Source organism: Sphingomonas eleionomae (assembly GCF_049889035.1).
In the GTDB taxonomy this organism is placed as follows: domain Bacteria; phylum Pseudomonadota; class Alphaproteobacteria; order Sphingomonadales; family Sphingomonadaceae; genus Sphingomonas.
Window position 1 is genome coordinate 502,194 of the sequence record NZ_JBLTWP010000002.1, and the last position, 114,141, is coordinate 616,334.

The window sequence follows — 114,141 nt, forward strand, 5'->3', positions numbered from 1 at the left end:
ACCGGTTTGCAAGCGGGATATGCGGACCAGCCCATGGGTTTTGCAGTTAGGCAGGCATGATGAAAACGGGTTCGCTGGCCGATCGGCTGTTCGTGAAGTTCGAATCGCGCATCCTTTCGGGCGAATGGCAGCCCGGATCGCGGCTGCCGGCGCAAAAGGACATTGCGAGCAGCGAGGCGGTGAGCCGGACGGTCGTTCGGGAGGCAGTCGCCCGGCTGGAGGCGCAGGGCTATGCCGTGGCGCGGCAGGGCGATGGCGTATTCGTGGCGGATAGCGCCCGGTATCGCGCGTTTCAGGTTACCCGCGACGAAATGGCAGATATCGGCGATGTCGTCCTGCTGCTGGAAATGCGGCTGGCGTTCGAAACCGAAATGGCGGCGCTGGCCGCGATGCGTCGGTCCATGGCGGATGTCGATGCCATGCAGGCGGCACTGGCGCATATGCACGCGGTCAGCGCCGACCCCGCCGCAGCCGCCGAAGCCGATGCGCAATTTCATCTGACCATCGCGAAAGCATCGAAAAATCCGTATTTCATCCGCTTCTGCGAGTTTCTGGGCGTGCGACTGGTGCCGCCCCGGGAACTCGCCTTTCGCGCTGATCCGGGTGCGGGTGCGCAGGAATATGCCAGCCTGGTCGACGCGCAGCATGTCGCGATCGTCGATGCCATTGCCCGGCTGGACGTGGAGGGTGCGCGAGCGGCCGCCCGCCGGCACATGCAGGAAAGCCTGGCGCGGCACATCCGCCTTGCCGACGGTTCGCACCATAGCGAACAGCCGATCAAGGATTGACCGGCAATGACCCGGTTATATGATAACTGAAAGACGAGTGGCGTTAAAGGAACGACTTGTCCCTTGACCGGGTGTTGGCCCGGATGACCGATCGCCGTTAACTGGAGAATGGAGCATGATGACGCGTTGGATGGCTGGCGCAGCGTTGGCGGCCCTGCCCGCAATGGTCGCGGCCCAGCCGGCGGTTCAGCCGATCGAGAGCGCCGTCCGGCTTGCCGACTGGCAGCTCAAGCGGATGAGCGATCAAACATATATCAACCGGGCCACCGGCGAATCCGGCAACGCCCGCGCGTGGGAACAGGCGGTATTCTGGGTCGGGATGACGGCGCTTGCCGATGCCGGTGCCCCCGACCGCATCCGGCAGGCCATCATGGACAATGGCCGGCGAAACGAATGGAAGCCGGGCAGGAAGGTCTATTTCGCCGACGATCACGCCATCACCCAAAGCTATCTGTGGGCCGCAGCCAATGGCGCCGGGCGGGCCGCGCTTGCCCCGACCCGGGCCATGTTCGATCAGGTTGTCGACAAGCCCGCGGTCACGACGCTGGCATTCGTCGTTCCGCCCACCGGTTACAGCAATGCCGAATGCCTGACCCGGTGGTGCTGGTGCGACGCGCTGTTCATGTCGCCGCCGGCGCTGGTCGAGCTGTCGCGGCAAACGGGCGAGCGGAAGTATCGCGACTTTGCGATGCGCGAGTTCTGGGCAACGACCGACTTTCTCTACGATCCCGTCGAAAAGCTCTATTACCGCGACAGCCGTTTTTTCGACCGCCGGGATGACCGGCAGCGCAAGCAATTCTGGTCGCGCGGCAACGGGTGGGTGTTCGCGTCAATCCCCCGCATCCTGCCGCTGTTGCCCAAGGGGAGCGCGGACCGGATCAGGCTGGAGCGCCTGTTTGCCGAGATGGCGTCCCGGCTCGCCACGCTTCAGAAAGCCGATGGCTATTGGGCGCCGTCGCTGCTGGCGGCGGAGGGTTCGCCGCCGGAAACCAGCGGCACTGCCTTTTTCACCTATGGGATCGCATGGGGGATCAATACCGGCCGGCTTTCCGCGGACCAATATGGCCCGGTCGCCCGGCGCGGCTGGGATGCGCTTGGGCGGGCAATCCGCCCCGACGGCCGCCTGGGCTGGGTCCAGCAGGTCAGCGATCGTCCGGAACAGGTGAACCCGGACGATACCCAATATTATGGCGTCGGTGCCTATCTGCTGGCGGCGACACAGATGCAGCAACTGCAAGCCCGCCGGTAAGATCCCGCCGGCCCTGTGCGGACCCATGTGGCATGGCCGGTGGCGAAGCGGGAGGGATCCAAACCAATCTGATCAGCGACCGTTTCGCGACCCTTAATCTTAATCCGGACTATTCGGATACCTTGGAAAATGCCCAAACGAATCCGAAAAGCGCTCACCTGATAACCGACACTTGTCAGCTCAGTTCGACGGCCGGTTTCTCTGTCGAGCTTTCGATCGATCCGCAATATCATGCTGCTGCGGACCCTATGGGTGTGGCAGCGTAACGCACAACCCATTGCTTCTGGTAAGCCCCGGGGCGATTCATCCTTGCGCCAGGATATGTCGCTCCCAGTTGTTAAAATGTCAGCACGACACGGCCCCCAATGTCGCCGGATTGCAGCCGGTGGAACACGCTGTTGATCGCTTCCAGCGGTTGGGTCTCGATCCGGGATCGCACTTTCCCTTCAATGGCGAAGTCAATCGCTTCGGCAAGGTCGGCACGGGTACCGACGATCGACCCGCGGATGGTGACGCGCTTGAGCACCACGTCGAAGATCGGGATTGGAAACTCGCCCGCCGGGAGACCAACCAGGCTGACGGTCCCGCGGCGGCGGACGATATCAATGGCCTGTCGAAAGGCGGGAAGCGATGGCGCGGTGACCAGAACGCCATGCGCGCCCCCTTCGGTTTCCCTGCGCAGCTTGGCGACGAACTCGGGATCAGCGGCGTTTATCGTGACATCGGCACCGAGTGCCCGCGCCAGCGCAAGCTTCTTCTCGGACACGTCGACCGCTGCGACATGCAAACCCATTGCCTTCGCATATTGGACTGCAATATGGCCAAGTCCGCCAATCCCGGAAATCACGACCCATTGACCGGGACGCGCCTCGGTCTCCTTCAATCCCTTGTAGGTCGTCACCCCGGCGCAGAGGATTGGCGCCATCGCCGGGAAATCGACATCATGCGGTAACCGGGCGACATAGGCTGCGTCGGCAAGGACATAGTCAGCATAACCCCCATCGACGCCGTAGCCAGTGTTGTGCTGGCTTTCGCAAAGCGTCTCCCATCCAGTCTCGCAGTGCTCGCAGCATCCGCAAGCGTCATGCAGCCAGGGTACACCCACCGCGTCGCCTTCCTTGATCCCACAGACGCCCGGGCCCAGTGCCGCAACCCTGCCAACGGCTTCATGACCGGGGACGAAAGGCAAGGTCGGCTTGACCGGCCAGTCGCCGCGTGCGGCATGCAGGTCGGTGTGGCAAACTCCGCTCGCATGGACCCGGACCAATATCTGGCCGGCACGCGGACTAGGCACTGATCGTTCCTCGATATCCAGCGGTGCACCAAAGCTTCGTACGACCGCCGCGCGCATTTTCTCCATTGCCTGCCTCCCGCCAAGACTTCTCCGGGAAGCCTGGCTGGTCAGCCTATGAGGAGACCAGGGGGTCGGCGATCAGTAGATACACGGATCGCTGTTCTCGGGTGATCGAAGCAGCTTTACGGGCGGGGGCGCTTTCCGTCCTGGGCGCAACGGCTCCGATCCTTGCCCTGCTGCTGCTGGTTGTCAGGCGCGCGCGGAAAGCCGCGATGGTCGCCAGAGGCACAGGGCGTGCTGGGGTTTACGATGACACCCGAGCCTGTACCGGCCGATGCTGGTGCCGGCCCTCGCTGGCAAGCCATTGCTGGCGGAGTTGGTGCAGCATTGCAGCCCGGTCCAGAGCATCGCATGCCCCGGACCGCATCGTCGTTCAATGCGCCAGAAACAGAGGCACCGGACACTCGTTGATCATGCGTCGACTCACGCCGCCGAATGCCCCTTCCATAAAGCGGCTGTGGCCGAACCCGCCCATCACCACATAGGCGGCATCGGTGGCCTCTATCGTGTCCAGGATGATCGTGCTGGGCAGGTCGACAAGGCTGCGTTCACGCTTGATCACCGGCTTGATGTCGTGGCGCGACAGATATTCGGCACCATCCTCTGCCGGGGTCACTACCGATCCGTCGTCAATCTCAAGAATCATGACGGTATCCGCCTTGGCAAGCAGAGGAGTGGCGGCTTGCAGCGCTGCCACCGCCTCTCGCGAGCCATCCCAGGCCACAAGCGCATGGCCGGAGACACAGAAGGTGCGGACCGTTTCCGGCACCGCGATGATTGGCTTGCCGGACTTGATCACCATGTCGCCGACCAGCTGGCGCATGTCGGGATGCTTGATGCTTTCGAGCCTGCGGTTGAGCACAATCAAGTCGGCAAGTCCGGCGTGAGCGAGCAGGGTGGGGGTAAGAAACCCGGTCTCATCCAGCCAGTCATAGGGCACGTCTTCGGCATGAAGACGTTCCAGCATCCGCGTCTTGTTGGCTTGCTCCCGGTGCTGTTCGTCCGCCATCAGCAGCGCTCCACCCTGCATGGCAAAGTCGTCAGCCAATGCCAGCGCAATCGACACGTCGATGCAGGTCAGGTGCCCATCGAGCGCACGGATCAAATCGAGTGCCGCCTGGAATCGCGCTTCCTGGCCGACGTCATCGTGAATCAACACAAGTATGTTCTTCATGACTGCCTCCTCATGTCCGCTATGGAAATTGAGGCTATTGCCGGGTCCCGTGAGCCGACATGCGGGATTTTACGGACTGCGAATGATCGCGTTAGCTGCGAGCGGGTGGAGCATGCACATCATGTCGATCGCCGCTGAGTCGCGCTTCCCTGCAAACCGGCAGTCGAGCGCCATCACAAGCACCGGGCGGTGCTCAGCCCTGCAGCAGATGGGAATCAGGTGTCGTTGAGTATTTCTGAAATCCGTGGACAGGATATTCGTTAAAGCATTCCGATGGCTGATTCTCATCCAAGAATCTGTATAATTACACATGAAAATAATCCGTAAAATCCGGAGCAGATTTAACTATATCATATCCGGTTCATTATCTGATTATTTTGACGAATAATCCCTAATTTCACCCAGGACAATTTTGGCGTGTCCTGCATGATAATGGGATCAATTTGAAAATTATTCCATTTTGGTCAAAATCGTGCGATAATCAAAAAAAGAGCAGAAAGGCGGCCGTAGCGATCGGCGGCAAGGGGTGGGAGGCGCTGTGCTGGACGGCCACGACATCCGCGCGATGGGCCCGGTTCGCCGCTACGGAATTGCCGTCGCGACGGCTTGTGTCGCTATAGCACTTCGGCTGGCCCCCGAACCGCTGTTGGGGGATCGCGCCTATTTTCTGCTTTTTACGGCAAGCATACTGGTTGTGGCCATTTTTGGCGGCATTGCTCCCGCCATTTTCACCGCTGTGCTTGCCGGTTTGTTCGTCATCCAAGCAAACGGCCTGTCCGGTGCGGACAGGATGGTCGAGCTCTTCTCCTTTGCCCTGACGTGCGGGATCATTCTCTGGATTGGCCATTGGGTCAGAAGTATTGAACGCGTTTCCCGGGAAAATGCCGCTCGTGCGGAGCGGCGGGCAAACCTTGCCGACGAACTGGCCGAAGAACTCAACCTGTTGATCGACGGAACCGCGGGTTACGCCATCTACATGCTCGACCCCCAAGGGGTTGTGACAATCTGGAACAAGGGCGCCCAGCGGCTGAAGGGCTGGGCCGAGGATGAAGTCATCGGCCGGCACTGCGCAATCTTTTATCCCGAAGCGTCGGTCTCGGCTGGCCAGCCCGATGCTGACCTTAAGCGTGCAGCTGACCAAGGCCGGTTCGAAGCGGTGGATTGGCGCATTCGAAAAGATGGCTCGTCATTCCTGGCACATGTGACCGTTACAGCATTGCACGGGCCCGATGGCGACCTGCGCGGATTTGGAAAGATCGTCCGCGACATCACCCATGAGCGTGCATCCGAACAGCAAATCGCAGCCAGCGAAAGTTTCCACAAAGCGATCCTGACCACCGTTCCCCAGGCAATGGTGGTGGCCGACGAAACGGGTCAGATCCTCTCTTTCTCGGCCGCGGCAGAGCGATTGTTCGGCTATTGCGAGCACGAAGTGGTGGGGCAAAATCTGGGTATTCTGATGGCGACCGCGGATCGCCATGCGCATGACGGATATATCCGGCACTATCTTGCCACCGGAGAAAAGCGGATCATCGGGCGCGGGAGAGTTGTCCTTGGTCAAAAACGCGACGGCACGACCTTTCCCCATGACCTTGTGATCGGAGAGGTGGTGGCCGGCGAGCGGAGGATGTTCATTGGCTTTATCGACGACCTGACGGAGAAGCTGAAGGCCGATGCGCGGATCGAGGAACTGCGTTCGAGGCTCGTCCATGCCGCCCGGATCAGCGCCATGGGGACCATGGCCTCGACGCTGGCGCACGAACTCAATCAACCGATCACGGCGGTCATTACGTTCGTAGGCGGCGTCCGAAACCTGCATCGAGAAGGCAATGCCGACGATCACGCCATGATCGAGGAGGGCCTGGACCGTGCCGTGGACGAAGCGCTGCGAGCCGGCAGCATCGTCAGTCGGCTGCGTGAATTTGTTTCGCGCGGCGATATCGAGAAGACAGTCGAGCCGCTGTCTCAACTGATCGATGATGCCGCGAAACTGGCATTGATTGGCGCGCGCGAGCTAGGCGTTGAGGTCGCTTTCCAAATTGACCGCCATCTGGATGCCGTGCTCGTCGACAGGGTTCAGATTCAACAGGTCCTGATCAACCTGATCCGCAATGCCGTCGAAGCGATGGCGCATTCGGAGCGGCGCATATTGACCATCGCGGCTGCAACTGATGACACGGCTTTCGTCCGCGTCACGGTTTCCGACACGGGGCCGGGCGTGGCGCCTGAGATCGTCGATCATCTGTTTCGAGCCTTTAACAGCACCAAGCTGGACGGCATGGGGCTGGGGCTCTCAATCTGCCGAACGATCGTCGAGGCGAATGGCGGCAGAATCTGGATGGAGCCCGTCCCGGCTGGGGGCACCGCCTTTCATTTCACGCTGGTCCGGGCCGACACGGAGGCTTTGGCATGAGCGAAAGGCTGTTGGTCCACATCATCGATGACGAAGATGCCGTGCGGAGAGGCGCGAGCTTTTTCCTCAAAACATCCGGTTATGCGGTCCGGACCTGGGAATCCGGGGTCAGCTTTCTGAAGGAAGTCAGGCACGCTGAAACCGGATGCATCCTGCTCGACCTGCGAATGCCGGAGATGGACGGCCTGGAGCTTCAGCAGCAGCTGAACCAGCGCGGCGTGACGATGCCGATCATCGTACTGACCGGTCACGGCGATGTCGGGGCCGCCGTCCGGGCGATGAAGGCCGGGGCGGTCGATTTTCTTGAAAAGCCGTTCCACACCGATGTGCTGCATGATGCGGTCGGTCGTGCGTTCAGGTGCATCGAAGCGTCGAGGGACACCATGGTCCGCGCGGCCGACGCGGAAGTCGTTCTCGGGGTCCTGAGCGATCGCGAGCGTGAAGTTCTGGATGGCCTGGCGCAAGGGTATCCTAACAAGACGATCGCCTACGATCTCGGCATTAGTCCCCGCACCGTCGAGGTGCATCGGGCGAACATCATGTCGAAACTGCGCGCACGCAGCCTTTCGGAAGCGTTGCGCATCGCGTTCGCGGCCGGGATGGGCGAAGGTCGATTCTGAAGGGTCATGCCGCTGCCTTGCGGCGACCGACCGCTTCGGTTTCGAGTGCCTCATTTGGCGCAAGCCCGGAAGCGTCGCAGATCAGGTTGACCAGAATACGCACTTCAAACCGGCATGCGTCGCCACCCGCGCGAGGCGACAGCGCGTCTGCTCACATCCGCGGCGGACGCCGGTCCGGGTTGGCAGGGCGATACGTAAAGTACCGAATGGGCGGTTCAGGGGCAGCCGATACGCTGGCATGCATCGGGAAGGAGATGCGTTGATGGCTGCGCGATCAACCCGCGACCCTTGCGCCGCTGTCGGGGCCATGGGCACCAGGACCTGGTTCGGACCAGTCTTCGCCAACCCCGCCGAGGCGCGCGCATCGCTGTGCAATGTTCGGTCATTTGAAGGAAATTGGTATGGACGGCCGTGAATCCCAGATCCGACATCTGATCGTCCTCGGTCACCCCGGACCCGCCGGCTTCAATCACGCGGTCGCTGCCGCCTATGGCGATACCGTTCGCGCTTGCGGGCAGGAAGCGGTGGTTCGGGACCTCTACATCCTCGGCTTCAACCCCTGCCTGACCGCCGCCGAGCGATCGACCTCTGGTCGGGGCGCGCTCGGCGAAGACGTCAAGATCGAACTCGACCATATCCGCGATTGCGAGGTGATTGTGCTTGTCTACCCGATCTGGTTCGGCATGCCGCCTGCAATCGTCAAGGGCTATGTCGACCGCGTCTTCGGCGCCGGTTTTGCCGCCGATAATCTAAAGACCTTGACGCCCCACCCACTGCTTCATGGCAAACAGCTGATCATCTTCAGCTCGTCGGCATCGACCCGCCCTTGGCTTGAGGAGAGGGGGCAATGGCAGAGTTTGCACCAGGCCTTCGACCTTTATCTCCAGACCGTCTTTGGCTTTTGCGAGACGCAGCACGTCCATTTCGACGCCGTGGTGGAAGGCGGCGCGACCCAACATGTCGAGGAATGCCTGGCCAGTGTGGAGGAGCGGGCGCGAAAGCTGTGCGCTGCGCTGCTGCACGGACGCCGCCGTCACCGGTTTGAGCATTCACCGGTCTGATAGCCGGGGATATCCATTAGCGCGCGATCCCGCGCTAGCGGTTCTTTGGACCAGCGCGCGGGGCTGGACCATGCGGGCAGGTCGATCGCGATAAGGGTGCCAGCACCCGGACTGCTGCGAAGGCGCAGCCTGCCGTGCATGTCTTCGACAAAGCGGCGGACCTGCTGAAAGCCGGTTCCGTGGGCACCAAGTGTCGGCAATTGCGTCAGCAGGTTGCAGCAGACCTCCCCGACCATACCGCATCCGCTGTCAAGGACGAGGAGCCGGATGTGCCCCTGGCGCACCCGCAAGCGGATCCTGATCGACCCTGGCCGGCTCATCGCAGCCCTGGCGTTGGCGACGAGTTCGATCATCAACCCATCGAAGCGGCTTTTCACGGCCTTGATCGAGGAATCCTCATCAACCAGGTCAAGGATCAGGCGATTGCCCGGACCGGCGATCATGTTGAGGAGCGGTTCCAGAAGCAAGATGCGCGCGCGCAAGCCGAATGTCTCGGGCGGTGGTTCAGACGCAGCGGCGAGCAGATTGGTGACGATCGCTCCTCCGCGCGCTGCAGCTGCCTCGATCGCGTCCAATATCTGGCGCCTGCGCGTGTCGTCGGGTCCATCCTCGAGCAAATGCCGGGCGGATGCGATCGCCCCGAACAGATTGCGCAAGTCGTGCGCCCATTCGCGAATGTCATGTGGAGCAGTGCCAGCGCGGATAATGGTCAAGAGGGGTCTCAATCCTGATTGAGGGATGCCCAGAATGGGGCGGTCCGGAACCGGATCGAATCCGCAACATCCCTTAGCCAGCCGGCATTTGCGGGTGTCGGATTGTCGGATGCCCGACGCCATGCCGGTTACGGCTCCAAGCGGCCAACGCGAACTACGCAACACTCCTGATTCTCGCATCGGTGTCGTTGGTTGAAAGTCCGGCAGGCCGGGGTCCTGATGCCCCGCACCGTTGATGGCGGAGACCAATGATGAAAACGGATACCCAATTGCAGAAGGATGTCGTCGAGGAGCTCAGCTGGGCACCCGATGTCGAGCATGGCCATATCGGCGTCGCGGCGCACGGCGGCGTGATTACGCTTAGCGGCCATGTCCCAAATTATGCGATGAAAATGGCCGCCGAGCATGCAGCGCGCCGTGTTATCGGCGTAAAAGCTGTCGCACAGGAAATCGAGGTTCGCTTCGCGAGCGATCCCAAAACGTCTGACGAGGAAATCGCGCAGCGGATCCTCAGCCTGTTCGCCTGGGATGTTTCAATCCCCGACAGAAGGGTCCAGGTGAAGGTGGAGAAAGGATATGTGACGCTCACCGGCGAGGTGGACTGGCACTATCAGAAACAGGCCGCGTCGAAAGCGGCTGGCCGAATCAGCGGCGTGAAGAGCGTGGTAAACAGTCTTAACGTCAGAGAGCGTCCTGCAGCCTTTGACGTTCGCGAGCGCATCATTGCTGCACTCAAGCGCTCTGCTGAAGTCGACGCGAACTCGATCGAGGTGTCGGTCGACGGATCGACCGTCAGGCTCGGCGGGTGGGTTCGTGCATGGAATGAGCGGCGAATCGCAGAGGCAGCTGCCTGGGCCGCCCCTGGCGTGCTTCGCGTCGACGACAATATCGTCTTGGCCTGAGCCCGATCATGCGCAGCAAAAACGGCCCCGCAGCCGGCTCCGGGGCCCTTGCCTGGCCGTAGCCAGCGGCACGCGTCAAATCGCTCGCACGTCGGATGTGGCATATGCATCGCGGACGAATTCGGCGGACAGGGATTGTCCCTTTGACGCAAATACCCGACCGCCTCGGGCAAGGGCCACGGAATGTTCGCAACCGGTCGCAGGGTCGGTGCTGAGTACACCCGTCTATCCACGATCGAGATCATGAGGGATCATTCGATGAGGTCGATTCCCGTTGCCCGTGCGGAGATGGAGCCAGGTTCGGCAAGGGGCGCCCCATTCCGAATGCCCCCTGGCCTTCGCCTTGTTCGTCCACAGCTGCGACATATTGCGTTGGTCGGCAACGCTTTGCCGAGGCTTTGTGGCCTCGCGACCTATACCAGCCATGTTCGCGACGCGTTGCTGGAGACTGCACCCGGGATTGCGGTGGACCACTATGCCATGATCGATCCCGGCGGGCGATACGCTTTTCCAACCAGCGTCTGTGGTACCATCAAACAGGAAGAACCGGCTGCGTATCGCGCAGCTGCATTACGGATCGATCGCAGCGGGGCAGACCTGATCTGGGTCCAGCATGAATTCGGCATCTATGGCGGGCCCGCTGGCAGACACCTGTTCGAGCTACTCGATGCTACCAGCCTTCCGGTTGCCGTGACGCTCCACACCGTGCTCGGCCACCCAGATAACGATCAACGGCACGTGATGGAACGCCTTGCCAAGCGAGCAGAGCTGTTCATCGTCATGGCCGAACGCGCCCGGACCATGCTGATGGACACCTATGATGTGCCGGACGCGCGAATTGCTGTTATCCCGCACGGATCGCCGGATCGTCCGCGGATCTCCCCGGTCGCCATGCGGTATCTCCTCGGACAGGAGAATCGCAAGACGATCCTGACCTTTGGCCTCCTTTCGAGAGACAAAGGCATTGAGACCATGCTCGAGGCGATGCCCGCAATTCTCGATCGCTGTCCGGAAACCCTGTACCGGATCGTGGGCGCCACGCATCCGCACCTTGTCGAACGTGAGGGGGAAGCCTATCGCAAGTCGTTGATCGCCCGCGCCCAGCAGCTCGGCATTGCTGCCAATCTGCGCTGGGAACCGCGTTTTCTCGACGAAGAAGCCCTGCTCGACCGGATCGCGGCGGCCGACGTCTATGTGACCCCCTATGGCAATCCCGCGCAGATCACCTCCGGCACGCTCGCCTATGCCTTTGCACTGGGCAAGCCGATCGTGTCGACGCCCTATGTCCATGCCGAAGAGCTGCTCGGTAATGGGCTTGGAAGACTCGTTGGTTTCGGAGACGTGCCAGCAACCGCCGAAGCGGTTGGATCCTGGCTTGCCGACGATGCCGGGAGAGAAGCCCGGGCCGCGCGCGTTTGGCGGGCCGCACGGTCGACCATCTGGCCGACGATCACCGCACGAACCATGCCCCGGCTGGAAGCACTGCTTTCCAGACAGACAGCGGGTCCGCCCGTGGCTCGTCGCCCGACCCCCAAGGTTACCCGTAAAGTTGGGTTGCACTGATAAGGTCGGACAACAAGGCGGGGAAACGATGCCGTTGGCCATCCGCAATGTTACCTGCCGCCCTGCTGCGGATACGGACAACAACGCATTGGGCACGCTGGCCGAACCGGCTTTAACCTGAGACCAGTTCCGGGGCCATCGTCATGACACTTGCACGGGTCATCGCCGCAATTTTGCCGACTGGCGGCGCAACCGGGCCGATCGGGTACACGGGATGGCGGGAACCCGGGGCTGTTTCCAACGCGGCCGCGTTGGTCGTTGCACGTCCTGTGGCGCAGCGCCGGGTGTCGCTTGTTCGAGCGAGCCGCGACTCCAGCTTCATTTGCATGGGTCCGGTTGTCGCCCGACGCGCCAGCGGGGATGCCGTAACGCGATGGCCCGCAACCTGTCCCGGCCATGGCGACCATCTCGTCAATATGGGTGCCGATGCAGCTGGCCGCCGTGTCCGCACCACCGGAAAGTGAGGTGGAAAGGCGCAGCACCCGGACGCTCGGTGCAGTTGTCGGCTTGTCACTGATGCTCGCTGTGCTCGGCTGTCTTTCCTGGGCGGTGTTTCGGGATTTCTGGGTGCTGGTCATTGTCTTCCTTCAGCCCTGAGCCGCTGGACCTCGTGCTGCGTCCGCAGCCCTCGCGCGTCGTCTTGCGGCCCTATGTCCCGGCCGACACGGTGACATCGGGCGCGTGCTAGAGCGACGCTCGACGATCCGGGCGTTCGTCTCTGTTCTGGTGAGCTGGAAGACCGATCCCAACGGGTGATCTTTCCGGTGACCTGCGCCAGCGGCACGGGATCGAGGACGTGCGCCTGGTCCGCTTCGTCGGGGACAATGCCTGTCACAACTTCAAGCCGCAGGCGAGCCTTCACCCATCGAGTTTTGCTGCTTTTCAGGTGCGGCCGGAAACGGACATTGGCGTGCGGCCTGCTCGCGCTTCTGCCCATGGTTTCCAAGTGTTTGCCGACACTCAGGTAAACTACGGATTCTGGCCCAGTGTGCCGACCCCTAGCCTTTGATCTGTCCGACGCCTTTGCGCGTCCTGGAACGTGAACATCTGCAAACTGAACAACATTGTAGCAAAATGTTTCAGATAAGGGGCGAGCGATGACCGATCGGTTTCATGCAATAATCGATGATCAGACGATGATAAGATTTGAGCCCAAATCCATTGTCTTCGATCAGGGGGAAGAGAATTTCGCGTGGTTCGAGGTGGTCGAGGGCGCGGTTCGACTTTGCCGCTATCTGGAAGATGGAACGCGGCATATCGACCGGTTTGCGCTCGCTGGAGATATTCTGGGCACCAACAGCGAGGTCTATTCCGCATCTGCCGAAACCCTGCAACCGACGGTGCTTCGGCGACACGCGCTATCCGGAATGGACGGTGAGTGGCTCAACGCCCATGCCGCACAGGCGATCGCGAGCCTGGAACAAAGCGTTCTGCTGTTGCGGCGTCCGAGCGCGATCCAGCGGATCGCAGCCTTTATCGACCGGCTGGTATCCCGGATCGGCAGGGGCGACATTGTCGACCTGCCGATGTCGCGTGTCGACATTGCCGACCATCTCGGCCTGACGCCCTCAACCGTCAGCCGATCGCTGGGTACCCTGGCCCGGATGGGCATCATCGAAACGGACGGGCTTCATCGCATATCCGCGATTGATCGACGCCGCCTGGCGCTGTTGGGCGGGCTTGACGACCCGTCATCGCTGATCGTTGATCGCGATGACACTCGCCTGTTCGGACTTGCAGGAGCAACGCTGTGAGCGCGCGGCTGTTCGTCGCGCTCATGGGATCGAGCATTTGCACATCCGCAGCCTGGGCCAGCCCCCAGGTGTCCGATGCCGAAGCGTTGAAGGCAGCCATTGCCGAACAGCAGCGGCAGATCGAGGCGCAGCAGCGGATTATCGAACAGCAACGGATCGCTATCGATGATCTGCAAGGGCTTTTGCTTGGCGCGGATATCGTGACCTATCGGGGCCGCGGCGTGCAGGGGCTGAATCCATCGTCAAGCGACGTGGCTCAGAAATCGCCCCAGGCTGGCGCTCCGAGACCGGAGGCGGCGCCGCCTGCCGCGCAGCAGACCGCGGAGCCGGCCATGCCGGACGCGCCGGTCGGCGAACAGCCCGAGGTCGAACGCGACGTTCGCAGCGAGGTCGCGGCGGTGCCTCAAGATGTGGGCGTTCTGACACCCGCCGGGCGGATCGTCATAGATCCGACGTTCGAATATACCCAATCCGCCACCGACCGGCTGGTTTTTCGAGGGTTCGAGCTGGTCCCGGGGATCCAGATCGGCTTGATCGAGGCCAGCCGAGCCCGCCGCGAAACGATCGCTGCGACCATGGCCGTACGCTACGGCCTGACCAACCGGCTGGAAATCGAGGCACGGATCCCCGGACTGCACCGGTACGACCGGATCGAGGTGGCGCAGCAGCGCGACGAGGGGATTGTGCGATCCATCAGCCTGAAGGAAGACGATATCGGCGATATCGAGTTTGCAGCACGCTATCAGCTCAATTCGCAACGCGGTCAGAACCCGATCTGGGTCGCATCGCTGCGGGTCAAAAGCGATACCGGCAAGGGGCCGTTCGATATCGCCTATGACGAATTCGGCGTGGCGACGGGGCTGGCGACAGGATCCGGTTTCTGGGGGGTGCAGCCAGGTCTCAGCATGTTGTTGCCGTCCGATCCCGTGGTGATTTTCGCGGGTGCGACCTATCTTTGGCATATCGGCCGCGACGTTGATCGCCTGATCGGCAGTGCGCCGATCGGCCATGTCGATCCCGGCGATGCAATATCGGGCAATTTGGGATTTGGATTCGCGCTGAACCCGCGATTTTCCTTCGCACTGGGGTATCGCCATTCCTATCTGATGGCGACCAAGACCGAGATTGGGGATGGCATTGAGCGATCCAGACCCCTGCAGGTCGGATCAATGACGCTCGGCATGTCCTATCGTCTGAATGTGCGCCAGACCATCAGCTTCGGCGTGGAGTTCGGCGTGACCGAGGATGCGCCCGACGTCAGCGTCACGCTCCGGTTCCCGTTCGTTTTGTGACTGTGACCACGCGCAAAAGCGCCACGATCAGAAACGGGCGGCGCTGATCGACAGGCGGGCGATCGTGTCGTTCAGGTTGCCTGCAAGCGATGCCTGTCCGATCACGTCGCCAAAGGGCTGATAGCCGGTCACATCCAGCGCCACGTCCATTTCCTGGCGCATGGCAGTGGCGCTTGCGGTGTTCAGCACGATGTTCTGAATGCCGCCGTCCGTTCGCTGAATGAGTGCGGTCTGGCCTGCATTCGCAAGGAATACAGGCTGGCTGCCAACGCTGAGCCGCAGGGTCCCCGTTTCGATAAAGCCGGTTTGCAGCTGTTGCGCTGTCGCCGGCGTCAGCGCGGCGGATACCCAGCGTTCGGTCTGTGCGCCGCCGTCCTGCCAGCGGACCGTGGTTTGCATCACCAGATCGCCGTTGAGATAGGTCCGCATGTCGGCACCCAGCGAAATGGTCATGCCCCCGATGACGAATCCGCCCCTCTGGGCATCCAGTGTCGCATCATCACATGGCTCGATCGATTCAAGCGCCAGTTCCTCTGCTCTGGCGGTTGATGCCAGCCCTGCCAGCAACATGCCGGTGGTCATCATGAAGCGAATGATTGCAGGTACGCGCATGTCGCTGATCCTAGTTTGCGGTGCCGACCCGGACGTCGAGCAGGATTTGAGGGGAGATCTGGTAATCGGGCGGCAAGAAGCTGGTCAGGTCGCCAACCGATGTCAGCATGGCGCCCTGATCGTCCATTGGGGCCTGGGACCAGGGTCCCCAGTCACTGGCCAGATCAAAGGTCGGGCGCCGCCTGTCCGGCGTGGCGAGGATTGCCAGCGCGATGCCATTCCAGTGCTTTGCGAACGTCGAGGCGGGATATTGGGTCAGGCCCAGCATAGGGTCGCCGGTTAGCACCTTGTTGCCGCGCATTCCCTTGATCACCACAAAATGCTTGAACCCGTTCAGGTCGAGCAGGACGATCGTTGGCCGCCGCACCTGGCGAAGCTGGTCCATCGTCAGCTTGAACCCCTCCGCGCGATAGCCGATCGATGTCAGATAGGTCCGCATGTCGAGCAGGGAAAAGCCATGCTTGCGGATCGCGTCCCGATCGCCTGTTCGCCACATCGCGGCAAAGCTCTCACGTTCCGACACCGGACGCCCGTAATGATAGCTCAGCAGGGTCGAGATGGCCGCCGAACCGCAGCTGAAGTCATAGCCTTGGCGCGTGACGGTGCGGAACGGGATTTCCCACCAGCTCATTACGCGGACGGTATAGTTGCCACCCTGCTCAGGGCCTAACCTGACCTGGCCATGCGCCTCTGCCGCGGATAGCGCGCACAGCGCGATCAGCGCTGCGCGCGCGAGCCCAAGGCTCGGCAGGTGGAGGTGCATGGACGGTGCGGACCGGATCATGGCTGAACAGTGACCGTCAGCGTCATGCCAGCCTGAAGATTGTTCTGAGCGCCGGTATTGATCACGAAATTACCGATGCCATTGAAGTTGGACAAGGCATTGTCCGCCAGAGAGATGTTGCCAGCGACATTGTCGCCCATGATGTTGCCCGATGTCGTTGCGGCAAGCGTCTGGTTGTTGACCACGATCGTCTGACCGCCGCGCAGCGCGGCGAGCTCTGTCTCCGCAAGCTGCGCCGGCAAATCGTTCGATTGAGCAAGAGCAGGTGTCGCGCAGCAAAGCGCGGTCGCGAGGGCGAGGGTATGACTTATATTCATGGAAATGCTCCTTTGCTTCCGGCCTGAAAAAGCTTCCGGACCGGGGCACGGGGTGCCCCGGTCCGGACAGGCAGGGGGTCAGTCGGCGTCGCCGCCACCGCTGCCAGCGCTGCCGCTGACACCGAAGTTGACGGTCCCTTGCGCCGCAATGTTGGTGGCGGCCTGGGTGTTGGCGTTGATTCCGGTGTTCCATGCGGCATTGTTGATGCCCGCAAACGCCGCGAATGCATTGTCATTGACCGAGTTCGACCCGCTATTATAGCCAACAGCGGTTTCTGAACCGTCCTCGCCGTCCAGATCGACGACTTCGTCCAGCTCGCGATTGATGTTCATCGCTTTGAGGGACTGGCTTGCGACAATCATCGTATTGCCGTTGTGCGAGTTGTTGCCGTCATTGTCCTGATCGGCGCTGGCATAGGTCTTGGTGTAGCTCTCGCTGTAACTGTCAGCGGCGTTGTCGACCGAGAACACGTCGAGCAGATCGTTGATGACGACGTTATCATCGCTGTTGTCGTCGATGGTGGTATTGGTCTGGCCGCCTGTGGTCTGGGCAAATGCCGGCATGGCGACGACGAAGCCTGCAGCCGCAACCGACGCCTTGATGATGATGGACACACGCATGTGGATCTCCTTTCGTTGGAAGGGCTGACACCGCATCGGCCGTGCCGTCCCGCGCCTCGTCAATCGAGACAACAGCGCTTTAGGGCCGGCCCGATCGACGTGCCTTGTCGGCAGGCAATTCGCACGATCAGGAAATTCCCGTATTCGGCGGTGTCGTTCCAGCCAGGGCCATTGGCATCCAGTGTGTTTGCCAGGGGAATATGAGCGTGGGCTGCGCGGATACGCGAACCCTTGTCACCGAGCGCGCCGGGAATGGCTGATCCCCCAGCGCTGCGCCTTCGCAATTCGACTTAAGGATCATGACGGATTCACCTCCGCGCTGGCTTGAGTCATACCGGCATCGTCGGGATTGAGCGATCGATAGCCGGCCGGAACCGGGAACAGCGAAAGCCGTTCCCGGTTCTTGTTCGCGGCCTGAAACGCGCCTGGTTCAGTCAATTCCGCCCGTTAGTCGCAAGGCAATGGCTGCCTGCCTCGAAACCGAGGCACCGAACGCTAACGGCACGATTTCGACGCTTTCGAATGGCAAACATCACTGCCCCCGGCGCATTGATGGCTGCAGCGTTCTGTTTCATGCAGCGCCCTGGGCGCGTCTTTCCTGCGATCAGTGGATTGGAACGCAGCGTCAATTGGCGACAGGCACCGTGCTGAATTCATCATGATCGACAGCGGGGCGATTGCTTATTCCGTCCCCCATTGTTCATCGCCGAAACGATACCGGGATCGATGAATGGCTTTGTCGCGTCCCGTCAGCTGGGCGAATCGCGCAACCGGATCATCCGGGGCCTGGCAAGCGTCGGCGCAGGCTTACGGGATTCTCCTTATGGCAGGTCGCCAGTGGTTGTGGCGACAATAGACGTGATCGAGTGTGGGTAATCGATAATCGAGAACATATGATGATACCATCTCAATTCATCAGTAAAAATCTTTATGCCAACGGATCTACTGAAAAGTATGATGTGTTGCATGGGCATGAAAAATTTCGCGATCCGATCGATGGCGACTTCATAAGTAAAATTGATTCATGCCAGATGAATAAGATTATTCATGCGTTTCCTGATGCCATGATCATCATGGATTCCCGCGGAGTGGTTCTTTTCTTTAACACGGCGGCTGAGCAAATTTTCGGGTTTGGTAAGCATGAGGTGCTGAACCAAAGCATTGGAAAGCTGATGTCGTTGCCAGCTGGCACCCGGCAGGACATTGATATCGTCTCATATTTTGGATCGGAAGACGTAACGGGCGGCCAGCGCTTTCGTCATGCCGTTGGCGTGCGCCGCGACGGCACGTCTTTTCCATACGAGATGATCGTCGATCGGATCCGCGTGCAGGGCAAGCAGGTTTTTGTCGCCTTCATCCGCGATCTCGAGGAACAGGAGCAATCGGCCAGGCAGTTGCGGTCGCTGTACGATGACCTGCTGCACCTATCGCGGGTTGGTGCGATGGGGGTCATGGCGGCGGCGCTCGCCCATGAGCTCAACCAACCGCTTGCCGCAATCACCAGCTTCGTACAGACCGCCGCGGCCTTGCTGCGATCCGGCGGTACGATCGAATCGACTTGTGGTGCCCTTGATGCCGCAGCGACCGAGGCGTTGAGATCGGCCAACATCGTTCGCCGGTTGCGCGCGTTCGTCATGCGCGGCGACTTGCAGCGCAGCTTTGAACCTCTCTCGCGGCTCATCGAAGATGCCATGACCCTTGCCATGGCAGGCGCCGCAGAAATGCACGTCCGATCCGAAGTCGATCTGGATGGTTTCGATCCCCTCGTCTGTGTCGATCGGATTCAGATGCAGCAGGTGCTGGTCAACCTCATCCGCAATGCGATCGACGCGATGCGGGGTGGCGGTGGTACCATCTTTGTCCGCGCCCGTCCGGCTGGAAGATTTGCCGAGATAATCGTGGCGGATACCGGTCCGGGGCTTGGTGCCGGACATTGTTCCCAGCTCTTTGATGCCTTCGTCACGGGTAAGCAGGACGGTCTCGGAATCGGTTTGGCGATTTGCAAGATGATCGTGGAGGCGCATGGCGGCAAAATCTCGGCGCGCAATCAGGTCGGCGGAGGTGCTGCGTTCTGCTTCACATTGCCACTGACCGAAGGCGTTACCTGATGAACCAGGCAGCGCCCAGCCTGACCGTGCATATCGTCGATGATGATGGTGTGTTCAGACGTGCCCTCAGTTTCATGCTGCGCGCCGCAAGCTATCAGCCGCAATGTTGGCCAAGCGGCTCGCATTTTCTTCAACAGCAGCGACCCCCGGGCACTGGCTGCATGTTGCTGGACCTGCAGATGCCGGGAAAGGACGGCCTTGAGACATTATGGGAGATGAGGGAGCGAGGATTTGTTGTGCCTGTCATCGTGCTGACAGGACATGGCGATACCGCCGCAGCTGTAAACGCGATGAAAGCCGGGGCCGTAGACCTGATCGAAAAGCCTTTTGATCGCGGGGCACTGCTGGAAATGGTCAAGGCAGTATTCGATCACGTGCTGCAGGCGGAGCGCTGGATCGCGCGCGAGGACCAGGCAAGGCAAAAAATTGCTGCGCTCACTCCGCGCGAAATGGAGGTCCTGGAGGGGCTTGTTCGCGGCTTTCCAAACAAGACAATCGCCTATGATCTGGGGATTAGTCCGCGAACGGTTGAGGTTCACCGTTCGCATGTCATGCATAAGCTCGGAGCCAAATCCTTTCCCGACGCGCTCCGGATTGCATTCGCTGCCGGACTGGGAGAGCCTTTCATGGTTCCGTCCGGTTTGCCTTGCTCTGGGCCGACGGCGCCCGATTTCGACCTACATCAGCACGGCGGCGCTGGCGGCAATGACTACCAGCCGGTTTGTTCATTGAACGCACGCAACACGCTGCACGACGGCGATATCCGAAACCAATTCGGCAATAGCCGATAGCGCCGCGCGCACCACCCTGAAATCATCGATCAACGATCTGCGCTCCATTCCATCCGTTTCGGCGCTACATCAAACACCAACCGTGACGATGTGCGCGTTGGCAGGGTTCAAGGAAAGCGGCGATGAGGCATGAACCCATGGACCAGGGCTATGCAGTATTGACCACTGATCAGATGGCGCAGGCTGATCGTCTGGCTGTCGCAGCGGGCATTTCCGAACAGCAGCTGATGGAAAATGCAGGCGCGGCAGTTGCAGCCTGCATCATGGACCGTTGGTCGCGTCGTCGGGTTGCGGTCCTGTGTGGGCCCGGCAAAAATGGGGGTGACGGTTTCGTCGTCGCCCGCAAACTGCGGGACGCAGGCTGGCCGGTTCGCCTCGCCCTGTTCGGTGAACCGGTGAAGCTGGTGGGCGCTGCCAAGGCCAACGCTGACCGCTGGGCGTCCCCGATCGAGCCGTTCAGCCTGCACGTGCTTGATCAGGCCGAACTCATTGTCGACGCCGTGTTTGGCGCGGGCCTTGATCGAGCGTTGCCGCGCCTTGTGATCGAAGTGCTTATGGCGGCCTCGTCCCGGGCGATCCCCATCGTGGCTGTCGATGTTCCAACCGGCGTCATGAGCGATACCGGCGTCGCGGCCGGTGCTGTTGCCGCTTCGCTTACCGTCTCATTCGTTCGAAAGAAGCCGGGACATCTCCTGCTTCCGGGCCGCACGCTTTGCGGGGAGCTTGTCATCGCCGATATCGGCATGGCTGCCGGCATCATCGATGCCGTCAATCCCCGGATCTTCGAAAACAGCCCCGACTTATGGATCGATCAGCTTCCGCGTCTGCACGAAACCACCCATAAATACGACAGGGGACACGCGGTTGTTTGGGGCGGCTTCCCGGCCACCGGCGCTGCTCGCCTGGCAGCGGCAGCGGCGGCGCGAGCGGGGGCAGGACTGGTGACGGTTGTTGTCGGGCCCGACGCCTTCCCAATCTACGCCACCGCACTGACCAGCATCATGGTTCATCCGGTCGCAGATGCCGACGCACTTGAACGGTTCCTCAGCGACCAGCGCATCGGGGCAATGCTGATTGGTCCGGGTGCCGGCGTGACATCGGCAACGCGGGGCGCTGTCCTGGCCATGTTGGCGACGGGTCGTCCAACCGTCCTCGATGCCGACGCCCTTACGGTATTCAGCGGGAAACTCGATTCACTCCATGCAGCAAGAACCGGTCCCTGCGTGCTGACGCCGCATGACGGGGAGTTTGCCAGGTTATTCAACATTGCTGGCGATCGACTGGAACGCGCGCGTGCCAGCGCTGCCCAGAGCGGCGCAACCGTTGTGCTGAAGGGCAGCGACAGCGTCATTGCCGCGCCTGACGGGCACGCGATCATCAATACCAACGCACCCCCGACGTTGGCGACGGCGGGATCCGGCGATGTCCTGGCTGGCATCGTGCTTGGCCTGCTTGCCCAAGGCATGTCATCCTTTCACGCTGCGGCTGCCGCGACCTGGATACATGGAGCTGCGGCGACGCAATTCGGCCCTGGCCTGATTGCAGAGGATCTGCCTGCAATCATGCCGGCGGTGATTGGACGGCTCGAGGCGATGAAGTCGGCCTTGCTGCGCCGGACCAGTTGAACGCAGTCGCACTCAATCCGGCATCGATGGCAAGTCGGCTTCGAGCCGCCATCCGGCATAGCGGCATCCCGTCGGGCCGTGGGTCTGCGCACCCGGTTACTGCCCCTTTGCCTTGGCATGTTTTGCCACCTGAAGCGTGCCAAGCACGGCTGTGCCTGCGCCTAGCGCCACCAGCCCATCGGTCCAGCCGAGCGCGGTCATTCCCAGCAGCTGGCCCGCAGCGGGAAGGAATTCGGCGATGAGGAGGACCGCCGCTGCCAATGCCGCAATCACCGCTAAAGCCATGTTGGGGCGACCGAAACCAGCCAGCAGGGTCGCCGAGAAGGAGCGATTGACCAAGACGAGACTGAGGATCGCGCCCACAAGTGCGAAGAACACCGTTCCGCGCAGCTCAGTCTCGGGCGCACCACCCGTCAGCATCCACATCAACACCGCCGCAACGCTGGCAAGGGCAACCAATCCCTGTGCGATGGACCAGCCCAGCAAGGCGCGCGACAGAAGCAGGGTGCCCGCCGGCCTTGGGGGGCGGCGCATCACATCCGCCTCGTCGGTCTCGGCTTCGAAGACGAGCGAGCAGACCGGGTCGATGATCATTTGCAGCAGCGCGATATGCACGGGTCCCAGAAGGATCGGCAGCCCAAAGAGCAGGGGCATCAGCGCCAGCCCCGCTATCGGGATATGCACTGCGACGATGAACCCCATTGCCTTGCGCAGATTGTCGTAGATCCGCCGCCCCATGCGGATCGCAGTAGCGATCGAACCGAAATCGTCGTCGAGAAGCACGATTGCCGCCGCTTCGCGCGCAACATCGGTACCGCGCTTGCCCATCGCGATCCCGATATCAGCCGCCTTGAGCGCTGGCGCGTCATTGACGCCGTCACCTGTCATTCCGACAATCTCGCCTGCGGACTGGAAGGCTTTGACGATCCGAAGCTTTTGCTCTGGCATGATCCGCGCGAACACGCCCACGCGCCGAACACGCTGCGCCAGCTCGGCATCGTCCATCGCAGCGAGCATCGTGCCCGTGATCACTTCGCCTTCGTCGATTCCGGCGGCCCGACCAATCGCCCGCGCCGTTTCGGGATAGTCTCCGGTGATCATCACCACCCGGATGCCGGCACTGCGGCACTGTTTTACGGCCCCAGGTACCGAAGCGCGCAGGGGATCGCGAAGCCCGATCAGGCCGTGGAAAACGAACTCGAACCCGCGCTGGGTCGCGGGAAAATCACTTCCGCGCCAGCGCGCCTCGGCGATCCCGAGCACGCGCAATCCCTCGCGGGCCATCGCGTCGACCGCGACATGCATCGACGCACGCGCATCCCCGTCCAATCGACACAGCTCGGCGATGGCTTCAGGCGCGCCCTTCGAGGCGATAAGATGGTCCTCGGCCGCGCTTCCCGTCTGCCAAACATGGGATATGGCCAAGAGGCCAGGATCGAGCGGATATCGGTGTCTCAAATCCCAATCGGCTCTTGCGGGCTTGCGATTTCGTGTGCTGCGCTGCGTTCGGTCAAGGTCGTGAAATGCGATCTCCATCGGATCAACCGCCTGCGGCGCGCTTGCGAGCAGCGCCAACTCAGCGATCGGCACAAAGGCGTGCGGAAGCTCGGTTCCGTCGGGAGAAAAGACGCTCCCGTCAGAGAGGCGCAGCTCTGCAACGGTCATGCGGTTTTCCGTGATCGTGCCGGTCTTGTCCGTGCACAGCACGGTTGCAGAACCCAGTGTCTCGATTGCCGCCCCGCGTCTTGCGAGCACGCGCTCGCGGGACATCCGCACCGCCCCCATCCCCAGGAAAATGGCGAGCACCACCGGGATTTCCTCGGGCATCATCGACATGCCAAGGGCAATGCCGGCAAGCGCCGCCTCGAGCCAGGTTCCGCGGAGCAGGCCGAACAGCAGCACGGCGAACCCGCTGATCAGCACTGCGCCGATTGCGAACAGCGCAACCAGCCGGCGTGTCTCATGATAGAGCCGCGGCGCCTGGACCTCCATCAGCACCAGCGACTGACCAATGCGCCCGATTTCGCTTTGCGCTCCCGTCGCCGCTACCCGGCACAGCCCACTGCCGCGCACGACGAGCGTGCCGGAGAAGGCATAGGCAAGGCCATTCCCGCCCGGCCTTGGCCTGGTCTCGGCCACACCTTCCGTTGTCCTTGCCTTTGAAACCGGGGCCGACTCTCCGGTCAGCAGCGACTCGTCCATCGCCAGTGCATGATTCTCTACTATCCAGCCGTCAGCAGGCACCCGGTCGCCCTCGCCAAGCAGGACCAAGTCCCCTCGCACAACCTCGCGGCCCGGAATGTGCCGATGCAGACCATCGCGCAGCACCAGTGCCCGCGGACTGGCCAGGTCGCTCAGCGCCTCAAGCGAGCGCTCGCTGCGCGTTTCCTGCAGCGCTGTCACGCCTATCGAGAAGCCGGCAAAGGCGAGCAGCATCAGGGCTTCACCCAGATCGCCGAGCGCCAGATAGATGATGCCGCCGGCCACGAGCAACAACAGCATCGGCTCACGCATCACCCCGAGCACAACGGCAATCGTCGATCGGCGTCGGCGGCGCGCGAGCTCGTTATAGCCTTCCTCCGTAAGCCGCCGCCGTGCCTCTGCTTCTTCCAATCCGACCTGCTTCGGACGCTTTGCATCAGTGCCTTGCGAGACGGAGACCCGATCGATCGCATCCGGCTCAGTCGGCATCGATCGCTGCGTCCCGGACAACGAATACCGAGCATTTGGCGTGGCGGAGGACGCGCAGTGCGTTGGCGCCAAGCAAATAGTCGCGCATCACGGGACGATGCGAGGAGAGGACAATGAGATCCGCCTCGAATCGTTCGGCAATCGAAAGGATCGTCGCATGGATAGCGCCGCAATCCACATGGTAGTCGATATTGCCGGCGCCTTCGATGGTTGCCGCAAGCGATCCAAGTCTTGCGCGCGCTGTTTCGATCATCTCGCGATAGCCGATCGCTGACCATTGCGCTTTGACCATGGCCACATGCTCAGGCACGACGCTCGCGAGCGAGAGTTTCGCATCAAAGCATCGACTGAGTGCAACGGCCGTCGGTAGCGCCTTTTTCCAGGAGCGTGACTGATCGAGATCGACTGGCAAGAGGATGCTGCGGTACATTGCCTGACTCCATCGACGCGGAACCGATACGCGGCTGCATCGCATCCACTCGGAAAATAGGCCTGCGCCGCAGATGTGGCGCTTGGTGATGTTACCTAGTGCGGCAATGGACCAAGGGTGAGAGGAAAGGTCATGCGCAGCGTCACCACTCACCCCGAGCGACACAGTGTAAAGCGGATCGGCTGGCTTCGTGCCGCCGTGCTTGGCGCGAACGACGGTATCGTCTCGACGGGAAGCCTGATCGTCGGCGTCGCTGCATCGGAAAGCGGCAGCGCGAATATCCTGCTCGCCGGGACCGCAGCACTGGTTGCCGGCGCGATGTCCATGGCGGCCGGCGAATATGTCTCGGTCAGCTCGCAGGCGGACAGTGAGCATGCCAATCTGGCGAAGGAACGTCGCGAGATTGGCGAGGAGCCTGCGATCGAACATGAAGAACTCGTCCAGATCTATATTGCGCGCGGGCTTCAGCCGATGGTTGCTGAAGCAGTGGCAACACAGCTTATGGCAAAGGATGCGTTAGCGGCTCATGCTCGCGACGAGCTGGGGCTCTCCGAATTCACGACTGCAAGGCCACTTCAGGCGTCGCTGACCTCCGCAGCAACCTTTAGCGCGGGCGCGGCAGCGCCATTGCTTGTGGCCGTATTTTCGCCGGCACCGCTGCTGATCTGGCTAGTCAGCATGGTGTCACTCCTTTGCCTTGCCGTGCTCGGCGCGCTTGGTGCGATTGCCGGTGACGCCTCTCCGGCGCGTTCAGTGGCACGCGTCACGTTCTGGGGCGCGCTGGCGATGGTCGTGACGGCAGGCATTGGCGGACTGATGGGCACGTCAATCTGATCGACCAAAGGACGTAAACTGCGCCACGCTGAGGGGGTCCCGCCTTCCTGGACGGTTTGGCGGCCAAGTTAAGCTCATCCCGGTTGTCGTTCATGCCGCCTGTTTGTTCATCAGATCATCGGGGGCCTGCCCCCCATGATCGGATTGCCCGATCTGCCGATAGGGCTCGATCGGGCCCCTCCCGGTGAGGCCCGGGTGCAGGCGCTGGGTGTTGTAATAGGTGATCCACCGGCCCCGGCCATCCATGCTAGGCGGACCCCGGCCTCACGCAGCACCGGGGTGAGGGCCTGCGACGTGAACTGGCCGCCCTGGTCGGTAGTGAAGATCTCGGTCTTGCCGTAGCGGGGCAGCACCTCCTCCAGCGCCGCGACGCAGAAGCCGGCGTCCATCGTGTTCGACAGCCGCCAGGCCAGGACCTTGCGCGTTGCCCAGTCCATGATCGCGACCAGATAGAGAAGGCCCCGGCGCAGCGGAATGTGGGTCACATCGGCGCACCACACGTGATTGGGCCGGTCGATCACCCGCTTGCGCAGCAGGTACGGATAGACCCGGTGCTGCGGATGGGGACCATCAAAAATAGGCGATTAGCGTCGGCGATCTTATGGGGTTTCGGGCGCGGTTTGGCGGCGCGCACCTTCGCAACGGTCAGCATCGATCGGTCTCCAAAAAATACCTCGTTTTTCGACCGCGCGTACCACGTTCAGAGCCCTCCAATTCGTCGGATGGGCATGGACGGGCACGGACGGCGGAGGCCGAACCGGTCTGCCAAGCGTCGGTAATCAAGGAGAAAAAGTCGATCCCACCGGTCTTGTGCGGACCCTTGTGGAATGGCCGGTGGCGGAGCGGGAGGGATTCGAACCAAATTGATAAGCGGCTAAGTTGCCTTGATTCTTATCGATCCAATTTTTCCAAATACCTCGGAATATACCACGGTAAGGCCTAAAAACTTTTTCGTCCTAAACCAACGATTTGTAGGCTTAGTTCGGCTCCCACCATAGTAATCGAACCCACGATATATTTGCAAGACTTCAGGATTTGACCAGTTGCCCGCACGAAGGATCAAGAGCGCTCAGATGGCTGTGAGGACGTCGGCCACTATCGTTCGTAAGTGGCTTTATGAGACGCCTACAAGGCGGCCTGGAGTCAGGCATTCTAATCCGGTCTTGCCGCGCTTCACGTACGGCTTCACATAAGCTGGCGGCATCAACTGCACATCATGGCCAAAGGTGAGAAGCTCCCGGCCCCGGTGATGGGCCGATGCAGAGGCTTCCATTCCGACAAGGCACGGCGGCAATGCGGCAAAGAACTTCAAAACCTCAGCGCGCCGAAGCTATCGGCAGATCAGCACTTTGCCCGCGGCGCTCCCGCAGAGGCGCTCAATCTCGTCCTGTGGGACTGGGAAGGGCGCATCACGCTCGTTGATGACGACGACCGGCTTGGACTGCGCAATGCCTGAGGTCTACCGACGAGTTCGGCAGGCCGGAGCTTTCCCGGCGTGCTGCCATCGGTTGAGGCGATGGGAAAGAGCTGCTTCTTCTACCTGATGTCGCTATCACCCATGCTGACCAGCTTTATCGCGGCGGCGTTGGCCGGGCTTGGCAGCGCATTGGCCGCCAACCAAGCCAATGCGGCGGCTGATGCCAGCCCCGTCTCGATGGGCGGCACAAGCATCGCCGGACCGCCGGACAATGGGAGATCGAAGCCTTTGTGAACTCCGTCGCGCAGGGCGGGACAGCTTCGCAGTGCGTTCAGATATCGGTCGTCGTTCGGCTGGACGAGGATGCCGATTTGTCGAACCCTGCCCAAAAGGATGAGCGCTGGCGCATGAGCGAACGTCGCGATTGACCCCCAGCCGGTGTTCAACAATCGACGGTGTCCATGGCTCGATCGCGTAGATGCGCTCGCCCGATCAAGGACAAGGCCTGAATGAACATTGTTGGTATTGGCGGAACCGCCCGCGCTGGCTCCTCAACCGAACACGCACTTCGCATCGCGCTTGCCGCCGCCGGGGCCAAGGGCGCTGCGACCCAGCTTTTCGGCGGCGATGCCCTGGCGTCACTCCCGCATTACTTGACGCCGGGCGCGCAAGGTCATCCAACCGGCAACGCGCTCGTCCAGGCGATCCGATCTGCGGACGGGGTGCTGATCGCCAGTCCCGGCTATCACGGCTCCATCTCAGGCATCGTCAAGAATGCCCTCGACTATTTGGAGGAGACTGCTCGCGATCAACGTCCCTATCTCGACGGGCTTCCGGTGGGCCTCATCGTGACGGCTTATGGGTGGCAGGCCACTGGCAGCACGCTTGCTGCGCTGCGCTCCATTGCCCATGCCCTTCGGGGATGGCCGACGCCCCTTGGCGTGACGATCAATTCGTCGCTGTGCTCATTCGCGGATGGTGGGTGCAGCGATGCAGCAGTTGCCGGGCAGCTCGAGACACTCGGATGCCAAGTCCATGCATTTGCCGATCTGAAGCGCAAGGTGCCCGTCCAGGGCTGATCGCGCCGCCCAGCTAAGAGGCTGCGCATCGTTACGCGTTTTTTCTGAACGAGTTGCGCAGCGTGGCCCCCGCGATGCTGTCGGCCGGGCGAAGGATCCGCCCCTCGATACCGTCAACTAGTTATTCGCTCGTGCACAAGACCCGAAGGCCATCGGCTGGCTCACTTGAGTGCAATTTCAGGAGCATTCCGGACGAACGGAAGCCCCGCACCCGGGAGGATGAGCAGAATGTGGGGGATGGCGATGACAAGCGGATTGAGCGGGCGCCGGTTGCTGATGGCAGCCTTGGTTTCTTCGACGACCATATTTCCTGCCGCAGCTTATGCAGGCGAACCGGAGACACGGATCGCGGACAGCGCGGTGACCAATGACGAGCCGGGTGCCGAGGACGAGACACAGGACATCATCGTCACTGCCTCGAAGCGGGATACGACCCTTCAGGAAGCCACGCTGTCGGTCACAGCAGTAACGGCAGAGACTCTCAAGGAAGCGAATATCACCGAGGTCACGGGGCTCAACGGGATCGTGCCCGGCCTCGTCGTTGCCCGCAGCGGGGGCGGCGAGCGGCTCATCTCCATTCGCGGGGTGGGTTCCGAAACTCCTGAGAACGCCAATACCCAGCCTGGCGTCTCATTCCATGTCGATGGCGTCTACATCTTCAATTCCATCGCCGCGAACGCCGCCTTTATCGACGTGGCGCAGGTCGAAGTGCTTCGCGGGCCCCAGGGGACGACGTTCGGCCAGGGCTCGACGGGCGGCACGATTAACGTCGTGACCAACCAGCCCTCGACCCGCGAATTTTCAGGCGAGGCCAGCGCGGGCATTGGCAATTACGGGCTCACCCAGGGCAACATGGCGGTCAATGTCCCGATCGGCCAGTTCGCCGTCCGGGGCGCGGTCCAATATCTCAAACGGAATGGCTATGCGGTCGCGACCGGCGTGCCGGGCAACAGCGAATATGATCTGGACGACCAGAATGAGATCGGCTGGAAGCTTGCGGGCATCTGGGAGCCGACCGACACTTTCTCCATTCTGCTCAGCACGATCCAGTATGAAAGCGATATCAACGGCCCGGCCCAGAAGAATATTCTGGATCCCGAGCCCGACCCCCGCATCCTGACGCAGGATTATCCAGCGCGGTCGATCATCGATACCGAGCTTTATTATGGGGTGGTCCGTTTCGATGCCGGGCCCGTCATCGCCAAGTCGATTACCAGCTACCAGAAACTGTTCAGCCGCCAGTCGTGGGACGGCGACGGGCTGACGGGCGACTTGTTCGAACGCAATATCCTCGGCGGCTATCGTCCGCCGCTGAACGGAAATCCGGAGCGGCTGGGCGCGCGGTACGACCATATTCCGCTTTGGCAACAGACCACCGAGAGCTGGACGCAGGAAGTCAACCTCGCATCCAATGGGGATGGCCCGTTCAACTGGATTCTCGGCGGGGTCTATCTCTGGTCGAAAAACTCGCAATATATCGTGGAATATCGTGCCAATACAGGCGATCCCTATGCCGACGCCCTGCCCATCACCACGCCGTTCAACAGTCCTTTGGTTCCGCTGGTGACCTATGCTGAGCTGTCGGACGTGAAGCGCAAGGCCTATGCCGGCTATGTCGAGAGCACGCTTGACCTCAGCGATGCCCTCACCCTCACCGCAGGCGTTCGCTACAATTATGACGAATATTCGGGCAATGCCGATACCAATGGCAGCGGGCCGGTTTTGACCTCGGGCGCCTATCTGCAGCAGCGGGCGATCCCGGGGCTCAATACGACCGAATGGACCGGCAAGGCGGCGATCGATTACAAGCTCACACCCGACAACATGATCTATTTCAGCTATACCCGCGGCTTCAAGCCGGGCGGGCTAAACGGATCGGCCGCCGGGGCAGCTCCCCAGGTGCTTGGCTTTGCCAATGGCATCCGCCCGACCTATCAGCCCGAAACGGTCAGCTCATTCGAGCTGGGATCCAAGAACAGCTTTGCCAATGGCGCCGGCACGTTCAACGCATCCGCGTTCTATTATGACTATAACAATCTCCAGTTCCTTGACGAAGACGCCATCCTGTTCGGCGAGGGGGTTGCCAATGCGCCAAGTGCAGAAATCTATGGCGTGGAGATCGAGACGAGCTTCCGCCCCGACGACCATTGGAGCTTTACCGGCACGGTTTCATTCACGAAGGGCAAGTTCAACGCAGACTTCCTGGCGCTTGACCCTGCTGCTGCCGTTCTGGCCCAGAATGCTGCCGGATTTTATGGCACTGGCGAATTCTTCGCAAACTTCTTCCGCGCGGCGCTCGCCCGCGACGCAGCGCGCGCCAATATCAATGGCAATAGCGTTCCGAAGATCCCGGATCTCCAGGGCAGCGCGACCATTGGCTATACCGATACACTGGGCGACGGCATCCTGACGACAAAGGCCACCCTGATCTATCGCGGCGAATATCAGTATCGGCTGTTCAACAATTCCGCATTCGACACGACGCCAAGCTATGCCCAAGTCAATCTTTTCGCGCAGTATGAGCCCAACGGATCGGATCTCTCATTCAGCCTCACCGCGACCAACTTGTTTGACCGGGCCGGCATCAATTCGCGCTTTTCCGACCCCTATGGCAGCGCCCAAACCTACGATACCTTCATCCCGCCCCGCCAAATCCTGGGCACCATCGCCTATCGTTTCTGATCTCGACGCGCATCGAGGCGCCTTTCTGGGCGGCGTGGCATCCACGCCGCCCTTCTTGTTTTGGCGCAACGCCGCAGCACCCGCAGCCAAGCGCGATCAACTGTTCGGGCGCAGCCGATCAAGTCAGCGGCGTCATTATCCCTAGTCTTGCCGGCAGATAATGGGTCGGCCGAGGGAGATTGCCGATGGAACGCAGGCATTGGGTTCTGATCGCGGTGTGCATCGGGTTTTCCCTCGTGACCGCAACCACCTTCACTTCGCTCGGCTATGTCCTATATTCGATGGTCGCTGACCTTGGTTGGTCCCAGGCGGCTGCCGGGACCAGCTTTGCGCTGCTCGGCCTTGCATGTGGCCTTGGCAGTCCCCTGCCAGCAATCCTGATCCGGCGGCTGGGATCCAGGCTGACCCTGTTCATTGGCGCTCTGGTCCTGGCATCGGGCTTTTTCCTCGCCTCCGCCGTTCAGGGCATCGCGCTGTTTTTCCTGGCGACAGCCTTGATGGGAGCCGGTTTTTCTCTGATCGCGCCATCGCCTGGCGTCTTCCTCATCGCAACCTGGTTTCCCGACCGGCCTGGCAGGCTGTTGGGCTATTACTTCATGGCCGGATCGATCGGCGGCGTTGTCGGCCCGTTGATCGTCGGTGCCATTGTGACCCTGACGGGAAGCTGGCGGGTCCACTGGGCGGTGATGGGTGTCTCGGCGCTGGTGTTGGGCATGCTGTTCCTCGTCGCAGTCCGTGATGCCGTGGCGGTCGAAAGTGCCGACCAGGTCCGCAACGCGGCTGCAGCGAGCGCCATTGACGACCAGCCGGTCGGATGGACCGTGCGACGCGCCATGATGACCCCCAGCTTCATCGTCATCGCCCTCGCGATGATCATTGTGCAGACCGCCGTAACAACGCTCCACTCGGTGCTGGTCACGCATGTTGCCGGGCTCGGTGATGGTGGTCTGGCAACCGCCGGAGCGGCGGCGATGAGCATGCTGGCCCTTACCGGAACGCTGGCCAAGGGGGCCACCGGGGCCTTGGCCGAGAAATATGAGCCGAAAGGGCTGCTTGTGTTGGGTCTGGCGCTGCAATGCGCTTCGCTCATCCTCCTCGCCGCCACGCCGCTTGCATCGCTTGCCATAGCTGCAGCCTTGTTGTTCGGCATCGGCTGGGGGCTGGCCTGGCTGAGCGCCCATATTCTTCTCATGCGCTATTTTGGCCGGGCATTGGCCGGGGATCTGACAGCAGCGGCCACAATGGCCACGACCTTTGCCGTGCTGGGGCCCTTGAGCGCTGGTCGGGTGGCTGATCTGACCGGAACCTTCGTTCCGGTCTTTATCGTGTTTGCGGCGCTGATGGCCCTGGTCATCCTGACGACCGCGTTCCTCCTTCGCCGTCCCCGGGCAATCGCCGATGCCAGCGAACCGCACCCTGCCGCCGCTGTGCAGGTCGAAGCGCTGGTCCCCGCCGAATAATCCCCTGATCAATCCACCGGAACCGATGATGACGCTTTTGACCGATCCCTTTTTCGACAGTCTGCTCAGCTCGACCCTGCCGACGGTCGAGGCAGAAACACTGCCGCCTGCCTGCTACACTGACGAGGCATTTTTCCGGTTCGAGAAGGAGGCGCTGTTCTATCGAGAATGGCTGTGTGCAGGCCGCCAGGAATGGATTGAACATCCCGGTGATTATTTCACGCTGACCCACGCCAATGAACCGTTGATTGTGGCGCGTGACCGGGAGGGCAACATCAAGGCCATGTCGGCGGTCTGCCAGCACAGAGCGATGCTTGTCGCGGAAGGCACGGGCAATGCCCGCGGCTTTACCTGTCCCTATCATCACTGGTCCTATGACTTGGATGGCACGCTGGTCGGCGCCCCGGCGATGGGGCGAACCTGTAACTTCGACAAGAAGCAGCATCGGCTGCCCCAGTTGAAGGTCGAGCTCTGGCACGGGTTCATCTTCGTCAATTTCGATATGGGCGCTGCGCCGCTTGCCTCGCGCCTGACCGGTATCGAGCCGGTTGTTGCGAATTACGAGCTGGAGGGCCTGCGGGGTCCGGCGCCGGCTAGTCACGAATTCGCGTGGAACTGGAAGGTCCAGTTCGAGAACAACAATGATGGGTATCATGCAAACCGTCTGCACAAGGGGCTTCACGACTATATCCCGAGCGCGCTGGCCAGCTTTCCCGAAGTGCCCGAGGGAACCGCTGGTTATTATCGGCTCAATGGCTCGACCCACCCCAATGCCAGCTTCAACCCGACGGGCAAGGCGCTGTTCCCGGTCTTCCCGAAGCTGACCGAGGAGGAGCAGAACCGCCTCTTGTTCGTCAACCTGCCACCGACCCTGTCGCTGGTCATCCTGAACGATGTCGTCATCTATATCATCATGGACGCACGGTCGGCCGGCAGTCATGGCCTGACCTTTGGCAGCCTCTATCTGCCCGATGCGATGGAGGACCCGGAATTCGAAGAAAAGCGGCGGGTCAACGACGAATATACCGGACATATTGTCGAGCAGGATCTGCATGTCGACCTGTTGATCCAGCAAGGCCTGAATTCCCGCTTCGCACCGCGCGGCCGGTATAGCTGGCAAGAAGATGCCCAGCGCCAGTTCAATGTCTGGCTGGTCGAACGCTACCGGGCCGAGTGGGATCGCCGTCGCGGCCCTGCCGCGCCTGTCAGTCACCTCCGACAGGCGCGCCGATCAGCGCATTCATTGATCGACGAACCTGGCCGGCCATCGGACGCAGTGCCGCGTCGGGCCGTCGCCATACAGGACGGACCATCATGACCAACACGCTTATTTTCGTCGACCTCGCCAGCACCGATCCGGATGCCGCCGGCACATTCTATGCCGAGGTTTTCGGTTGGGAGAATGATGCACGGCCAAAGGGGGTCTATCACCGCATGGTGCCTGGCGGCTTTTTCAAACATAAGGACGGCACGGACAGCCAGATTGGCAACCTGCATCTGGGCATTTTCGACGTGGCCAATGCGCGGCCTCATCCCGATGCCGGCGGTGTCGAGCCACGCACCCTTGCCCCAGCAGGCAGGAAGCCGCGCATCTGGGTGCTGATCAGTGATGACGACAGCGCTGACCGCATCCTGGGGACAGCAGAACGGCTAGGCGCGACCATCCTCTGGCGTGACCATTATTGGTCCGAGTTCAATGGCTATAATCACGCCTTTGCCGATCCATGGGGGAATGAGATCGTCCTATGGGGCAAGGCAGGCGAAAATCCTTCGATTCCAGCCAAGTTCACGCGGGAATGACGCGACGAATGCCTGGCCCGGACAAGGACTTGTGCGCCCCGGTTCAAGACCCGCGCGGTACCGGTGCCATAGCCTTTCCATATCGGAAGGGCACGGCCTGACTGGCCGTGTGCTTCCGGACTGTTTGTCGTCGCTTACAGCAGGTGCTCCATGACCCGAATGCCCCTTATCTTCTTTGGCCATGGCAGCCCGACGAACGCGATCGACGATAATGACGTCACGCGTTGCTGGCGCGCGATCGCCGATTCAATGGAACGGCCCCGGGCCATTCTTTGCGTGTCTGCTCACTGGTTCACCCAAGGAACCGCAGTTACCGGCATGGCAGCGCCGCCGACCATCCATGATTTCGGCCGGTCGCTTCCGGCTGCGCTGTTCGATGTCTCCTACCCGGCCCCCGGCGATCCGCAGCTAGCCCTTCGCATCCAGTCGCTGCTGGCGCCCAAGCCGGTGCGGATCGATATGGACTGGGGGCTTGATCACGGGACATGGTCTGTGCTGACCCACGCGTTTCCGGATGCCGACATCCCGGTTGTTCAGCTGAGCATAGATGCCAAGCTGACCCCCGCTGAGCACTGGGCAATCGGGCGCGCGCTTCAGCCGCTGCGCGATGAAGGCGTGCTGATCATCGGGACTGGGAACATCGTCCATAATCTGAGGGAAATGGATTGGGCGAACGCGACCGGAGCACCCTATGACTGGGCCGTCCGGTTCAACACTGCGATGGTCGAGGCGGTCGTTGCCGATCAGCCCGAGACGGTGATCAATTATCACCAGCGGGGCGAGGAAGCGATGCTGTCGGTGCCGCATCCCGACCATTTCCTGCCACTGCTTTATGTCCTTGGCGCCCGGATGCCGGGCGAAGCGGCCGCGGTCGGGCCGGATGTCATCCATTACAAATCGATCGGCATGACCAGCATCGTGTTCGGCGCGCACTGAACGCGGCCGTCCAACAGCTTGCAATGAAGGGGGACTCTATGGGCCTGCATATCCCGCACGGTGCGATCCGCGACGCCATTCAGCCAACGGCGCTCCACCGGCTGCGCGCCACGCCCGAAACGATCCACTGGGGTTATTTCTCGCCCGACATTCCTCCAGCGCTGACCGTGCGCAGCGGCGACCTGATCCAGGCCCAGGCGGTCACCCACCATGCCGGCGACGATCCCGCGCTGATGTTCGACGAATCGATCCGGCGGATTTTCGAAGAGGTCGACCCCGCAACGCGCGCGCCCGGATGCCATATCATGACCGGCCCGATCTTTGTCGAGGGCGCGGAGCCGGGCGACATGCTGGAAGTCCGCTATTTCGAAATGATCCCCCGGTTCAACTATGGATCGAACCTGCAGGCCAATTGGGGCCATCTGTATCAGGAATTCGGTGAAACCGAACGCGTCACCATCTATCGCATCGATGCCAATGCCAACACGGCCAGCGCGCTTTATGCCTATGACGTGGCCGAGAAATATGTGGTGCCGGGCCGCATCACCAACTGCCCGGAATGCGACCGGCAGCCCGCCCTGCCGGGCATCACCATCCCTGCACGCCCCCATCTGGGCACTGCAGGCGTGGCACCTGCGGTCAACGAGCCGGTCAGCACGATCCCGCCCGGCCTGCACGGCGGCAACATCGACAATTGGCGTATCGGGGCCGGCGCGCGCATGTATTATCCCGTCCAGGTCGCAGGCGGCCTGTTTTCCATCGGCGATCCCCATATCAGCCAGGGCGACGGCGAAATCAGCGGGACGGCGATCGAAGCATCGCTCGACGTGCTGTTCCAGATCGTGCTGCGCAAGGATTTCAGCTTCCCCTCGCCGCTCCTTGAAACCGGCGATTGCTGGATCGTCCACGGCTTTGGCGCCGACCTGGATCAGGCGATGAAATGCGCGTCGATGGACATGCTGCATTTGCTGACCGAACATCAGGGGCTGTCGCGCAACGACGCCTATTCGCTGATGAGCGTGGCGAGCGATTTCGGCGTAACGCAGGTGGTCGACGGGACCCAGGGCATTCATTGCCGCATCGACCGTCGCATTTTCGGTGCAAAGGGGTCGGTTCGTGATCCCGGCTGATCCCGCCTGGCGCATCGGCGGGCACGGCTGATGCTGGCCCGGCTGAGGATCGACCCGTTTCTGATCGTGCTGGTGGCGGTGCTGGCGCTGGCGAGCATCGTCCCCGTCCGCAGCGACGCCGCGCGCGCGTTCGACACGGTGCAGGACATCGCGATTGCGCTGCTGTTTTTCCTGCACGGGGCCAAACTATCGCGCGGTGCCATTCTGGCGGGGATCGGCGCGTGGCAACTGCATCTGGCGGTGCTGTTCACCACTTTCGGCTTGTTTCCGCTGCTTGGCCTAGGCGCGCTGGCCGTGATCGGCACTGTCATCGATCCGCTGATCGGGACGGGCATCCTGTTCCTGACCATCCTGCCCTCCACGGTCCAGTCCTCCATCGCCTTTACCGCGATCGCGCGCGGCAATGTGCCGGCCGCAGTGTGCAGCGCATCGATGTCGAACCTGATCGGCATCGTCCTGACGCCGTTGCTGGCCGCACTGCTGATCGGTGGCCGGATGGCGGGTGGCTCCTTTTTCTTGAGCGCGGTCGTGACCATCGCGTCGCAACTGCTCGGCCCGTTCATTCTGGGTCATTTGTCGCGGCCCTGGCTGGGCACGTATATCGATCGGTACCGTCCATGGGTGATGCGGTTCGATCGCGGCGTCATCCTGCTGGTCGTCTATACCGCGTTCAGCGCCGCTGTGGTCGAGGGGCTGTGGACCCGCCTGTCCATCGACGATCTGGGGATCGTCATTCTGGTCAGTTCCGCGTTGCTGGCCGCCGTGCTCGGCCTGACTGGGCTGATCGGGCGCTGGATGCGGCTGGAGCGGCCGGATGCGGCTGTTCTAACCTTTTGCGGGTCAAAGAAAAGCCTGGCCAGCGGGGTGCCGATGGCCAGCGCCCTGTTCCCCAGCGCAGAGGTGGGCATGATCATCCTGCCGCTGATGCTGTTCCACCAATTGCAACTGATCGTCTGCTCGATCATCGCCGGGCGCCAGGCCCGGCGGGACGACCAGGCCGGAGAGATGAACAATGTCGCACACGGCGCTTGAAATCCGTCCGCTCACCCGCCGAATCGGTGCCGAGATTTTCGGCATCGACCTGGGTCAGCCGCTCGACAAGGCCACGGTCAAGGCAGTGCATGAAGCGCTGATGGCGCATCAGGTGATCTTTTTCCGCGACCAGCAACTGACGCATGACGCGCACAAGCGCTTCGGCCGCTATTTCGGCGAGCTGGTGATGCACAGCGGGGTTGCCGGGTTGCCGGACCATCCGGAAATCGTGTCGATCCATGCCGATGCCAACAGCACATTCGTCGCTGGCGAAAACTGGCATTCGGACCTGAGCGAACATGCCGAACCGCCGATGGGCAGCATCCTCTACATGCACACGCTGCCCGACACCGGCGGGGACACGCTGTTTTCCAGCATGTACGAAGCCTATGACGCGCTGTCCCCGGCGATGCAGGCGTTTTTAGAGCCGCTGACGGCGGTGCATGACTCAAACCACATCTACCGCGAGCTGTTTCCGGAGGTCGAGAAGACCTATCCGCGCAACGTGCATCCGGTGGTACGCACCCATCCGGTGACCAAGCGCAAATGTCTGTTCATTTCAGAATCCAAGACGACGCGGATCAACGAGCTGTCGAAAAACGAAAGCGCGGCATTGCTGCGGTTTCTGGCCGAGCATGTGAAGGACCCGAATTTCCAAGTGCGGTTCCGCTGGCAGCGGCATTCGGTGGCCTTCTGGGACAACCGCTGCACCCAGCATTTTGCGGTGTGGGATTATTTTCCCGATACGCGAACGGGAACGCGGGTCACGATTGCCGGGGACCGACCCTATTGAGGTCGCATGTCAGGCGGTGAACAGCGCCTTTCGGATGATGGCGTGCACGCCCCAATTGCCATTCACCACCTGCGACACCCCGAAATCGACGCCCACCGACAATAGCGAAATCGCCTCGTCCTCCGACAATCCGCGCGTGGTCATCAGGAAGCGGCGCGCCTTGCGGAACGCATCGCGCATCGCGGCATCCAGCGTGCTTTTCTTGTAAACCTCGCTTTGCGGATCGTCGCTCAGCTCCTTCAGATAATCCGCATGGCTGAAGCCCAGGATGACCCATTCGGTCGCGGTTTCGATGAGCGGATAATCCAGATCGCGGATCTGTTCGCGCAGTTCGCTGGCCGGATGCAGCACCACCTGGATCAGTGCGTCCATCGAACATTCGATCGCGGTGCCGCAGAGTTCGGAATCGCCCTGCGATGCATGGGGATCGCCCAGCGACAGCAATCCGCCCGCCACCTGCACGGGCAAGAAGACGCTTGATCCGGGGCCGGTCCGCCAGTTGTCCAGATTGCCGCCAAAGGCGCTGGGCGGTACCGAATCGACCAAGGCAGAATGGGCAGGCGCTACGGCGATCACGCCGAAATGCGGGCGGATGGGGATTTCGACGTTCCGCAGGATTTCGTAATTCCGCTCGATCGTCGCTGGGTTCACCGGTACGCCCGGATAATCGTAACGCAGATGGACGCGTCCCGACGGATCGGTCTGCGGGGTCCAGCGATAGCTATAGACCGCATGAGCGGAAGGCGGCCGGCCCCGCCCGTCCTCGACCTCATAGATGGTAATGACTTCGCGCTGCTTCGGCTCGGTCAGCAGGTCGGAGAAGTGAAATCCCCAGAAGGTTGCGGCATTGCTGCCGAACGCCTTGCCCGCGAACCGGGGATTGCCGCTTTGCCGCGCCTTGAGATCGAGGATGCGGACCTCGATCACGTCGCCGGGCCGCGCACTCTCGATAGCGATGGGACCGGTGCAGATATGTACGCCGAACCCTTCGCCGGGGCCGCGGCCGAAAGCGCTGGCATCCATCGGCCCTGCACCGCGCCGGTCCACAGCCTTGTGCTCGGCCGTCCAGTGGAACACGCTTTCGGCCGCCGGGTCGCCCTGCACCATGCGTTCGGGATCGTCATTGGCGTGATGGGTCAGCGTTTCGATGGTGACGAAATCGCCGGACCGGATGGTTAGAGCGGGCTTCAGCGTCCGGCTGAAATACCCCCAATGCACCGTCTGCGGATTGGCGGGCAGGTGATGATGGCGCACCGGCATGGACACTGGCGGCGCTTCATCCATGGCAAGGGATGCGCCCTCGCCGCCATCCTCTTCCTCCGCCCGAAAAGCCGGATCGGGCGCGGTCCGGTCCCGCCGGGCGGGTCGGCCCCGTCTGGGCATATCCTCCTGCGTGTCGGCGCCGATGCCCTTGCGATACTCGCGGGGAGAAACGCCATATTGTTCGCGGAACGCCCGGCTGAACGACGCGCTGTCGTTGAATCCCCATTGGAACAGGATGTCCGAAATGGATTTCTGGGCGTGCAGCGGACTGCGCAGGTCGAGCCGGCACCGTTCCAGCCGCCGCACCTTCACATAGTGACCGAAACTGTCGTCGATGGATTCGAACAGTTTCTGAAGATAGCGGGGCGAGATGCCGTGTTCGGTCGCGATCTGCTGATAATTCAGATTGGGGTCGCTCAGCCTCATTTCGATCGTCTGGAAAATGCGCTCGAGTAACCCGGCACGCATTCCCGCAGCACCGCCCATTGCTTTGGTGGGCGCGTTGTCGAGCAGGCTGGACAAGAGAAACTCGGGAAGCGCGAGTTCAACCGGTCGGGCATGGTCCGGGGTGATTTCCATGATCGTATCGGCAAGATAGCGCAGCATGCCCGAGAAAACCCGGCCGGACCCGCTGTCGGTACTGATCTGGCGCGGCTGGTCCGGGAGCGGGGCTTTGAGCCTGGCAGTCATCGCGGCTTGCGGCAGCCGAACGAGCATGACCCGGTTGTCGCCTGGAAAACTGAACCTTACGACATGGTCACTTCTGCCGACCAAGATATCGCCATCGGCCAGTTCGCGGTCTTCGGTGCCGGCCTGAACCCTCGCCGCGCCATCCAGAACGAGCAGCAGCCAGCAGGCACCGGGCGTTTCCTTGAATTCGACCACCCAGCTCTGCGCGGTTCCGGTGAGGCGGATGAAGTCGATTGCCTGGCTGCTGCGAAAATGAACAAGCTCGCCATAGCCGTCGTCCAATGCCTCATCGAGCCGGATCGAAAGGCGTTGCAGCGCGAACCGCCACGCGTCCCGCCGTTGTTCCTTTGGATAGGCATTGGTGGTGAAGCGCACCGATCACCGCTCCTTGAATGCGGCATCCTGCTCCAGCACCAACGGATCTCGTGTCCGCTTGCTGCCGAAAGTTATGCAGGATCGCGAATCTGGGTCAATTGCCTTGTCAGGATCAACTGAACGGTGCCGTATCATCTCCGTACACCGAACTCGTGGCGCCATCGTGCGATGGTTCGGGGCCTCGACCGCAGACCGACAAGATGGTCAGGGCATAGATGAGCGCGCTCGAGGCGAGGTCCTCCGGTTTCGGGCGCCATCGCGGCATGCCCGTCGTCACCGCCGGGACATGTTGCATGTTGAAGACATTATGGTCGCGCCACATGCTCGAATAGACAGGATGTGCACGCTCCAGCGCGTTTCCCCGAGCCATTCGCGTTGCAAGGTCTACCGCACCGGCAAGCGGCGCTACCGCACTGGCATCGGCTTCGAAGCCGTGCCGGACAACGACAGGCTCGACATCAAAATCCTCCACCCTGACCGTCCGCATTGCGGCATTGATGCCGTGCATCGCGTCGGCGGCCTTCTGGTGGGGGGCCAGCGCCACATCGAGGTACAGGGCGCACACCTCGGTCCCGGCACCGAAGTCCATGGGTGCCCCTCCCCTGACTGACGCGATCTGGACCTTGGGCACGGCGCGCCCACCGGCTGAGTCGTAGATCGATGCCGCTTCCCATTGGCGGCTCCAGCCATGGAGGGCATCAATGACGGGACCAAGCCAATAGATCGGATTGGGATGATCGGCGGCATGGTCCGGGGCATCGAGGATCGGCGTGAACACGCCGCGACCGAAAATGCGCACGCGAAACAGGGCATAACCACATCCACTCCAGGTCAGCCCGAAATCGGTCCCCTCTGCCGCGATCGCATAGTCGGGCGCTACGCCGCCATGATGGAACAGATAATGGGCACCGATATCCTTGCCGAGATAGTGGACCCCTTCATATTCCTCGATCGGTTCCGGCCCGATTTCCCCGGGACAGGCGGTCAACCAGACTTTCCCAGCAAGCTGAATCCCTGCTTTTCTCAACGCTTTCGCCGCGATCAGGAAGCAGGACATTGGCCCGCGGTCATTGGAAATGGGATAGCCGCGCAGCCGGCCATCATCGTCCAGCCAGCACCGGGCCCATTCGGGATCGGCAAGGGTTGCCTCGCGGTAGCGGAACCGATCCTGATGGGCGATGCCACTGGGGCTTTCGGTGTCGAGATGGGCGGTCATCAACAGATTGGCGCCGACGCCCCGTCCCCCATATTCGCCGATGATGTTGGGTCGGTCGGGTGTCGCGCCCACCTTGCGCGGCCGGAAGCCCTCGCGTTGCATCCAGTCGAACACGAATTGTGCCGCCGCCGCCTCGCTGCGCGAGGGTGACGGGATATTGCCGAGGTCAAGCGCGAGCTGCACCAGCTCGTCCGTGTCGATGGCCTCGGCCAACGCCGCTCGTTCGGCATCGGTGACGGCATAAGGTGCACTGGCCGGATCGGCAAAGGGCGTGCCGGTCATGCCGGGAGCCCTGCGAGCCTGGGTTCAGGCAAGGCATCTCCAACCGGATAGCGCGGCAGCAGCAGCAGTAGCGCAGCACCGGCGAGCAGTGCGCAACAAGCGAGGACCACTGCAAGCTGGTAGCTGCCTTGTACGTCGAAGGCATGGTCGATCAAGACCGGCGTGATGCCCTGCGCTGCGATGACCGCCGAGTACATGACCCCAATGATGCTGCCAAAGGCGCGGGTGCCGAAATAGCGCGATAGATAATAGGGAAGGGCGCCATATTGCGTCCCCATGCCAATGCCCAGGGCAATGCCGGCAACAACCAGGATGGCGGTGCCATCGCCATATTGCAGGAGCGCGAGCCCAAGAATGGCCATCGCGACCATCGGGATGACCACTCGCGGATTCTGCACCAGGTCGAGCAGTCGTCCAGTCGCGATCTGCCAAGCCGATGTCGTCAATGCAAATGTGCTGACGACCGCAGTGCCCACCTCCATGCCATAACCCCGATCGGCCAGAATGGGGACCACATGGCTGAAGATCGCGGTGGTGCAGCCCGCCCCCGATGCAATCGCGACCATGATGATCCAGAAGGCCGGCATCCTCATGGCATCAGCCAGGGTGGCGCCAGCCACAGGCCCGTCGGGACCCGCTACCCGTGGCTCGGCCACCGGTGCATCGCGAAGCAGGAACCAGATTGCTGGCAGGCCAATGGACAGGATGAGCGCGCCCATTGCGAGATAGCCGGCACGCCAGCCTTCGCTGGCAACGACGATGGCTGCAACGATCGGAAACAGAACCGATCCGGCACCATTGCCAAGGCCTGCCGATATGCCAAGCGCGGTGCCCCGACCCTTGTCGTACCATTCGGCGATGACCTTGGAATAGATAGGGGTCGATGCAATGCTGCCGAACAGGCTGACCAGGAAGAAGGCGCCGTATAGATGGAGAAGCGATCCGGTGAGCATTGAGAGCGCAGCCACGGCGGCAGCGAACAGGACAAGTGCGGGAATCACCATCTGGCGTGCGCCATGATCGTCGGCATAGCGTCCGGCCAGTGGATAGACGATTGCCCCGGTCAGGGCCATGATACCAAGAACGACCGAAACAGCTGCGCGCGGCCACTGGAATTCCGCTGACAAGGGCAGCAGGAACAGGCCGAACACTGCGTGGACGGCAGGCGTTGTACTGACGGCATTGCCCAGCGTGCAGGCGATCAGCACCCTGGTGCGGTCACGCGATGGCGCCATGCTCATCGTACGGGCCAGAGGCTGGGGGTCTGCTGGCCTGCGCGCGCCAGCACGGCCGCGCCAGCCGCCTCGGCATCGGCATAGAGTTTTTCCTCGTCGATCAAGGTCGAGCGATATGTGTCGACCACCCGTCGTCCATTGACCCAGACGCTGTGAACTCCTCGGCCATCCGCCGAATAGACCAGCTGGTTGACCGCGTTGAACAGCGGGCGCCATTCGGGACGGTCGCGGTCATGGAGGACAAAATCGGCCTTCTTGCCGGGTTCAAGCGAGCCGATGCTGTCGGCCAGGCCTGCACCTTGTGCGCCGTTGATCGTTCCCATTTCCAGCACCTTATAGGCCGAGAACAAGCTCGCATCGCGGCGCGAGTCCTTGAACAGGCCGGCAGTGACGAACATTGCCCGCATCATGTCGGCGGCATTGCCATTGTTATTGCCATCGGTGCCAAGCTGCAGGTTGACGCCCGCATGGGCCATTTCCGGGAATCGGCCGACCGCGGTCGCCCCATAAGCGCCCTTCATCGCGGTCATCGGACAATGGGTGACGTTGGTGCCGCTAGCCGCAAGCAATGCCACTTCCTCGTCGTCGAGATGAATGGCGTGCGTGAGCGACAGATGCGGACCGAGAACCCCGAGATCGCCTAGATGCGCGATCGCCCGCCGGCCTGACGTCGCCAGATAATATTCGGGATCGGCAGGGTCAGCGCTCATATGCGCCGAGATGCCAGCACCGCTTGCCGCCGCCATTGCGGTGGCTTCGCGCCACAGGTCGTCGGTCGCTGTATTGTGCCCGACCAGGCACGGCCAGGCGGCGAGCAGCGGATCGCCGGCGCAGGGATAGCGAGCAAGCTCTTGCTCGATGGTGGCAATGGCTTGGCGAGTGAGCATTGCCTGGTCGTCATCCGGAGCAAAGGCGCGGTCCTGGACCCATTGGCCTACCCGGCCGCGAATGCCGGTTTGCGCCAGCGCATCGACGACGGCATCAAGGTCGAGGATTGTCCCTGCCTCGATGAAGCAGGTTGTTCCGGTTCGCAGCATTTCCAGTGCGGCAAGCTGGGCCGACACCTGTTCGTCACCCGGCGTCTGGGCCAAATAGGAAGGCACCAGCCACTGGAAGACATTGGTTGCCCAGTCCGTGTCATCGGGCACATTGCCGCGCGTGATCGGCTCACCAGTGATGTGGATGTGGCAATTGACAAACCCCGGGGTGATGACGAACCGGTTGCTGCCATCGATCACTTCCCCCGCCGCGACGGCACGTTCGACGGTGTCGCTTTGCCCCACCGCCACGATGCGGTCGTCCCGGATCGCGATGGCGCCGTCGCGAAATACCTCGCGATCGCCATTCATCGTGACGATCCAGCAATGCTTGATCAAGAGGTCGGCGCGGGCGGGCTCAGCATGGTCCATGGGTCATTCCAATAAAAGGTTCAGGCCCGACAGACCGAACGGGCCAAGCGACCCGGATAAGGCGGCAGGGGGTTTGGATGCAGCTGCACGAGCAAGTTCAACGCCACGCGCGAAGCACGTTGCTGGCAGTCACCAGCAAGGCGCAATTCTTGTGCAGGATGGTGAGCGCGCTGGCGTGGAGCGTCGGATCATAGGCGGCCGTGGCGTCGGACACGATGAAAACGTGATAGCCGTGATGAAACGCTGCGCGTGCGGTCTGATCGACACAGCAATCAGTACTGAACCCGGTCATGACAAGGGTTTCAACGCCGCGGGCGCGAAGTTGGGCATCGAGGTCGGTGCCGTGGAAGCTGTCATAGAGCAGCTTGTCGATTTCGACGTCTCCCGGTTCGGGTGTCACGCCGAAATAATCCGCGCCGCCATCCTCGATCCGGCAGATTGCCTCGCCCCCCGGCATCCCCTTGCGCAGCATCAGTGTCTTCAGCGCATCGGAATCGGTTTCGGGCCGCGTCACGACCCGCATGAAGGCAATCGTGGCCCCGGCGGTGCGGGCGGCGGCGATCAGCGCCTGGATGTTGGCAAGCGCGGGCGGGACGCTCGACAGGTCCACACCCACCCGGCCGAGCAGACCGTGGGGCGATGCAAAATCCGTCTGCACATCGACGACGACCAGCGCAGTCGTGGCCGGATCCAGCATGGGGGCCAGTGCTTCTGGTTCGACATGGGGCAGGATGTCGGCCTCAGCCATGCGCAAGTTCGCTCATGCGCGCTGGAAACCGCTCGCGTAGTTTCGGCAGCACTTCCTGGCCGAACAGGGGGATGCCCGTGAGATAATCCGGAAAGATCAGCATCAGGCCGTCAGTGCCCGAGATCTCGAACAGTTCGGACAGCCTGTCGGTAACGGTCTCGGGCGTCCCCAGCACATAGGGCGCCATGAAGGTCGACCGCGCCTTTTGGACAAAGGCGTTTTCCTTGCCGCCCTGCTCGGTGTCGAAAAAGCCATAGGCGCGCAGCATTCCCTGCAAGGCCTGCTCGTCGAGGCCCGCCCTAAAATGGTCCGCAGTCGCCTGCGCCTCGGCATCGGTATCGCCAAAGACAATCGCCATCATAGAATAGGTCCGCATATAGCGGCCCTTGGCAGCAGCCGCGTCCTTGGCTGCGCGGCTGCCCTCGCCCAAACCGACCGGATCGCCGCCCGAAAGGAAGATGGCGTCCATTTCATCGGCGGTGAACTGCATGCCCTTGGCCGATGTCCCCGCGCAGACCGTGAACGGTGCCTTGTCCGGCTTCGGCCAGGATGTTGCATTGTCGAGCTGGAAATATTTGCCGTCCATCGTCACCGATGGTTCGGTCCACAGCCGCTTGATCGCGCGGATCCACTCATAGGCAAGGTCGTAGCGACCATCATGATCGACGCCTTCCGGCCAGGCGCCGAACTGGGCAAATTCGCCACGATAGGAGCCTGTAACCAGATTAAGCCCGGCGCGGCCCTGGCTGATCTGGTCGAGCGTGGCGAGCATCTTGGCCGCCACGCCAGGATTTTGCAGGATGGTGTGGATCGTGGCCCAAATCTTGACCCGGCTCGTCGCCTCGGCGAGCGCTGCCATCAACAGCACGGAATCCAGCGAGCTTTCCCAGTGCCGGATCTCGCCGCCATAGCCTTTGAACTTTGCCATCGCCATGACGAAGTCGAGTCCTGCGGCCTCTGCAGCAAGAGCGACCCGCCGGTTATACTCATAGGATCCATCGAGCGGCGGGGCGTTTTTTGACATGATCCAGCCCCCGTTCGCCATGGGCAGGAATATACCGAGGTCCTTGCCCCCGGTGTCGGATGGTAGGTCGAACGCCTCGGGGCGGGGCAGCTGCGTCATTCAATCCCTCCGCTGAACACCGCCAGTCTAGGCACGGCGCGGAACGATACTTGATCGTCAGCGCATATTCTGTTGGTCAGGTCGGGTGGCGGCGCCGGCCAGCACTGCCTCGACGGCTGCCCGGTGCGGCATTGCCGGGATGGCGCCAACGCCAAGGGTGCACATTGCCGCCGCTGTATTGGCGAGCGTCAACGCGTTGTCGAGCGACGCGCCGGCTGCCAGTTGCGCGGCAAGCGCGCCGCAAAAACAATCCCCCGCCCCAACAGTGTCGCGGGGGATCACGGGCAGTGGGGCAACAGGGTGATAGCTCTTGTTCGTCACGGCGATGGCCCCCAGCGCCCCCAACGTCACGATGATCGTTTGTTCCGTGCGGCTCAATAGACTGCGAGCGCTGTCGACGATTGCCGTGCGCTCGGTGATGGTGCCATGTCCGGCATAACCTGCCAATTCATGCTCGTTCACGATCACGATGTCGGCGTGTGGGAACAGGCGAACGGCATCCGGCACGAACGGAGCGGCGTTGAGCAGTCGCAGTGCGGCAGCGCCAGCGAACCGGTCCTCGATCACTGCCATCGGGATTTCGAGCTGGGCAAGAACGACCGAGGCATCAACCGTTTTGCTGGACGTCAGCATGGCATTGGCACCGGGGCTGACGATGATCTGGTTTTCGCCCTTGGCATCGACGGCGATGAACGCGGCGCCGGTCGGCGCGGTCTTGATCGTGCCGATCCCATCGATATCGACACCCTCGTCTGACAAGATCTGGCGCATCCACGTGCCCTCGCCATCCATGCCGGTCGCGCCGGTCATGGCGACCTGCGCGCCCATCCGGGCGGCGGCAACCGCCTGATTGGCGCCCTTGCCTCCCGGCAGCCGATGAATGGTTTGAGCCAGCACGGTGTCGCCCGGCTGGGGCAGTCGCTCGACCGACAGAAGATGGTCGACATTAATCGACCCCAGGACCTGGATATCAACGGGCATCCTTCCCTCCATACATTCCGATCAGCAAGCCCAGCCGACGCCGAGGCGCAAGCACGACGAGCGCGCGTGCGCCGGTGGCCAAGTTTTCCTGGCAGGGCCGCCAAGCCTGCAGGCTTGGTGAACCCTATCGGTTGATCGCAAATGACGGGGCTGAATGTGTCGAACTGGTTGATCACGGGGGTAGGGCGCGGCCTCGGCCACTCGCTGGCGCGCGCCGCCCTGGAACGCGGGGATTATGTGGTCGGGACCGTTCGGACCGATGCTGATCGCCGACGGTTCGAGGCCATGGCGCCTGGCCGTGCCCATGCATTGATCGTCGACCTTGGGGATCACCACTCGATCCCCGCAGCAGTCGCCACCGCCGAAGCGTTGCTGGGCCGCATCGACCTGCTGGTCAGCAATGCGGGCTATGGCATGGTCGGCGCGATCGAGGAAACCGGCATTGCCGAAGCCCGGGCCCTGATGGACGTCAATCTGTTCGGGGCAGTGGCCTTGATCCAGGCTGCTCTGCCAGCAATGCGGGAGCGGCGCAGCGGCCACATCGTCATCATTACCTCGCTCAGCGGCTTTGCTCCATGGTGGGGTACCGGCATCTATGGGGCGAGCAAATATGCGCTGGAGTGCATCGGCCAGACCCTGGCCCAGGAACTAGCGCCGCTCGGCATCGCGGTGACGAATGTCGCACCCGGCGGGATGCGAACCGCATTTGCCGGCGACAGCCTCGTCGAGGCGAGCGGGCGGATTGCGGACTATGACACTGGCGCGCGGCAATCGAGGCAGAGCCTGATGGCGGGGCATCGGCATGAGGCTGGCGATCCCGATCGCTGCGCAGCGGCCATTTTGGCAGCGCTTGGCGCCGATCTGCCGCCGCGACACCTGTTTCTTGGCGAGGATGCGCTGCGGCATGCCCGGGAGCATTTCGTGATGCTGGAAACCGAGATGAAGCAATGGGAAGCCCTGTCGCTGTCGACTGCCCATGCCGACCGCATGGCAACCTCCTGACCTCAGTAACGGACCCTATCAGTTATGACTGCACCGTTCCGGATTGAGCCGCTGACCCCGCATATGGGGGCTGAACTGCTGGACATTGACCTGATGCAGCCGATTGGCGAGGAAACTGCCGACATGCTGCGCCAGGCGCTGACGGAACACCTGGTGCTGTTCTTTCGGGACCAGGCGATCGATTTCGAGGCACATAAGGCCTTGGCGCGGGTGTTCGGCGATATTCATGTCGCGCCGGCATCGGCAGCATGGGCGGTGCCCGGCCATCCCGAAGTCGTTCGGATCCATGCCGATGCCCAGTCAAAATTCGTGGCTGGCGAGGACTGGCATTCGGACATGACCTGTGACCCTGAACCGCCGCTGGGATCGATCCTTCACATGGCGGTGGTGCCGCCGACCGGCGGGGATACGGCGTTTTCAAACATGTTTCTTGCCTATGACGGGCTTTCGGACCGGATGAAGGGGATGCTGGAGGGACTGACCGCAACGCATGATGCGGCACGGGTCTTTGGTGCCATCGCCCCGCCCGGCACGCAGTTCAACATCTCTTCGCATCCCGTGGTGCGCACCCATCCTGTCAGTGGCCGCAAGGCAATTTTCGTCAACAAGCAGTTCACGGCGAAGATCGACGGGTTGCCCAAGGATGAGGCCGAAGCCCTGCTGGGCTTCCTTGTCCGACATGTGCAGCGGCCGGAATATCAATGCCGGTTCCGCTGGCGGACCAATTCGATTGCCTTCTGGGACAACCGGGCTGTCCAGCATTCGGCAATCTGGGACTATTTTCCCCAGACCCGGTCCGGTTATCGCGTGACCATCAAGGGCGATCGGCCGTTTTGACCTTGAAAACCTGATTTGGAGAATGCCGATGAGCGGTTCCGACGTGCGGACGCCTGCCTATCCTGTCGACGCCTTGTTCACTGACCGCTGGTCCCCGCGCGCCTTTGACGGCAGCGCCCTCGCACCCGATCTGCTCATGACGCTGTTCGAGGCGGCTCGATGGGCGCCATCTGCCTATAATGGCCAGCCTTGGCGCTTCATCTATGCCTTGCGCGATACGCCGGCATGGTCGCTGCTGCTGGATACACTGATCCCGTTCAATCAGGGCTGGGCATCCAGTGCTTCGGCGCTGATCTATATCGTTTCCGATGGCTGGACCCGAGATGCCGACGGCACGGCAACGTCTCCATCCTATAGTCATTCATTCGACACTGGCGCTGCCTGGGCCCAGCTTGCGCTCCAGGCTGTCCGATCAGGCCTGTTCGCGCATGGCATGACGGGCTTTGACGAGGCGAGGGCGCGGGGTGCCCTTCAATTGCCCGATGAATACCGGATCGAGGCAGCGGCGGCGATCGGCCGGATCGGTGACCCATCGGATTTGCCGGAAGGGCTCCGAAGCCGCGAACTCCCGAGCAGCCGCAAGCCGCTCAGCGACCTGGTTTACCGCGATGCATTCGGGCGCAGTGCCTGAATGCATTGCTGCCTAGCCTCTGGATCAAGCGATCAGGCGTGGTACGGCAGCGGTAGCAATATCGAAGCGCGCTTCCGGATGTTCGGCGGTGCCCTTCCTGGGCGCGGAACGGTGCTGGACCACGCCATTCTTGCCAAAATCGGGGACCACCGGGCGATCGGTCTTGCTGCTCAGCCAGAGGCGAAGGAGGTGTCGGCGGCGCTGGGGTTCGGGCCAGTCGGTGAACGCCGTGCGGGCGTGAAGCGCGGCATAGTTGGAAAGCCATTGGATGTCGCCGGGACGAAAATCCATTTCGATTGCCATGCCAGGCTCGTAGGTGATCTCGTCGAACAGCTGCAGGACCTCGACCTGGTCAGCGGTCAGCTGCGGCACGCCAGGATATTCCTGGGCGGTCAGGATGTAGAGTGAGCCGGCATACATGCTGAACACGCCATCCTTCATTGAAATGACCGGAGATGTGTAAGTCAGCTCAGGCGATTCGGTGTCCTGTCGGCGCCAGTCCCAGTGGAACGGCTCAAGCAGAAGGGGGGCAAGATCGGGTCGGCGGCGAAGGATCTCATTGTAGATCTCCGCACCGGACACGAGGCAGGATAAGCCGCCCTTCCGAGCCGGTCGCAGGCACATCAGAGCGACAATATCCGAGCTGTCGGAATGGTAGACGAGCTTGTCGCGCACCTTGGAGGAGCGCGCGGTCGGATCGTCCATCGTTTTGTCCGATGTCGCATAAACATGGTCGATCAAGTCGCCCATCTCGTTCTGACGAATAGGGTCACCCATATGCAGGCCGAGGATGTAGTAGATCGCTGCTGACAGAGCATCAGAATAAAGATGGGTCCGCAGGCCGCGGACCAGCACGAAGCCCCTTCCGAAATCGACGGTTTGTCGCCAAGCCTCGACAGCGTCCAAGGTTAGATTCAAGGGATAATCGGACGCATGAACCCATCGCAAATCAGGGTCTTGTTCAACAAACCGACTGCCTAGTTCTTCCAGTTCTTCAAGCTGGTCGGCTGAAAGTTCGTAAATCCAGTCTTCTCGGTCCGAGAGACGGTCGCCGCGCCAAGCTGGATCACCGGAAACAGGCTTCAACAGATCGGTCACGCTCATGAGGGCCACTCCCAAGGTTCTGCTTGTCGACTGTCATAGGCAAAAGCTGCGGCGTGAACTTGTCGTCTGGTGCACGATCCATTGTGAATTGCTGCGTGCCTGCGGGAGGTCTGTTAGATTAGGGGAATATGGCGGCAGCGTGGAAGGCAATACCGCTGCGCGGGCCGATAGCTGGCTGCGGGTTATCGCCTTCCTCAGGCGCGCATTGATTGATAGCTGAACGCCCTCGGCATGACTGATCATTTTCCAGGCACGCCCGTTTCAGATCGATCAGAGCAGCCAGTCATCTCCCCACCCAATTGCTACCATTCACAGCTACCTTGGCGAGCGGCAGCTATCGGGACCGCGGGCCACCCGCCTGAATGGTCCTGATTAGGGCGCTTTGCCGACTAGCTGGTTCTTGCAATTGCAGATAGGCCGCTAATGGGCCGTTTGAGGAATGGCAGGTCTTGGCTGAGAACGGTGCAAAGCTGACCGTCAGTTGTCAGGCGACCGCCGCTGACGGTTCAATGTCTGCGACTGGGTGGGAAGCTGCCGTTTGCAGTGTCAAAAAGTACTTCAGCGGCCATTATTCCACCACCAGAAAGTTGCCTTGACCAATGGGCCGCCCCTGCCCTGCCGATGCAGCGCGAAGCCGATCGTCCATAGAGCCCCAACAATTGTCAGAGGGAACAGTACGAACACGATGTCGATCAACGCTTTCTCCCAATCTAGCTTTTGAGGCTAGCGCTGTTTGGGAGCTACAGGCTCCACGGTATAGCTGCAACTGGGGCGGAACCTGAAGGGCCCCTTTTCCGCCAGCATCGCGATTTCCTGCACGTCCAAATCACGAGCAGCCTGCGCAACCGCGACACCGCGCTCGCGCACGAACCTCACCGCCTCAAGCTTGAACTCGCGGCTGAACTTCCTTCGTTGCATCGTGGACCTCCGATAGGTGGAAACATCCTATCTCGGTGTCCACCAAACCGGCGGCAGGCCAGTTCGTCACCGCCCATGACGAACGGCGGGAATTTGGGCGCTTAGTTGCCGGGCCAGCAAGCCTGCAGTCCAACGGCAGCTAGCAACCCTGTAGCGGACATTCAAAATGTTCGCTAAAGTTGTCTCGTTAAAGGTGTTGGACGATGGACGACTGGATTACCGCCGGTATCGGCGCATGGCTCGGTAACACGATGTTTGGATCGTGGTTCAAGCGTCATCCGACTGCCGCGCGGATTATCTTTATCAGCGGCACACTTGCTGCCATTGCGGTATTGATCGTTCTAAACTGAGTGGCAGCTTTCCACCCAAATGCAGCCATTTCAAACAGCACCGATGGAACGACAGGTTTCGGGGCTGGCGTAAATCTGTTCGAATAACCGCTTTTGGGGCGCAACGTAGACTTAAACGCTACAGCTGGGCACCCGCCGCTAATTCAACGTTAGTCGGGTGGATTAACGGTCGCGCCGCGCGTTTCAGGAATGGCTCTACCTTCGCGGTTGATGCAGGCTTCGACGCGTGAGATCTGCACCTATGAATGGCGGGGCCGACACTAGTCAGCCCGCCATCTTTCACACAGACGGCTAAATGAAATAATCCCCGGAAAGCAGATTGGTCAGCAGATCGACCTGCTCCGGCCGCCAGCCCAGCATCGCGCGGGTTTGCGCACTGGATGCAGGTGTGTCCATGGCTGCGAACGCTGCGAACCAGCCGAAATGCCTTGCTGCTTCGTCTGCGGAAATCGACCGTACCGGCAACCCGAGTTGCCGGCCAATCGCCTCCGCGATCGTGCGGAACGCGACCTGTTCTTCGGCGACCGCGTGGTATGCCCGCGATGTCGCACCGTGCTCCAGCGCCAGCCGATAGACACGCGCCGCATCGAGCCGGTGCACTGCCGTCCAGCGGTTCTCGCCGGCACCGATGAAGGCCGAAACGCCTTTCTCGCGAGCGATCGCGGCCAGCATCGGAACGAAGCCGCGATCCCCAGGGCCATGCACGGACGGAGGCAGGCGGACGACAGCGGCGCGACAATGCCGGCGGCAAGCTCTGGCAATGCGCCGGCGCGCGCGTTCGCATCTACGGAGCTGAAGAGCCCAACGACTTCCAGCGGCGAGACGTACCGTTCTTCCGCGTCTACCAGCGCGTCGCGCTTCACCGGCGACTACACACCAAGTGCGACTCGCAAGACGAAGCGGACCAGGAAATCGCGCACCGGACGTAAGTCCCGGAGCTACGCCCCGGGCGGATGCCCTTGCTCTGGTGGCACCGTCTGTATCGGGCCGCGCGGCGGGCGCTATTGCATCACCAGCGGCGGAAACAAACGCTACGGGGTCTAAGTGCGATGTCTGCAACATTCGCTCTCCACACAGTGAACCTTTCGCGGCAGACTGAACGAACGACCGCTTTTAGGATTCGCCAGCCAGGGCTGAATGACTGATATTGGGGCGCATTCCCGACCGGCAGCTGAAGATGAAACCAGTCCCGCAGCTTTTGGGCCGGTAGCGGCCCGTCTGCTTTCATGCGCGAGAATGCGAGAAGCAGACGTTCAATCCGCCATGAGGTCCAACGTGAGCTTCCGACCAAGTCTGGTCATTCCTGAGCTCGTTGCGCAACGACTGTTCTGAACGTGAGCTGCCATCAGAGCCGCGGCAAGAGCGGCAAGTTAAGGGTGTGCGACGTCCTTCACTCGTAGTCACCCGACCCGCATTCACCTCGCTACCATAGATCGATTCTTCGACAGAGGTCACGCAACATGGTTGTAATGTGCGAGACATTCGGGAGGCTTTGCGATGTCGGTTTGGGATTATGCGCAGTGTGCTTATGAATTGATCGAAAGGGCCTACCTCGTTGACGCGTGCCCGTTTTGCCGCGCGCGGCTCAAGAAACTCGATCCTGAAACGGACGATGGGCGCCTCGGCTATTTCACGAAGGTGTGGGTCGGCATCTGCCAAATCTGCGGGTGGTGGAATGCGCGGGGCGAAGCCAGGGAGCGGATCGACCACTATTCGACCGCCGTGTATGAGCTAGGGTCATTCGGAGTTCTCAAGAAACTCGACCTCACCAACGTCGAGACGCCATTGCAGGAGGTCCGAGACTATCTGACAGCCAAATATGAGGACCGGCTGCAGATGAATCCGCGCCTTTTCGAGCTGACGGTGGGAAGCGTCTTCGCGGATCATGGCTATGTCGCCGAGGTGACCGCCTATTCAGGCGACGGCGGAATCGATGTCATTCTGTCTGCCGGCGAGAAGCGGATCGGCGTTCAGGTCAAACGATGGAAGAACAAGGTCGAGGCGACCCAGATACACAGCCTGATGGGCGCGATGATCATTGCTGGGTTCACCAAGGGAATGTTCGTCACGACATCGTCGTTCCGCTCGGGCGCCGTCGAGGACGCGGGCCGCTTCAGCGCCCTCGGCATGCCCATCGAATTGCTGGATGCCCCGAGATTTTTCGACGCGCTCAGGATCTCGCAGACCAAGGTGGATCGCTCCAAGGGCGAGTGGATCACAAAAATCAGGCCGCATTTGCGAAAGCTTGGCTCGTTCACCGACGTCGATAAAGGCAGCTTTTACGAGGATTAATCGAAGCGGCACGATCTAATCCTCGTCCGGCATGCTCCAAGGCTCCATGGTATAGTGGTCCGTGTAGAGAAAGGCTGGCAGAAGATCGAGCGTGAACTCCGTCCAACTGTAGCCCTTGGACCGCATCCCGCCAGCAATTTTGGGGTAATTGTCAAAGAGGATCTGATTGTAGGCGGGCTTAAAATTGTGGATGAGGAACGCCTCAAGTTCGCGCGTCAGGGCCTCATCGCCGAGCTGTACCGGCGAAGTATGCTGAAAGCGCTCCAACGCTTCTTCCTCAAGTTTCAGCTTATGAATGATCGGATTGGGGCCGGCCATGGGATGGTCGGGACCACCTCCGATCATTGGCATATCGTCGAGCCCGGTGACCTGCAGGATGATAAGCGAAATCTCAAATGGGGCACGCGCCTCCGGTGCCCGGCCTACCTCGCGCTCCCGGGTCAGGATGCGCTGCAGCTTCTTGTGGCCGGTTAGACGGTCCCAGACTTTCTGCGAGAAGTTCTGGCCGATATAATGGACCTTGAAGTCGAGGAAGGCGAACGGGTTGCCCCCCTCAGCGATCTCGACGACCAAATTCTTGACCAACATCTCGTAAAGCAGCTTCTGGGGGCTCCACCAAAGAATGAAGTCACCGTTCTCGCGATACAGCTTGAACGCGCCGACATTGCGGAATGGCTGCACATCGCCAGGTTCGTCCGAGTGGAAGCCGACCTCGATATCAACCGTCTCGCCAACCTTACCGATATCGTTGGTGACGAGGTTTATCCGACATACCAGCGGCGGATTTTGGCCATCAGCGATCTCGAAATGGACGAAGGTGTCGTCAATCACGACATTGTCGAAATAGGTCAGCGGTCGCTGGACAATGAGATAGATTGTGGAATCGTTCCACCGCTCTCGGATGACCTTCTCCTCTTGGAGCACATCGAACTCGTAGGCGGAGACGATCGGATAGGTCGTGCTGGCGATGACGTGTGCGAACCGCATCGCCGGAATCGTGTCGTCAGGCTGCGCATCGGTTTCGATCATCGGTGCACCATATCAGACGGCGCATTTTTCAATAGCCGCTGCACACAGAAATGCGGTTCCGATGATGGCCATTGCTGCCGTTCTGCGGTGCCGGTCGGGCAAACTCCAGATGTCGGCTCCTGACAAAGACCGCCATTCGACACATCTCTTAGAACGGCGGCAAAGTCCCAAAGCCGGTCGTTCTGCGCGTGGCGCGACGACAATGAACGTACGGCTGCTTCCGGGTTGGTTGATCGCGTCGCTAAACGGCGACAATTGGGGCGCTTTGCTGCCTGACCAGTTTGCCAATAGCGTTCCGATAATTCATGTGCAGGAACCTGACTGTAAGGTTCCCCGTTACGAGAAGTGGAAAGCTGCCGCCCAAACCCGCAGCAGCCTGCGCAGATCTTGATCAGAAATGAGTTGTTCCATCTTGCCGACATGCGCACATTTGCTGAAGATCAAGCTTAGGCGTTGTGACCGGATATGATCGAATTGCTGTAGGAGAGCTGTGGCTTAACGTGCTCATGCCACGAAGCGCCTGACGGGGAACATGCAAGCCACACGTCTGGAAGTAAAAGGGGGGACACGATGCGCGTCATGGGAATAATAACTGCAGCATGCGCCATTGTGATGTCGCTACTGCTTACGCCATCGCCCTCCTATGCTCAGGCTAAGTGCAAGAAACTGGGAAAGCCGAAGATCGAACACCAAGTCGATGTCCCGCGTGAGCCGGACAGCGACGAGCTTGTCCGCCTCCAGCTTGTCAGTGAATATTGCCAGGGCGTAAGCAGCTATAAGCGCTGGCGGGTGCTCGATGTGTCTGGCAAGCTGCTGCACCAAGCAGATGGGGAGATTATTCCGCTGTCAGCGAAGCACGGGATTGCGAAACTGGATTTCGGCAAGCCGGCCCTGGTGATGTTTGGCAAGAAGCCTGGACCTGCACTGCCACTGTCGGGGCCAACCTTGGAGCAAGCGCTGTATCCGGGTCAGACCGGGAATGTAATGGCAACGAATCCACCGGTTGTGATGCCGCTGGTAATTGCAATAGCACCGATCAAGCCCGGCGATTCCACAACAGTGAATGCTACGATTTTTTCGGGCCACAGTTACCAGCCGAAGGTCGTGGAAGGCGTTGGCGGCAAGGCGGTATTCGGCACTGACCGTTTTGGGCAGGATTTTCGGGGCGCCTCGATTTATGATGGTAGGACACAGGAACAGCTGAGGGATCTCCTGTTTCCGCAAATCGGCGGAATGGTGTTCCAGAACATGACCGCGCCCGACGGATCGGCGATTTCCGTGCCGCTTAACAGCGCCGGCGATCCGGCAGGCACGGCGGTTGGGCTTATTGAACTCGTCCGAACAGTTACCATCCGGGCGTTTAGCCCTACGCCCCCCACGACCCTCCTCGTGAGCCGTATGATGCCAATGGGCCCCGGATTTCCCAATTCCTGGCTATACACCCCGATCGACAGACAGGGTCAGTTGATTCCGATGCCCGAAGACGTAATCGGCCTGACGCTATTGCGGTCGGGCACGGCCAATGATCCGCCCATCTGGGGAGCGGTATATCGTGGTGCAAAGGGTTTTGAAGTCGCCCTGCCGCAATGGCACGAGGGCAAGCTGCCGCTAGCACCGCGCCCAGAGCGCTATTCTGCGCTCGCGTTTCGCGATTTCGGTCCGCGCGCGAGTAACACATTCGTGCTCGCCGGAAAGACTGCCGGCAACGATAACTGGGGCATCGTAATGTTTGGGATGTCGAGCCCTCGTGCGGGAGAGCGCAACAGTTTCGCCTCGGCGGAGCAGGCGTTTGCTGCGCACGATCAATGGCAAAAAGAATTTGCCGTACAGGCAAGGCAGTTCAACCTGCTAATGGCGCAGCAACAAGAAGCCGCGCGACTGAAGACGGTTGCCGACGCCCAGGCCCTAGCGGTCGCGACATTCGAGAAGAACTATTCGCAGCGCGGGGGAGGATGCTACGAATCCTATTACGATTTAGTCGCTCCGCTAGGCGACCCATATCTGAAGCGCTGGTACGAGAAATGTGGTATTCCGCAGCATCTATACGGTGATGCACGCAGGCTTGGGGTGTCGGCGGAGGTGTTCGCAAGGTCGGACCAGATGGCAGCCAGTCGGCGCGCCTATGAGGCCGACCTGCGCCGACGGGGTGCGAATGCCGCTGCCTTCAGCAATGCGATGGCGGCGGCGCGGCAGGCGGCAGGTGCTCCGGTTGCAGATCCCTGGGTAACTGTCCGCGTGACGGAGGGTGGGCGCACGACCACCCGGGTTATGCGGCAGAGCGAATACGACCAGCGCCGACCCTGAAGCGAAGGGTAACCCGTAATTTATAGGGAAAACCATCGTTGCGAAGTCGGCAACTGATCGTCGGCTTTCTACACATTAGCAGACATCGCTAGCCTTCTGAACGGACGGCGGCTTTCGGGCATACTCAAGCTGTTGTCGAATGGCCTCAATTGAGGCGCTTAGCGGCCAGATGCGCGACCTCTTGTATGGGCGTCTGGAAGCGACCCAAAATCGGTCGATCATGCTCGTTTCGTGGCATCAGCGTGGACCGCGTTTATCTACGAAACGAGCTTTTGATCGCTCGTCAGAGGTCAGCGACCCACTTATCGATCGATGCGGCAGTCCGGTCGAGGACCTCGGGCTGATCGTAATAGCTCAGATGCGGCGTGTCCCCGTCCCAGATGAGGGTCTTGCGCGCCGAGGGCATGGCCTCGAAGTGACGCCGGGCGGCATCGGGTAGGAAGCTGTTGTCGCTGTGGATCAGCAGATAGGGCTTGTTGAGGGTTTGAGCGGCGCTGATCGATTCATAGGGTAGCAGGTCCGCATCGCTCATCACGGCGTAGCGGTTCTCCCACAGGCCCTTGTCGGCCCAGACGTGATACCAATCCCACACGAACTTGCCCGGCATCCCGACGTTCATATCGACCTCGTCGACGGCCGCGACATAATCGATCTCGCCGGTGGCGTCGTATTTCGCCTTGGCAGCCTGGCCCTGGGCTAGGCGCGCGGCATAACCCGCTTCGGTTAGCCAGGCGATATCACCTTCATGGTCGCGGTAATGGCCCGCGAGCGTGACGCCGGCCTTCAGCATGTCGTCTTCCGCGACGGCGCGCAGCATTTCCGAACTGCCTTGGCAGATGCCAAGGCCGATCACCCGATCCGGGTTGACGCCGTGCTGGTTGCGCAGGAACGCCGTTGCGCTGATGATGTCGGCAACCTTGTGGAACGGGTTCTCCCAAGCCCGCAGTTCACCGCCGCTCTCGCCGCGATAGCGTGGGTCGAACACCAGTGCGCTATGGCCCATCGCCGCGAGCCGCCGGGCATATTGCGTCGGTGCCTGCTCCTTCTGGAACGTCATCGGCCCGATGATCACAAAGGCGGTGCTGTCGGCCCGGGCAAACAATGGGGCATAGAGATCGCCGACGAGATCGACGCCGGCCTCTGCGCTGGGGAAGCGGGCTTTGGTGATGGTGGCGACTCTGTTCATGCTGTGCTCCTCGGTCTGAAGTGACGAGATGCTTTTGCCGCGAACGATGGGGTCAGGCTTGAAGGGTGATCGGATGTTTTTGAACGATCCTGCTATCGGCCCGCGCGGAATGTCCGGGGCGTTTGTCCGGTCAGCCGCTTAAAGATGCGGCTGAAATGCGCCTGATCGGCAAAGCCACAAGCAAGCGCGATGTCCGCCATGGGGCGACCGCGTTCGCTGAGCATCCGCTTGGCCTGCTCCACCCGGTAGTCCATCACGAACTGATAAGGGCTGTCCCCGAACACTTCCTTGAAAAGCCGTGAGAAGTGGGCCGGGCTCAAGCCAGCCACGCGTGCCATCGCCTCGATGGAGATTGGCCCGCCGAACCGGTCTGCGACGAAATCGAGCACCCGCTTGTAGTGGCTGACGGTGAAGCCCCGACTGAAATCCAGCGCCTCGCTGCGCATATCGCCAAAGCGCTGGATCAACTTGACCAGGAAGATGCGGGCGAAGGATTCATACATCACCTGCGAACCGGTTGCCCGATTTCGCAAGGCGTCGAGCAGCATCGTTCCCGATTGGCAGAGATCGGCGTCAAGCGCCTGAGGAACGTCCCGCAACTGACGCCGGCCCAGCACAAGCCCGAGCTCGCTGGTCGCAAAACGGTCGAGCATGTCCGGCACGATCGTGATGACGATCACCTTCGACTTTTCATGCCAGTGCCAGCCGCTGCGGATGCCGGCAGGAGTCAGCACGATTTCGTCGGGCAGAAAGATGAAATCGCGGTGGACCGCGTCGCGCCAGTTTTCGACGCGCATCGGCGTCTCGCGCAGATTGAGCAGCAAGTGATGCTGTGAGAAGATCGCCTGCGGCATCCGGGCAGGTTCCGCCTCGAAATATTCGAGATTGAGCAATTCGGCGGCACGCGGCCGGACAATGTCGAAGCTGCGCAAGATGGCCGGCGATGGATAGACATCCTGATAACTGACCACGCGGCCGGTGCTCCCCACGCAATTCAATGCTCCAACATTGTAGCCATCGATTGGGAACAGAGACAGGGTCCCTCCGCTCTCCACCCAATTGCCGCCATCCACTGCCTACCTCGGCGAACGGTAGCTTTTGCGACAGCGCGGAACCTACCTGTATGACCGCTCCTGGGGCTCAAAGCAGCCGTCACTAGGTTGCGGCATCCATTCGGTACCTAAAGTACGTCGATGCTCTCCCTCAGCATAGACGCCAGTTTCGGAAGGCCTTTCACCTGCAAATCGAAAATGAACTCGCTGGGCGTCAAGCAAGGCTGGCGATAGGCGCGGCGCATGGTTCGCAGGGCCGCCAAGCCCTCTGATGGGTAGAGTTCGTATGTGCTCGACAAAAAGTCGTCTGCCGAGACTGCCGTAATGCCGTATTGGGCAAGCGCATCATCCGGAAAATCTCTCAGATTCTCGGTAACGATATGCTCCGCGCCGGTGCGAATGGCAGTTGCAAGGACGTGTCGGTCGTTTTCATCGGGCAGATTGAGGCTGTCTATCAAGGACTGGCCTCCCTCCACGCAACTCTCGGGGAACGCGTTGCGTATCGCCTCGAATTGAGAATCGATGCTTTCTTCCAGGTGCGGCTTGCTTGCCAGGAGATTGCGGCGCCATTCATCCAGAATTGCAGGGGACCAGCGCGCACGGAAAAGGCCCGCCTCGGCGAACCGAAGCAGGGCATCCCTTACTCGAAACGGGTAAAGGACATTGGCATCAAGCACCACGACAAAGCGATCAGCTACGCATTTCAACCGGCGTCGAACTCCTGACCAAGCCTTTGAAGCTCATCCATAGCCTGGCTTCGATCCTTGTCGCGCCTGTCTCTGAATTCAAGGACGTCGGATGCGCGAATGCGCCGATGCGAGCCAACCTTGTGAAACCCGATTTTCCCCTCATCTAGCATCGAGATGAGGAAAGGACGGGAGACATTCAGGAGATCCGCTGCCTCCTTGGTGGTGAGCTCGGCCCCATAGGGAACGAAGGTGACCATTTCGCCGCGAGCAACATGCGTCAGAACATCAAGCACAAGCTGTCCGAGCGCAGGCGGCAGCTCGACGTTGGTCTGGTCCCCATCCCTGAGAACGGAAAATGGAAGCCCGGCAGGCGTGAGCGCGGTTGCGAGCGCCCTTGCCGCCTCGGACGCTTGCTTGACTTCAGTGTCGGTGGGCGGCCGTTGAGAGAGAGCCTGGTCGCTCATAGGATCCTCCTCCATGGCTGTGGGCGCGATATACACAATCAGCATCACAAATGCAATAAGTGAAACAAACGAAATAACTGTTAATGATCCGTCGTGTTCCACGCGCTGATGGAATGGGGCCGTTGATCCGGTGCATGCGGTTCAGGGCCATCCTCAACCTGCGGCTTTCCGCAGCGTCCTCTCGGTCGCCCACTGCCTCGGACGAGATTGAAGGCATTCGCGTTGTCCCTTCGATCGGGCCTGCAAGACTAAGCCGCCGCGCTACGTCCCAGCTCGGCAATATGCTCTTCGCAGATAACCTGCACGGTGGCCTGCTGCCGGTTTGGTGGACACCGAGATAGGATGTTTCCACCTATCGGAGGTCGGCTTCAAGACAGTAACGGCGGGCAAGCTGTTAGCCGTTTTGTTGCTGGAAGGCTTCGAGCCGCGCTGGGCTGCGGCGCATGTTGAAGTCGCCAGCGAGCACCAGCGGGCTCTGCGGAGTGCTGAACTTGTCCAGAAAGTTGGCAAGCTCGGCCGACTGGGCGTTGTGCGCTGCGAGGTGCTTTTCCGGCGGTGCTTTCGAGGCGCCTTGCGCATTCATGTGAGTGGTGGCGATTTCGACCGGGTCGGGCAGGCCCGGCACTACAATCCGCACCAACAGTACCCTCTTGTTGGCGAGGCAGTCGCAGCCGGCGCAGCTGGTCGGTCCGTAAGGCTGGCTGAACTGGGCAATGATCGGATACCGAGAAGCGATGGCAAGGCCGCTGCCCATGAAGCGGATACCCCATTCGCCGCGCAAATAATTGCGTTTGCGGATCACGGGATCGCGGCTTTTCGGCAAGCCCGAGGGGGTCGGCGCGCGCGGGCCAAGGGCAAGGTTTGCAAGCGGGGTCGTTGCTGCGGTGCGCAGCGCGTCGGTAATGCAAGCCTCTTGGAAGCCGATCACGTCATGTAGCTCGCCCGCTGCTTTCATGCGCGCGAACTCCTGCGTAATCTCCGCGAGAAATGGTCGTCGACCGACCCGCGCTGGCCAAGTGAGACCTTCCAGGTTGTAGCTCATCACACTCAGCGTCACGGCCGCGGGCACTGCGGGCGGCGCCGTTAAGAGCTCCGCCCTTCGCTCCACAGGGTAGGACACGCAGCACCCTGCAGCGACAGCAAGAAACAGAGGTGCGGCGAAGCGGGCCATCGCGCGTGTCTTCATCATGCCCGGATCCGGGCTCAGAACCGGTGAGTGATGCCGAGGAGCGGGCCGGTCTGACTCCCCTCGAACCGGGTACCGCCGGTCGCGTAGTCGAGATGTAGATGACGCCAGCCTGCCGAAACGAAGAAGCGGTCGGAAGCACGATAGTTAAGCGTGCCCGTCACTTGATAGGTGAAGTCAGAGCCCAAGCCGAAACCGCCGATGTCAGCCTGGATCAGTGCTGAAAGGCGCGGTGCGACGGGGGTATTAATGCGGGTGGCGACGACTGGGTCGACGAAGGTCTTGCCTGGTGCCGCGCTGACACCGACGAGCGGCGCGGAGACCAGCCCATCAAGGTTCCACAGCCGCGCGCCCGAAAGAAGATCGATGCTGATCGTATCGCTGTCTTTGACACGCACACCGGCGAGTCCGGTTATTGCAAGCTGCGAAATCTTGCCCGAGGCGGGGACGCCCGGCGGCACCCGACCGTCGCGCGAAAGCGCCGCGTAGGAGACGTCGGCAGTCGCAACGAAACGGTCACGGCGGATCAGCGCATTGGCGAAGAATGCCGCGTCGAGGTCTTCGAGCACCTCGTCGAAGGAGTTGTCGAAGCCGATAGTCGGTGCCCCGTCGAAGGGCCGGAACTCGCCGGTTGCCCCCGCCATCCAGCCATAGACGGTGACCTGCGCGGCATTGGTCGGCTCGCGCTCTTCGGTGTCCTGTGCGGCGAGCGGCATCGCGGTGAGCGCCAGCGCGATCGTAAAGGTTCGGGCCAGCCTGCTCATAGCTTGCCTCCCTTCACGATCACCCCGTCCTTCATAATCACCACGAAGTTCTTTGCCGGGTCGCCAATCAGGTCGATATTCGTAAGTGGGTCACCTTCCACGAGGATGAGGTCCGCCAGGGCGCCCTCCGCGACTACTCCCAGTCTGCCCTGATAAGGCGTGCGCGGACCGGACAGCGCCAGCAGTTCAGCGTTCTGCGAGGTTACCAGCCGCAGCAACTCGGCCGGCGTGAAATAGGGTTTTAAGCGCAGGATATAATTGTTCTGCTGCACGTTGAGTTCTGGTTCGAACAGGAAGTCGGTCCCCCACGCAAGCTTCACCCCGAGGCGCTTGGCCATTGGCCAGACGATTCTTTGCCCCTCAATCACCGGTTGCCTTTTCTCGCGCCGCTTCGGATCCATCGCTTCGGTGGAATCCACTAGCATCTGTCCGGAAAGCCATATGCCCTGTTTGGCCATCAGCCTGAGAGTCTGCTCGTCGAGAAGGTTGCCGTGCTCGATCACCTTGACCCCCGCCTCGATCGCGCGGCGCACCGACTTGGGGTGGTATGCGTGAACAGTGACGTAGGTGTTCCAGTCCGATGCGGCGTCAACCGCGGCTTTCATTTCATCAAGCGTGTATTGCGTCACGTCGAGCGGATCGAATTCCGAACTTGTACCGCCACCTGCGGCAATCTTGATCTGGCTGGCACCCATCCTCAAGTTTTCGCGTACCGCCGTCAGCACCTCGTCACGCCCGTCGGCGATGACGCTCGCCCAAACTTCCTCGGCGTGCGACATCTTGCCCGAAAAGCGGCGCGAGGGCTCCGTCGGTCCACGCAAGTCCGCGTGGCCCGAAGTTTGTGAGATCATGGGCCCCGAGGGCCAGATACGCGGACCCTTCACCCTGCCGCTATCGATAAGCTGTTTCAGCTCGAACGAGGGGCCGCCCACGTCGCGTACCGCTGTGAAGCCACGCAGCAGCATCGCCTGCGCCTGTCCCGCCGATAGCTGCATAATCTTATCAAGCCCCATGTCGGGCGAGGCCATCTGCGCAGGAGAGAGGCTGTTGAACATCATGTGCACGTGGTTGTCGATAAGACCAGGCATCAAGGTGCGGCCGCTCCCTTCAATGACCGTGGCTTGATCGCTCTGCGGACTTGCTTGAGTTCCGATTGCGATGATCGTGTTGCCTCGGACTACGACAGTCGTCGGTGCAGTCAGGCTGTCAGACGTGCCATCAAACACCCGGACGTCACGGAAAACGACTTCCTCAACGGGTTGGGCGAGCAGCGTCGTGGCCGTGGCGGAAAGCCCAATGCAAGATAAGAATGTGATGAAACGGGTGAAGAACGTCACTTTGCTTACCCCCTGCTATGTCGCGACAGACACGATCTTGAAGCACAAAAGGATGCGCGTCGTCATCAACTTAGTTGACAGCCAAGTTAGGTTCGGCTCGGTTTCTCCAAAGGAATAAGCGGGCGAAGCAGCGTCAATAACGGCAGGGTTTTGACACAGCGCTGGTCTACGTTTTCCTGATAATGAGCAGAGTTTGCCCGATCTCGAAATCAGCACGGAGGCTGTAGGTTGATCTCGGTGTTCGCTTTAGCGATCGTGAATGGCCCGATCTGGGTCGCGAGCTGTCAGCCGCTCATTGAACTTAGTGAACCGCCCCGGGATTGTCGGAGGCTCCAACTCCTGAGAAGGCGGAGCCTGTATGAGCAAGACAACGAACAAGTTTTCACCCGAGGTTCGCACTCGAGCGGTGCGGATGATATTGGATCACGAAGGCGATTATCCGTCGCGTTGGTCAGCCGTGGTGTCGGTCGCCGAGAAGATCGGCTGCGCACCCCAGACGCTTCACGAGTGGGTGAAGAAGGCCGAGGTCGACAGCGGCAAGCGTGCTGGCGTGCCGACCGATACGGCCGACAAGCTGAAGGCGCTAGAACGCGAGGTTCGCGAGCTGCGGCAAGCCAACGAGATTCTTCGTAAGGCATCGGCATATTTTGCGCAGGCGGAGCTCGACCGCCCGTTCAAGCGATGATCGCGTTTATCGATGATAACCGCGCTGATCACGGGGTCGAGCCGATCTGCAAGGTTCTGCCGATCGCCCCATCGACCTACCATGCACACATCGCGCAGCGACAGGATCCACAGCGCCTGTCGGCGCGGGCGCGACGCGATGCTGCGCTCAGGATCAAGGTGGGGCGCGTGTTCGAGGCCAACTTCCGCGTCTACGGCGTACGCAAGGTCTGGCGACAACTGCGGCGTGAAGGCTTCGATGTTGCGCGTTGCACGGTTGCACGACTGATGCGGGCGATGGGCCTGGCGGGCGTGATCCGGGGCAAGCCGGTGCGCACCACGATCAGCGACAAGGCGGCACCTTGCCCGCTGGACCACGTCAACCGCCAGTTCCACGCACCAGCGCCCAACAGGTTGTGGGTCTCCGATTTTACATACGTCTCGACCTGGGGCGGGTTCGTCTATGTCGCGTTCGTGATCGACGTCTACGCCCGCTATATCGTTGGCTGGCGGGTCAGCCGAACGGCCCATGCCAGCTTCGTGCTGGATGCCCTGGAGCAGGCGCTCCATGATCGCCGACCAGTACATCGTGGCGGCCTGGTTCATCACAGCGACCGTGGATCGCAATACGTATCCATAAAATACACCGAACGCCTCGCCGAGGCCGGCATCGAGCCTTCGGTCGGCAGTATCGGTGACAGCTACGACAACGCTTTGGCCGAGACGATCAATGGCCTTTACAAGGCCGAAGTGATCCACCGGCGTGGGCCATGGCGTTCCTTCGAAGCCGTCGAGTTCGCCACGCTCGAATGGGTGGACTGGTTCAACCACCGCCGATTGCTGGAGCCGATCGGCAACATCCCGCCAGCAGAAGCCGAACAACGATACTAGGCCATGATAGACGACGTCCCCATGGCCGCGTAACTCAAACCAAATGGCCTCCGGCAATCCCGGGGCGGTTCACCAAATGGCCTCCGGCAATCCCGGGGCGGTTCAGAATGCTGGACTGTTACAAATTTAGTGGTGATGCTTACGACCAGTGTATCGAAGAGCTAAAGAAACTGCAGAAGGAATGTGAGGAGGGCGGCGAAAACTCGGTTTGCCCTTCGATCGAGGTGGTTGCTCGCCGCCCGCAGGTTCAATCCAGCCCATCGCCTCGAGGCACGGATAGCGGGAGCGGTGGTGGAGTCGCTTCAATATCTACCATTAGAGCAAGCATATTGGCGCAATTAAAGAAGGAATTAATTCTCCAATGTGCCGAAAATAAAAATCAAGTGAATGCAAGAATTCAAAGTCAATCTAATTCAAATATTTTGATACGATTTCCAAAAAAACTCGGCTTGCCAAGGGCGATTTACCACCAGGCGAGGGTGTCTCGCTTAAACGAGCATTGCAAGATTTGGGCGATCCTGTAGGTTGTGCTACAGGAATATTCGGGGCGGCGACATCTCGCTTAGCGGGGATTTTGCTGGGGGGGGGATTGCTACTTACGAAGGGGGTTTGGCGTGTTTCAATGTAATTGAAAAAGGTTTGAAGCCGGAGAAATCGAGATGACAAAGCTAAGGTTATTATTTAATATAACAACGATATTGGGGTTATGTTTCTCTGCCATGTCAATTATATTTATTATATCAGATTCTAGTGGCTGGTCTATTGCTGTAACATCCCTAGTTTCTGGTTTTTTAATACGCGAGGGGATGGTACATCGTAAGGAAGCCTAAAGAGTCGCTTAATTAGTTTTAGGGTCAGGATCTGTAATTTACAATTGCTTGGCGGTTGTGCCTTGAGGGTTTCAAGGATCTGTACGCACTTGCCGGCCGATGGATCGGTGGTGCTGTATTGGGTCTCACAAGGCCGGGCGTTGCATTGACTCGAAGCGGGCTTGAGGGCCCATCCGGTAACCTTCGCATATCGTCCGTCCCTGCGTTCCCTCGCGGGACACCGCCATTGGGTCAGCTGGGGAGCATCACCGCTGGCGAACTGGTTTTACCGTATCTCAGGCCTCGAACAAAGTCCCGTCGCGCAGCATGGCATGCATGATGACGGCGAGGCGGCGAGCGAGCGCTACCCTGGCTTTTTTGAGGTCGCGTCGTTTTGTGATCTTGAGCGCCCAGGTTTTCAGCGCGAAGCTTGGCTGGTGCGCGTTGGTCTGAGCCCCGCAATTTCCTCCAGATTTGAGTAGAGTCCGGCCCCACTTAGGGAGTCAGACGGAATGAAGCGGAGCAGGTTCAGCGAGGAACAGATCATCGCGATCTTGAAGGAGCAGGAGGCCGGGATGGCGACGGCGGATGTCTGTCGCCGGCACAGCGTCAGCAGCGCGACCTTCTTCAAGTGGAAGGCCAAGTTCGGCGGCCTGGAGGTGTCCGGGGCCAAACGCCTGCGGCAGCTCGAGGACGAGAACAGCAAGCTGAAGAAGCTCCTGGCCGAAGCCATGCTGGACAATGCGATGCTCAAGGAGATCACATCAAAAAAATGGTAGCGCCCGCCGCCAGGCGGGAAGCGGTGGCTCACCTTGAGCGGGTGTTCGGATCAACCATAAGAAATTCCGACGGCTGTACCGCGAGGAGCGTCTGCAGGTGCGGCGCCGCGGCGGCCGCAAACGGGCGCTGGGCACACAAGCACCCATGGCCATCCCACAGGGCTGCAACCAGCGCTGGTCGCTGGACTTCGTGTCCGATGCGTTCGCCTGTGGGCGTCGGTTCCGGATCCTTGCCGTGGTCGACGACTTCACCCGCAAGTGTGTCCGGCTCATCGCAGGCACCTCGATTTCAGGCCTGCGGGTGCCCCGGGAGCTCGACCGGGCAATTGCCGAACGGTCCCGCCCAGCGCTGATTGTCAGCGATAACGGCACTGAACTGACGAGCATGTCGATCCTGCGCTGGTCCAAGGAGCGCGACGTCGAGTGGCACTACATCGCACCAGGTAAGCCGCAGCAGAACGGGTTCATCGAGAGCTTCAATGCTCGCCTGCGGGACGAGTGCCTGAACGAGACGATCTTCACCAGCCTGACCCAGGCCCGGTCGGTGCTGGCCGCCTGGCGGCGCGACTACAATCACTACCGGCCCCACTCGAGCCTGGGCAACCTGACCCCGGCCGAGATGGCGGCCAAATCCATCGGCAAACCGGGTTGGGGGTTAACCCCCAACCCGGTGGTCATCACGCCCAAGCATGGGCATCAATCGGGCCGTCGGCTCTACTCGTAGGTGGAGGAAGGTCGAGGCTCAGACCATCACAACTTCCTGCTGCATGGATCGACTCCTAGACGTGGCTCACGACCACATCATTGCACATCTATGCCGGTGCAGGGGTCGTCCACCCTATCACGTCAAAACAGCTCACCTCGCCTGTATTGACGACTGATCGGTTGGTCGTTCGAAGTCTCGATAAATAGCAAAATTGGGAACGAATAGATGGATTGCATCTCTTCTCATTCGAGTTAGTCTATTCGAGCGCGACAAGGGTGGCGCCGGGGCGTGAGAACCTCGCTTGAGAAACGAGACCAGCATCCATTCGGCCGGGTGGCCGATGCGTAGTCCAAGCCGCGTGCGGCCAAAGGCATCGGCGCATGTCTCAAGCATGTTCTCAACACCCGGCTTTTGCCCTCGAGCGCTCACAACTGTGGGCTACATCTAAATGTCTGGGCACCAACATAGCGGAAGTTCGACACCCGTTGCCCGGCTGACGCTTGCTCAGCGGCAAATCCAATGACCCGCAATATAACGCGCTTTATTGCGACAGCTCGGATTAACGTGGACGACCCACTGCCGCCTCAAGACCGGGTTTGTCGACCTGTCTCGCGCGTCGATCATTTATATGATGTGCACGGCCCTAAGCTGCTGCGCTTCTTCAAACGCAGCGCCGATCATCAAGATGCTGGCGATCTTGTCCAAGAGAGCTTTCTGCGTCTTGTGAATGCAGAGACCATCAGGGACGGCCGCGTTGACTGCGCAGAAGCCTATCTCAATCAAATCGCTTTGAATCTGCTGCGCGATCGCGCACGATCAGCGCTCAACCGATCACTCGCACGCCATATCTCGGTTGACGATGTCGCCCTTCCCGATTGTGATCCGGTGGCGAGGTTGGAAGCGCGTGACAAACTCAATCGCCTTCAGCAGGCCTTGCTGCGCCTCAAGCCGAAGACGCGGGCCATTTTCCTCGCACATCGGCTTGACGGATTAACCTATAAAGAGATTGCGGAACGACATGAATTGAGCGTCAAAGGCGTCGAATGGCATATGACCAAGGCAATCGACCATCTCGATCGGGCGCTGAAGGACTAATGTCCCAGAAAGACGGGATTGAAGGCGCAGCAGATCCTGTGCGCGAACAGGCCATTGCCTGGCTTGCTCGATTGCGTGCGGATCCAAGCGCGGACGACATGGATCGGTTCGAGCAATGGTATGCCTCTGACCCCGAGTATGCGGACGCTTATGATGCTGTCCTCGATAGTTGGGAGGATACCGCCCTGCTTGCGGATAGCTCGGCGCATCGCGCTGCGCCTGTCTTTCAGCGTCAAGCCTGGATAAAGGCTGCGCAGGTGGCTGCGGCCGCGCTGCTGCTCCTGATTGTCGGCAATCTTGTCTATGCCAACCTCAAACCAGCCAATTTGGGTGCCGGGTCTCAGATCGCCAGCAAGATCGGCGAAATTCGCAGCATGACGCTCGGCGACGGGTCGCGGCTCACGCTCGATACCGATAGCGAGGTGGAAGTCCGCTTCGATTCAGGTGAGCGGCGATTGAACTTGATCCGGGGGCGCGCGCGGTTCGCCGTTGCCCATGACCGCGAGCGACCTTTTGTCGTTCATGCCGGTCAGCGCGAGGTCATCGCGCATGGGACATTATTCGATGTTGACCTGGGGAATAGCGCCGTTGTCGTCACCTTGCTTCAGGGCTCTGTCGAGGTCCGCCATTCAGCCGCAGTCGGCGCTGCCAAGGGCGGGCGCCTTCTAAAACCGGGCCAGCAGCTCGCGACTTCAGCAAAGGCGCCAGACAAACTTGTCGAGGCTCGTGTAATCGATGGAAACTGGCCTTCGGGCATGCTTTCCTTCGAGGACGCCCCGCTCGCAGACGTTGTCATCGCTGCCAACCGCTACGGCCGCCATGCGATCATCCTGCGCGATCCTGCGTTGGGGCGGCTGCGCTTTACCGGGACCTTCAAATCAGGCGACCAGAATGCACTGGCTCGCCTGATCGGACGCACTTTCGCGCTCGATGTCTCACAGGACGCCAACCGCAACTACCTCCTCGCCCCGGCAAAATAAATTCCCAGGGTAACGCAGCCGACCAACGTCGAACCCCCCAGCCACGCCGCGTTGGTGTGCGTAATCCGGGGGACCCCTGTCGATGCCCATTCTTGCCAAATCCGCATTGCCGCTTGCCATGTCCATGCTTGTGCCGGCGCATACCTCACCCGCTGCGGCACAGGCGCAGCGCCAGACCTATGACCTGCCAGCCCAGCCACTCGCCCGGTCGCTGCGCATAGTCGCAACCCAGACCGGCCGGAGCATTGCCGCGCCCGCCGAGCTCCTTAATGGCAAGACGGCACCGGCGGTTCGCGGTGCGTTCACGCTCGATGAAGTGGTTGAACGCCTGCTGGCCGGATCTGGCCTGAGGGCACGACCCGCCGGGGATGGACTCGTCATCGAACAGGATAGCAGCGCAGAAACCTCAGACGAACGTCCGGTTGATGCGGACATTCTGGTCACGGGTACGCGGATCCGGGGTTCGGGGCCCGTCGGTTCGACCGTCACGGTGATTGATCGCAAGGCGATCGAACGCAGCGGCTATGCGACCGTCCAGGATATTGCCCAGACGATTCCGCAGAATTTCGGGGGCTCGCCGGGCGAGACCGCCGGCGTCAGCTCCTTCCAGTCCGAATCAGGGCTCAACACGGCGGCTGGCTCGAGCATCAACCTGCGCGGCCTGGGAACCGGCTCGACGCTCGTTCTTCTGAATGGCGACCGGCCGCCTTTGGGCGGCTTTTCCGGCATCTTCAGCGATGTCTCGATGATCCCTGCTTCAGCGATCGAGCGGATCGAGATCGTCGCCGATGGCGCTTCGGCGATTTACGGCTCGGATGCGGTGGCTGGCGTCGTCAATATCATCCCGCGCAGCAATTTTTCGGGTGCTGAAAGCCGGCTTCGGGTGGCTACCGCCGATGGCGATGCCGAGGATGTGGTGGCGAGCCAGCTGCTCGGCACGCGCTGGCGAACCGGGCATGCGATGATCGCCTATGAATTTTATCGCCGGACCCGGCTGGGGGCGTCAGCCCGGGCCTATGCGACCGACGATCTTCGCGCTTATGGCGGTACGGACAATCGGACCCGCTTTGCCAGTCCCGGGACGATCATCGCGGCTAATGGCCAGATCTTTGCCATTCCGTCTGGCCAGGATGGTCGCAATCTCGAGGCCAGTGACCTTATCCCTAACCAGTTCAATCCCGGCAATGACTGGGATCAGGCGGACCTCCTTCCCGACCAGCGGCGCCACTCGGTCTATGGCGCTGCGCGCCAGGAAGTCATGCCGGGCTTCGACCTTTATGCGCGCGGCCTTTATTCGTCGCGCAGCTTTGAAAAGCGCGAGCGCCCGATCAGCAATGCGACCCGCACCATCCCGGTCACCAATCCCTTTTATGTGGATCCGATCGGTACGCGCCAGCCGGTCCGCGTCCAGTACAGCTTTGTCGATGATCTCGGCCCCGAAACAACGAGCGGCCGTGTCGAGGCCTATGGCCTCAGCCTTGGTGCAGCGGCCGAACTGGGTCGCTGGTCGATTGACCTTCATGGCACCTGGGGGCGGCAGGACGAAGAGCGCCGGATCGACAATCGCATCAATACCGCCCGGCTTGCGGCGGCCCTTGCAGACCCCGATCCGGCCACGGCTTATAATCTGTTCGGTAGCGGCGGCACCAATAGTCCGGCGGCTATCGCACGCATCCGGGGATCGACCAGCGCTGGCAATGGCGGGAGCGTCTGGTCGGCAGCGCTTCGCGCCGATGGGCCGCTGGTCGCCTTGCCGGCTGGCGATGTGCGGCTCGCGGTTGGCACTGAATATCGCGAGGAACGCTACCGCGCGCGACCGACGATCAGCGATGTCTCGATGCTCGCCCCGGTGACGCTGGCGCCCATCGATCTTCCCGACCCCCGCAATGTCCGGGCGGCTTATGGCGAACTCAGCATCCCGGTCTTTGGCGAGGGCCTGGATTTGCCGGGGCTTCATCGGCTCGATCTCTCGGCGGCCCTTCGGACCGAACGCTATAGCGACTTTGGCGCTACCACCAATCCGAAGCTCGGCATCGCCTGGGAACCCATTCGCGGCGCGACCTTGCGCGGCACCTGGGGTAAATCCTTCCGCGCGCCCAATTTCAACAATCTGCGCCAGGACCCCGCCAATTCGCTGTTCTTTGCCTTCACGCTGCCCGATCCGGCTTCGGTAACCGGCACCACCAATGTGCTTGTCATCCGGGGCAATGATCCCGAGCTTCGAGCCGAGCGCGCGACTAGCTGGACGCTTGGGCTCGACCTTCGGCCCGCTGCCCTTCCCGGCCTGACCGCCAGCCTCACTTATTACAACATCGATTATCGCGACCGGATCGATTCTCCGGCAGCCAATCTGCTGGCTTTTCTGGTAAACCGGCCAACCTATGAAGGCATTATCGATGCCAATCCTTCGCTGGCGACCATCCAGGGCTTTTTTGCAGCGCCTGTTTTCCAGAACCCCTTCAATCTCGCGCCCGACGACATTGAACTGCTCATCGATGCGCGGCTCCAGAATCTGTCGGTCGTCCGGCAGAGCGGGCTCGATCTTGACCTGGGCTACCGCTTTGATGCGCTGGGTGGGACGGCCGATCTCGGCCTGACCGGCGCCTATATTTTCACCATCCGCCAGGGTCTCACCGCCACGGCACCGGCGGTCGATGTCGTCGACCGGCTCGGCAACCCGGTCGATCTCAGGCTGCGCGCCCGAGCCGCCTGGTCCGACCAACATTGGACGGTCTCTGCCTTTGCCAATTACATCGACAGCTACACCAATCTGACCAGTGCGACCCCCCAGCAGGTCGCCAGCTGGACAACGGTCGATCTCCAGATTGCTTATGGCTTTGGCGATGCCGGACCGGGCAGGGGATGGAGCCTGTCGCTTGGTGCCACCAATCTCTTCGACCGCGATCCGCCCCGCGCTGCCTATTTTCTCGGGCCTTTTTCAGCGGGGTTCGATCCCGACAATGCCAGCCCGCTCGGCCGGGTCGTCGCATTGACAGTGAGCAAGTCATGGTGAGGCGCATCCTGGCAGCGCTTGGTGCGGTCCTCTTCTGCCAGCCCCTCCCCGCATGGGCTGGCTGCCGCGAGGCGCTCCTCGCGCCGGTCATGCCGGCCCCGCGTCCGGTGGAACCGGGCGATCTGGCGCGCTTACGCGATTTTGGCGGCCCGGAAAATTTTGTCGGCGGCAAAGCACCCTTCAGCCTGTCGCCTGACGGGACTGAAGCCGCGCTTGTTCTTCGCCGCGGCGATCCCGAGACCGACCGCTTCTGTGTCGGGCTGGTGGTTGTACCGCTCAGGCCCGGGGGGACGCCCCGCCTGGTCGATCTGGGCGGCGAACCCATTCTGGCGCGCGGCGATGTGCGGGGCATTCCGGACCTTCCGGTGGGCAGTATCGAGGGGGTGACGCCAGCCTGGTCGCCCGATGGTGCGTGGCTTGTCTATCTGAGGCGTGACAAGGGTCTCACCCAAGTCTGGCGCGCACGGACCGATGGGGGAGGGGCGTGGCCCGTCCTCCAAGGCGAGGAGGAGGTCCGCGCTGTGCGCTGGGCACCGGATGGCCAGACGCTCCTTGTGACCACCCGGCCAATGGCGGAGGCCCGGGCGGCAATCGATGCGGAAGGGCGGCGCGGCTTTCTTTATGATCATCGCTTCTGGACCTTGTCCGAAGCAAAGCCGCGCCCGCCTCTTCCCATTGCCTTTGTCGAACGCCGGATCGATCCCGAGACCGGCCACGAGGCAGGTCCCATCCCGACTGAGGCGACCAAGGCGCCTCCGCTCCCGCCCGGGGCTCGCCTTTATACGGCCAATGCGAAGGGCGCAGGCGCCTGGCTCGAGCCGGTCGATCCAAGCCAGGGGATGGGCTCATCCCGACTGATCGTCGAAGCGGGGCCTCGCCGCTTGGTTTGTGAGAGCCCGGCCTGCCAGGCGACCGGCGCTCTGTGGTGGCAGGGCCCCCGCGACCTTCTCCTCATGGCAAGCGGCACGCCGGAAAATGGCGGGGTCACGAGCTTCCTGCGCTGGCGGATCGGGCGGGACGCTGCTCCCAAAACGCTCTTTGCGACTGTCGACGCCTGGTTCGGGTGCCAGGCGCTCGCCGGCGAGCTGGTGTGCGCCCATGAAACAGCCGATCGGCCAAGGGTCATTGCCCGGCTCGATCCATCGAGTGGCCGTTCAAGCGTGATCTTCGATCCCAATCCCGAATTTGCCGCGCTCGCCATGGGCAAGGTCCAAAGGCTGCGCTGGACTGCCAGTGACGGTGTCGCTGGCTATGGCGATCTCGTCCTGCCGCCAACCCACCGGCCGGGCGAAAAACATCCGCTGGTCGTGGTTCAATATCAAAGCCGGGGCTTTTTGCGGGGCGGCACGGGCGATGAATATCCCGTCCATGCGCTTGCCGCCCGGGGCTTTGCGGTCTTCAGCTTCAACCGCGTGGCACCCGCCGCTACCGGTTCCGGCGCTGCCGATATCGACAGCTTCATCCGCATCGGCATGACCGGCTTTGCCGAGCGGCGGCGCATGCTTCGCGCGATCGAAACCGGGATCGACCAGGCGATCGCGCTTGGCGTTGTCGATCCCGACCGGATCGGCATTTCCGGGCTCAGCGACGGTGCAGCCAGCGTCCAGTTCGCGCTCATTCATTCGTCCCGCTTCCGCGCGGCAGCGATGAGCTCCTGCTGCGATGACCCAAGCAGCGTCCATTTCGCTGCCGGGCCTGGTTATTCTGAGGCCGTCGAGCGCTGGGGCTATCCCGGCCCCAATGCGCCCGGTGCGGCATTCTGGAACGACTATTCGCTCGCCGCCAATGCCGGGCGGATCAAGGTCCCGATCCTGTTCCAGCTGCCCGATGATGAATATCGATTGGGGCTCGAAACCTATGTCACGCTCAATTGGCATAAGGCGCCGGTCGAGATGCATGTCTTTCCCGATGCCTTTCATCAGAAATGGCGCCCGGCGCAGCGGCTCGCCGTCTATGAGCGAGGGATCGACTGGTTCGACTATTGGCTGAACGGCCGGGCCGATCCCGATCCCCTCAAGGCCGGGCAATATCGACGCTGGGACGCGCTGCGGGACCGGCAGGCAGTGGCGGAGCGGCCCAGCTCCTGATCCAGGCCTCGACATCGATGAGCGCCAGGAGCCGCATCACCAATTGGGCCGATGGCACGGGCTGGGCCAGCGCCTGGTTGACCTGGTTCGGATCGAGGAGATGCTTATCGGCAAGCCAGCCCTGCATCAGCACCTCCCGGATCAGCGCTCGGTTCTGGTCATAAAGCCTTGCGCAAAAGCCATCAAATGCCCCCTTGGAACGCCGCTCGATCACTGCTCGGGGCAGGCGGCCGGCAAAGCCCTGACGGATAGGCGCGCGGTTGCGCCCGCCCTCGCTCCATTGCCAGCTTGGCACGGCAAGGCAGTGTTCGATGATCGGCTGGGAGAGCAGGGGAAAGAGGACCGGCGCAAACCCTGCCCGGCCATGGCCTTCGAGATGGTTGGGCAGGGTAGCGATGGCATGGACATGGGCTGCCTTGCCCGGCATGCGGCACGCCCCTCGATCCGGGGCAGCCGGCATCGCAGCCATTGCCATTGCCTCGGCGCTGAGGAACGAGCCGTCGATCCGGTGGCCGGGTGCTTGGCCCGGCGTCCTTAGCCGGCGCCAGAACTGCGTCAGGGCTTCCCAGAGCGTGGCATCGCTCATTCGCGCAATGTCGGACAAGCTCCGGATCAGGGCAGGGCCTGGCCCTTCGATCCGCAACCGGTCAATCGCCGGCAGGACCGAGCGGCCATAGCCGAACAAATCATCGCCGCCCCCGCCGCTCGCAAAACAATCAGCGCCAAGCTGCCGGCCATATTCAAGGCTCAGCCAGTCGCTTGCCTGGGTAAAGGCACGGGCATTAGGGCGCGGCAACGGCGCGGCAGCGGAGCGGAGCAGATCGACTTGGCTGATCTCAGGGTGGGTGACCTCCAGATCGATCCCGAACCCGTCAGCAATCGCCTCAGCATAGCCAAGCTCGGTGGGATCGCCCTCGCCTGCGGCAAAGGTGATCAGCCTTGGTTCCGCCGCCCGGGGGATGAGCGCTGCGGCAACCACTGCCGAATCCAGCCCGCCCGAAATCTCAATGAGCGGGCGGCGATAAAGCTGGCTCCAAGCCCCTGCGCAGCGATCGATCGTCTCGACCAGCGCTTCAGGAGGGACCTTGCGGCCAGTCATCGGGGCATGATCCCAGGCCTGCCAGCAGCGCCGATGGCGCGGGCCCGCGTCGCTGAGCCTCGCCTCGGTGCCGGGCAGCACTTCCTCGACCCCGATCAGTGCCGTGCGAACTGGCCGCCAGTCCCGGCAAGCAAGGGCAGCCACGATCATTGGCCAATCCAGGACGGGCTGAAACAGCCCCGCATCCTGAAGCAGGCGCGGCGCATTGGTCACCGCCCAGGCCTTGTCCAGTCGAACCAGATAGCAGGCAGCGAGCGGCGAAGCATCGCGCAGGACCGACCAGCCCGAGGGGGTATGCCGGATCACGACATAGCTGCCCCAATAGCGCTTGATCAGGGCATCGCTTTCAGGCGGCGATGATCGAAGCGCATCGGCCGCACTTTGGCCCTGGCTATCGAAAACCTGGCCGATGAGCACGCCGTGTCCCTCGTCGAACCGCCGATGCGCTACGGTATCGCTCGCAAAGAACCGAAGACCAGGCATGGACGCCTGTTCATCGAGCCCTGTGCGCGCTAGCGCTTCGCCTGCGCGATCCAGCTGCCCGGGCGAGCTGGGCAAGGCCAGCAAGGTACACCAATCTGTCATGCCGACAGATGCAGGATCGGGGCATAGCGGCCGATCGTATCGGGCGCATCGCCAAGCAGCGCATCGCGCGTCTGGACCCAGCAATGCGCGCCAAAGGGCAAAGCGGTCACGCCAAAGACCAGTTCCACCCCGCCAAGCCGGGGCGCGAGCCAGTCCAGCAAGGCAAGCGAATCGAGCAGACAAACCCGGCGGACCGGCGCAAGATGGCGAACCGACCAGAAGTGGCCAGCCCGCGCAAGAATGGCAACTGGATCGGCATCCCGGCCCATCGCCAGCAAGGCGCGACGGCGGGCGAGATTATCGGCAAAAGACCGGGTCTTGAGCATGCGCTCGGCCCGCCACACCGTCCTCGCTGCAGCCAGGGCCGTCCCTAGCCCCGACGCGACCCTCGGCAAGCAACCGGTCTCGAGCTGCAAGGGGATTGTGACCGGTACCGGCTCGGGCAGGATCGCTGCGTCGTGATCAAGTCCCAGCAACCGGCAAAGACTGTCCCGGCAGTCGGCATCAAGCGGCCGAGCGGGGTCGTTGAGCCATGTAATGAAGGGTGCGTTCAGGGAAGGTGGCAGCATCGCATAGCGATCGGCCGCCACATTGAGGAACACCGCTCGCCCGGCAGACAAGGCAACGGTGCCATGCTCGGAAAGGCGCCAATAATGGGCCATGACGGGACAAGCAGCGGCCGGTGCCACGGTTGGCACCGGCCGCTGCCTCAATCCTCGGACAGCCCGGCCTGCGGGATCGACCGGACAAGGTCGGGCATCATGCCCTCGCTGCCCAGGGTCACCGCGCTTGCCATGCCGAGATCGATCAATCGGGCTTTTGCCGCCATGTCGCTTCTCCTTCGTTCTGGTCAGGGGCATCTGCGACACCGGCGCCGTTGCCGACGCCGGTGCGCGTGCGGCTCAGTCGTCCGAAAGGCCCGAGGCTTCGACGAAGCGGATCAGGTCCGGCAGGTTGCCAGTGCCGCCAAGGGTTTCGATGCTCGCTGCACCGAGGTCGATCATTGCATGGGTCATGATGCCTTGCTCCTGGTTCAATCGCTGCGGGAATGCAGCACGTCCAAGGCTAGGCCCGCGGCTCAGCGATCCGAATTGAATATGGATTGGATTCGCCGATTATCCGAGACTGGCGTCCGGCATCCGGTAGAGATGGCGCAAGATCGCGGCGGCACTGCCGATCCGCCGCCGGTGATAGCGCAGCAGCTCCGAGCGAAGCGGAGCGGTATTTCCGGCAAGGAGGAGACCGTCCAGCCGGTCGAGCTCAGCCGCAGGTTCCGGCAGCACGGCCTGTTCTGCAACGCGCACCGCCTGGAGACGGTCATTGAGCCCGGCCATGGCGCGGGCATGCTCGAGATTGGGCGAGCGCCGCGCAATCGCTGCAAACAATGCCGCAGGCCGCATCCATGGGTGCTGGGCGATCCCAACGCTCTTCACCTCGGGAAATGCACCGGTGCCTGCGCGCAAGGCGATCGTCAGAATATCCAGGTTCCAGGCATACAGGTCCTTGAGTGCCGGCTCGTCAATCAGCGGCAGATGAAACCCCTCGCCTGTGCCGGTTTGGACAAGCCCTTCACCGACCAGGATATTGAGGGCCGCCCGCACCGGGGTCACGCTGCTGTGCAACCGGTCAGCCAGTTGCGCCGGATCGAGCCTTGCGCCTGGCCTGACCCGTCCTTCCAGAAGATGGGCCTTGATCGCATCATAGATGCGCTCGGCGGTCGGACCGGCGGCGTTCATCCCGCCTGGCCCGCGCGATAGGCATCGACCATCGCGGTCTGCTCCGGCAGCAGCGCATCGATCGCGCCAAGCCGCTGATCGCCTTTCCCATCGAGCAGGATCGAGGGGCATTGCCCCTCGAAATTGCCGAGATTGGGCCGGTGCTGGCGATAGCCGATAATCCCGGCCAGTTCGCGCGGAAAATGCCGCGCAACCTCTGGTGGATAGGCCAGCCAGGGATTTTCATGGGGCTTGAGCCAGCCCAGCGAATAGCCAATCACGATGCCCCGGCGCACGGTCTGGCTGTGATTGGCGCCAGCGCCATGCAGCGTCGAGCCGAGGAACAACAGGGCATCGCCAGGCTGCATCTCGGCAGCAACGCTCGCCTCGGGCGGCTCGGGCGCGAGGGCATGCCGGCCATGACTGCGCGGCCAGACACAGGTTGCGCCATTGTCTTTCGTGAACGGCGTCAGCGGCCAGATCACATTGACCAGATATTCGGCCTCGCCTGCAGGGACCCGCCACATCTCTTGGTCCCGGTGCGGCATCTGGGCGGGCGCACCTGGATGAATGGCAATCGCCTGCGCGACATTGAGCTGGATACAGTCGCACCAGGGGAGCAGCAGCTGCTCGGCCGCCGCGAGGATCAGCGGATGGCTGACCAGCGCGGCGACCCCTTGCGAGCGGGTAAGCAGCCTTCCGAACCTTTTGGTCGTATCGCCGTAGAAACTGCCTTCGCAAAAGGGCGTGTCCCGAAAATCGGGTTCGAGCTCCCGATCGATCCCGGCGATCAGGCTGGGCGCAAGCGCACCGCGCAGGATGGCATAGCCAGTCTCGCCAAGCGCGCTTGCCAGCGCTGTGGCGTCCATCTCGCTGGCACTGGCGCTGGCGATCGGTGCGGCGCTCATGCTGCGGCTCGCTTTCGAGCGCTGCCCGGCCTGCCGGAACCAATGCCTGCCGCCACAAGGCGGGCGGGCGTCTCGGGATCGATCTCGATGCTGAGCGCGATCAGCGAGACCCCCTCGATGGTCACCGGGTTGCCGAGCGGCTGGCAGCGCCAGCCAAAGCCGAGCATCTGCTGGAACCAGCCCGTGGCGGCAATGGCAACATAGCGGGTGATGCCAGCGCTCAAGGCATGGTCGACAAGGCCAGTGATGAGCTCATCTCGAACGCATCGCCGGTCGGCGGTGCTCAGCCGGCGATCGAGGCAGAAGCGCGTGATCTCGAAAATATCGGGACCTTGAGGGGGCGGCGTGTCGCACAGCTCGGTATAAAAATCCCCAAGGATGTGCGGGCGGGTCGTTGGCAACAGGCGGGCCGAGGCGAGATGCGCATGATCGGCATCGGCCAGCACCAGATAGGTTGCATGCTCGTCGTCGAACTGGTCGACCTCATACGCATCCTCGATGACCGGCACGTCCCATTTGAGGAGGTCGACAAAGACCGACTTTCGCGCGGCGAACATCGAGCGGAGCACGCCGTCCGGGGTCGGCTCGGATCCAAAGCGGCTGACATGAAGCATGATCGCATTTCCCTTGGTCGTTGATTCGCCAAGGATCGATCGGGATCAGGCAGCAGCGCTATTCCCAGAAAGGGGGATATCAGCGGCGCGCAATATCCGTGAACGTCAGGGTTCCGTCGAACAGCGCGCGGATCACCAGGGATGTTCGTTTGCTTACCCCGTACCGCGCGCAGGCCTGCTTGATATGGCGCGCGACCGTTTCCTCGGTGACGCCAAGGATCTGGCCGGTTTCCCAATCGGTCTTGCCGCGCGCGACCCACAAGAGACAATCGCGCTGCCGGTCGGTCAGCACTGGCGGCGGCGGATGCGATCGATGCCCGCGCTTCACCCAGAGGCGCCGCGCGCTCTCGAATGCGAATGTGCCGGCAAGCTGCGCCATGGGAAGCTGGTCGACCGGGATCGGCCGGCCCGTCTCGCTGGCAAAGGAGCAGGAGCCCCGCAATTCGCCAGGGACATGCGCCGGTACGGTGAACCCCTCGCCAATGCCCTGTTCGCGCCCCATCGCCAGGATGCGCTGATCCTTTGGGGTCAGCGGGATCATCTCGGGCATGCGCGACCAGCAAAAGCCGATGCTGGTGACATGGCTCGCCCGGTGAACCGGATCCGAAACGCCAAGCGCATTGCGCTCATAATAATCAGCCCATTGCCGGGGATAATTGTGCAGCCGGATGGCGCTGCCCTGGGCTTCGCTCAGGTCGACATGATGGCTGAGCGCGAAATATTGAAAGCCCAGCATCGCACTTGCCGCCTGCATGGCGAGGTCGAGATCATCTACGGTTCGCACCTCGACCAGGCGCTCGAACTCCATGATCATGCCGTGCTTGCCCATCGGGCAGCATCACGGCCCCGGGCGGCGTCTCAAGCCACCGCAACTCCCAAGGCCGCCCTTTCCAATTGGTTCGGGCTGGAAGACGGGGCCTCAGGCCGCCTTCCGGCAACTCTGGTTCTGGGCCCAGCCTATCATGCTGCGCTGCCACGAAAAAGAGGCTGCCAAATACTCGATCCTTCGCTTGGCAGGCCATCCGACCGATGAGCGACGGGGCCAGACCCAGGCACTGGCCGGACTGGCGCGATGCTGGTGCCTATGCGCGGCTGCGCGGCATCGATCGGGCAGGGCTGATGTGGGAATGGCTGCGCCGCGATCCCGATTATCTCGCCTGGTATGCCACCGCGAGCGCAGTGACCTGCGGCGAGGCTGCGAGTGCAAGGGTTCCAATTCAATGGGGGGTACATTTTTGCCGAGGACCCGGCATGCGAAGCCCATCAGGCCCGCATCCTCTGGCACCGCGCGATCGATCCCGGCACGCTGAGCGTCGTTGCGACCCCGGCCGATCCGGGCGATCCGGAAGCCATTCCATGGGACCGGATTGCGCCTTGGCTGGTCAGCGTGACCGGCAGCGATGGCCGCGAACATGCGGTTTTATCCGATGGATGGCGGCGCATTCGGCTGGATGTCGAGCATGGCAGCCTCACGGGCCATCCGGCGGTGCTGCTGGACTTTGCCATGCGCGGCATCGCCACTTCTGAGGCGCGGGTCATGCCGCTTCGCCGTCTCATCACTTTATGCCGTCATGGCCGGTTCGCCCGGTCCTTGTTTCCGCCTGAGCCCAGAATGGACCGCTGGCTGACGATGCTGCGCGTCCATGACGCGCTCATGGACGGCGCCAGCCAGCGGGAGATTGCGATGGTTCTGTTTGGGAAGGATCGGGTGCGCGCGGCCCGGGATCAAGGGAATGATTCGCTGCGCTCAAGAACCCGTCGGCTCGCCCGGGACGCGCTTGCCATGGCGGCCGGGGGGTATCGGCGGTTGCTGCGACAAGATTCATAGATTTGTATATGCGCGCGCACCGCTAAACATTCATTCAAATCCTAAGTCCAAAACAGGTATGTACTTATCTCTATTTACATCAATTTCTGATTGACCGACGGTTTTTACTTGATTCAAAGGAATTGCAATTACTGCATCATTTTTCTTATATCGTTCGCTGTAGAGACGAATTTTTTCAGGGTAAGTGCGGGAAGACTGAATCTCCCTAGCGCTGTCACCCCGCATAAACCCGACGATATATACTTTGCCGTCAGGGCGCTTCTGAATCTCAAAATAAACCGAGCGTGAAATTGACCGAATCGTCAATGTGTCGAGCTTATCTTTCCAGACAGTGGCAAATGACCCCCCATAAGCAAAGCCGAAACTACCACTCGGCGTCTCTTCTAGCGACGCACTCTCGGCCTCAACTGCGGTCAGTCCATAGCGTTTCCGGAAATCCTCGCGGCCACTCGGATCAAATGAGATATCGGGATTTAGGACCGAGGTAATCGTTGGTTGTCCAGTTGTAGCCGGCAACGGGTTTGACGGCTGCGGATTAGCATTCGCTGGTGCAACCTCCTCGCTGGGCGCTGTGTCCGGCTTGTGCGAACATTCAGCTCGCTTCGTTCGATCATTGGTTATGGCAACAAACGATCGGCTTTCGCAGGGTGGGGTTGTGAGAAGAAAAAGGGCGATCAGCAAAGCAAAAGCGATAATCACGCCTAGGATAACATGCCCGGGCACTTTCTCTGTCCAGGCCTTCGTGACACTGGCCCAACTCTCTGACATGGTTCGCGTGCCCCAAAGTGCGTTGAAGAAGCCTAGTCAGGCTTTTTGTCGGTTCAAGGCCAATGGTCGGTGAAATCGAACATTCAACAGCGAATGCATTCGTGTGACGCCTTGGATGACAAGATCGTGATCCAAGCCACCATCATGCGGGCATTCAGCTGTTTCGAACGCTGATGATGCTCAAACGATAAGGTGCATCTCTTTAGCAAGGACGCCCCGCGCTTGCCGCGCGATCGCGCTCTACGGCTCCGGTCTTTGCTCGTCGCCGCCGAGCCCCGCATCGCGGGTCTCGGCCTGCCGGTAACGATCGCTGGCGCGTTTTTGTGGTCGCCGCGCGAGTGCGCGGCGGCACTGTCTGTTGCCTCTCCCGGAGGCGCGGGAGTGGGCGGCGCTCCCTTCTAGGCGCGGACGCGGCAGCGGCAAGCCGGCCCTTGGGGCCGGCTCCTTCATTCCCATTGCGGCCCTTCGGGTGCCGCTGCCGCTCGTGCCCGCGCCTTGCCGGTCGCTCTTTGCCGCCCACCCCCGCTTTCCGGGGAGGCCATGTCGGTTTTTGGGCGGGAATGGAGGCACGATCATGCCAGCATCCTCTGCCCGTCTTGCCCTTGGCAAGCGCAAGGCCCCAGCCATTCGGCAGGCATCGCCGCCAGCCGAACCGCGCACCAGTCTCTACGACGAGGTCACCAACCGGATCATCAGCGAGCTCGAGGCCGGGCGGTTTCCATGGGTCCAGCCCTGGGGTCGTCCCGATGCCACCGGCATCGCGCCCGGCCTGCCCCGCAATGCACTGACCGGGCGGTCCTATTCGGGGATCAATATCCTGATCCTCTGGGGCGCGGTCATTGAGCAGGACTTTCCCAGCCAAAACTGGCTGACCTTCCGGCAGGCCCAGGCGGCAGGCGGAACCGTCCGCAAAGGCGAGCGTGGCACCACTGTCGTCTATGCCGACCGTTTCACCCCCGAGGCCGAGCGCGAGCGCGCCCGCGAAACCGGCGATGATGCCAGGGCCATTCCGTTCCTGAAGCGCTTCACCCTGTTCAATGTCGCGCAGTGCGAAGGCCTTGGCACCGGCCTTGCCCCCGAGCCGGTGCCGCTCCCCGAATGCGAGATCGTGCCGGTTGCCGAAGCTGTGATCGCAGCGAGCGGTGTCGAATTCCGGATCGGCGGCAGCCGTGCCTTTTACGCGCCGGGCGCGGATTATGTGCAGGTCCCGCCCCAGCCCGCCTTTTTCGAACCGATCAACTATTACCGCACCTGCCTGCATGAACTGACCCATGCGACCGGGCACCCGACCCGGCTTGATCGCAACCAGAAAGGCGCGTTCGGGAGCCGCGACTATGCCCGCGAAGAGCTGGTCGCCGAAATGGGCGCAGCCTTTCTGTGCGCTGCATTGGGCATCACCCCCACCGTCCGCCATGCCGATTATCTGGCCAGCTGGCTCGATGTCCTGCGCGCCGATCTGAGCGATGACCCGGCCGTCCGGGGGACAAACGGGCCGCGCGGGCGCGCGATTGTTCGCGCCGCGTCGCAGGCCAGCAAGGCCGCCGACTGGCTGCTTGCCCGGTTGCCCGGCACTGGCGCGCAGGCGGGCGACCCCGAGCAGGGGAGGGCCGAGGCATGATGCTCCTCACTGCCCAATTGCGCGCAGCCCTCAGCGCCAATGCCGAGCGCCATCGCCGCGCCGTGGCGGCGGGCGACCCTCAGCCCGATCCCGCCCCGGTCGTCAAATTCTTCAATCCGCTGGGCGCAGCGACCTGGCTTGCGACCGAACTGGACCCCGACGGCGACACCTTGTTCGGGCTGGCCGATCTCGGCTTTGGCTGCCCCGAACTTGGTAGCTTCAGCCTTTCCGAAATCGCCGCTCTGCGCCTGCCGTTCGGGCTTCGCATCGAGCGCGATCTTCATTTCTCGAGTCCAATCCCGCTGTCGGTCTGGGCCGAAACCGCGCGCCGCGCCGGATCGATCCTCATGGCCGAGGCCATGCTCTGGCGAAGCGAGCCTGCCCCGGACCCCGAGCTTCCGACCGATCCCGATGGGGAGCAGGCCGGATGATGCGCGGCGCATTTCGCCGCTTTTGAAAAGCCGGTCCGCCACTCCTGGAAAAAGCGCGGCGGGCCGGCACTCACAAGGAGCAGTCCCATGAAACTCGATTTTATCCCGCTCGACAAGCTCGCGGTCAGCAAGGCCAATATGCGCTATGCGCGCAAAGCGCCCGATGTGGCCGATATCCTCCCCACCATCCGCGCGCGCGGCGTGCTCGTGCCCTTGATGGTCCGCCCCCAGCCCTGTTCCGAATGTGCAGAAGGCAATGCGCCCGGCCTGTTCGAGATCGTCGCTGGCAGCCGCCGCTATCACGCCGCGCGCATCGTCGCCGAGGAAACCGGACAGGCTGAGCCGCTCCCTTGCGCGATCCTTGATGCGGGCGACGACGCTGCTGCCATTGAGGCCTCGCTCATCGAAAATCTCGCCCGGCTCGATCCCGATGAGGTCACCCAATGGGAAACCTTCACCCGGTTGGTCCGGCAAGGCCGCAGGCCGGAGGAGATCGCCGCGACCTTCGGCCTGCCCGACCTCACCGTCCGCCGCGTGCTGGCGCTCGGCAATCTCTTGCCCCGCATCCGCCACATGTATGCCCGCGAGGCCATCGACGCCGCCACGGTGCGCCACCTGACCCTTGCCAGCAAGAGCCAGCAGCGCGACTGGCTGGCGCTGGCTGATGACCCTGAAGCTTACCTCCCGACCGGCCATCAGCTGAAAGCATGGCTGTTCGGCGGCCAGTCGATCCCGGTGCGGCACGCCCTGTTCGATGTCGAAGCAAGCGGCCTTGCCATTGTCTCCGACCTGTTCGGCGAGGAGCGCTGGTTTGCGGATGCCGATGCCTTCTGGGCAGCGCAGCAGGCAGCGGTCGAGGCGCGGCGCACGGGCTATCTCGACGCCGGATGGGCCGATGTCGTGATTGTGCCCATTTCGGATCAATTCCACAGCTGGGATTATGAAAAGACCGCCAAGCGCAAGAGCGGGCGCGTCTATATCGACCTGCGCACCAGCGGCGAGGCCGTGTTCCACGAAGGCTATTTGTCGCGCAAGGAAGCCCGGCGCGCGGCAGGCTCGGAAGAGGGTGGCGCGGTTCCGGCCAAAGCATCGCGGCCAGAGCTGAGCGGGCCGATGCAGGTCTATCTCGATCTCCATCGCCATGCCGCCGCGCGCGCAGCGCTGCTTGGCGCGCCATCCGTCGCGCTGCGGCTGTTGGTCGCCCATGCCATTGCCGGATCGCCCTATTGGAGCGTGCGTGCTGACCCGCAATCGGCGCGCCATGAGGCGACAAGCGAGAGCGTTGAAACATCGCGCGGGGAGACGCTGTTCGATGAACGCCGCCGCGCCGTGCTCGCCTTGCTTCGCTGTTCGCCCGACGAGCCGACCGTGATCGGCAGCATGATCGAGGCGGCAGGCGGCGATCCGGTCGTGGCTCTGTTCTGGCGGCTCCTCGACCTGCCCGACACCGCGATCATGGACGTGATCGCGGTCATCATGGGCGAGAGCCTTGCATCGGGCAGCGCGGCGGTCGAGGCGGTTGGCCTCACCCTTGGCATTGACATGGCCGATTGGTGGCAGGCCGATACCGCCTTTCTCGAACTGGTCCGCGACCGTGAGGTGCTGACCGCGCTGGTCGCCGATGTTGCAGGCGAGACGGTCGCTGCTGCGAATGCCCGCGAAAAGGGCAAGACGTTGAAGCGGATCGTCACTGACCATCTCGAGGGCAACGACGGGAGGTCAAAGGTTGAGCGCTGGGTGCCGCACTGGATGGCGTTCCCGCCCTCCGCCTATACCGAGCGCGGCGGGGTCGGCACGGTCAATGCCCATGCCCTGGCCGAGGCGGCGCGGGTGCCGGTGGCACCACCCAAGCCGCCCGCCGCCCCTGTGGCGCTGGCCGCGCCGGACCCTGATCCGGCCTGCGATCCGGTCTGCGGTCCAGTCAACGCAGAGCCAGTGCAGCTGGCGGCATGATCTTGAGGGCGGGGCGGCTTGCCGCCCTGCCTTTATTTTGGCCGGGCGGTCAGATGCTGGGCTGAAAATTTTGGCGCGCGCTGCAGCCGGATCGGCCGCAGCGCGCGCATTTTTGGGTCAGGCCAAGACGGTGGCTTGGCTAAGCCGAGGAAGCCAAGCGCGCCCCATTTACGAGAATGTTGGTTCCCGGTTAGCGGGCGGCAATGGCCCTGCCCTCCGGCCGGCGCTCTCCGAACAGCAACCAGAAATTCTTGAGTAGCGGCTCAAGCACGGCTTCATCGATGTGATCGACTCGCAACTCGCCTAGCAGCGCTGTATCGCGAAAGGCAGGGCGGCTTGCATAGTCATGCGGCAAGGCCAAGGCGTGGTTCCGGACGCCGAATACGGTGGCTTGGATCACCCATGGTCCCTCAACATTGAAATGCCGCAATCTGTTCTGGGTAGAGACCGTCGCTTCGAGCAGTCCCTTTTCAAAGGCCGAAATTCGGACCCAATTTTTCTCTTCACCATCGTCGTTGGTGGAGACGCCGCCGATCCTCCAGGCATGATCGGCTCTTCCCGCTCGATGGGTCAGCGAAAAACTGTCGACGATACCCGTTGCGGGGTCACCCGGGTCGTGCATCAAGACGCCTTCGATTGTATCGATTGCATCACATGCCCGATAGGAGCGGGCTAGTCGGACTGGCTGGATCGAGTCATCATGCGTAACAGGAAGGTCCATCGCCTCCCTAAAGTACGCCAGCGGGGTTACCGAGACGATTGCGCGGGGGTTGAAGCCCATAAAGAACGGCATATCGACCCCGCGCGCCATCTCAATCGCGTGATGGTGAAGCGCGCGAAACCGCGTCGAGAGTTGGTCTGCTTCAGTGAAGGCATGGCGGAGTTCATGCACGTCCATCTCATATTTCTGCCGACTGTTACGGCCATAGAACCTACCGCTGTTTTTGAAAATCACCCGGTGCGGACTGGCGAGACTGGCAGGAATGCGGATCACCAACGCGCTCGCGCCGGATGCCAGCGTTACCCAGTGCATCCGCACCCCAATGAGCCGGGGAGCGGCACCATCTCGAATGATGTTCTCAAGCCGCAGCTGCTCCTCATCGAGATTGTCGAGCTTCAGACCGGGCAGACCAGCGGCAACGCCGTCACGTTCCTCTATGCCATAGATCAGGTCGCCGCCCTGCGCATTGGCAAGCGCCGTCACGTCGGCAAGGAACTCCTTTTTGTCTTCATCGCGCCCGCCCGGAAGGTCCCGCTTGAACTCAAGGTCCCGCCGTTCGCCGACCTGATTGTCGATCAGGCGCATAAGGGCAGCTTCGTCGATGGTGTCGAGCGGCTGGTCAAGCATGCAACCAGCATACTGCATCAACTGGCGACAGGTAGCCCCGATGATGGGCTTCGAGTAGGTCGCCGCCCGCAATCCGATGTGACCGCGTTGGAAGCGGTAAATGGCGGGTATCGCGGTCGCTCCGTGCCATTTACCGCGACACCCTTATTGCCCGTGCAGCCGACGTTCATCCGCGCCAGTGGCGCAGTCGCCGACGCGATTGCGCATCAGTTCGAACCGCCGCGCGATGACCATGCAGGAAAGCTAAGCCTGCCCGTCAGGCGCGTCCCGAATGGCAAGAAAGCAGCCCCGAAATCGGCCGGGTGCAATCGACGGTGAGGGAATGAATTGCCCTTGCTGTACGAGCTATCAGGCATATCGGAACAGCCTCGCCGGACCATGCCAACCGCCGCTGATCGTTGTTGGACCGAGTGCGATTGAGCGGGTTGGGGGTATGCTATCTCGCGTTCTGAGAGCCTTATCGCAGCCCGTCTAATCGACCGATTCGCAGGATGGGCATCGATGCGGATCAGGATCGTCCGGCTGCCGCGCGAACCATTTCCGGCTCCTTGGGCGTATGACCTGGAACGGGTGCCGGGCACGCCAAACCATCGCGCCTTACCCTTATTTCCCCGCCGGCTATGCCAGCTCCTCGCGGCCGCTTCGCTCCAAATAAGCGCTTGCGCTCCGGTCCTTCGCTGACGCTCCGGCCCTGGCGGGTTCGCGTGCCCGTCGCCCGTTCCTTTGGTCCGCCCATCGCCCGGAAATGGTTCGGGCGAAGCATTCAAGGAGACGATCAATGCCCGCAATCGGTTATGTCACCCGCGAAGGCGAAGCCTTTAAGGGCCAGCTCAAGACCCTCTCGATCCGCACCGATATCGAGATCCTGCCCAACCGCGCCAAATCCTCGGACACCCAGCCCGACTACCGGGTGACGGCAAGCGGGGTCGAGGTCGGCGCAGGCTGGGTCCGGCGCAGCGAATTGTCCGGCAAGGACTATGTCTCACTGAGCCTTGCCGCCCCCGAATTCGGCCCGCGTCGGATCTATGCCAATCTCGGTCGCGCCGCTGGCCAGGAGGATGCCGACACCTTCGCCATCATCTGGAACCCGGCCGACTGAGCCCCCTGAGCGCTCCCGCGCCAGACGGCGCGGGAGCGCTCTTCGCGCGCAGAGGGAGTGGGGTCGAAAACGCATCGATCGATTTGCGACCCTGCCCGGCGCGGCGGGCTTGGGCCAGCTTTGGATGACCGCGGCATTGGGCTGCGGCAACCAGCACGGACTTTGCACTCATGGACGATACCGCCGCCGCGCGCGCCAAGGCCGCGCGCGAAACCTGTCCCTTTCTGACCGCCAAACAGACCGCTTTTCATCTCGGCATTGCGCGCTCGACGCTCAAGGCGATGCGGCTGGCCGGCAAGGGTCCGCGCTGTCGTCGGCATGGCCGGACCTGGCGCTATCATATCGACGATATCGAGGCCTGGTCGGCGGCGAATGCGCGGGGCGGCGATCATGGCTGATCTCCGCGACCTGCCGCTCTTTGCCTTTGAAGACGCGCTGAGGCGGCATCGTCGCCAGCGCCGCAAGCTTCGCCGTCGCGGCCTCGCGCTCGCGCTTGGCATTGCGGCACTCTGCGTCACGATTGTCTTTCCGCCGCGCGCGCGCCTCGTTTGGAATGCGAGCGCAAGCGTGCCGATCGGGCTTTACCGGGTGGGTCCCGCGCGCACGCTGGTCCCAGGCGATCTTGTGGTTGTGTGGCTCCCCGGACCTGCCCGCCAACTTGCCGCCGAGCGGCGCTATCTGCCGTCCAATGTTCCCGCGATCAAGCAGGTCGCTGCTGTGGCGGGCATGCGGGTCTGCTGGGTCGGTGTCGCTCTCCAGATCCATGGCCGAAAGGTCGCCCGGCGGCTTCATGCGGACCGGTTTGGCCGTGCCATGCCGCAATGGGAGGGGTGTCGGACACTCGCCAAAGGCGAACTCCTCCTTCTCAATCCGGCGAGCCCAGCCTCGTTCGACGGACGCTATTTTGGGCCCAGCCGAACCGCAGATGTCGTCGGGACAGCCCATCCGATCTGGACCTGGGGTGCAGCGGAGACAGGGACGTGAGCCGGTTCCCCATGATCGTGTGCGGGGCCTTGGTTCTGTTGATTGCCGCACCCGCTGCCAAGGGCGATCAGGTAGAAGCGCAGGCCTCTGAGCAGCCGGTATCGACCGATCCGGTTGGCCGATGGCGGGTTTATTCAGGCGAAGCGTCGCAACGCTTCGGTGTCCCGCTTGACTGGATCGAGCGAGTGATGCGCGCTGAGAGCGGCGGCCAGACGCGGCTGAATGGCCGTCCAATCACCAGCCATGCCGGGGCAATGGGGCTGATGCAGATCATGCCCGCGACATGGGCAGAACTGCGTGCAAGGCTTGGGCTCGGGCCGGACCCGCACGATCCCCGCGACAACATCCTTGCCGGCACCTTCTACCTCCGGATGATGTATGACCGGTTCGGCTATCCGGGCCTGTTCGGTGCCTATCATGCCGGGCCTGCGCGCTATGCCGAATGGGTGACCAGTGGACGCGCGCTCCCCGCCGAGACCCGGGCCTATCTGGCCAAGCTCAGCAACCGACCCGGCCCATCCATCGCTTCAGGATCGCCAGTGCCGCCCGCGTCCCTGTTCGCCATCCGACGCGCCGATCCTGATCACGAAGCCCGTCCGCCCAGCGCAGCGGAGGGTTTGTTTGTCCCGCTTTCGACCCAAGCGCCAGCATCGTCCGAACAACCATAGGCGCAAGGGAAAAAGCGGGTCCCTTGCCGAGACGGAGGGGAGGGCTCGTCTCGGCAAGGCCAAGCATGACGGCCGTCGCAGCGGCTGTGCAAGGCCGGCGGCCCCTCCAATTTTGCCGCGATATGGAGCGCGCTTCGCGCGCGCCGTTGCTCGTTTCTGCGCGACAAAATCGGTTCCTCCGCCGCCGCTTCGCGGCGCACAGGCTGCGCCTGCGCGGCCCTGACAGCCGCTCCGTCGACCGTCTTCGAAGGACTGTTCTCAATCATGAGGACGTCAAGCGAAGGAGGCTGAGATGACAATGGTTCAGACGGTTGAGGGGGTATCGGCCCATCACACAGATCGGGTCATACAGGCGCTGATCGCGGGCCTCGAGATCGAGTTCGGGCACGGAGCGGGTGAGGCGCTGGCGCAGCGATTTATCGAAGCCGAAGAGAGCGATTTTCTCTGGCAGGCGCGGGTCACGGAACGGTGGCTTGGCAGCTATGGCAGCGCCGAGGAGGATGCAGTCGAGCTCGATCGGATCGCGGTCCTGAGCAGGTTGGATCATCGCTGGTTCGTGGTGGTGAGCATCGTCGATGGCGATGGGAACGCGCATGGCTTGATCGGGCGGCGTCAGTTCCGAAGCGAACGGGCGGCACGCCAGGCCTTTGCAACAGCGCACTGATCGCGGGCACCAATCGCCGGGACAAGCAGGCTGGTCAGGTACCTGCGTCCCGGCTTTTTCAGGACCTGGCTCGGTCGGCACTGGTGCGGGCAGTGCGGTCGGAACGGGCGGTAGAGCAGGCTCGGACGGGGGAACCGCGTAAGGCAAGATAAAGCGCCGACACGGGTCGGCGCATAAGTCCTTGTCTGCACATCCTTTTTCTGGGGCTGAAGCGGCACTGGTGGTTGGCGGACAGTGCCAGTGCGCCCGGAAGGCTTTGTTTTTCAATAGCTTGGCTGGCACCGGTTTTCCTGTCGGCCAGGCTGGGCCACATTGCCTCCGGGGCGCGCCAGCAAGGGCTGTCCGATGAGCGCCGACGATGATTTTGAACCCCATTTGGGGCGGCTGCGCAGCCGCCCGCCCAAACGCGCGCGGCGCTACCTCAAGCGCGTGCTTGCGGCCACCAATCTTGCGCGTGGTGGGGCAGCGTCTGTCACACCCAAGGTCCGCGCCGCCGGCAGCCGGATCGGCCGTGCCGCCGGGGTGGGCCGGCTGCTCGCCAGTCGCGGGCGGATGAGCGCGCTCGGCCGCCGCCGCGTCGTCATCAAGACCCGCATCGTCCGACTGACAGCTAAGGGCGCAAGCGCAGCGGCTGCCCATCTGCGTTATCTGCAGCGGGATGGCACCACGCGGGAGGGCGAACGGGGCAGGCTCTACGGGGCCGACCGGGAGGCAGTCGATGCCAAGGAATTTCTCGCACGTGGTGCCGGCGATCGCCACCAGTTCCGCTTCATCGTCTCGCCGGAAGACGGCGCCCAATATGAGGATCTGAAACCGCTGGTTCGCCGGCTGATGGCGCGCGCTGAAACCGACCTTGGGACCCGGCTTGACTGGGTCGCGGTCGATCATTTCAACACCGGCCATCCCCACAGCCATGTCATCGTCCGCGGCGTCGACCAAAAGGGGCAGGATCTGGTGATCGCACCCGACTATCTAACCCGGGGCCTGCGCGAGCGCGCCGCCGAACTGGTCGAGCTTGATCTGGGTCCGAAAACGACCCGAGAAATCGCGCGCGGCCAGCTCGCCGAGATCGAGGCAGAGCGCCTGACATCGATCGACCGGCGGCTGCTTGGGCTGGGCGGCGAGGAGCGTTTGGTCGAGGCGACCGGCACTGGCGCATTTGAGCAAACGCTGCGCGCTGGCCGGCTCGCCAAGCTCGAACGGCTCGGGCTTGCCGAGGCCCTGGGGGAGGGCCGTTGGCGGCTCGCGCCCGACCTTGCCAAGACACTCACCCGAATGGGCGAGCGCGGTGACATCATCCGTACCATGCAGCGCGCCTTTGCCGCAGCGCGGGTCGAGCGTTCTGCAACCGACCAAGCCATCTACGATCCGGCTGCGCCCAACGCAGCGCCGCTGGTAGGGCGGGTTCTGCTGCGAGGCCTCGCCGATGAGTATCGCGATAGCCATTTCCTTGTTGTCGACGGCATTGACGGGCGTAGCTACTATGTGGCGCTCGGGCGCGAGCTCGCCGAGGGGATTGGCGAAGGCGCTGTGGTGGCGGTCATGCCCAGTCGCACCGGCGTACGCGAGGTCGACCGGACGATCGCTGAAGTCGCTGCCGCCAATAGTGGCCGCTACGATATCGACGCACATCTGGCGCATGACAGACAGGCCAGCGAAGAATTTGCCCGGAGCCATATCCGGCGACTTGAGGTGCTGCGCCGGGGCGGTGCGGGCGTCGAGCGAATGGCGGATGGTAGCTGGCGGATCGCAACTGACCATCTCGAACGGGTCGAGCAATTTGAGGCGGAACAGGCGCGAGCGCGTCCGGTGAGGGTTGAGCTGCTTACGGTCGAACCCGTGGAACGATTGGCGACAGCGGACGGCGCGACCTGGCTCGATCGTCGGCTGCTGCGACCACAGGATATGCCGGCGCGGGACGCGGGGTTCGGGAGCGCATTGCGCGATGCCGAAGCACGGCGTCGACAATGGCTGATCAACGAGGGGCTGGGCAGCGAGATTGGCGGGGTGTTCGAGCCGCGTCCGGGCATGATCGAGACCCTGCGCCGCCGTGAGCTTCTTCGGGTTGGCGCGGCACTGTCGCGCGAGCTCGAACTACCCTTTGCCGAGGCCCGACCAGGCAGCTTTGTCGAGGGCATCTATCGGCGGCGGCTCGACCTGGCGAGCGGGCGGTTCGCATTGATCGAACGCGCGCAGGATTTTACCTTGGTGCCCTGGCGACCGGTGCTCGAGCCTTATGCTGGCAGGGCAGTGTCAGGCGTCGTGCGCGGCGAGGGCATCAGTTGGTCGATCCGGCGCGCGCGAGGCGGGCCGACAATCTCCTGAGCCTCCTCTGCAGCTAGGCCTGGATTGGTTCCCAATCAGAACAGCCTGGGCTGTGCCGAGCGGTCGTGCACCAGATGCGGTTTTGCCAGCTGTGCCGCTTCAATGGCTCGGCGATAATGGATCGTTCCATACCGCTCGGCGTCATCAAATCCGACAGGCGCCAGCTCCTCGGTGGGGAAGCAGGCATCATAGATTGCGCGGGCGGCAGCGCGGAGGCTGGCATCATGCTGCATGACGGTCTCCAAATCATTCGAATCGCCGGGTACGGCGGCGGCTTCAGGGATAGAACATAGATAGAACACTTCGCAATCCCGTTTCGCTGCCGGTCCGCCCATCGTCGCAAGCTGTTGAACGCCAATGCTCAGTTTTGACCGCAGGCAGCAAAGGGCTTTCCGGTGCTCGCCATCGCTGAGCAGCGGGCTAGCGGCACGCCAGCGACAATCCGTTGCGCAGCTAAATACAGCCTAGCCAACCACCCCGCTCGGGTCGCAGATGAACGGCTTTATTCCGAGGGCTCTCCGTCAATATCTTGGCCTCACGCCAACCGTTAATTTGGCGGCGCGTTAAATCCGTTTGTGATCGCGCCTATTAGCGCCGAACGGCTGGAATGGTGTCGTCGTGAGACGAGCCACCTCCATCGCCGTCGATGGGGCTATCCGTTGTAGGCACCGGCTTGCTCATGCCTTCTTGTTCGTCGCCCAGCACGTCAGCCTCGTCGCCTGCTGGCGTTACTTGGGTTTGCGGAGCAGCGGAGTCACCAACTCGCTTTTGCAAGGCATCCAGCCGAAGGTCGGCATTTTCGCTCGTTTCACCTGCTTTGATTGCTACCGCTAAATACCGGGCGGCAGCAGTTTCCGGTTCAAAATATTCAAGTTCGCTAGTCAGGCTTTGGTCTGCCGCGATCTCTGCAGTTCTGACCGCCTGCAGATCAAATGCGCCACAGCGATCGAGTGCCGCCCACTCAAATTCCTGCGACAGCCCGTCATAGCAGCTTTGTGAATAGATCATCGCGCCCGACAACCCTTCGGCGGCATAAGCGAGCCGCAGATGCCGCAACCCGCGGGTCACCTGCGCTGGCGCCAGTGGAGCGACTGTGGCGGGGGGTTCGATCGCTTCGACTTGATTGGTCAGGGACGCTACGCCGAAAGGTTGCTCGGCAGTGATCTCGGGCTTCTTCGTATCACACTGGCTCACAGTGATGATAAGCGCCACGATCACACCGATGATAAGAGCGAATTGGCAGCCTTCCTTGTTTTCTTGCGCCTTCACCGGCGTCGCCTTGGATTGTGCCACGCCAGCCCCCTTTTTTACTGCGTTGCGCAACGGAGCGCGTCAGCCAAGAATTGGACTTGCGCTCTCGCGATTCTTGCTTAGCCTTTATCGATAGGGGGAAGCAAGTTCATGGGCTACGTGCGAATATCTCCGGGTGATCTGGATCACTCACTCGTTGCCGATAGCGCTCATTGGATTGCCCGGTTCTACCCTGACTTGAATGTTTCTTTGGAAGGCCATGATCTGGTCTTGCGTAGTGAGCATCGCTCTAGCAGCGAATTGAACGCGCTTTGGCAGGTCAGTCTCGCTAACGAGCGTCTTTTTCGCCTCAACCGGTCTCGTCGGTCTGAGACATTGGCGGCGCTGACATGACATTGTGCATGCCGCTTCGTACTCGTTTGATGTCAACTGATCGTGCCTTATTGGTCAACGATGGCGGTGGATTTTTCAGTGCTACCCCTGATTTCCTTGATCGGCTTTCGGCCGGCACCTTATCGCCATTTGAGCGGCAGTTTGTTTTGGAGCGCGGGCATGGCGTGGACAGCGCTGATCCGCTCAGCCAGACCGCTCATCTCTACAACGTCGCAGAGCGTCTGACACTTGCGGGCCCTCTTGATTATCTGATCCTCGTTCCGACGCTCCGCTGCAATCTTTCCTGCAGCTATTGCCAAGTTTCTCGCGCCGCACTCGACCAGACAAAATATGACTGGAACGACGCGACGCTGGATGGGGTGCTTAGCTTAATTGACGATCTCTCAGGACCCCGCATCAAGATCGAATTTCAAGGCGGCGAACCAACATTGAGGCCCGATCTCATCCGTGCGGTTATCGATCGCGCTCGCCACTTCGAAGAGCGCCAATTCGTAATCTGCACCAACCTGCAGAACCTCGGACCAGAGATCCTATCCCTTTTTGATGAGCCTGAGGTGTTTATCAGCACCTCGTTGGACGGTGACTTCGAGACACATCTGCGCAATCGAACGATAGTCTTCGAGGCGACCAGCGAGTTTCGGCGACACCTTGCGACGGTTGTCGAGCGCTATGGGCCGCAAAAAGTATCGGCGCTGCCGACGATCGATCCCGAGCGGCCTCCAACACCTGACGCGCTGATTGACGCCTATCTTGAATTCGGCCTCGAGAGCATCTTCCTTCGGCCGATCAATTATCAGGGGTTTGCACGCAAACACCATGCAAGCTCGCGCGAGCAGGATATGGCCTGGCGGGCCTATCATGAGAAGTTTTTGCGCAGACTGATCGAGCGAAATTGGGAAGATCGGTCGGTCGTGCTCGAAGAGAGCTATTTCAGCATCTGCCTGCGGCGCATCTTCCAACCCGGTGCGGATCGCCATGTCGATCTTCGTAACCCCAACCCTCTGGGCTATGATTATGTCGTGATTGACTATGACGGGCAGGTCTATCCGACGGACGAGGCACGCATGCTCTCACGCTCCGGCGTGATCGACCTATCCATCGGCGATGTGCATTCGGGCTGGGATACCCCGGCGCGTGCCACCCTGAATGCGCATGCCTCAAACCTTTTCGACCCGGCATGCCAGCGCTGCGCCTATCAGCCCTATTGCGGCCGCGATGTTGTCGATGACATCGCACGCTATGGCCGGATCGACCTGCCGCGGCATGAAACCGAATTCTGCCGCAGGCACATGAGCCTGTTCGATCTGGCCTTCCGGTTGATCTACGCGGACGACGAGCCAACGCGCTACTCTCTGGCGCGATGGCTGCGGTTGGAAGGCACGCCGCTCACATTCGGGGAGCATTGCGCTTGATCCCGCTAAATCTCTCCGCGGTTGCAGAGCCTCAACTAGCCTTCGTCACGCGCCTTCGGCGCATGCGCAATGAAGCGGGGGAGTCGGATTCGGTTTGGATTGAGGGAACTGGCGATAGCCATGTCTTTGCAGGCCAAGGCGGCCTCGTTGTAATTGAGGGCGCGGACGCCGCTGCACTGGATGGCGACGTTATTCTAGTGGATCCACAGCGCGGCCGGGCCGAGCGCCTGATCCGCGCCGGCTCCGCTCACAACACACTGCTTGTCACTGAGCAGTGTGACCAGCTTTGCGTCATGTGCTCTCAGCCCCCGAAAAAGACCCATGAAGACCGGTTTGCGCTGCTTGAACAGGCTTGCCTTCTCGCCGAACGAGACGCGGTGATCGGGGTCACCGGTGGCGAGCCGACGCTCTACAAAGACGAGCTGCTCGGCATGATCGAGCGGGTGATCGAGGCCCGGCCGGATCTTGCTTTCCATGTGCTGACCAACGCACAGCATTTTAATGAAGAAGATGTCCTGCGGTTGCGAAAGCCTGCATTCAGGCAAGTGACGTGGGGCATCCCGCTCTACGCCGCACAAGCCGATCTTCATGACCGGATTGTCGGGAAGTCAGGTGCCTTCGCCCGCTTGATGGAGAGCTTTTCCCATCTCGTTCGCGCCGGGCAGCGGATCGAGCTGCGCACCGTCCTCATCCAGGATAACGCGGCCTCGTTGCCTGAGCTTGCGCGGCTGGTCAGCGCGCGGCTGCGTTTCGTCTCGGCCTGGTCGATCATGCAGCTCGAACATATCGGCTTTGCACGCGGGCGCTGGGCTTCGCTTTATTTTGCGCATCATACGGAGTTTGAGCTTATCGCTGAGGCGATCGACATGGCACGACTGCACGGTATTCATGCACGCCTGTTCAATTTTCCGCTATGCACGGTACCGGAGCCGTACCGCATTCTGGCAGCGCCATCGATTTCCGATTGGAAACGCAAATATGCGCCAGGCTGCGAGGGCTGCCGTGAGCAGGAGAGTTGCAGCGGCTTCTTTGAATGGCACCCGCAGGACGCGCTAGGCGGGGTCACACCTTTATGAAGCGAGTCGGCTTTCTCATTCCGAGCCTCATCGCTGCCGGTTTCTCCGGCCATGATGGTGCAGCCCAGATCCCAGGAATAGGACCGCGCATGTTGAACGACAGCGACCCCGGCCTGTTCGAGATCTTCAAACAGGACCACAAGGTGACGTTGGCCCAGCACCGAAGTCATCGCAGCCATAGTTCGCACCGAAGCCATAGCAGCCATCGTTCCGGTAGCGGTGGACATTACAGCCATACGAGCCACCGATCGAGCACGGGTGGGAGCTACGTGCCTAGCGTTCCTGTCTATACTGCACCAGCGCCCAGTCCTCCGCCGTCCCCGCCACCATCCCCCTCCTATCCATTGCGCAGCGCGCAACCTGGAGAAGCGGCGCCTCCTCGGACATCATCGGACTTACCAGCGTTGAGCGGTCGCAGCGAGCGGTTCAAATCAATCGTGCGGCGGGTGCAAATCGCTCTGCTCGCTCAGGGCTTCTACGAGGGGGCGATCGATGGTGTGGTGGGCCCTGCGATGCGGGGTGGCATGCGTCGTTTTCAGGCGAAGCGGGGCCTTGCGGTAACAGGTACCATTACGCCTGAATTGCTGGACGCACTCCGCATTGCCAGCGAATAGGCCCGTGGTGCGTAGATATGTCGGATGGTGCCCGACCTTCAGTTCAGCAATGCGCCCTAGTTTCGGCCGCTCGGTTGTGCTCACGACCATCCTGAAAGCTGCCCTTCATTCATCGCGCTCGCTGCGGTGACATGGAAGTCCGACATTGGGACAATTCTGCCGTTCACGAGCGTCAGTGGCAATGGTCGGCTCTGGCGACAGCGGAAGTTCAATTGTTTGCATTGCCCGCTCTTTGATTGGTCGAGGAAAAACGCTCTATAGAATTGGGAACGGATTGCGCGTTGGCGGAACCGCTAATCTCAAGGAGGCTGAATTGGCGGATTCGGACGAGTTGTTTGCGGCGACAGGCGAATTTGAGAGAATCGCAGCGTTGGGCAATGAGCCCGAGATTCGAGGCACAATCCAGGCCGTTATCGATACGTGCAACAAGGTCCACGAAGCATTCTCCGGTTCGTGGTTGGGTTACCATGCAAGGGTCTATCAGCGCGATCTTCGAGCACAGCCCGGCGCGCGCTTCGATCGCCAATGGGGGCTGCGCGAAATGAGCTTCGCGAGTGAGACGTTTGGGCAATGGGCGCAATATGATCGTAATGTGGTCCGCAATGCAATATTTCAGCGTGCCGGCCATACAGTGGAGGTGATCTCCGATCGGGTCGATGCCGCGAAGCGCGATTTCGTGCGCGTCAAAGGAGCCGTCCTGTCCATATTGTCGAGCACGCTGGCCGAGCGCGATGATAGCTTTTTACGCAAGCTGAAGAGCGATCTCGAAAAGGTGAAGATCTTCTCCTCCCGCGAGGCGACGTTGGTATATCAGCCCAGCGGTCAGTTCATGACCGCCGACACCGAAGCGATATCCGGAGGTTTGGTCACCCCGGCGCATTTCGAAGTACTGGGGGAAGCGAGCGCTATGGCCACGGTGTTCAGCGCTGGTCAGCAGGCAGCGGATATTGTGCGGCAGGCGGCATCACACGTGGATCGTATGGCCAAAAAGACGCGACGCGACGATCGGATTGGGACGAATGTCTTCATCGGTCATGGCCGCTCGCCGTTGTGGCGCGAGTTGAAGGACTTCGTCGCAGACCGGCTCCAGCTGCCGGCCGACGAGTTTAACCGTGTTCCGGTCGCGGGCGTGACCAACATCTCGCGCCTCTCCGAAATGCTCGATGCCGCAGCGATCGGCTTCGTAATCATGACCGCGGAAGACGAAACAAACGAAGGTGCGATGCGGGCACGAATGAACGTTATCCACGAGGTGGGCCTGTTCCAGGGGCGATTGGGCTTTACGCGCGGCATAGTGATGCTGGAAGATGGATGTGAGGAGTTCTCCAACATCCAAGGCCTCGGCCAAATCCGGTTTCCGAAGGGACGGATTTCGGCTGTGTTCGAGGATGTGCGTCAGGTATTGGAGCGGGAAGGCATTCTCAAACCCTGACCGGGACGACGTTGTCAACTTCGGGTGCAAGGGCATCGGGTATCTTCATCGGTTAAGGGAGCGCTGAGCCGGAGGCGCGAGGGCCACGTGTCTCTCAGAAATGCCTCAACGGCCTCCGGCGCGCCTGCAAGGACTTCGGCAAGCTCGACTGACTTCGCGGCCCCGGGGAGTGCACATTATCGGGATGGTCGTACGGCTGCCATTTGGCGTGTGTCGTCATCGCCAGATAGGCCCGCCCCGCCGGGCGGGAAGTTTCTCGTAATCGGCCAAGTCCGCTTCAAAGGTTGATGCTTACCTACGCGCGTTCCATAACCTCAGAATAGTGATCCGACGACGAAGGGAGAGATGACAGACGGTCGGTCCGCACTGCTCGGCAAAGGCGCCGGGGCGTTGTTGCCGCCGCTGTTCCGCCGCGTGCGAGAGGAACTCGCGCGCCGCGGCGCCGGCGACTTACAGGCGAGCAATCCGGCTTCCGTCGACAAAGAGCTTGATGAAGCGATCCAGGTCCTTCTCGGGGAAGCCGACACCCTGCCAGACCAAGTCCTCGTCTGGATCAAAAGTCTATTGTCGGACCCGCCGCAAGTTTTTGCGGACGCGGATGCGCGCGACTGGCTGCGCCGGGACGATGTGCGCACTCTTCTCAAGCAATCGACCTTGGCATTGGTCGCCGGCGCCAGTCTCGACGCCGAGATCGAGGAAGCAAAACGGCTCTATGCCGTTTCGTCGGATGACGGAGCTTGGCTGGGTGAGCCACTGTTCGTCTATGGCGTTTCGTTCCTAGCCCTTACCATGAAAGCCAAGGTCAGCGCCGATACCAAGCTGATCCTGTCCGCCGCCAATGTGCACGCCGAGCAGAGCGGCGCCCGGCTGGAGCGGATCGAGACAAAGCTCGACGGAGTGGCAGCCTCCATTCGCACGCAGGGCATGACCGCTGAAGCCAACGTAGAGGGCCGCTGGCTTCCAGTTACATTCGTCAGCGACCGGGGCCTGGCCCCTGCCCTGCTTGGCGAGATGCTCGGTCCAGCCGATGTCGCTGCCTGCCCAAGGCTGATAGAAGCGGACACTCTCCTTGCCCAGCTCGAGGCGGTCGGAACCGCCCGCCTCGCCGGGGTACCCGGTGCCGGCAAATCAATATCGATGCTGCAGGTTGCCAACACGGTTGCCGAGCGAGGATGGCGAGTGGTTCGCCTAGACGACGCGAACGCGTCACTGCCGCCACTCATCGCTACGAACGATCCTGTTTTGCATCTCATCGACGACGCGCACCTTGCCAATCCAGGGCAGATGCGGCGCTTGGAGGAAAGCTGCGGCCCATCATCCTGGCTCTTGAGCGCTCACACGATCGCCGCCGGAAAGGCCATCGTACGCGGCACGGTGCATCTCGATGCCCTTCGCGCCGTGAAGACCATTGCGAGCGGTCTCGGGGCCGATTACGCGCGAACCTTTGAAGCCGTGCGTCGGCTCGATGACCGGATCGGCGCATCGATGGGCGACGAGCGGCTGGAAGACCGGCTCAAAGCAGCGGCGAGTGCGGATTTCCCGTGGCAGTTCTGCTTCATCCTGAGTGGCGGATGGCAGCGCGCTACAGTATTGGCTGCGTCCGCCCGCTCGGTTGGGGCCGATTTGACACTGGCAGCACTCGCGATCCGCCAGCTCGCAGCGCGCGATGCCCATTGTTCTCCCGAGACGGCTCAAGTGTTGCTTGACGGCCTTGTGGAAGACCAGCGGATCGCGGCTGCCATCGACTGGCTACTCGCCCAACGTCTGCTCCTGACGCCCGATGACCTGCGGTGCCCGCACCAGCGCTTCGGGTCGGTGCTGATCGACCGGGTCCTGACCGGAGCCGAAGTCGAGCAGCGGCAGCGCATCCGCCTTGTTCTGCAGCGTGTACTGAGCGATCCGAGCCTACCCCTCGCGGGGCTCGCGACGTTGCTCCACGAGTTGCGATATGCTCATGCCGGGAACCGCTACCGCGGCTGGTCCTCGATGGTTGATCCGGACTGGCTCGAGCCGGGGCTAGCACGATGCTTGAGCGCGCAAACCCCGATCGAGATTCGCGATGCCGCTTGGTTCCTGTCCGAGATCGGCGGAATTCATCCAGACGAGAAGGTGCTTTTCGCGGTACACGAGGCAACGATCTCGGACTGGATCACCGGCTGCCCAGCTGGCGCATGCTATGCCCTTGGGAACCTGGTAAACCACATCCTCAATATTGACGAGGCGCTGGGCAAGTCGATCCGGGACCATGTCGACGGCGCGGTCTTCGCACGGAATATCGATGCGGGTGACGCGCGGCGCGCAGCAGAAGTAATCGCTCTGGCATCAAAGCTGCGTTTGCATTGGGACAAGTCAGCGGGACGGGCGGCATTCCTGCAGGCGCTCGATCGACCCGCACTATCCAGATTGATGGCACAGTGGCCGGCATCACTCCCGCTTTCCTACGCTGCCGAAATCTCCGAATTCATGGTCTACGCAGACGAAGCCTATGGATTGGAGATCACGGAGGCGCTTTCCGGAGCAATTGGAGCCGCTATCGCAGCCGACCCGATCGACGCTTTCCACGAATTGAACGACGTCATATCGCATTCGCTCAGACTGCTGGATGTGCTGGGCATCTATGTTGGCAAGCGCGCGCCCAATGGCAGGCGCAAGGCGATCGGCCGGAAATACGCTGCGGCGTTCGCCAAGGCGCCGCTCGCGGCGTCGATCTCGTCCGCGAAGAAGCGCGATTATCAAAGCTGTGCGATGCTGCTGTCGTTCCTGCATGACGTCGCGCGCGAGACGTTCGGCACGGTTGTCCGATCTATCGATTGGGACGCAGTGAGCAGGACGATCGGCGACGACTGGTCCCGCAGCGGTGGCGACGGAGAAGTGCTGCTCGGCGTCGCCTTCGGCGATCCCCAAGTCAGGCCGGCACTCAGAAACCTAATCGCACCCCATCTTCCGGCCATGAACGTCATGGCAGCCCGCCTTGCGCTCATGTTCCCTGACCTCGCCATAGAACAGCTCGATGCAGGCCGCCTGGTCGGCTTCGATCATCGATGGGAATGGGCAGCGCTTATCACCGGTCATATCGCGGCGGTCCGCCCCGATCTTCTTGACCATCTGTTGCAAACCAACCTGAAAGAACTGGCGGATAGCCTATCGCAACAGCACCCCAATTATTTGCACGAGAAATTCGTTCTGCTGCGCATCCTAGCCGATGTCGCGCCCAATGCGTTCGACCGTCTGCTGAGCCTTATCGACCCGGTCGATGCTGCGATCGGCTGGCGCAAAGCGCTCCGAGGAATTCGGAATGAGTATGAGCGCGACGCGCAGGCGAACGCCCGGGCGCTAGCTGCTTTTCTCGTCGAGCACGCACTGGAAAGACAGGACGCAGTCGGTGCCATGGCGCGCGACCTGCGCGAGACCTTTCCTCGCGCGTCTAGTCCCGATGCGAAAACCCTCGAGTCTCCAGGCCCTTATGCCGCGATTGACCATCACAACGCATGAAGGAGTGCGGAGAACCCTAGACCTAGCTGCAGAAAATAGGGCCTGCGGCGGAGGCAATGGCGAAGAGGAGGCGCTTGTGTGAAGCGACAGAAATAGGTGCCTCACAGCTTTAAACCTGACAGTCGGCAACCGGCCCATTTCCCGCCATTGAGTTCGTTGCATGCTTACGACCGCAATTGGGCCGTTTTCGGACTGACAGCTTCTGGGCGACTTAAATCGAAAATTGGACATTCGTTCACGCGGCTGTTGAAGCCGCTAAGACCCATTTCCGGACGTTAGCGGAGCAATTGCGGCTCGCCGCATTCAGCCGCTCGTTAATGTTCGGCTTGGACATGGTGCGACGGTTTGGGAGCGGGAGGGTTACGATTTAACACATCACAACCGCGCCACTCGCAATCCGGCGGGTCCATGCGAAGGCTTAGTGAGATCAGGACAGCTTTCGGGCCAGATCCTTCCAAGCCACCTTCGCGACGCTCGGGTTTTTTAACCAAGATGGCATGTTACGCGGCGGTGTATCGCCCTTGTACATAGCTATGACTCGTTTGCCGAGTTCTAAGCTTGTCTTTACCTCCCACTCGACCCATTGGCTGCGCGCGGTATTTTCGGAAACATATACCACCGTTGTCGAGGACTGGTTGATACGGTCCTTGAGCCGCGAGCGGATGTATTCGGCTCGTTCGCTGTTATACGGCTCACGCACGGAACGATCGTTGAATTCGATGTCGCTGTTCTCGTTCTTGGCATGTGCTCGGACGAGGTTGACCTCGTCAATGTCCTTCATCGAAAAACTGATAAATACGTTCCGGCGCCCACCCTGCAGCGCCTCTTTCGCCTTCTGCTCCAGCCCTTTCACATCTCCCAGTCGACTGTAGCCGCCCCCGCCGCTGCCCCCCATCAGCCCTCTCCCTCGAAAATAAACTCACGGCAGGCGATGCACGCACCGCAGGGCTCGGCTTCCCCTAGATGACACGAATATGAACCCGAGAGCCCCTTCTCTTCGGCTAGCCGCACCACGTCGCGCTTGTGGAACGCCGCAAGCGGCGCGAGTACACGGACGGGCTTAGCCACTGCCATCGCGAGGGTCGTCTCGGCCGACTTTAGAAAGCCTCCGGTTTGATCGGGAAAGAGGCTGGTATCCTCGTGCAGCAAACCGATGGAGACGGCGTCCGCGCCAACCTGTGCGGCATAGGCCGCAGCGGTCAGCAAAAACAGGAGGTTCCGTCCCGGTGTATACGCATCCTCGTATACCCGTTGGCCCGTATCGGTGAGCCCGGATCGGATGAGCTGGCCAAATCCACTGAGACTCGCCGTGGCCGGCGCAGGAAGTCCCAGCCGCTCCATGCCTCGCAGACAGGCCGTGAACTCTTGATCGCGGGCGCGCTGGCCGTAGTCGATAAACAGCGGATATTGCGTCAAGCCCTCCTCCTTGGCGAGACACGCCACGAGGAAGGAGTCAAGACCGCCGGAAACAAGTGTGACGACGCTCATTCAGCCCTCTCTAGTCACTCTGGCGTTCGCGACACGCATGACGATCCAAACGGCCCAGTCCAAAAACCCGACGGGCAAGCCAAAGCCCGCGGCGTGATCCCTCAGTGCGATCTCGTCCCGTCGATAGTCCGCCATCCTGCGCATCGGCTTCGGATCCGCAGTCAGACCCATCATCATCATGTAACTGATGAGATGACGATCAAGAACTGCTAGATCATAACTTGCCCCGATATTTCGGAGAAACATGCTTGCCTGTTTCGGCCCCAACCCCTTGGCATTGGTGACCAACCATCCCCGGGCTATCTCGATGTTGCCGAAACTCTCAAGCAGGTCGGAAAGCCCCTTCGCTTCCCGCCGCACCTCAACGACCGTCGCGGTCAACTGGCGAGCACGACTGTCGGGAAACCGATATCGCCGCGATGCTCCACCTACGTCGAACGGACATCTCAACAGTTCCGCCATCGCAACCTCTAGGTCGCGCGGTGCGACCCCCTCCTCCATTAACAGGCCACTTGCCTCCAACCGGACGGCTGCGGCCTGCGCCGTCTCGTATGGAACCTGGCTGCTCAGCACGCAGCAGGCGAGCTCAGTCCACAGCCGGCTTTCAGTCCACAGCGGCGGGGGGTCCGCACTCAGCTGACGATCAATCTCGGCGCCGACTACACCCACGGCGTGGCGGATCCGCTCCGGTGACAGGAAGGCCATCAGAGCACGTCCGGGAGCGCATTCCGCGCCTGAATCAGCGCGCCCTTGGGCAGGAGGTGTGCGAGGAAGGCAACTAAGGCCTTGTCGTCGTGCAGCGCGTTTCGAAGCTTCTCGAGCCAGGTCTGATAGAAGTCGAGATTATGCATCACAGCCTTAGTCGTGTAGCTGACGGCGGGATCGAGCGCAGCCGACGCAGTGACGAGTGAGTTAGCGACCTCCGCCTGATACCTGAAGAGTTCGAATAGTTGAAAGTGATGCAACTGGGAATGTTCGGCGTCGAACGTGTACCTGCACCACTCGAGACCATCGAAGCTGTCAGCACCGGCAGCAGACAGGAGCGCGAGGCTGATGGGATTTCCCGCCCCGAGGATGTGGATCGGTTGGTAGCGCCCCAGGCCCTTGAGGGCTTTGCGGATGGCCACCATGGTCCGCGCCCGCTCGAACACTCCCGAGCCCAGCTCTCGCTCGGGAATGGCGATCATCACGGGTTCGAGGGCCTGCGCCACCAGACGCACCACCGGGCCGGCCATATCGGTCTTAAAGTCGTCGTTAGGCAGCTGCGGCAGATGCACGATGGGAATGATCGGCGCTGGACTCAGCTTAGCAGTACGCTTCGCCGCGGAGATAGCGGCCCTGGCGACCCTGTCAGCATTTCCACGTGGATTAAGCTCATCGAAAGCGAATGCGAGATCGTGGGGGGTCTTCTCCAATGCAACCTTGAAGGTTTCGAACGTCCACGCTCGGTCCTCACGCCGCGCTTTTTCGTAGTTGCCGGAATCCAACAGAATGGTGGCGCCGCGTCTGCGGCGCCGCTCGAGAGTTTTGATCAGGCTTTTGGGGGCGTCCGGACCGGTATCGTAGGCAGAGACAAGAATCGTCTCCGCCCCAAACATATCAAGCGTCCGGAGCGCCGCAGCGGGAGCCAGCCGGGTCTCGTGAGAGGAGACCGAGAAGAAAAAGATCGGCAATTCCACGGCGCCATTCATCGTTAGTCGCTGCGGGCGTTCGTCGGGCCGCCGCCTCTCGATCGCAACACGAATGCGCTCCACAAGGGAGGGTATCTCCGGTCGATCGCGTTCGCCTGCCCAGCCAAGCATTTCGCTCGCCTGTAGGCTTCCGTAGCCCATCGGCGCCTCTACATCGTGGATGCGGACGGGGAGGATGGCCACCCCCGCCTTCCGTGCGATTTCCAGTTCATCGTGCATATGCGCGTTCAGGGTCGCCGCTGCGGACCAGACGGGAACCAAGACCTCGCACGTGCGGATTTGCGTTTTGATTTCCGCCCGATAGTCACCGGAGACAAGGTGTCGGTCCCACCAGACCGACCAATCTTGTTCCAGCATGGCCTCCAGCGCGGGCGGGATTCCTGATGCGTCGTGGCGCGCATAGATGATGCATATGTCCACCAAACAGATTCCGTCCCTTGTCCTCTAACCGAGTTGCTCGGCGTCCCGCTCGGGCGGCGCCCCGCCCGCTTCGGCCGGAGGCTCTCTCGAGCTAATCCAGCAGCTCCAATAAAGCGCCGTGGTGAAATCTCCCGTTCGCAGCACGCCCTCCGGCGATGTCGAGTCTGTCTCGCGAAGTACGACCATCCTGCCAGCGTCAACGCGCCGCGCCAGTTCGGCGAGGGCGGCCGGTTCGATCTGGTCAGCTAAGACAAGAAACGCTCCGTTGGCTGGGAGATCGCCCGACGGGTCGTCCAATCGGAGGACACGCACTCCCAGCTGCTGAAGCCGCCACGCCGCCTCCTCGCACAGCCAGCGATCGGCAAGACGTGCCGTGGAGCCGACCAAATGAACCTGCCCGTCGCTACGCGCGTATATCGCTCGGCCGCGGGTGGGCCCGTCCCACGGCCGCGGCAAAGGGAGCACGCGGCTTGCCGCATATTGGGACACGCAACGTGAAGCAGCATGCGCGGCTTCGACGGGATCTCGCCCGAGATGCGCCCATGCATAGGTAAACGCGGCACTGAACACGTCACCGGTGCCGATCTTGAAAATCGAATCCGACCAGAAGGCAGGCACCCAGGCAGATGACCGGCCCCGCGTGTGCACGAACGCCCCTCGGACGCCGCATTTGGCCACAACGACCTCCACACCGGATGCGACAAGGGCGCGCGCAGCCCCGTCAAGATCGTCGTGTCGGGAAGCAGCTCGCAATTCCTGAGCGTTTAGCACGACGGCAAGCTCCTGCGCCGAGGAGCCGTTCCGGCCGAAGGGCTCAAACTCTCCGACACTCTGGGGATCGTAAACGACCCGTCGTCCGCGCACGATCGCCTCACCCTCGACGAAGCCAAATCGCAGAACAGCATCGCCAGCGGCCCAGATAGGAGGCCGGCGTTGGATGTCGGAGCGTAGAGGGGCGAGGACCGGATCCGACAAGGGGTGAAAATAGGCGAATGCCAACGCGCTTGCGCTGTCGGCCGCTCTGACGTCGATGCCCGCTGCTATGAAAGGATACAGCTCGGCTTCGCGCGCTTTCGGAAAATAGGTGTGAAGGGCCACAGGTCCCTGGCCGATCAAAGCCTGCGCGGCCCGTCCACCCGAACCGTAAAGCGCCCGCCAATGAGGCGCTTCGCAGGCTTCGAAGTAGCAGCCGCCAGCGATGACGATCGGTTCCACGGCCGCTTAGTCAGTTCGAACGGTCGCGCAGGGCCGACCGTCTGGCGAGCCACTGCGTGTGTTCACGGGAGAACGCTTCCTCAGCGTCGTCAATGAAGATCGCCAGGGCAGCGTCGTCCGCGATCTCGGGAGCACGCGACTTCAATATTCCGATCTCGGCGGCGGTGAGCCCGTAGGAGGCACCAAGTTCGTTGAAACGCTTGATCTGCATCCATCCGAGAACGGACGCTCCGAGGAGGACCAGTGGGTCGGGATGAGCGTAGATCCAACCGGGCTGGTCCAGCCGGATCAGAAGCACGACGAACGCGATCACGTATAAGCAGCCGAGAGCGACCGCGAACCTCCGACCAGTGGTCGAGTTCGATTTGGACTTTTTGCTGTACCAGTCGAGCTGGTCATCCACGCGGTCCCGCATATAAACGTCTAGCCGTTCAGATCGCGGCAACATGCGAAGCGCCTCCATCTCGCCGGTGATTTGGTCGCCTCCTGCGCTACCGCCGTCGAACTGCGAGCCTATGCTGCGGTTGGCGTCAAGCAGCTCTTGCAGCATCTGACGCAAACGGCTCCGATCCTCCGCGTCGTGTTCGAAGGGTTTGGCGATCATGGCGAACTTCCAGGAGATGGTCTTCACCGATTCCGCCAAAGCGCGCGCCTGATACCAGCGCTGTTCAGGATTCAGGACTGATCGGACGACAAGCGTAGCGAGCGCCGCCCCCAACAGCATGCCGTACGGGATAATGTAACGCCGATCAGGGATCATATTGATGCTGAGGACGGCAACCGCCAGGAGCGCCGTATATTCCGCCAGCACTAGGCCGAAGTACAGCGACTGCTGACGATCGGAGGCGCGATCCGCAATGCCGTGGAGAGCGGGAAACTTCATGCCACCTTCCGCCAGCCTTCACTGGCCATAGAACTATAACTCACCCGGCGACGGGATGTCGGCCACCGCCACATCCGGCGGGAACGCGCCTAGGATATGAGCCTTCGACTCCTGGTAGGTTTCGATTTCCCATAGAGCAGGCTGCTCCCCCATGAACCTGCCCTCGAACTGATCGCCCTCATGCTGCTTGCCCAAGGAGTATGCGCAGTTCGCAAGCGTCGCCAACACCCAGCGCCGGTCGGATCGTTCATCGAAGGACGGCGTTTCAATCAAGAGCGATAGGGTCTCGAACAGCACCGTCCGAACCTTCCGCGCGCTCAGACGATCGTATAGGGCTTCGTCCGGATCCGCCTGCAACGCCTGCCTGAATTCGTAACACAGGGCTAGATTTTCGCCGTTGTAGTAATCCCGCCGGACCTCGAAGCCTCGTCCATAGTAGCGGATGGCGGCATCGAGCTGAGCCCGATCACTCGTCAGATGCCAGAGCCGCTTGCGAATCGCACCGGTGATCCCGAGAGTCTCCGGATCGTTAGACGCGTCGGGGCTCAGCTGATCCATGATCCGCAGACCCGCTATCAACGCCTCCAACGGCGAAGGCTTCTTCGTCTTGTAGGTCGCCAAGCCAAGCTGCTGGATGATAAACGGGTCCGGACCCTTCAGATGGGCGGCCGCCTGAAACGCTTGCACCGCGCCCTCAGGATCGCTGGCCTTCATCGCCGCCTCACCCCTTTGCATCAGTTCCGAAAGCCTCTCCTGAGCGGCCTCAGTCTCGTCGACCAGGTCGGAGAATTCCTCTTCGCTGAGCCTGGGCTGCATGAGCCGCGGAAGATAGGTGTAGACGGGGCTGTCCGTCCTGCCCGACGCCATAACCTCTTCGATCAGGATTCCTAAATCGCGGCTGGCGCGCTGAGCTTCACGTGCTCCGATGTCTTCACCGAGGTGATCGTACTCGAAGGTGTTGACGTGATTCAGGTCGAAATAGAGCCTGCCCTCGCGCTCCTTCATGATAATGGTGCAATTTGGCCGCAGCGCATGCCGCACCCCGAGCTCGTATACTGCGTTGACGTTACCCGTCGAAATGTCGGCGATTACGAGGTCGGACCGAAGCAGCATCTCGTACATGGGTGTGTCGATGATGCCGGAATGCGTTATCTCATCGGCCCTAATGCACCGCAAATTATGCTTCGCTGCGGCCGGTTCAATGATCGCCTCGTAGGTAGCGTCTAAGTCAATCGTCCGCCCGGATTCGAAGTCGGTTTTTTTACCGAAGCCCATTACAACGAAACATATGGCACGACTATCTTCGGTCATAAGATCAACACCGCTATATCCGAGATGATGGGGCCGGCGCGGGGGTCGACTGGGCGAGGCGCGGCCGCCCCGACAGGCGCCACCTATCCACGGATCAGTATCCGACTTTAGCGTCGTTCAGGGCATCGACGATCCGGTCCCGTTCAAAGCTGGTTGCCCAGGACGTGCCGACGTTCAACAACCCCGCAGGGGTGACGCTGGCCTTACTCAACTTCACCGCCGCCAGCTTGAGCTTGATATCGGACTGTTTCGCACGCGCAATCTCCCAAGTCATCCAGTCGCTGGTGCTACTCTTCTCGCCAACAATGACCAACAGGTGCGTGGCAGATTTCATTAACTTCGTCAGGGATGTCTTAATTACTCCAGCATCGTCACTGTTGATGGGGACATGAGGTCCACGACTGTCGAACTCGAAGTCGAAATTTGCATTGGCATCCCAAGCCTGAAGGAGGCGCTTGTACAGGGCATCCTCCGAGTGATCGTAGCTGACGAAAGCCTTTGTTTTTGCCATCACGCCCTCTGTCTTCAGATCCAAGATTCTCCTCGATCCGCGACAACCATACCGACGCGGAGATATGTGGCAACGCTTAGTTATAAGATGCTGCTGGTTTGGCTATGCTAACCCGCACGATCTACCCACAGCAATCGCGCACTCGCCGGTGGAGGCTCGGACGGGAGGAGCAGTCGGGCCTCCCAGCCATCCGGCGCCCTAGAACCGAGGCGGCCTCAGGATGATCATTGTCGGTCGGTCGAAGCTTGAGAAAGCGACGACCTGAACCCGGCAGGATGATGGCGGGGCCGGTTAGAGCTGTTAACCTGAAAGATCAATTAAGTTGCTACAGATGAACGAAAGGGCATGATGGATGTTTTATTGCTACAGAGCGGGCGTCCCGCTTTTCACCAAACGGGCACTTGAAGTCCCTGTCCCGCCGCTTGAACAAATGTCCGCTGTCTCGCGGTCATAGCTCAAAAGCGGACACGCCGCTTCCCACCCAAACACGTTCGTCGACGTGGGTTGAACGAATGGCCGCTTTCAGGGCATCCACTTGGGCCAACGAACGACCACAATTGGGGCGCAAAGCAGCCCTCTAAGCATGGTGTCCGACGGCCCCGGAAGTAGTGAGAACCGCGCTTGAGAACGCGCGCCGATAACGGCCATCCGCCGCCGCCGAACGCCGAAGACATAACGACTAAACCATTGGATCGACAACCTGTGCTTGCCAAGCGCGATCCGGTCGCCGAAGATTCCTCTTGATGAGAAAGGATGTCGATCACCTGCCGACAATGCAACAGGGCGAGCTGGAGCGGGTCCAGCGCGTACTGATGGAGGAGTTCGCCGAGGCCATCTCAAAGGCAACAATGCCCAGCCGCAGGAACGGCAAGATACTAAAGATTATCCTGTTCGGCTCATATGCACGGAACGATTGGGTCGACGAGCCAGAGAACGGCTACCAATCCGACTTCGACCTCCTTGTCGTGGTCAATCACGACGACCTCACCGACATCGCACATTACTGGTACGTCGCCGAGGACCGCATTCTGCGCGACGCTGCGATCGCGCGACCCGTCAACATCATCGTGCATTCGCTCTCTGAAGTGAACCAATCGCTTAAGCGCGGCGAGTATTTCTGGGTCGATATCGCTCGCGACGGCATCATCTTGTATGAGCTGCCCTGCCATCCGCTCGCTACGCCGATGCCGCTGACGCCGGTTGACGCCTATCAGATGGCTCATTCCTATTTCCAAGAATGGCTGAAAAAGATTGATAGCGGCATCAAGCTGTCAAAGTTCGCCATCGACGAAAACGAGCGTAAGGATGCCGCATTCCTGCTGCATCAGACGACGGAGCGCGCCTATATCTGCTTCCTGCTGGTGCGGACGCTCTATTTTCCGCGCTCACACAACATCAAGTTCCTGCGATCGCTCGCAGAGGACAGCGAACCGCGTCTGATCGACGCTTGGCCGCGCGAGCGCCGGCTCGACCGGCGGCGTTTCCAGCTGCTAAAGCGCGCCTATGTCGAGGCGCGCTATTCCACCGCTTATGAGATCACTGTCGAGGAGCTCAACGCGATCCTCGGCTCGGTTCGTCAGCTGCGCGACATCCTCGAGCTGGTATCGCGCGAGCGGCTTGATTACTTGCGGACCGCTGCTCGACTGTAGCGGGAGCGGGCGGTCTGTCCGCCAGACCTGACCGATGTCAGCCCAACAGGGCTCATCAGCGCCATTCTGTTTTCGAGGGGTTGAGCGGACGTTGAGGGCGTTCGGATCGACCTGATGTCGACCGGCGGGAGCCCTCGACGTGACGCCCACCAAATTGCTCATCGGACAGATCCTGGTCGTCCTCGCGATCGTCCTGGTGGGACTGTGGGCTGCGACACAATGGGCGGCGGCAATGCTGGCCTACCAGCCAGAGCTTGGTCACGCCTGGTTCCATGTCGCTGGCCTGCCGGTCTACCGACCCTGGGCGCTATTCTTCTGGTGGTATCATTTTGATGCCTATGCGCCGGACGTGTTCGACCGTGCTGGCACGCTGGCGGCGGCTAGCGGTTTGTTCGGCTGCGGTGCTGCGATCTTCGGCTCGTTGTGGCGGGCGCGTCAGGCGCGGCACGTCACGACCTATGGCTCGGCGCGCTGGGCGACGCATCGGGAGATCGAACGCGCCGGGCTGCTTGGCGATGCGGGCGTCATGCTGGGTCGCCTCGGCGCCCGCTATGTGCGGCATGACGGCCCCGAACATGTCCTAGTTTTCGCGCCGACTCGCTCGGGCAAAGGCGTTGGCCTCGTCGTGCCGACCTTGCTCAGCTGGACCGGCTCAGCGGTCGTCCACGACATCAAGGGCGAGAACTGGCATCTCACTGCCGGCTGGCGTTCGCGTTTCTCGCATTGCCTGCTGTTCAATCCGACCGACGCCCGGTCTGCCCGCTACAATCCGCTTCTCGAGGTCCGTCGCGGTCCCAATGAGGTGCGCGACGTCCAGAATATCGCCGACATCCTTGTCGATCCCGAAGGGGCGCTTGAGCGGCGGAACCATTGGGAAAAGACCAGCCATTCGCTTCTGGTCGGCGCGATCCTCCATATCCTCTATGCCGAGGAGGAGAAGACGCTGGCCCGCGTCGCGACCTTCCTTTCCGATCCGCAGCGGCCGTTCGTAGCGACGCTCCGCCGGATGATGACCACCAATCATCTCGGCAGCGAGCACACGCCGATAGTTCATCCAGTTGTCGCCTCTGCCGCCCGCGAACTCCTCAACAAGAGCGAGAATGAGCGCTCCGGCGTGCTGTCGACGGCCATGTCGTTCCTGGGGCTCTACCGCGATCCCACTGTCGCTGAGGTCACTTCTT

101 protein-coding genes, 6 pseudogenes and 1 other annotated feature (1 of these 108 cut by a window edge) are annotated in these 114,141 nt (G+C 61.7%); of the genes and pseudogenes, 55 read left to right on the plus strand and 52 right to left on the minus strand.

Annotated features, from left to right (window positions below):
- Positions 1–59: 59 nt before the first annotated feature.
- From ACNI3Q_RS06620 to ACNI3Q_RS06630, 3 genes are all read left to right on the plus strand, one after another.
- Positions 60–788, plus strand: coding sequence for a FadR/GntR family transcriptional regulator (locus ACNI3Q_RS06620; RefSeq protein ID WP_426275060.1), 729 nt, complete (start codon positions 60–62; stop codon positions 786–788).
- 115 nt (positions 789–903) lie between these two features.
- The gene (locus ACNI3Q_RS06625) at positions 904–2,037 is read left to right on the plus strand and encodes a glycoside hydrolase family 88/105 protein (RefSeq protein ID WP_426275062.1); all 1,134 of its coding nucleotides are present in this window, start codon (positions 904–906) and stop codon (positions 2,035–2,037) included.
- A 32-nt stretch (positions 2,038–2,069) separates the two neighbouring features.
- Entirely contained in the window at positions 2,070–2,303 is a 234-nt protein-coding gene (locus tag ACNI3Q_RS06630; RefSeq protein ID WP_426275064.1) for a hypothetical protein, read from the plus strand.
- A gap of 71 nt (positions 2,304–2,374) precedes the next feature.
- Here ACNI3Q_RS06630 and adhP read toward each other — a convergent pair whose 3' ends face one another.
- Both adhP and ACNI3Q_RS06640 read right to left on the minus strand, forming a co-directional pair.
- The gene (gene adhP, locus ACNI3Q_RS06635; RefSeq protein ID WP_426275066.1) at positions 2,375–3,397 is read right to left on the minus strand and encodes an alcohol dehydrogenase AdhP; all 1,023 of its coding nucleotides are present in this window, start codon (positions 3,395–3,397) and stop codon (positions 2,375–2,377) included.
- Between the two features lie 367 nt (positions 3,398–3,764).
- Entirely contained in the window at positions 3,765–4,565 is an 801-nt protein-coding gene (locus ACNI3Q_RS06640; RefSeq protein ID WP_426275068.1) for a universal stress protein, read from the minus strand.
- Positions 4,566–5,103: 538 nt separating this feature from the next.
- On the opposite strand from ACNI3Q_RS06640, the gene ACNI3Q_RS06645 reads away from it, so the two are divergent.
- The 3 genes from ACNI3Q_RS06645 (at position 5,104) to ACNI3Q_RS06655 (ending at position 8,659) form a co-directional block, all read left to right on the plus strand.
- A complete protein-coding gene (locus ACNI3Q_RS06645; RefSeq protein ID WP_426275070.1) occupies positions 5,104–6,978 on the plus strand; it encodes a PAS domain S-box protein in 1,875 nt (624 codons plus the stop codon).
- Positions 6,975–7,598 carry a response regulator transcription factor gene (locus tag ACNI3Q_RS06650; RefSeq protein ID WP_426275072.1) on the plus strand — a complete coding sequence of 208 codons (624 nt, stop codon included), beginning with the start codon at positions 6,975–6,977 and terminating at the stop codon, positions 7,596–7,598. Before ACNI3Q_RS06645 ends, ACNI3Q_RS06650 begins: the two co-directional genes overlap by 4 nt.
- Positions 7,599–7,999: 401 nt before the next feature.
- On the plus strand, positions 8,000–8,659 hold the full coding sequence (locus ACNI3Q_RS06655) for an NAD(P)H-dependent oxidoreductase (RefSeq protein ID WP_426275074.1): 660 nt from the start codon (positions 8,000–8,002) through the stop codon (positions 8,657–8,659).
- On the opposite strand, the gene ACNI3Q_RS06660 is transcribed toward ACNI3Q_RS06655, so the two are convergent.
- Positions 8,632–9,552, minus strand: a complete 921-nt coding sequence (locus tag ACNI3Q_RS06660) for an ATP-binding protein (protein WP_426275647.1) — start codon at positions 9,550–9,552, stop codon at positions 8,632–8,634. The genes ACNI3Q_RS06655 and ACNI3Q_RS06660 overlap by 28 nt on opposite strands.
- A gap of 68 nt (positions 9,553–9,620) precedes the next feature.
- On the opposite strand from ACNI3Q_RS06660, the gene ACNI3Q_RS06665 reads away from it, so the two are divergent.
- The 5 genes from ACNI3Q_RS06665 to ACNI3Q_RS06685 all read left to right on the plus strand — a co-directional run bounded on the left by ACNI3Q_RS06665 (position 9,621) and on the right by ACNI3Q_RS06685 (position 14,883).
- Positions 9,621–10,274, plus strand: a complete 654-nt coding sequence (locus ACNI3Q_RS06665; RefSeq protein WP_426275076.1) for a BON domain-containing protein — start codon at positions 9,621–9,623, stop codon at positions 10,272–10,274.
- A gap of 480 nt (positions 10,275–10,754) precedes the next feature.
- Complete coding sequence (locus tag ACNI3Q_RS06670; RefSeq protein ID WP_426275078.1) at positions 10,755–11,837, plus strand: glycosyltransferase; 1,083 nt, start codon at positions 10,755–10,757, stop codon at positions 11,835–11,837.
- Positions 11,838–12,233: 396 nt separating this feature from the next.
- Positions 12,234–12,434 (plus strand): hypothetical protein, encoded by a 201-nt coding sequence (locus tag ACNI3Q_RS06675; protein WP_426275080.1) that lies wholly within the window; start codon positions 12,234–12,236, stop codon positions 12,432–12,434.
- 500 nt (positions 12,435–12,934) lie between these two features.
- A complete protein-coding gene (locus ACNI3Q_RS06680) occupies positions 12,935–13,591 on the plus strand; it encodes a helix-turn-helix domain-containing protein (protein WP_426275082.1) in 657 nt (218 codons plus the stop codon).
- Complete coding sequence (locus tag ACNI3Q_RS06685) at positions 13,588–14,883, plus strand: transporter family protein (protein ID WP_426275084.1); 1,296 nt, start codon at positions 13,588–13,590, stop codon at positions 14,881–14,883. The genes ACNI3Q_RS06680 and ACNI3Q_RS06685 overlap by 4 nt, the downstream gene beginning before the upstream one ends.
- Before the next feature lie 27 nt (positions 14,884–14,910).
- Here ACNI3Q_RS06685 and ACNI3Q_RS06690 read toward each other — a convergent pair whose 3' ends face one another.
- From ACNI3Q_RS06690 to ACNI3Q_RS06705, 4 genes are all read right to left on the minus strand, one after another.
- The gene (locus ACNI3Q_RS06690) at positions 14,911–15,495 is read right to left on the minus strand and encodes a hypothetical protein (RefSeq protein WP_426275085.1); all 585 of its coding nucleotides are present in this window, start codon (positions 15,493–15,495) and stop codon (positions 14,911–14,913) included.
- A gap of 10 nt (positions 15,496–15,505) precedes the next feature.
- Entirely contained in the window at positions 15,506–16,279 is a 774-nt protein-coding gene (locus ACNI3Q_RS06695; protein ID WP_426275087.1) for a C39 family peptidase, read from the minus strand.
- Complete coding sequence (locus ACNI3Q_RS06700) at positions 16,276–16,521, minus strand: hypothetical protein (protein WP_426275089.1); 246 nt, start codon at positions 16,519–16,521, stop codon at positions 16,276–16,278. The genes ACNI3Q_RS06695 and ACNI3Q_RS06700 overlap by 4 nt, the downstream gene beginning before the upstream one ends.
- Positions 16,522–16,674: 153 nt before the next feature.
- The gene (locus tag ACNI3Q_RS06705) at positions 16,675–17,217 is read right to left on the minus strand and encodes a hypothetical protein (RefSeq protein WP_426275091.1); all 543 of its coding nucleotides are present in this window, start codon (positions 17,215–17,217) and stop codon (positions 16,675–16,677) included.
- A gap of 893 nt (positions 17,218–18,110) precedes the next feature.
- Between ACNI3Q_RS06705 and ACNI3Q_RS06710 the strand changes: the two genes are divergently transcribed.
- From ACNI3Q_RS06710 to ACNI3Q_RS06720, 3 genes are all read left to right on the plus strand, one after another.
- The gene (locus tag ACNI3Q_RS06710) at positions 18,111–19,325 is read left to right on the plus strand and encodes a sensor histidine kinase (protein ID WP_426275093.1); all 1,215 of its coding nucleotides are present in this window, start codon (positions 18,111–18,113) and stop codon (positions 19,323–19,325) included.
- Complete coding sequence (locus ACNI3Q_RS06715) at positions 19,325–20,116, plus strand: response regulator transcription factor (RefSeq protein ID WP_426275095.1); 792 nt, start codon at positions 19,325–19,327, stop codon at positions 20,114–20,116. The genes ACNI3Q_RS06710 and ACNI3Q_RS06715 overlap by 1 nt, the downstream gene beginning before the upstream one ends.
- Before the next feature lie 137 nt (positions 20,117–20,253).
- Positions 20,254–21,741 (plus strand): NAD(P)H-hydrate dehydratase, encoded by a 1,488-nt coding sequence (locus ACNI3Q_RS06720; RefSeq protein WP_426275097.1) that lies wholly within the window; start codon positions 20,254–20,256, stop codon positions 21,739–21,741.
- Positions 21,742–21,837: 96 nt separating this feature from the next.
- Here ACNI3Q_RS06720 and ACNI3Q_RS06725 read toward each other — a convergent pair whose 3' ends face one another.
- On the minus strand, positions 21,838–24,432 hold the full coding sequence (locus ACNI3Q_RS06725) for a cation-translocating P-type ATPase (protein ID WP_426275099.1): 2,595 nt from the start codon (positions 24,430–24,432) through the stop codon (positions 21,838–21,840).
- The gene (locus ACNI3Q_RS06730; RefSeq protein WP_426275101.1) at positions 24,422–24,862 is read right to left on the minus strand and encodes a universal stress protein; all 441 of its coding nucleotides are present in this window, start codon (positions 24,860–24,862) and stop codon (positions 24,422–24,424) included. Before ACNI3Q_RS06730 ends, ACNI3Q_RS06725 begins: the two co-directional genes overlap by 11 nt.
- Before the next feature lie 132 nt (positions 24,863–24,994).
- Here ACNI3Q_RS06730 and ACNI3Q_RS06735 point away from each other — a divergent pair, with 132 nt between their 5' ends.
- Complete coding sequence (locus ACNI3Q_RS06735; RefSeq protein ID WP_426275103.1) at positions 24,995–25,696, plus strand: VIT1/CCC1 transporter family protein; 702 nt, start codon at positions 24,995–24,997, stop codon at positions 25,694–25,696.
- A 90-nt stretch (positions 25,697–25,786) separates the two neighbouring features.
- Here the strand turns inward: ACNI3Q_RS06735 and ACNI3Q_RS06740 are convergent.
- The 3 genes and pseudogenes from ACNI3Q_RS06740 to ACNI3Q_RS06750 all read right to left on the minus strand — a co-directional run.
- Positions 25,787–26,262, minus strand: a pseudogene (locus ACNI3Q_RS06740) (DDE-type integrase/transposase/recombinase); the annotation flags it as partial.
- Positions 26,263–26,855: 593 nt separating this feature from the next.
- Positions 26,856–27,026 (minus strand): annotated as a pseudogene (locus ACNI3Q_RS06745) (IS110 family transposase); the annotation flags it as partial.
- 206 nt (positions 27,027–27,232) lie between these two features.
- A complete protein-coding gene (locus ACNI3Q_RS06750) occupies positions 27,233–27,562 on the minus strand; it encodes a hypothetical protein (RefSeq protein ID WP_426275105.1) in 330 nt (109 codons plus the stop codon).
- 60 nt (positions 27,563–27,622) lie between these two features.
- On the opposite strand from ACNI3Q_RS06750, the gene ACNI3Q_RS06755 reads away from it, so the two are divergent.
- Positions 27,623–28,192, plus strand: coding sequence for an NADPH-dependent FMN reductase (locus ACNI3Q_RS06755; protein WP_426275107.1), 570 nt, complete (start codon positions 27,623–27,625; stop codon positions 28,190–28,192).
- Positions 28,193–28,353: 161 nt separating this feature from the next.
- Here ACNI3Q_RS06755 and ACNI3Q_RS06760 read toward each other — a convergent pair whose 3' ends face one another.
- Positions 28,354–28,497: a hypothetical protein gene (locus ACNI3Q_RS06760; RefSeq protein ID WP_426275109.1), complete on the minus strand. Its 144-nt coding sequence runs from the start codon at positions 28,495–28,497 to the stop codon at positions 28,354–28,356.
- A 55-nt stretch (positions 28,498–28,552) separates the two neighbouring features.
- On the opposite strand from ACNI3Q_RS06760, the gene ACNI3Q_RS06765 reads away from it, so the two are divergent.
- From ACNI3Q_RS06765 to ACNI3Q_RS06800, 8 genes are all read left to right on the plus strand, one after another.
- The gene (locus ACNI3Q_RS06765; RefSeq protein WP_426275111.1) at positions 28,553–30,874 is read left to right on the plus strand and encodes a TonB-dependent receptor; all 2,322 of its coding nucleotides are present in this window, start codon (positions 28,553–28,555) and stop codon (positions 30,872–30,874) included.
- A gap of 236 nt (positions 30,875–31,110) precedes the next feature.
- On the plus strand, positions 31,111–32,334 hold the full coding sequence (locus ACNI3Q_RS06770; RefSeq protein WP_426275113.1) for an MFS transporter: 1,224 nt from the start codon (positions 31,111–31,113) through the stop codon (positions 32,332–32,334).
- Between the two features lie 28 nt (positions 32,335–32,362).
- Entirely contained in the window at positions 32,363–33,652 is a 1,290-nt protein-coding gene (locus ACNI3Q_RS06775; RefSeq protein ID WP_426275115.1) for an aromatic ring-hydroxylating oxygenase subunit alpha, read from the plus strand.
- Positions 33,649–34,134 (plus strand): VOC family protein, encoded by a 486-nt coding sequence (locus ACNI3Q_RS06780; protein ID WP_426275117.1) that lies wholly within the window; start codon positions 33,649–33,651, stop codon positions 34,132–34,134. The genes ACNI3Q_RS06775 and ACNI3Q_RS06780 overlap by 4 nt, the downstream gene beginning before the upstream one ends.
- A gap of 150 nt (positions 34,135–34,284) precedes the next feature.
- Positions 34,285–35,070, plus strand: coding sequence for a 4,5-DOPA-extradiol-dioxygenase (ygiD, locus tag ACNI3Q_RS06785; RefSeq protein ID WP_426275119.1), 786 nt, complete (start codon positions 34,285–34,287; stop codon positions 35,068–35,070).
- A 38-nt stretch (positions 35,071–35,108) separates the two neighbouring features.
- Positions 35,109–36,200, plus strand: coding sequence for an acetamidase/formamidase family protein (locus tag ACNI3Q_RS06790; protein WP_426275121.1), 1,092 nt, complete (start codon positions 35,109–35,111; stop codon positions 36,198–36,200).
- Between the two features lie 30 nt (positions 36,201–36,230).
- A complete protein-coding gene (locus tag ACNI3Q_RS06795) occupies positions 36,231–37,232 on the plus strand; it encodes a bile acid:sodium symporter family protein (RefSeq protein ID WP_426275123.1) in 1,002 nt (333 codons plus the stop codon).
- Positions 37,213–38,025, plus strand: coding sequence for a TauD/TfdA dioxygenase family protein (locus ACNI3Q_RS06800; protein WP_426275125.1), 813 nt, complete (start codon positions 37,213–37,215; stop codon positions 38,023–38,025). The genes ACNI3Q_RS06795 and ACNI3Q_RS06800 overlap by 20 nt, the downstream gene beginning before the upstream one ends.
- 9 nt (positions 38,026–38,034) lie before the next feature.
- Here the strand turns inward: ACNI3Q_RS06800 and ACNI3Q_RS06805 are convergent, their stop codons facing one another.
- From ACNI3Q_RS06805 to ACNI3Q_RS06835, 7 genes are all read right to left on the minus strand, one after another.
- Positions 38,035–40,353 carry an acetamidase/formamidase family protein gene (locus tag ACNI3Q_RS06805; protein WP_426275127.1) on the minus strand — a complete coding sequence of 773 codons (2,319 nt, stop codon included), beginning with the start codon at positions 40,351–40,353 and terminating at the stop codon, positions 38,035–38,037.
- 112 nt (positions 40,354–40,465) lie between these two features.
- Entirely contained in the window at positions 40,466–41,851 is a 1,386-nt protein-coding gene (locus tag ACNI3Q_RS06810) for a zinc-binding metallopeptidase family protein (protein WP_426275129.1), read from the minus strand.
- Complete coding sequence (locus ACNI3Q_RS06815) at positions 41,848–43,092, minus strand: MFS transporter (RefSeq protein ID WP_426275131.1); 1,245 nt, start codon at positions 43,090–43,092, stop codon at positions 41,848–41,850. Before ACNI3Q_RS06815 ends, ACNI3Q_RS06810 begins: the two co-directional genes overlap by 4 nt.
- Positions 43,089–44,495: an amidohydrolase family protein gene (locus ACNI3Q_RS06820; RefSeq protein WP_426275133.1), complete on the minus strand. Its 1,407-nt coding sequence runs from the start codon at positions 44,493–44,495 to the stop codon at positions 43,089–43,091. The genes ACNI3Q_RS06815 and ACNI3Q_RS06820 overlap by 4 nt, the downstream gene beginning before the upstream one ends.
- 97 nt (positions 44,496–44,592) lie before the next feature.
- On the minus strand, positions 44,593–45,243 hold the full coding sequence (locus ACNI3Q_RS06825) for a cysteine hydrolase family protein (RefSeq protein ID WP_426275135.1): 651 nt from the start codon (positions 45,241–45,243) through the stop codon (positions 44,593–44,595).
- On the minus strand, positions 45,236–46,366 hold the full coding sequence (locus ACNI3Q_RS06830) for an LLM class flavin-dependent oxidoreductase (protein WP_426275137.1): 1,131 nt from the start codon (positions 46,364–46,366) through the stop codon (positions 45,236–45,238). The genes ACNI3Q_RS06825 and ACNI3Q_RS06830 overlap by 8 nt, the downstream gene beginning before the upstream one ends.
- Positions 46,367–46,423: 57 nt before the next feature.
- Entirely contained in the window at positions 46,424–47,359 is a 936-nt protein-coding gene (locus tag ACNI3Q_RS06835; protein ID WP_426275139.1) for a ribokinase, read from the minus strand.
- 129 nt (positions 47,360–47,488) lie between these two features.
- On the opposite strand from ACNI3Q_RS06835, the gene ACNI3Q_RS06840 reads away from it, so the two are divergent.
- The 3 genes from ACNI3Q_RS06840 to ACNI3Q_RS06850 are packed head-to-tail and all read left to right on the plus strand — an operon-like array spanning position 47,489 to position 49,817.
- The gene (locus tag ACNI3Q_RS06840) at positions 47,489–48,349 is read left to right on the plus strand and encodes an oxidoreductase (protein ID WP_426275141.1); all 861 of its coding nucleotides are present in this window, start codon (positions 47,489–47,491) and stop codon (positions 48,347–48,349) included.
- 24 nt (positions 48,350–48,373) lie between these two features.
- Positions 48,374–49,186, plus strand: coding sequence for a TauD/TfdA dioxygenase family protein (locus tag ACNI3Q_RS06845; protein ID WP_426275143.1), 813 nt, complete (start codon positions 48,374–48,376; stop codon positions 49,184–49,186).
- A 28-nt stretch (positions 49,187–49,214) separates the two neighbouring features.
- Complete coding sequence (locus ACNI3Q_RS06850; RefSeq protein ID WP_426275145.1) at positions 49,215–49,817, plus strand: nitroreductase family protein; 603 nt, start codon at positions 49,215–49,217, stop codon at positions 49,815–49,817.
- Positions 49,818–49,841: 24 nt separating this feature from the next.
- Here ACNI3Q_RS06850 and ACNI3Q_RS06855 read toward each other — a convergent pair whose 3' ends face one another.
- Positions 49,842–50,921, minus strand: coding sequence for a TauD/TfdA family dioxygenase (locus ACNI3Q_RS06855; RefSeq protein WP_426275147.1), 1,080 nt, complete (start codon positions 50,919–50,921; stop codon positions 49,842–49,844).
- Positions 50,922–51,731: 810 nt separating this feature from the next.
- Positions 51,732–51,839 (minus strand): annotated as a pseudogene (locus ACNI3Q_RS06860) (transposase); the annotation flags it as partial.
- A gap of 203 nt (positions 51,840–52,042) precedes the next feature.
- Between ACNI3Q_RS06860 and ACNI3Q_RS06865 the strand changes: the two are divergent.
- A complete protein-coding gene (locus ACNI3Q_RS06865) occupies positions 52,043–52,189 on the plus strand; it encodes a hypothetical protein (protein ID WP_426275149.1) in 147 nt (48 codons plus the stop codon).
- A gap of 291 nt (positions 52,190–52,480) precedes the next feature.
- Here ACNI3Q_RS06865 and ACNI3Q_RS06870 read toward each other — a convergent pair whose 3' ends face one another.
- Positions 52,481–52,861: a Rossmann-fold NAD(P)-binding domain-containing protein gene (locus tag ACNI3Q_RS06870; protein ID WP_426275151.1), complete on the minus strand. Its 381-nt coding sequence runs from the start codon at positions 52,859–52,861 to the stop codon at positions 52,481–52,483.
- A gap of 825 nt (positions 52,862–53,686) precedes the next feature.
- On the opposite strand from ACNI3Q_RS06870, the gene ACNI3Q_RS06875 reads away from it, so the two are divergent.
- Complete coding sequence (locus tag ACNI3Q_RS06875) at positions 53,687–54,481, plus strand: restriction endonuclease (protein WP_426275153.1); 795 nt, start codon at positions 53,687–53,689, stop codon at positions 54,479–54,481.
- A 15-nt stretch (positions 54,482–54,496) separates the two neighbouring features.
- Here ACNI3Q_RS06875 and ACNI3Q_RS06880 read toward each other — a convergent pair whose 3' ends face one another.
- Positions 54,497–55,510, minus strand: coding sequence for a hypothetical protein (locus tag ACNI3Q_RS06880; protein WP_426275155.1), 1,014 nt, complete (start codon positions 55,508–55,510; stop codon positions 54,497–54,499).
- 570 nt (positions 55,511–56,080) lie between these two features.
- Between ACNI3Q_RS06880 and ACNI3Q_RS06885 the strand changes: the two genes are divergently transcribed.
- Positions 56,081–57,814, plus strand: coding sequence for a protein kinase family protein (locus tag ACNI3Q_RS06885; protein WP_426275157.1), 1,734 nt, complete (start codon positions 56,081–56,083; stop codon positions 57,812–57,814).
- 283 nt (positions 57,815–58,097) lie between these two features.
- Here ACNI3Q_RS06885 and ACNI3Q_RS06890 read toward each other — a convergent pair whose 3' ends face one another.
- The 7 genes from ACNI3Q_RS06890 to ACNI3Q_RS06920 all read right to left on the minus strand — a co-directional run bounded on the left by ACNI3Q_RS06890 (position 58,098) and on the right by ACNI3Q_RS06920 (position 64,492).
- Positions 58,098–59,000, minus strand: coding sequence for an alpha/beta hydrolase (locus tag ACNI3Q_RS06890; RefSeq protein ID WP_426275159.1), 903 nt, complete (start codon positions 58,998–59,000; stop codon positions 58,098–58,100).
- 92 nt (positions 59,001–59,092) lie between these two features.
- Positions 59,093–60,073 (minus strand): helix-turn-helix transcriptional regulator, encoded by a 981-nt coding sequence (locus ACNI3Q_RS06895; RefSeq protein WP_426275161.1) that lies wholly within the window; start codon positions 60,071–60,073, stop codon positions 59,093–59,095.
- 107 nt (positions 60,074–60,180) lie between these two features.
- Positions 60,181–60,732 (minus strand): PIN domain-containing protein, encoded by a 552-nt coding sequence (locus tag ACNI3Q_RS06900; RefSeq protein ID WP_426275163.1) that lies wholly within the window; start codon positions 60,730–60,732, stop codon positions 60,181–60,183.
- Positions 60,733–60,755: 23 nt separating this feature from the next.
- A complete protein-coding gene (locus ACNI3Q_RS06905; protein WP_426275165.1) occupies positions 60,756–61,250 on the minus strand; it encodes a helix-turn-helix domain-containing protein in 495 nt (164 codons plus the stop codon).
- 349 nt (positions 61,251–61,599) lie between these two features.
- Positions 61,600–62,394 (minus strand): endonuclease/exonuclease/phosphatase family protein, encoded by a 795-nt coding sequence (locus ACNI3Q_RS06910; RefSeq protein ID WP_426275167.1) that lies wholly within the window; start codon positions 62,392–62,394, stop codon positions 61,600–61,602.
- A 14-nt stretch (positions 62,395–62,408) separates the two neighbouring features.
- Entirely contained in the window at positions 62,409–63,155 is a 747-nt protein-coding gene (locus ACNI3Q_RS06915; protein WP_426275169.1) for a hypothetical protein, read from the minus strand.
- On the minus strand, positions 63,152–64,492 hold the full coding sequence (locus ACNI3Q_RS06920) for a metal-dependent hydrolase family protein (RefSeq protein WP_426275171.1): 1,341 nt from the start codon (positions 64,490–64,492) through the stop codon (positions 63,152–63,154). The genes ACNI3Q_RS06915 and ACNI3Q_RS06920 overlap by 4 nt, the downstream gene beginning before the upstream one ends.
- Positions 64,493–64,850: 358 nt before the next feature.
- Between ACNI3Q_RS06920 and ACNI3Q_RS06925 the strand changes: the two genes are divergently transcribed.
- Positions 64,851–66,046 (plus strand): IS3 family transposase gene (locus ACNI3Q_RS06925; protein ID WP_426275173.1). Its coding sequence is split into 2 segments (ribosomal slippage): positions 64,851–65,139 and positions 65,139–66,046, totalling 1,197 coding nucleotides; the frame shifts between segments, so codons are not numbered across the junction.
- Positions 65,132–65,248, plus strand: a sequence feature (AL1L pseudoknot). (Overlaps the previous gene by 117 nt.)
- A 107-nt stretch (positions 66,047–66,153) precedes the next feature.
- Entirely contained in the window at positions 66,154–66,570 is a 417-nt protein-coding gene (locus ACNI3Q_RS06930; RefSeq protein ID WP_426275175.1) for a hypothetical protein, read from the plus strand.
- A 581-nt stretch (positions 66,571–67,151) separates the two neighbouring features.
- Here the strand turns inward: ACNI3Q_RS06930 and ACNI3Q_RS06935 are convergent.
- A pseudogene (locus ACNI3Q_RS06935) lies at positions 67,152–67,343 on the minus strand (IS110 family transposase); the annotation flags it as partial.
- 24 nt (positions 67,344–67,367) lie between these two features.
- Between ACNI3Q_RS06935 and ACNI3Q_RS06940 the strand changes: the two are divergent.
- The 5 genes and pseudogenes from ACNI3Q_RS06940 to ACNI3Q_RS06960 all read left to right on the plus strand — a co-directional run bounded on the left by ACNI3Q_RS06940 (position 67,368) and on the right by ACNI3Q_RS06960 (position 75,515).
- Positions 67,368–68,358: pseudogene (locus ACNI3Q_RS06940) on the plus strand (IS3 family transposase).
- Between the two features lie 546 nt (positions 68,359–68,904).
- Positions 68,905–69,435 (plus strand): RNA polymerase sigma factor, encoded by a 531-nt coding sequence (locus ACNI3Q_RS06945; protein ID WP_426275177.1) that lies wholly within the window; start codon positions 68,905–68,907, stop codon positions 69,433–69,435.
- Complete coding sequence (locus ACNI3Q_RS06950; RefSeq protein ID WP_426275179.1) at positions 69,435–70,415, plus strand: FecR family protein; 981 nt, start codon at positions 69,435–69,437, stop codon at positions 70,413–70,415. The genes ACNI3Q_RS06945 and ACNI3Q_RS06950 overlap by 1 nt, the downstream gene beginning before the upstream one ends.
- 82 nt (positions 70,416–70,497) lie before the next feature.
- Positions 70,498–73,428, plus strand: coding sequence for a TonB-dependent receptor domain-containing protein (locus ACNI3Q_RS06955; protein ID WP_426275181.1), 2,931 nt, complete (start codon positions 70,498–70,500; stop codon positions 73,426–73,428).
- Positions 73,422–75,515 carry an Atxe2 family lasso peptide isopeptidase gene (locus ACNI3Q_RS06960; protein ID WP_426275183.1) on the plus strand — a complete coding sequence of 698 codons (2,094 nt, stop codon included), beginning with the start codon at positions 73,422–73,424 and terminating at the stop codon, positions 75,513–75,515. Before ACNI3Q_RS06955 ends, ACNI3Q_RS06960 begins: the two co-directional genes overlap by 7 nt.
- Here ACNI3Q_RS06960 and ACNI3Q_RS06965 read toward each other — a convergent pair.
- The 8 genes from ACNI3Q_RS06965 to ACNI3Q_RS07000 form a co-directional block, all read right to left on the minus strand.
- Entirely contained in the window at positions 75,442–77,097 is a 1,656-nt protein-coding gene (locus ACNI3Q_RS06965; RefSeq protein ID WP_426275185.1) for an asparagine synthase-related protein, read from the minus strand. The genes ACNI3Q_RS06960 and ACNI3Q_RS06965 overlap by 74 nt on opposite strands.
- A gap of 98 nt (positions 77,098–77,195) precedes the next feature.
- Positions 77,196–77,801: a lasso peptide biosynthesis B2 protein gene (locus tag ACNI3Q_RS06970; RefSeq protein ID WP_426275187.1), complete on the minus strand. Its 606-nt coding sequence runs from the start codon at positions 77,799–77,801 to the stop codon at positions 77,196–77,198.
- A 107-nt stretch (positions 77,802–77,908) separates the two neighbouring features.
- Complete coding sequence (locus tag ACNI3Q_RS06975; protein WP_426275189.1) at positions 77,909–78,028, minus strand: hypothetical protein; 120 nt, start codon at positions 78,026–78,028, stop codon at positions 77,909–77,911.
- A 73-nt stretch (positions 78,029–78,101) separates the two neighbouring features.
- Entirely contained in the window at positions 78,102–78,215 is a 114-nt protein-coding gene (locus ACNI3Q_RS06980; protein WP_260021018.1) for a benenodin family lasso peptide, read from the minus strand.
- 99 nt (positions 78,216–78,314) lie between these two features.
- Positions 78,315–78,935 (minus strand): GntR family transcriptional regulator, encoded by a 621-nt coding sequence (locus tag ACNI3Q_RS06985; RefSeq protein ID WP_426275192.1) that lies wholly within the window; start codon positions 78,933–78,935, stop codon positions 78,315–78,317.
- Positions 78,932–79,822 (minus strand): phytanoyl-CoA dioxygenase family protein, encoded by an 891-nt coding sequence (locus tag ACNI3Q_RS06990; RefSeq protein WP_426275194.1) that lies wholly within the window; start codon positions 79,820–79,822, stop codon positions 78,932–78,934. The genes ACNI3Q_RS06985 and ACNI3Q_RS06990 overlap by 4 nt, the downstream gene beginning before the upstream one ends.
- Positions 79,819–80,379 carry an acyl-homoserine-lactone synthase gene (locus tag ACNI3Q_RS06995; protein WP_426275196.1) on the minus strand — a complete coding sequence of 187 codons (561 nt, stop codon included), beginning with the start codon at positions 80,377–80,379 and terminating at the stop codon, positions 79,819–79,821. Before ACNI3Q_RS06995 ends, ACNI3Q_RS06990 begins: the two co-directional genes overlap by 4 nt.
- Positions 80,380–80,515: 136 nt before the next feature.
- On the minus strand, positions 80,516–81,244 hold the full coding sequence (locus ACNI3Q_RS07000) for a LuxR family transcriptional regulator (protein ID WP_426275198.1): 729 nt from the start codon (positions 81,242–81,244) through the stop codon (positions 80,516–80,518).
- A gap of 221 nt (positions 81,245–81,465) precedes the next feature.
- Between ACNI3Q_RS07000 and ACNI3Q_RS07005 the strand changes: the two are divergent.
- Both ACNI3Q_RS07005 and ACNI3Q_RS07010 read left to right on the plus strand, forming a co-directional pair.
- Positions 81,466–81,660 (plus strand): annotated as a pseudogene (locus ACNI3Q_RS07005) (transcriptional regulator domain-containing protein); the annotation flags it as partial.
- Between the two features lie 163 nt (positions 81,661–81,823).
- Positions 81,824–82,264 (plus strand): DUF2285 domain-containing protein, encoded by a 441-nt coding sequence (locus tag ACNI3Q_RS07010; protein WP_426275200.1) that lies wholly within the window; start codon positions 81,824–81,826, stop codon positions 82,262–82,264.
- A gap of 30 nt (positions 82,265–82,294) precedes the next feature.
- Here ACNI3Q_RS07010 and ACNI3Q_RS07015 read toward each other — a convergent pair whose 3' ends face one another.
- The gene (locus ACNI3Q_RS07015; RefSeq protein ID WP_426275202.1) at positions 82,295–83,032 is read right to left on the minus strand and encodes a hypothetical protein; all 738 of its coding nucleotides are present in this window, start codon (positions 83,030–83,032) and stop codon (positions 82,295–82,297) included.
- Between the two features lie 574 nt (positions 83,033–83,606).
- Here ACNI3Q_RS07015 and ACNI3Q_RS07020 point away from each other — a divergent pair.
- From ACNI3Q_RS07020 to ACNI3Q_RS07030, 3 genes are all read left to right on the plus strand, one after another.
- Positions 83,607–84,650 (plus strand): ArdC family protein, encoded by a 1,044-nt coding sequence (locus ACNI3Q_RS07020; RefSeq protein WP_426275204.1) that lies wholly within the window; start codon positions 83,607–83,609, stop codon positions 84,648–84,650.
- Positions 84,647–85,081 (plus strand): DUF2958 domain-containing protein, encoded by a 435-nt coding sequence (locus ACNI3Q_RS07025; protein WP_426275206.1) that lies wholly within the window; start codon positions 84,647–84,649, stop codon positions 85,079–85,081. The genes ACNI3Q_RS07020 and ACNI3Q_RS07025 overlap by 4 nt, the downstream gene beginning before the upstream one ends.
- Before the next feature lie 87 nt (positions 85,082–85,168).
- On the plus strand, positions 85,169–87,034 hold the full coding sequence (locus ACNI3Q_RS07030; protein WP_426275208.1) for a ParB/RepB/Spo0J family partition protein: 1,866 nt from the start codon (positions 85,169–85,171) through the stop codon (positions 87,032–87,034).
- 190 nt (positions 87,035–87,224) lie between these two features.
- Here ACNI3Q_RS07030 and ACNI3Q_RS07035 read toward each other — a convergent pair whose 3' ends face one another.
- Positions 87,225–88,382, minus strand: a complete 1,158-nt coding sequence (locus ACNI3Q_RS07035; RefSeq protein ID WP_426275210.1) for an AlbA family DNA-binding domain-containing protein — start codon at positions 88,380–88,382, stop codon at positions 87,225–87,227.
- A 778-nt stretch (positions 88,383–89,160) separates the two neighbouring features.
- Here ACNI3Q_RS07035 and ACNI3Q_RS07040 point away from each other — a divergent pair.
- From ACNI3Q_RS07040 to rlxS, 6 genes are all read left to right on the plus strand, one after another.
- A complete protein-coding gene (locus ACNI3Q_RS07040) occupies positions 89,161–89,481 on the plus strand; it encodes a DUF736 domain-containing protein (protein WP_426275211.1) in 321 nt (106 codons plus the stop codon).
- 170 nt (positions 89,482–89,651) lie between these two features.
- Entirely contained in the window at positions 89,652–89,879 is a 228-nt protein-coding gene (locus tag ACNI3Q_RS07045; protein WP_260021030.1) for a helix-turn-helix transcriptional regulator, read from the plus strand.
- Positions 89,872–90,465, plus strand: coding sequence for a S26 family signal peptidase (locus tag ACNI3Q_RS07050; RefSeq protein WP_426275214.1), 594 nt, complete (start codon positions 89,872–89,874; stop codon positions 90,463–90,465). The genes ACNI3Q_RS07045 and ACNI3Q_RS07050 overlap by 8 nt, the downstream gene beginning before the upstream one ends.
- On the plus strand, positions 90,462–91,133 hold the full coding sequence (locus ACNI3Q_RS07055; RefSeq protein WP_426275216.1) for a lytic transglycosylase domain-containing protein: 672 nt from the start codon (positions 90,462–90,464) through the stop codon (positions 91,131–91,133). The genes ACNI3Q_RS07050 and ACNI3Q_RS07055 overlap by 4 nt, the downstream gene beginning before the upstream one ends.
- Before the next feature lie 298 nt (positions 91,134–91,431).
- Positions 91,432–91,797, plus strand: a complete 366-nt coding sequence (locus ACNI3Q_RS07060) for a hypothetical protein (RefSeq protein ID WP_426275218.1) — start codon at positions 91,432–91,434, stop codon at positions 91,795–91,797.
- Positions 91,798–92,142: 345 nt separating this feature from the next.
- Entirely contained in the window at positions 92,143–94,122 is a 1,980-nt protein-coding gene (rlxS, locus tag ACNI3Q_RS07065) for a relaxase/mobilization nuclease RlxS (protein ID WP_426275220.1), read from the plus strand.
- Positions 94,123–94,157: 35 nt separating this feature from the next.
- On the opposite strand, the gene ACNI3Q_RS07070 is transcribed toward rlxS, so the two are convergent.
- Both ACNI3Q_RS07070 and ACNI3Q_RS07075 read right to left on the minus strand, forming a co-directional pair.
- Positions 94,158–94,457: a hypothetical protein gene (locus tag ACNI3Q_RS07070; RefSeq protein ID WP_426275222.1), complete on the minus strand. Its 300-nt coding sequence runs from the start codon at positions 94,455–94,457 to the stop codon at positions 94,158–94,160.
- A 253-nt stretch (positions 94,458–94,710) separates the two neighbouring features.
- Positions 94,711–95,415 carry a hypothetical protein gene (locus ACNI3Q_RS07075; protein WP_426275224.1) on the minus strand — a complete coding sequence of 235 codons (705 nt, stop codon included), beginning with the start codon at positions 95,413–95,415 and terminating at the stop codon, positions 94,711–94,713.
- Positions 95,416–95,774: 359 nt separating this feature from the next.
- Here ACNI3Q_RS07075 and hxsB point away from each other — a divergent pair, with 359 nt between their 5' ends.
- The 5 genes from hxsB (at position 95,775) to ACNI3Q_RS07100 (ending at position 103,792) form a co-directional block, all read left to right on the plus strand.
- Positions 95,775–97,178 carry a His-Xaa-Ser system radical SAM maturase HxsB gene (gene hxsB / locus ACNI3Q_RS07080; RefSeq protein ID WP_426275226.1) on the plus strand — a complete coding sequence of 468 codons (1,404 nt, stop codon included), beginning with the start codon at positions 95,775–95,777 and terminating at the stop codon, positions 97,176–97,178.
- 62 nt (positions 97,179–97,240) lie between these two features.
- The gene (hxsC, locus tag ACNI3Q_RS07085; protein WP_426275228.1) at positions 97,241–98,254 is read left to right on the plus strand and encodes a His-Xaa-Ser system radical SAM maturase HxsC; all 1,014 of its coding nucleotides are present in this window, start codon (positions 97,241–97,243) and stop codon (positions 98,252–98,254) included.
- A gap of 89 nt (positions 98,255–98,343) precedes the next feature.
- Entirely contained in the window at positions 98,344–98,868 is a 525-nt protein-coding gene (locus tag ACNI3Q_RS07090; protein ID WP_426275649.1) for a peptidoglycan-binding protein, read from the plus strand.
- A gap of 313 nt (positions 98,869–99,181) precedes the next feature.
- Positions 99,182–100,300 carry a TIR domain-containing protein gene (locus ACNI3Q_RS07095; protein ID WP_426275230.1) on the plus strand — a complete coding sequence of 373 codons (1,119 nt, stop codon included), beginning with the start codon at positions 99,182–99,184 and terminating at the stop codon, positions 100,298–100,300.
- A 390-nt stretch (positions 100,301–100,690) separates the two neighbouring features.
- The gene (locus tag ACNI3Q_RS07100) at positions 100,691–103,792 is read left to right on the plus strand and encodes a hypothetical protein (protein ID WP_426275232.1); all 3,102 of its coding nucleotides are present in this window, start codon (positions 100,691–100,693) and stop codon (positions 103,790–103,792) included.
- 427 nt (positions 103,793–104,219) lie between these two features.
- On the opposite strand, the gene ACNI3Q_RS07105 is transcribed toward ACNI3Q_RS07100, so the two are convergent.
- The 8 genes from ACNI3Q_RS07105 to ACNI3Q_RS07140 all read right to left on the minus strand — a co-directional run bounded on the left by ACNI3Q_RS07105 (position 104,220) and on the right by ACNI3Q_RS07140 (position 111,335).
- Complete coding sequence (locus tag ACNI3Q_RS07105) at positions 104,220–104,687, minus strand: TIR domain-containing protein (RefSeq protein WP_426275234.1); 468 nt, start codon at positions 104,685–104,687, stop codon at positions 104,220–104,222.
- Positions 104,687–105,280, minus strand: coding sequence for a 7-cyano-7-deazaguanine synthase (locus ACNI3Q_RS07110; RefSeq protein WP_426275236.1), 594 nt, complete (start codon positions 105,278–105,280; stop codon positions 104,687–104,689). Before ACNI3Q_RS07110 ends, ACNI3Q_RS07105 begins: the two co-directional genes overlap by 1 nt.
- Positions 105,281–105,985 (minus strand): 8-oxoguanine DNA glycosylase, encoded by a 705-nt coding sequence (locus tag ACNI3Q_RS07115; protein WP_426275238.1) that lies wholly within the window; start codon positions 105,983–105,985, stop codon positions 105,281–105,283.
- Positions 105,985–107,391, minus strand: coding sequence for a toll/interleukin-1 receptor domain-containing protein (locus ACNI3Q_RS07120; RefSeq protein ID WP_426275240.1), 1,407 nt, complete (start codon positions 107,389–107,391; stop codon positions 105,985–105,987). The genes ACNI3Q_RS07115 and ACNI3Q_RS07120 overlap by 1 nt, the downstream gene beginning before the upstream one ends.
- Positions 107,392–107,415: 24 nt before the next feature.
- The gene (locus tag ACNI3Q_RS07125) at positions 107,416–108,606 is read right to left on the minus strand and encodes a carbohydrate kinase family protein (protein WP_426275242.1); all 1,191 of its coding nucleotides are present in this window, start codon (positions 108,604–108,606) and stop codon (positions 107,416–107,418) included.
- Positions 108,607–108,616: 10 nt separating this feature from the next.
- Positions 108,617–109,489: a DUF4231 domain-containing protein gene (locus tag ACNI3Q_RS07130; protein ID WP_426275244.1), complete on the minus strand. Its 873-nt coding sequence runs from the start codon at positions 109,487–109,489 to the stop codon at positions 108,617–108,619.
- Positions 109,490–109,522: 33 nt separating this feature from the next.
- On the minus strand, positions 109,523–110,800 hold the full coding sequence (locus ACNI3Q_RS07135) for a tetratricopeptide repeat-containing protein (RefSeq protein ID WP_426275246.1): 1,278 nt from the start codon (positions 110,798–110,800) through the stop codon (positions 109,523–109,525).
- A gap of 94 nt (positions 110,801–110,894) precedes the next feature.
- Positions 110,895–111,335 carry a TIR domain-containing protein gene (locus ACNI3Q_RS07140; protein ID WP_426275248.1) on the minus strand — a complete coding sequence of 147 codons (441 nt, stop codon included), beginning with the start codon at positions 111,333–111,335 and terminating at the stop codon, positions 110,895–110,897.
- Between the two features lie 719 nt (positions 111,336–112,054).
- Between ACNI3Q_RS07140 and ACNI3Q_RS07145 the strand changes: the two genes are divergently transcribed.
- Both ACNI3Q_RS07145 and ACNI3Q_RS07150 read left to right on the plus strand, forming a co-directional pair.
- On the plus strand, positions 112,055–112,960 hold the full coding sequence (locus ACNI3Q_RS07145; RefSeq protein ID WP_426275250.1) for a HEPN domain-containing protein: 906 nt from the start codon (positions 112,055–112,057) through the stop codon (positions 112,958–112,960).
- Between the two features lie 139 nt (positions 112,961–113,099).
- A protein-coding gene (locus ACNI3Q_RS07150; protein ID WP_426275252.1) for a conjugal transfer protein TraG crosses the window boundary here: on the plus strand, positions 113,100–114,141 show its 5' portion. Its footprint extends 977 nt past the window's final position; the window shows 1,042 of its 2,019 coding nt (coding positions 1–1,042); it begins with the start codon at positions 113,100–113,102; the stop codon falls past the right edge of the window.

Bases quoted from the DNA above. Each gene is read 5' to 3' on its own strand.
- ACNI3Q_RS06620 (WP_426275060.1), top strand. From the start codon at position 60: ATGAAAACGGGTTCGCTGGCCGATCGGCTGTTCGTGAAGTTCGAATCG.
- ACNI3Q_RS06625 (WP_426275062.1), top strand. From the start codon at position 904: ATGATGACGCGTTGGATGGCTGGCGCAGCGTTGGCGGCCCTGCCCGCA.
- ACNI3Q_RS06630 (WP_426275064.1), top strand. From the start codon at position 2,070: ATGGCCGGTGGCGAAGCGGGAGGGATCCAAACCAATCTGATCAGCGAC.
- adhP (WP_426275066.1), bottom strand. From the start codon at position 3,397: ATGGAGAAAATGCGCGCGGCGGTCGTACGAAGCTTTGGTGCACCGCTG.
- ACNI3Q_RS06640 (WP_426275068.1), bottom strand. From the start codon at position 4,565: ATGAAGAACATACTTGTGTTGATTCACGATGACGTCGGCCAGGAAGCG.
- ACNI3Q_RS06650 (WP_426275072.1), top strand. From the start codon at position 6,975: ATGAGCGAAAGGCTGTTGGTCCACATCATCGATGACGAAGATGCCGTG.
- ACNI3Q_RS06655 (WP_426275074.1), top strand. From the start codon at position 8,000: ATGGACGGCCGTGAATCCCAGATCCGACATCTGATCGTCCTCGGTCAC.
- ACNI3Q_RS06660 (WP_426275647.1), bottom strand. From the start codon at position 9,552: ATGCGAGAATCAGGAGTGTTGCGTAGTTCGCGTTGGCCGCTTGGAGCC.
- ACNI3Q_RS06665 (WP_426275076.1), top strand. From the start codon at position 9,621: ATGATGAAAACGGATACCCAATTGCAGAAGGATGTCGTCGAGGAGCTC.
- ACNI3Q_RS06670 (WP_426275078.1), top strand. From the start codon at position 10,755: ATGATCGATCCCGGCGGGCGATACGCTTTTCCAACCAGCGTCTGTGGT.
- ACNI3Q_RS06675 (WP_426275080.1), top strand. From the start codon at position 12,234: ATGGCGACCATCTCGTCAATATGGGTGCCGATGCAGCTGGCCGCCGTG.
- ACNI3Q_RS06680 (WP_426275082.1), top strand. From the start codon at position 12,935: ATGACCGATCGGTTTCATGCAATAATCGATGATCAGACGATGATAAGA.
- ACNI3Q_RS06690 (WP_426275085.1), bottom strand. From the start codon at position 15,495: ATGCGCGTACCTGCAATCATTCGCTTCATGATGACCACCGGCATGTTG.
- ACNI3Q_RS06695 (WP_426275087.1), bottom strand. From the start codon at position 16,279: ATGATCCGGTCCGCACCGTCCATGCACCTCCACCTGCCGAGCCTTGGG.
- ACNI3Q_RS06705 (WP_426275091.1), bottom strand. From the start codon at position 17,217: ATGCGTGTGTCCATCATCATCAAGGCGTCGGTTGCGGCTGCAGGCTTC.
- ACNI3Q_RS06710 (WP_426275093.1), top strand. From the start codon at position 18,111: ATGATGATACCATCTCAATTCATCAGTAAAAATCTTTATGCCAACGGA.
- ACNI3Q_RS06715 (WP_426275095.1), top strand. From the start codon at position 19,325: ATGAACCAGGCAGCGCCCAGCCTGACCGTGCATATCGTCGATGATGAT.
- ACNI3Q_RS06720 (WP_426275097.1), top strand. From the start codon at position 20,254: ATGGACCAGGGCTATGCAGTATTGACCACTGATCAGATGGCGCAGGCT.
- ACNI3Q_RS06725 (WP_426275099.1), bottom strand. From the start codon at position 24,432: ATGCCGACTGAGCCGGATGCGATCGATCGGGTCTCCGTCTCGCAAGGC.
- ACNI3Q_RS06730 (WP_426275101.1), bottom strand. From the start codon at position 24,862: ATGTACCGCAGCATCCTCTTGCCAGTCGATCTCGATCAGTCACGCTCC.
- ACNI3Q_RS06735 (WP_426275103.1), top strand. From the start codon at position 24,995: ATGCGCAGCGTCACCACTCACCCCGAGCGACACAGTGTAAAGCGGATC.
- ACNI3Q_RS06755 (WP_426275107.1), top strand. From the start codon at position 27,623: ATGAACATTGTTGGTATTGGCGGAACCGCCCGCGCTGGCTCCTCAACC.
- ACNI3Q_RS06760 (WP_426275109.1), bottom strand. From the start codon at position 28,497: ATGGTCGTCGAAGAAACCAAGGCTGCCATCAGCAACCGGCGCCCGCTC.
- ACNI3Q_RS06775 (WP_426275115.1), top strand. From the start codon at position 32,363: ATGACGCTTTTGACCGATCCCTTTTTCGACAGTCTGCTCAGCTCGACC.
- ACNI3Q_RS06780 (WP_426275117.1), top strand. From the start codon at position 33,649: ATGACCAACACGCTTATTTTCGTCGACCTCGCCAGCACCGATCCGGAT.
- ygiD (WP_426275119.1), top strand. From the start codon at position 34,285: ATGACCCGAATGCCCCTTATCTTCTTTGGCCATGGCAGCCCGACGAAC.
- ACNI3Q_RS06790 (WP_426275121.1), top strand. From the start codon at position 35,109: ATGGGCCTGCATATCCCGCACGGTGCGATCCGCGACGCCATTCAGCCA.
- ACNI3Q_RS06795 (WP_426275123.1), top strand. From the start codon at position 36,231: ATGCTGGCCCGGCTGAGGATCGACCCGTTTCTGATCGTGCTGGTGGCG.
- ACNI3Q_RS06800 (WP_426275125.1), top strand. From the start codon at position 37,213: ATGTCGCACACGGCGCTTGAAATCCGTCCGCTCACCCGCCGAATCGGT.
- ACNI3Q_RS06810 (WP_426275129.1), bottom strand. From the start codon at position 41,851: ATGACCGGCACGCCCTTTGCCGATCCGGCCAGTGCACCTTATGCCGTC.
- ACNI3Q_RS06815 (WP_426275131.1), bottom strand. From the start codon at position 43,092: ATGAGCATGGCGCCATCGCGTGACCGCACCAGGGTGCTGATCGCCTGC.
- ACNI3Q_RS06820 (WP_426275133.1), bottom strand. From the start codon at position 44,495: ATGGACCATGCTGAGCCCGCCCGCGCCGACCTCTTGATCAAGCATTGC.
- ACNI3Q_RS06825 (WP_426275135.1), bottom strand. From the start codon at position 45,243: ATGGCTGAGGCCGACATCCTGCCCCATGTCGAACCAGAAGCACTGGCC.
- ACNI3Q_RS06830 (WP_426275137.1), bottom strand. From the start codon at position 46,366: ATGACGCAGCTGCCCCGCCCCGAGGCGTTCGACCTACCATCCGACACC.
- ACNI3Q_RS06835 (WP_426275139.1), bottom strand. From the start codon at position 47,359: ATGGAGGGAAGGATGCCCGTTGATATCCAGGTCCTGGGGTCGATTAAT.
- ACNI3Q_RS06840 (WP_426275141.1), top strand. From the start codon at position 47,489: ATGACGGGGCTGAATGTGTCGAACTGGTTGATCACGGGGGTAGGGCGC.
- ACNI3Q_RS06845 (WP_426275143.1), top strand. From the start codon at position 48,374: ATGACTGCACCGTTCCGGATTGAGCCGCTGACCCCGCATATGGGGGCT.
- ACNI3Q_RS06850 (WP_426275145.1), top strand. From the start codon at position 49,215: ATGAGCGGTTCCGACGTGCGGACGCCTGCCTATCCTGTCGACGCCTTG.
- ACNI3Q_RS06855 (WP_426275147.1), bottom strand. From the start codon at position 50,921: ATGAGCGTGACCGATCTGTTGAAGCCTGTTTCCGGTGATCCAGCTTGG.
- ACNI3Q_RS06865 (WP_426275149.1), top strand. From the start codon at position 52,043: ATGGACGACTGGATTACCGCCGGTATCGGCGCATGGCTCGGTAACACG.
- ACNI3Q_RS06870 (WP_426275151.1), bottom strand. From the start codon at position 52,861: ATGCTGGCCGCGATCGCTCGCGAGAAAGGCGTTTCGGCCTTCATCGGT.
- ACNI3Q_RS06875 (WP_426275153.1), top strand. From the start codon at position 53,687: ATGTCGGTTTGGGATTATGCGCAGTGTGCTTATGAATTGATCGAAAGG.
- ACNI3Q_RS06880 (WP_426275155.1), bottom strand. From the start codon at position 55,510: ATGATCGAAACCGATGCGCAGCCTGACGACACGATTCCGGCGATGCGG.
- ACNI3Q_RS06885 (WP_426275157.1), top strand. From the start codon at position 56,081: ATGCGCGTCATGGGAATAATAACTGCAGCATGCGCCATTGTGATGTCG.
- ACNI3Q_RS06890 (WP_426275159.1), bottom strand. From the start codon at position 59,000: ATGAACAGAGTCGCCACCATCACCAAAGCCCGCTTCCCCAGCGCAGAG.
- ACNI3Q_RS06905 (WP_426275165.1), bottom strand. From the start codon at position 61,250: ATGCTGATTGTGTATATCGCGCCCACAGCCATGGAGGAGGATCCTATG.
- ACNI3Q_RS06910 (WP_426275167.1), bottom strand. From the start codon at position 62,394: ATGATGAAGACACGCGCGATGGCCCGCTTCGCCGCACCTCTGTTTCTT.
- ACNI3Q_RS06915 (WP_426275169.1), bottom strand. From the start codon at position 63,155: ATGAGCAGGCTGGCCCGAACCTTTACGATCGCGCTGGCGCTCACCGCG.
- ACNI3Q_RS06930 (WP_426275175.1), top strand. From the start codon at position 66,154: ATGCTGGACTGTTACAAATTTAGTGGTGATGCTTACGACCAGTGTATC.
- ACNI3Q_RS06950 (WP_426275179.1), top strand. From the start codon at position 69,435: ATGTCCCAGAAAGACGGGATTGAAGGCGCAGCAGATCCTGTGCGCGAA.
- ACNI3Q_RS06955 (WP_426275181.1), top strand. From the start codon at position 70,498: ATGCCCATTCTTGCCAAATCCGCATTGCCGCTTGCCATGTCCATGCTT.
- ACNI3Q_RS06960 (WP_426275183.1), top strand. From the start codon at position 73,422: ATGGTGAGGCGCATCCTGGCAGCGCTTGGTGCGGTCCTCTTCTGCCAG.
- ACNI3Q_RS06965 (WP_426275185.1), bottom strand. From the start codon at position 77,097: ATGCCTGGTCTTCGGTTCTTTGCGAGCGATACCGTAGCGCATCGGCGG.
- ACNI3Q_RS06975 (WP_426275189.1), bottom strand. From the start codon at position 78,028: ATGGCGGCAAAAGCCCGATTGATCGATCTCGGCATGGCAAGCGCGGTG.
- ACNI3Q_RS06980 (WP_260021018.1), bottom strand. From the start codon at position 78,215: ATGACCCATGCAATGATCGACCTCGGTGCAGCGAGCATCGAAACCCTT.
- ACNI3Q_RS06985 (WP_426275192.1), bottom strand. From the start codon at position 78,935: ATGAACGCCGCCGGTCCGACCGCCGAGCGCATCTATGATGCGATCAAG.
- ACNI3Q_RS06990 (WP_426275194.1), bottom strand. From the start codon at position 79,822: ATGAGCGCCGCACCGATCGCCAGCGCCAGTGCCAGCGAGATGGACGCC.
- ACNI3Q_RS06995 (WP_426275196.1), bottom strand. From the start codon at position 80,379: ATGTTCGCCGCGCGAAAGTCGGTCTTTGTCGACCTCCTCAAATGGGAC.
- ACNI3Q_RS07000 (WP_426275198.1), bottom strand. From the start codon at position 81,244: ATGGAGTTCGAGCGCCTGGTCGAGGTGCGAACCGTAGATGATCTCGAC.
- ACNI3Q_RS07015 (WP_426275202.1), bottom strand. From the start codon at position 83,032: ATGTCAGAGAGTTGGGCCAGTGTCACGAAGGCCTGGACAGAGAAAGTG.
- ACNI3Q_RS07020 (WP_426275204.1), top strand. From the start codon at position 83,607: ATGCCAGCATCCTCTGCCCGTCTTGCCCTTGGCAAGCGCAAGGCCCCA.
- ACNI3Q_RS07025 (WP_426275206.1), top strand. From the start codon at position 84,647: ATGATGCTCCTCACTGCCCAATTGCGCGCAGCCCTCAGCGCCAATGCC.
- ACNI3Q_RS07030 (WP_426275208.1), top strand. From the start codon at position 85,169: ATGAAACTCGATTTTATCCCGCTCGACAAGCTCGCGGTCAGCAAGGCC.
- ACNI3Q_RS07035 (WP_426275210.1), bottom strand. From the start codon at position 88,382: ATGCTTGACCAGCCGCTCGACACCATCGACGAAGCTGCCCTTATGCGC.
- ACNI3Q_RS07040 (WP_426275211.1), top strand. From the start codon at position 89,161: ATGCCCGCAATCGGTTATGTCACCCGCGAAGGCGAAGCCTTTAAGGGC.
- ACNI3Q_RS07045 (WP_260021030.1), top strand. From the start codon at position 89,652: ATGGACGATACCGCCGCCGCGCGCGCCAAGGCCGCGCGCGAAACCTGT.
- ACNI3Q_RS07050 (WP_426275214.1), top strand. From the start codon at position 89,872: ATGGCTGATCTCCGCGACCTGCCGCTCTTTGCCTTTGAAGACGCGCTG.
- ACNI3Q_RS07060 (WP_426275218.1), top strand. From the start codon at position 91,432: ATGGTTCAGACGGTTGAGGGGGTATCGGCCCATCACACAGATCGGGTC.
- rlxS (WP_426275220.1), top strand. From the start codon at position 92,143: ATGAGCGCCGACGATGATTTTGAACCCCATTTGGGGCGGCTGCGCAGC.
- ACNI3Q_RS07070 (WP_426275222.1), bottom strand. From the start codon at position 94,457: ATGGGCGGACCGGCAGCGAAACGGGATTGCGAAGTGTTCTATCTATGT.
- hxsB (WP_426275226.1), top strand. From the start codon at position 95,775: ATGCCGCTTCGTACTCGTTTGATGTCAACTGATCGTGCCTTATTGGTC.
- hxsC (WP_426275228.1), top strand. From the start codon at position 97,241: ATGCGCAATGAAGCGGGGGAGTCGGATTCGGTTTGGATTGAGGGAACT.
- ACNI3Q_RS07090 (WP_426275649.1), top strand. From the start codon at position 98,344: ATGTTGAACGACAGCGACCCCGGCCTGTTCGAGATCTTCAAACAGGAC.
- ACNI3Q_RS07105 (WP_426275234.1), bottom strand. From the start codon at position 104,687: ATGGGGGGCAGCGGCGGGGGCGGCTACAGTCGACTGGGAGATGTGAAA.
- ACNI3Q_RS07110 (WP_426275236.1), bottom strand. From the start codon at position 105,280: ATGAGCGTCGTCACACTTGTTTCCGGCGGTCTTGACTCCTTCCTCGTG.
- ACNI3Q_RS07115 (WP_426275238.1), bottom strand. From the start codon at position 105,985: ATGGCCTTCCTGTCACCGGAGCGGATCCGCCACGCCGTGGGTGTAGTC.
- ACNI3Q_RS07130 (WP_426275244.1), bottom strand. From the start codon at position 109,489: ATGAAGTTTCCCGCTCTCCACGGCATTGCGGATCGCGCCTCCGATCGT.
- ACNI3Q_RS07135 (WP_426275246.1), bottom strand. From the start codon at position 110,800: ATGACCGAAGATAGTCGTGCCATATGTTTCGTTGTAATGGGCTTCGGT.
- ACNI3Q_RS07145 (WP_426275250.1), top strand. From the start codon at position 112,055: ATGAGAAAGGATGTCGATCACCTGCCGACAATGCAACAGGGCGAGCTG.